This window comes from Secundilactobacillus silagincola, assembly GCF_002583405.1.
GTDB lineage: Bacteria > Bacillota > Bacilli > Lactobacillales > Lactobacillaceae > Secundilactobacillus > Secundilactobacillus silagincola.
On record NZ_BCMJ01000005.1, the window covers coordinates 115,344 to 218,243 of the forward strand.

The 102,900-nt window shown below is 42.3% G+C and carries 100 protein-coding genes (1 of these 100 cut by a window edge); 14 read left to right on the plus strand and 86 right to left on the minus strand.

Translation table 11 applies throughout. The features are described from left to right. The 3 genes in view from recJ to rnz are tightly spaced (at most 11 nt apart) and all read right to left on the minus strand, a layout consistent with a single transcriptional unit that may run on beyond the window. Positions 1 to 1,149, minus strand: the 5' portion of a protein-coding gene (gene recJ, locus CES82_RS07525) for a single-stranded-DNA-specific exonuclease RecJ (protein ID WP_098825213.1). The gene continues 1,182 nt to the left of window position 1, outside the view; the window shows 1,149 of its 2,331 coding nt (coding positions 1-1,149); it begins with the start codon at positions 1,147 to 1,149; its stop codon lies off the left edge, out of view. Further along, positions 1,142 to 1,486 carry a LapA family protein gene (locus CES82_RS07530; RefSeq protein ID WP_098825029.1) on the minus strand — a complete coding sequence of 115 codons (345 nt, stop codon included), beginning with the start codon at positions 1,484 to 1,486 and terminating at the stop codon, positions 1,142 to 1,144. The genes recJ and CES82_RS07530 overlap by 8 nt, the downstream gene beginning before the upstream one ends. Before the next feature lie 11 nt (positions 1,487 to 1,497). Then, positions 1,498 to 2,436 carry a ribonuclease Z gene (gene rnz, locus CES82_RS07535; RefSeq protein WP_098825031.1) on the minus strand — a complete coding sequence of 313 codons (939 nt, stop codon included), beginning with the start codon at positions 2,434 to 2,436 and terminating at the stop codon, positions 1,498 to 1,500. 233 nt (positions 2,437 to 2,669) lie between these two features. Between rnz and CES82_RS07540 the strand changes: the two genes are divergently transcribed. Both CES82_RS07540 and CES82_RS07545 read left to right on the plus strand, forming a co-directional pair. Continuing rightward, positions 2,670 to 2,936, plus strand: a complete 267-nt coding sequence (locus CES82_RS07540; protein WP_098825033.1) for a hypothetical protein — start codon at positions 2,670 to 2,672, stop codon at positions 2,934 to 2,936. Positions 2,937 to 2,951: 15 nt separating this feature from the next. Next, positions 2,952 to 3,680: a hypothetical protein gene (locus CES82_RS07545; protein WP_098825035.1), complete on the plus strand. Its 729-nt coding sequence runs from the start codon at positions 2,952 to 2,954 to the stop codon at positions 3,678 to 3,680. A gap of 66 nt (positions 3,681 to 3,746) precedes the next feature. On the opposite strand, the gene CES82_RS07550 is transcribed toward CES82_RS07545, so the two are convergent. The 5 genes from CES82_RS07550 to CES82_RS07570 form a co-directional block, all read right to left on the minus strand. Next, positions 3,747 to 5,684 (minus strand): acyltransferase family protein, encoded by a 1,938-nt coding sequence (locus tag CES82_RS07550; protein WP_098825037.1) that lies wholly within the window; start codon positions 5,682 to 5,684, stop codon positions 3,747 to 3,749. A gap of 41 nt (positions 5,685 to 5,725) precedes the next feature. After that, positions 5,726 to 7,030: a GTPase ObgE gene (gene obgE / locus CES82_RS07555; protein ID WP_098825039.1), complete on the minus strand. Its 1,305-nt coding sequence runs from the start codon at positions 7,028 to 7,030 to the stop codon at positions 5,726 to 5,728. Positions 7,031 to 7,136: 106 nt separating this feature from the next. Further along, positions 7,137 to 8,927 carry an excinuclease ABC subunit UvrC gene (gene uvrC / locus CES82_RS07560; RefSeq protein ID WP_098825041.1) on the minus strand — a complete coding sequence of 597 codons (1,791 nt, stop codon included), beginning with the start codon at positions 8,925 to 8,927 and terminating at the stop codon, positions 7,137 to 7,139. Positions 8,928 to 9,125: 198 nt separating this feature from the next. After that, on the minus strand, positions 9,126 to 9,872 hold the full coding sequence (locus CES82_RS07565; protein WP_098825043.1) for an amino acid ABC transporter ATP-binding protein: 747 nt from the start codon (positions 9,870 to 9,872) through the stop codon (positions 9,126 to 9,128). After that, entirely contained in the window at positions 9,862 to 11,304 is a 1,443-nt protein-coding gene (locus CES82_RS07570; protein WP_225364872.1) for an ABC transporter substrate-binding protein/permease, read from the minus strand. The genes CES82_RS07565 and CES82_RS07570 overlap by 11 nt, the downstream gene beginning before the upstream one ends. Positions 11,305 to 11,638: 334 nt before the next feature. Here CES82_RS07570 and CES82_RS12485 point away from each other — a divergent pair, with 334 nt between their 5' ends. Further along, entirely contained in the window at positions 11,639 to 11,809 is a 171-nt protein-coding gene (locus CES82_RS12485; RefSeq protein WP_180245695.1) for an SPJ_0845 family protein, read from the plus strand. A 29-nt stretch (positions 11,810 to 11,838) separates the two neighbouring features. Here the strand turns inward: CES82_RS12485 and argH are convergent, their stop codons facing one another. The 10 genes from argH to rpsO form a co-directional block, all read right to left on the minus strand. Further along, positions 11,839 to 13,221 carry an argininosuccinate lyase gene (gene argH, locus CES82_RS07575; RefSeq protein ID WP_098825046.1) on the minus strand — a complete coding sequence of 461 codons (1,383 nt, stop codon included), beginning with the start codon at positions 13,219 to 13,221 and terminating at the stop codon, positions 11,839 to 11,841. Next, positions 13,221 to 14,519: an argininosuccinate synthase gene (locus tag CES82_RS07580; protein WP_098825048.1), complete on the minus strand. Its 1,299-nt coding sequence runs from the start codon at positions 14,517 to 14,519 to the stop codon at positions 13,221 to 13,223. The genes argH and CES82_RS07580 overlap by 1 nt, the downstream gene beginning before the upstream one ends. A gap of 254 nt (positions 14,520 to 14,773) precedes the next feature. Continuing rightward, complete coding sequence (locus tag CES82_RS07585; protein ID WP_098825050.1) at positions 14,774 to 15,070, minus strand: nucleoside triphosphate pyrophosphohydrolase family protein; 297 nt, start codon at positions 15,068 to 15,070, stop codon at positions 14,774 to 14,776. After that, complete coding sequence (gene yihA / locus CES82_RS07590) at positions 15,070 to 15,666, minus strand: ribosome biogenesis GTP-binding protein YihA/YsxC (protein ID WP_098825052.1); 597 nt, start codon at positions 15,664 to 15,666, stop codon at positions 15,070 to 15,072. The genes CES82_RS07585 and yihA overlap by 1 nt, the downstream gene beginning before the upstream one ends. A gap of 101 nt (positions 15,667 to 15,767) precedes the next feature. Beyond that, a complete protein-coding gene (gene clpX, locus CES82_RS07595; RefSeq protein WP_098825054.1) occupies positions 15,768 to 17,018 on the minus strand; it encodes an ATP-dependent Clp protease ATP-binding subunit ClpX in 1,251 nt (416 codons plus the stop codon). 261 nt (positions 17,019 to 17,279) lie between these two features. Beyond that, the gene (gene tig / locus CES82_RS07600; protein WP_098825056.1) at positions 17,280 to 18,602 is read right to left on the minus strand and encodes a trigger factor; all 1,323 of its coding nucleotides are present in this window, start codon (positions 18,600 to 18,602) and stop codon (positions 17,280 to 17,282) included. Between the two features lie 246 nt (positions 18,603 to 18,848). Next, positions 18,849 to 20,036: an elongation factor Tu gene (tuf, locus tag CES82_RS07605; protein WP_098825058.1), complete on the minus strand. Its 1,188-nt coding sequence runs from the start codon at positions 20,034 to 20,036 to the stop codon at positions 18,849 to 18,851. Between the two features lie 187 nt (positions 20,037 to 20,223). Then, positions 20,224 to 21,114, minus strand: a complete 891-nt coding sequence (locus tag CES82_RS07610) for a hypothetical protein (protein ID WP_143466297.1) — start codon at positions 21,112 to 21,114, stop codon at positions 20,224 to 20,226. Between the two features lie 78 nt (positions 21,115 to 21,192). Then, positions 21,193 to 22,929, minus strand: a complete 1,737-nt coding sequence (locus CES82_RS07615) for a ribonuclease J (RefSeq protein ID WP_098825062.1) — start codon at positions 22,927 to 22,929, stop codon at positions 21,193 to 21,195. Positions 22,930 to 23,161: 232 nt separating this feature from the next. Next, the gene (gene rpsO / locus CES82_RS07620; RefSeq protein WP_098825064.1) at positions 23,162 to 23,431 is read right to left on the minus strand and encodes a 30S ribosomal protein S15; all 270 of its coding nucleotides are present in this window, start codon (positions 23,429 to 23,431) and stop codon (positions 23,162 to 23,164) included. Between the two features lie 269 nt (positions 23,432 to 23,700). Between rpsO and rpsT the strand changes: the two genes are divergently transcribed. Beyond that, positions 23,701 to 23,964 (plus strand): 30S ribosomal protein S20, encoded by a 264-nt coding sequence (gene rpsT, locus CES82_RS07625; protein ID WP_089088523.1) that lies wholly within the window; start codon positions 23,701 to 23,703, stop codon positions 23,962 to 23,964. 59 nt (positions 23,965 to 24,023) lie between these two features. Here the strand turns inward: rpsT and holA are convergent, their stop codons facing one another. The 16 genes from holA to pdhA all read right to left on the minus strand — a co-directional run bounded on the left by holA (position 24,024) and on the right by pdhA (position 40,669). Further along, positions 24,024 to 25,052 (minus strand): DNA polymerase III subunit delta, encoded by a 1,029-nt coding sequence (gene holA, locus CES82_RS07630; RefSeq protein ID WP_439959052.1) that lies wholly within the window; start codon positions 25,050 to 25,052, stop codon positions 24,024 to 24,026. Then, positions 25,049 to 27,313 carry a DNA internalization-related competence protein ComEC/Rec2 gene (locus tag CES82_RS07635; protein ID WP_098825066.1) on the minus strand — a complete coding sequence of 755 codons (2,265 nt, stop codon included), beginning with the start codon at positions 27,311 to 27,313 and terminating at the stop codon, positions 25,049 to 25,051. The genes holA and CES82_RS07635 overlap by 4 nt, the downstream gene beginning before the upstream one ends. Next, the gene (locus CES82_RS07640; RefSeq protein WP_098825068.1) at positions 27,285 to 27,773 is read right to left on the minus strand and encodes a ComE operon protein 2; all 489 of its coding nucleotides are present in this window, start codon (positions 27,771 to 27,773) and stop codon (positions 27,285 to 27,287) included. The genes CES82_RS07635 and CES82_RS07640 overlap by 29 nt, the downstream gene beginning before the upstream one ends. A gap of 65 nt (positions 27,774 to 27,838) precedes the next feature. Next, a complete protein-coding gene (locus CES82_RS07645; protein WP_098825070.1) occupies positions 27,839 to 28,504 on the minus strand; it encodes a helix-hairpin-helix domain-containing protein in 666 nt (221 codons plus the stop codon). Between the two features lie 271 nt (positions 28,505 to 28,775). Next, positions 28,776 to 29,825 carry a SepM family pheromone-processing serine protease gene (locus CES82_RS07650; protein WP_098825071.1) on the minus strand — a complete coding sequence of 350 codons (1,050 nt, stop codon included), beginning with the start codon at positions 29,823 to 29,825 and terminating at the stop codon, positions 28,776 to 28,778. A gap of 1 nt (position 29,826) precedes the next feature. Continuing rightward, positions 29,827 to 30,309 carry a pantetheine-phosphate adenylyltransferase gene (coaD, locus tag CES82_RS07655; RefSeq protein WP_098825073.1) on the minus strand — a complete coding sequence of 161 codons (483 nt, stop codon included), beginning with the start codon at positions 30,307 to 30,309 and terminating at the stop codon, positions 29,827 to 29,829. Then, positions 30,306 to 30,872 carry a 16S rRNA (guanine(966)-N(2))-methyltransferase RsmD gene (gene rsmD, locus CES82_RS07660; RefSeq protein WP_098825075.1) on the minus strand — a complete coding sequence of 189 codons (567 nt, stop codon included), beginning with the start codon at positions 30,870 to 30,872 and terminating at the stop codon, positions 30,306 to 30,308. The genes coaD and rsmD overlap by 4 nt, the downstream gene beginning before the upstream one ends. After that, positions 30,872 to 31,156, minus strand: a complete 285-nt coding sequence (locus CES82_RS07665; protein ID WP_098825077.1) for a YlbG family protein — start codon at positions 31,154 to 31,156, stop codon at positions 30,872 to 30,874. Before CES82_RS07665 ends, rsmD begins: the two co-directional genes overlap by 1 nt. Beyond that, entirely contained in the window at positions 31,156 to 32,364 is a 1,209-nt protein-coding gene (locus CES82_RS07670; protein WP_098825079.1) for an FtsW/RodA/SpoVE family cell cycle protein, read from the minus strand. The genes CES82_RS07665 and CES82_RS07670 overlap by 1 nt, the downstream gene beginning before the upstream one ends. Before the next feature lie 304 nt (positions 32,365 to 32,668). Then, positions 32,669 to 34,504, minus strand: coding sequence for a translational GTPase TypA (gene typA / locus CES82_RS07675; RefSeq protein ID WP_098825081.1), 1,836 nt, complete (start codon positions 34,502 to 34,504; stop codon positions 32,669 to 32,671). A 121-nt stretch (positions 34,505 to 34,625) separates the two neighbouring features. Continuing rightward, on the minus strand, positions 34,626 to 35,411 hold the full coding sequence (locus CES82_RS07680; RefSeq protein WP_098825083.1) for an inositol monophosphatase family protein: 786 nt from the start codon (positions 35,409 to 35,411) through the stop codon (positions 34,626 to 34,628). 4 nt (positions 35,412 to 35,415) lie between these two features. After that, a complete protein-coding gene (locus CES82_RS07685; RefSeq protein ID WP_439959053.1) occupies positions 35,416 to 35,703 on the minus strand; it encodes a UPF0223 family protein in 288 nt (95 codons plus the stop codon). 95 nt (positions 35,704 to 35,798) lie between these two features. After that, positions 35,799 to 37,223: a dihydrolipoyl dehydrogenase gene (gene lpdA, locus CES82_RS07690; RefSeq protein ID WP_098825085.1), complete on the minus strand. Its 1,425-nt coding sequence runs from the start codon at positions 37,221 to 37,223 to the stop codon at positions 35,799 to 35,801. Positions 37,224 to 37,230: 7 nt separating this feature from the next. Next, the gene (locus CES82_RS07695; RefSeq protein ID WP_098825087.1) at positions 37,231 to 38,538 is read right to left on the minus strand and encodes a 2-oxo acid dehydrogenase subunit E2; all 1,308 of its coding nucleotides are present in this window, start codon (positions 38,536 to 38,538) and stop codon (positions 37,231 to 37,233) included. 35 nt (positions 38,539 to 38,573) lie between these two features. Next, entirely contained in the window at positions 38,574 to 39,551 is a 978-nt protein-coding gene (locus CES82_RS07700; protein WP_098825089.1) for an alpha-ketoacid dehydrogenase subunit beta, read from the minus strand. A gap of 2 nt (positions 39,552 to 39,553) precedes the next feature. Beyond that, a complete protein-coding gene (gene pdhA / locus CES82_RS07705) occupies positions 39,554 to 40,669 on the minus strand; it encodes a pyruvate dehydrogenase (acetyl-transferring) E1 component subunit alpha (RefSeq protein WP_098825091.1) in 1,116 nt (371 codons plus the stop codon). Positions 40,670 to 40,965: 296 nt separating this feature from the next. Between pdhA and def the strand changes: the two genes are divergently transcribed. Then, positions 40,966 to 41,523 carry a peptide deformylase gene (gene def / locus CES82_RS07710; RefSeq protein ID WP_098825093.1) on the plus strand — a complete coding sequence of 186 codons (558 nt, stop codon included), beginning with the start codon at positions 40,966 to 40,968 and terminating at the stop codon, positions 41,521 to 41,523. Positions 41,524 to 41,617: 94 nt separating this feature from the next. Here def and CES82_RS07715 read toward each other — a convergent pair whose 3' ends face one another. Next, on the minus strand, positions 41,618 to 42,139 hold the full coding sequence (locus CES82_RS07715) for a hypothetical protein (protein ID WP_098825095.1): 522 nt from the start codon (positions 42,137 to 42,139) through the stop codon (positions 41,618 to 41,620). A 253-nt stretch (positions 42,140 to 42,392) separates the two neighbouring features. Between CES82_RS07715 and CES82_RS07720 the strand changes: the two genes are divergently transcribed. From CES82_RS07720 to CES82_RS07730, 3 genes are all read left to right on the plus strand, one after another. Further along, complete coding sequence (locus CES82_RS07720) at positions 42,393 to 42,611, plus strand: DNA-directed RNA polymerase subunit epsilon (protein WP_089088541.1); 219 nt, start codon at positions 42,393 to 42,395, stop codon at positions 42,609 to 42,611. Then, positions 42,608 to 44,284, plus strand: a complete 1,677-nt coding sequence (rnjA, locus tag CES82_RS07725; RefSeq protein WP_098825096.1) for a ribonuclease J1 — start codon at positions 42,608 to 42,610, stop codon at positions 44,282 to 44,284. The genes CES82_RS07720 and rnjA overlap by 4 nt, the downstream gene beginning before the upstream one ends. A 217-nt stretch (positions 44,285 to 44,501) precedes the next feature. Then, positions 44,502 to 45,470, plus strand: a complete 969-nt coding sequence (locus CES82_RS07730) for a diacylglycerol/lipid kinase family protein (protein WP_098825098.1) — start codon at positions 44,502 to 44,504, stop codon at positions 45,468 to 45,470. Positions 45,471 to 45,676: 206 nt separating this feature from the next. On the opposite strand, the gene CES82_RS07735 is transcribed toward CES82_RS07730, so the two are convergent. The 32 genes from CES82_RS07735 to ftsA all read right to left on the minus strand — a co-directional run bounded on the left by CES82_RS07735 (position 45,677) and on the right by ftsA (position 78,929). Beyond that, on the minus strand, positions 45,677 to 45,886 hold the full coding sequence (locus CES82_RS07735; protein ID WP_098825100.1) for a hypothetical protein: 210 nt from the start codon (positions 45,884 to 45,886) through the stop codon (positions 45,677 to 45,679). A 197-nt stretch (positions 45,887 to 46,083) separates the two neighbouring features. Next, positions 46,084 to 47,103, minus strand: coding sequence for a C40 family peptidase (locus CES82_RS07740; RefSeq protein WP_098825102.1), 1,020 nt, complete (start codon positions 47,101 to 47,103; stop codon positions 46,084 to 46,086). A 285-nt stretch (positions 47,104 to 47,388) separates the two neighbouring features. Further along, the gene (locus CES82_RS07745) at positions 47,389 to 48,411 is read right to left on the minus strand and encodes a DUF1002 domain-containing protein (protein ID WP_098825103.1); all 1,023 of its coding nucleotides are present in this window, start codon (positions 48,409 to 48,411) and stop codon (positions 47,389 to 47,391) included. A gap of 86 nt (positions 48,412 to 48,497) precedes the next feature. After that, positions 48,498 to 49,238 (minus strand): serine hydrolase, encoded by a 741-nt coding sequence (locus CES82_RS07750; RefSeq protein WP_098825105.1) that lies wholly within the window; start codon positions 49,236 to 49,238, stop codon positions 48,498 to 48,500. Further along, entirely contained in the window at positions 49,235 to 50,125 is an 891-nt protein-coding gene (locus CES82_RS07755) for a C40 family peptidase (protein WP_098825107.1), read from the minus strand. Before CES82_RS07755 ends, CES82_RS07750 begins: the two co-directional genes overlap by 4 nt. A 13-nt stretch (positions 50,126 to 50,138) precedes the next feature. Beyond that, the gene (locus CES82_RS07760) at positions 50,139 to 51,224 is read right to left on the minus strand and encodes a mandelate racemase/muconate lactonizing enzyme family protein (protein ID WP_098825109.1); all 1,086 of its coding nucleotides are present in this window, start codon (positions 51,222 to 51,224) and stop codon (positions 50,139 to 50,141) included. Between the two features lie 51 nt (positions 51,225 to 51,275). Next, positions 51,276 to 51,965, minus strand: a complete 690-nt coding sequence (locus CES82_RS07765) for a Crp/Fnr family transcriptional regulator (RefSeq protein ID WP_098825110.1) — start codon at positions 51,963 to 51,965, stop codon at positions 51,276 to 51,278. A gap of 129 nt (positions 51,966 to 52,094) precedes the next feature. Next, a complete protein-coding gene (gene arcC / locus CES82_RS07770) occupies positions 52,095 to 53,060 on the minus strand; it encodes a carbamate kinase (RefSeq protein WP_098825112.1) in 966 nt (321 codons plus the stop codon). Between the two features lie 104 nt (positions 53,061 to 53,164). Beyond that, entirely contained in the window at positions 53,165 to 54,193 is a 1,029-nt protein-coding gene (gene argF / locus CES82_RS07775) for an ornithine carbamoyltransferase (RefSeq protein WP_439959054.1), read from the minus strand. A 20-nt stretch (positions 54,194 to 54,213) separates the two neighbouring features. After that, positions 54,214 to 55,449, minus strand: a complete 1,236-nt coding sequence (arcA, locus tag CES82_RS07780) for an arginine deiminase (protein WP_098825116.1) — start codon at positions 55,447 to 55,449, stop codon at positions 54,214 to 54,216. 298 nt (positions 55,450 to 55,747) lie between these two features. Beyond that, positions 55,748 to 56,767, minus strand: a complete 1,020-nt coding sequence (rbsR, locus tag CES82_RS07785) for a ribose utilization transcriptional repressor RbsR (RefSeq protein ID WP_098825118.1) — start codon at positions 56,765 to 56,767, stop codon at positions 55,748 to 55,750. Positions 56,768 to 56,891: 124 nt separating this feature from the next. Continuing rightward, positions 56,892 to 57,884, minus strand: coding sequence for an aldo/keto reductase (locus CES82_RS07790; protein ID WP_098825120.1), 993 nt, complete (start codon positions 57,882 to 57,884; stop codon positions 56,892 to 56,894). A gap of 119 nt (positions 57,885 to 58,003) precedes the next feature. Next, positions 58,004 to 58,909, minus strand: a complete 906-nt coding sequence (murQ, locus tag CES82_RS07795; protein ID WP_098825121.1) for an N-acetylmuramic acid 6-phosphate etherase — start codon at positions 58,907 to 58,909, stop codon at positions 58,004 to 58,006. Positions 58,910 to 59,187: 278 nt separating this feature from the next. Continuing rightward, positions 59,188 to 60,834, minus strand: coding sequence for a peptide ABC transporter substrate-binding protein (locus CES82_RS07800; RefSeq protein ID WP_098825123.1), 1,647 nt, complete (start codon positions 60,832 to 60,834; stop codon positions 59,188 to 59,190). 112 nt (positions 60,835 to 60,946) lie between these two features. Then, positions 60,947 to 61,909: a ribose-phosphate diphosphokinase gene (locus CES82_RS07805; RefSeq protein ID WP_098825125.1), complete on the minus strand. Its 963-nt coding sequence runs from the start codon at positions 61,907 to 61,909 to the stop codon at positions 60,947 to 60,949. A gap of 59 nt (positions 61,910 to 61,968) precedes the next feature. Then, entirely contained in the window at positions 61,969 to 64,485 is a 2,517-nt protein-coding gene (gene recD2 / locus CES82_RS07810; RefSeq protein WP_098825127.1) for an SF1B family DNA helicase RecD2, read from the minus strand. A 21-nt stretch (positions 64,486 to 64,506) separates the two neighbouring features. Beyond that, on the minus strand, positions 64,507 to 65,223 hold the full coding sequence (locus CES82_RS07815) for a tetratricopeptide repeat protein (RefSeq protein WP_098825129.1): 717 nt from the start codon (positions 65,221 to 65,223) through the stop codon (positions 64,507 to 64,509). A gap of 12 nt (positions 65,224 to 65,235) precedes the next feature. Further along, positions 65,236 to 65,895, minus strand: a complete 660-nt coding sequence (locus tag CES82_RS07820; protein WP_098825131.1) for a histidine phosphatase family protein — start codon at positions 65,893 to 65,895, stop codon at positions 65,236 to 65,238. A 115-nt stretch (positions 65,896 to 66,010) separates the two neighbouring features. Next, a complete protein-coding gene (gene mnmA, locus CES82_RS07825) occupies positions 66,011 to 67,135 on the minus strand; it encodes a tRNA 2-thiouridine(34) synthase MnmA (RefSeq protein ID WP_098825133.1) in 1,125 nt (374 codons plus the stop codon). Positions 67,136 to 67,240: 105 nt separating this feature from the next. Further along, complete coding sequence (locus CES82_RS07830; protein WP_098825135.1) at positions 67,241 to 67,588, minus strand: DUF1831 domain-containing protein; 348 nt, start codon at positions 67,586 to 67,588, stop codon at positions 67,241 to 67,243. 1 nt (position 67,589) lies between these two features. Then, complete coding sequence (locus tag CES82_RS07835; protein WP_098825137.1) at positions 67,590 to 68,753, minus strand: cysteine desulfurase family protein; 1,164 nt, start codon at positions 68,751 to 68,753, stop codon at positions 67,590 to 67,592. A 21-nt stretch (positions 68,754 to 68,774) separates the two neighbouring features. Then, positions 68,775 to 69,461 (minus strand): 5'-methylthioadenosine/adenosylhomocysteine nucleosidase, encoded by a 687-nt coding sequence (locus CES82_RS07840; RefSeq protein ID WP_098825138.1) that lies wholly within the window; start codon positions 69,459 to 69,461, stop codon positions 68,775 to 68,777. A gap of 23 nt (positions 69,462 to 69,484) precedes the next feature. Beyond that, positions 69,485 to 69,790 (minus strand): hypothetical protein, encoded by a 306-nt coding sequence (locus tag CES82_RS07845; RefSeq protein ID WP_098825140.1) that lies wholly within the window; start codon positions 69,788 to 69,790, stop codon positions 69,485 to 69,487. Next, positions 69,791 to 70,342 (minus strand): NUDIX hydrolase, encoded by a 552-nt coding sequence (locus tag CES82_RS07850; RefSeq protein WP_098825142.1) that lies wholly within the window; start codon positions 70,340 to 70,342, stop codon positions 69,791 to 69,793. A gap of 29 nt (positions 70,343 to 70,371) precedes the next feature. Then, positions 70,372 to 70,602 (minus strand): cold-shock protein, encoded by a 231-nt coding sequence (locus tag CES82_RS07855; RefSeq protein ID WP_098825144.1) that lies wholly within the window; start codon positions 70,600 to 70,602, stop codon positions 70,372 to 70,374. A 314-nt stretch (positions 70,603 to 70,916) separates the two neighbouring features. Then, on the minus strand, positions 70,917 to 73,721 hold the full coding sequence (ileS, locus tag CES82_RS07860) for an isoleucine--tRNA ligase (protein WP_098825146.1): 2,805 nt from the start codon (positions 73,719 to 73,721) through the stop codon (positions 70,917 to 70,919). 269 nt (positions 73,722 to 73,990) lie between these two features. Continuing rightward, the gene (locus CES82_RS07865) at positions 73,991 to 74,719 is read right to left on the minus strand and encodes a DivIVA domain-containing protein (RefSeq protein ID WP_098825147.1); all 729 of its coding nucleotides are present in this window, start codon (positions 74,717 to 74,719) and stop codon (positions 73,991 to 73,993) included. A gap of 23 nt (positions 74,720 to 74,742) precedes the next feature. Continuing rightward, entirely contained in the window at positions 74,743 to 75,525 is a 783-nt protein-coding gene (locus CES82_RS07870) for a YlmH family RNA-binding protein (RefSeq protein ID WP_098825149.1), read from the minus strand. A 15-nt stretch (positions 75,526 to 75,540) separates the two neighbouring features. Further along, on the minus strand, positions 75,541 to 75,813 hold the full coding sequence (locus CES82_RS07875; RefSeq protein ID WP_501193749.1) for a YggT family protein: 273 nt from the start codon (positions 75,811 to 75,813) through the stop codon (positions 75,541 to 75,543). A gap of 23 nt (positions 75,814 to 75,836) precedes the next feature. Continuing rightward, positions 75,837 to 76,280: a cell division protein SepF gene (locus CES82_RS07880; protein WP_098825150.1), complete on the minus strand. Its 444-nt coding sequence runs from the start codon at positions 76,278 to 76,280 to the stop codon at positions 75,837 to 75,839. Between the two features lie 45 nt (positions 76,281 to 76,325). Further along, positions 76,326 to 77,573 carry a cell division protein FtsZ gene (gene ftsZ, locus CES82_RS07885; protein WP_098825152.1) on the minus strand — a complete coding sequence of 416 codons (1,248 nt, stop codon included), beginning with the start codon at positions 77,571 to 77,573 and terminating at the stop codon, positions 76,326 to 76,328. 24 nt (positions 77,574 to 77,597) lie between these two features. Beyond that, positions 77,598 to 78,929, minus strand: coding sequence for a cell division protein FtsA (gene ftsA, locus CES82_RS07890; protein ID WP_098825154.1), 1,332 nt, complete (start codon positions 78,927 to 78,929; stop codon positions 77,598 to 77,600). A 41-nt stretch (positions 78,930 to 78,970) separates the two neighbouring features. Between ftsA and CES82_RS12785 the strand changes: the two genes are divergently transcribed. Further along, on the plus strand, positions 78,971 to 79,093 hold the full coding sequence (locus CES82_RS12785) for a hypothetical protein (RefSeq protein ID WP_263850128.1): 123 nt from the start codon (positions 78,971 to 78,973) through the stop codon (positions 79,091 to 79,093). 18 nt (positions 79,094 to 79,111) lie between these two features. On the opposite strand, the gene CES82_RS07895 is transcribed toward CES82_RS12785, so the two are convergent. From CES82_RS07895 to CES82_RS12830, 9 genes are all read right to left on the minus strand, one after another. Continuing rightward, the gene (locus CES82_RS07895) at positions 79,112 to 79,951 is read right to left on the minus strand and encodes a cell division protein FtsQ/DivIB (RefSeq protein ID WP_098825156.1); all 840 of its coding nucleotides are present in this window, start codon (positions 79,949 to 79,951) and stop codon (positions 79,112 to 79,114) included. A gap of 18 nt (positions 79,952 to 79,969) precedes the next feature. Further along, positions 79,970 to 81,064 (minus strand): undecaprenyldiphospho-muramoylpentapeptide beta-N-acetylglucosaminyltransferase, encoded by a 1,095-nt coding sequence (murG, locus tag CES82_RS07900; RefSeq protein WP_098825158.1) that lies wholly within the window; start codon positions 81,062 to 81,064, stop codon positions 79,970 to 79,972. Next, positions 81,064 to 82,446 carry a UDP-N-acetylmuramoyl-L-alanine--D-glutamate ligase gene (gene murD, locus CES82_RS07905; protein WP_098825159.1) on the minus strand — a complete coding sequence of 461 codons (1,383 nt, stop codon included), beginning with the start codon at positions 82,444 to 82,446 and terminating at the stop codon, positions 81,064 to 81,066. The genes murG and murD overlap by 1 nt, the downstream gene beginning before the upstream one ends. Positions 82,447 to 82,504: 58 nt before the next feature. After that, positions 82,505 to 83,464 carry a phospho-N-acetylmuramoyl-pentapeptide-transferase gene (gene mraY, locus CES82_RS07910; RefSeq protein WP_098825161.1) on the minus strand — a complete coding sequence of 320 codons (960 nt, stop codon included), beginning with the start codon at positions 83,462 to 83,464 and terminating at the stop codon, positions 82,505 to 82,507. Positions 83,465 to 83,495: 31 nt separating this feature from the next. Further along, positions 83,496 to 85,643, minus strand: a complete 2,148-nt coding sequence (locus tag CES82_RS07915; RefSeq protein ID WP_098825163.1) for a penicillin-binding transpeptidase domain-containing protein — start codon at positions 85,641 to 85,643, stop codon at positions 83,496 to 83,498. Continuing rightward, positions 85,640 to 86,020, minus strand: coding sequence for a cell division protein FtsL (ftsL, locus tag CES82_RS07920; RefSeq protein ID WP_098825165.1), 381 nt, complete (start codon positions 86,018 to 86,020; stop codon positions 85,640 to 85,642). The genes CES82_RS07915 and ftsL overlap by 4 nt, the downstream gene beginning before the upstream one ends. Before the next feature lie 45 nt (positions 86,021 to 86,065). Further along, positions 86,066 to 87,007, minus strand: coding sequence for a 16S rRNA (cytosine(1402)-N(4))-methyltransferase RsmH (gene rsmH / locus CES82_RS07925; protein ID WP_098825167.1), 942 nt, complete (start codon positions 87,005 to 87,007; stop codon positions 86,066 to 86,068). A gap of 15 nt (positions 87,008 to 87,022) precedes the next feature. Further along, entirely contained in the window at positions 87,023 to 87,454 is a 432-nt protein-coding gene (gene mraZ / locus CES82_RS07930) for a division/cell wall cluster transcriptional repressor MraZ (RefSeq protein WP_098825169.1), read from the minus strand. Between the two features lie 166 nt (positions 87,455 to 87,620). Beyond that, positions 87,621 to 88,013: a DUF3397 family protein gene (locus CES82_RS12830; protein WP_098825171.1), complete on the minus strand. Its 393-nt coding sequence runs from the start codon at positions 88,011 to 88,013 to the stop codon at positions 87,621 to 87,623. 120 nt (positions 88,014 to 88,133) lie between these two features. On the opposite strand from CES82_RS12830, the gene CES82_RS07940 reads away from it, so the two are divergent. Continuing rightward, entirely contained in the window at positions 88,134 to 88,256 is a 123-nt protein-coding gene (locus CES82_RS07940; RefSeq protein ID WP_098825221.1) for a DUF4044 domain-containing protein, read from the plus strand. Between the two features lie 99 nt (positions 88,257 to 88,355). On the opposite strand, the gene CES82_RS07945 is transcribed toward CES82_RS07940, so the two are convergent. Continuing rightward, positions 88,356 to 90,692 carry an FtsK/SpoIIIE family DNA translocase gene (locus CES82_RS07945; RefSeq protein ID WP_098825173.1) on the minus strand — a complete coding sequence of 779 codons (2,337 nt, stop codon included), beginning with the start codon at positions 90,690 to 90,692 and terminating at the stop codon, positions 88,356 to 88,358. 39 nt (positions 90,693 to 90,731) lie between these two features. Further along, positions 90,732 to 91,247, minus strand: coding sequence for a tRNA (cytidine(34)-2'-O)-methyltransferase (locus tag CES82_RS07950; protein ID WP_098825175.1), 516 nt, complete (start codon positions 91,245 to 91,247; stop codon positions 90,732 to 90,734). A 385-nt stretch (positions 91,248 to 91,632) separates the two neighbouring features. Here CES82_RS07950 and CES82_RS07955 point away from each other — a divergent pair, with 385 nt between their 5' ends. Continuing rightward, entirely contained in the window at positions 91,633 to 92,232 is a 600-nt protein-coding gene (locus CES82_RS07955) for a copper homeostasis protein CutC (protein WP_098825177.1), read from the plus strand. A gap of 72 nt (positions 92,233 to 92,304) precedes the next feature. Here CES82_RS07955 and CES82_RS07960 read toward each other — a convergent pair whose 3' ends face one another. From CES82_RS07960 to yjbM, 3 genes are read right to left on the minus strand one after another with little or no spacing between them, the layout of a single operon-like run. Next, entirely contained in the window at positions 92,305 to 93,204 is a 900-nt protein-coding gene (locus CES82_RS07960) for an RluA family pseudouridine synthase (RefSeq protein ID WP_098825179.1), read from the minus strand. Next, entirely contained in the window at positions 93,197 to 94,000 is an 804-nt protein-coding gene (locus CES82_RS07965; RefSeq protein WP_098825181.1) for an NAD kinase, read from the minus strand. Before CES82_RS07965 ends, CES82_RS07960 begins: the two co-directional genes overlap by 8 nt. Next, positions 94,000 to 94,656: a GTP diphosphokinase gene (yjbM, locus tag CES82_RS07970; protein ID WP_168925602.1), complete on the minus strand. Its 657-nt coding sequence runs from the start codon at positions 94,654 to 94,656 to the stop codon at positions 94,000 to 94,002. Before yjbM ends, CES82_RS07965 begins: the two co-directional genes overlap by 1 nt. 320 nt (positions 94,657 to 94,976) lie before the next feature. Between yjbM and CES82_RS07975 the strand changes: the two genes are divergently transcribed. Then, positions 94,977 to 95,594 (plus strand): DsbA family protein, encoded by a 618-nt coding sequence (locus CES82_RS07975; protein ID WP_180245697.1) that lies wholly within the window; start codon positions 94,977 to 94,979, stop codon positions 95,592 to 95,594. A 70-nt stretch (positions 95,595 to 95,664) separates the two neighbouring features. Here the strand turns inward: CES82_RS07975 and pepF are convergent, their stop codons facing one another. The 5 genes from pepF to CES82_RS08000 all read right to left on the minus strand — a co-directional run bounded on the left by pepF (position 95,665) and on the right by CES82_RS08000 (position 100,897). Next, entirely contained in the window at positions 95,665 to 97,476 is a 1,812-nt protein-coding gene (gene pepF / locus CES82_RS07980; protein WP_098825184.1) for an oligoendopeptidase F, read from the minus strand. 54 nt (positions 97,477 to 97,530) lie between these two features. Then, positions 97,531 to 98,580, minus strand: coding sequence for a competence protein CoiA (locus CES82_RS07985; RefSeq protein ID WP_098825186.1), 1,050 nt, complete (start codon positions 98,578 to 98,580; stop codon positions 97,531 to 97,533). Between the two features lie 153 nt (positions 98,581 to 98,733). After that, positions 98,734 to 99,453: an adaptor protein MecA gene (locus CES82_RS07990; protein WP_098825188.1), complete on the minus strand. Its 720-nt coding sequence runs from the start codon at positions 99,451 to 99,453 to the stop codon at positions 98,734 to 98,736. A 163-nt stretch (positions 99,454 to 99,616) separates the two neighbouring features. Further along, positions 99,617 to 100,021 (minus strand): transcriptional regulator Spx, encoded by a 405-nt coding sequence (gene spx / locus CES82_RS07995; RefSeq protein WP_098825190.1) that lies wholly within the window; start codon positions 100,019 to 100,021, stop codon positions 99,617 to 99,619. 132 nt (positions 100,022 to 100,153) lie between these two features. Next, positions 100,154 to 100,897, minus strand: coding sequence for an MBL fold metallo-hydrolase (locus CES82_RS08000; RefSeq protein WP_098825192.1), 744 nt, complete (start codon positions 100,895 to 100,897; stop codon positions 100,154 to 100,156). A 112-nt stretch (positions 100,898 to 101,009) separates the two neighbouring features. Here CES82_RS08000 and CES82_RS08005 point away from each other — a divergent pair, with 112 nt between their 5' ends. Both CES82_RS08005 and CES82_RS08010 read left to right on the plus strand, forming a co-directional pair. Then, on the plus strand, positions 101,010 to 101,513 hold the full coding sequence (locus CES82_RS08005; RefSeq protein WP_098825194.1) for a monooxygenase: 504 nt from the start codon (positions 101,010 to 101,012) through the stop codon (positions 101,511 to 101,513). 67 nt (positions 101,514 to 101,580) lie between these two features. Further along, a complete protein-coding gene (locus tag CES82_RS08010) occupies positions 101,581 to 102,801 on the plus strand; it encodes a DUF2075 domain-containing protein (protein ID WP_098825196.1) in 1,221 nt (406 codons plus the stop codon). Positions 102,802 to 102,900: the final 99 nt, after the last annotated feature.

Consider the following 102,900-nt stretch of genomic DNA (forward strand, 5'->3'; position numbering starts at 1 on the left):
AGAATTGACATCAAGAACCACCGTTGGCTTTCCAGTCGCTTCGACCACTTTACTAGCCACGATTCCCAATACACCTTCGTGCCACCCCTTACCCGTAATGAGCATGGTTGGATGATCACGATGAGCTACGTCTTGAGCTTGAGCCAAGGCAACTTCGCTGATATCAGCGACTAATTTTTGTCGATACTTATTTTGTTTTTCCGTTAAATCAGCTAATTTTTCAGCCCGCTCTTCATCCAAAGTCGTCAATAATTCAACGGCAGGCGCTGCATCATCTAAACGTCCAAGCGCGTTTAGCCGTGGCGCAATACCGAAACCAATGGACTGTTCGTCAATCTGATCGGGTGTAATACCAGCTTGCTTAATCAGTGCAACTAGTCCTAATCGATCGGTTTGTGAAAGTAACTGCAGACCAGCAGTCACTAGCACTCGATTTTCATCAACTAGCGGCACCAGATCGGCTACTGTCCCAATCGCAGCTAAATCAAGCATCTCTTGGGGAACTTCATCTAACAGAGCGGTAGCAACCTTAAAGGCCACTCCAGCACCAGATAAACCACCAAAGGGATATTGGCCTTCTGGGTGACGAGGATGAATGATGGCGTACGCGTCAGGTAATTTACTGGGGAGTTCATGATGATCCGTTACTACCACATCACAACCCAATTCATTAGCGCGTGCAATAGCATCGTTACCCGATACCCCGTTATCCACAGTGACAATCAACTGCGTACCGCCTTCAATGAGTCGCTCAAAAGCCGCCACATTAGGACCATAGCCATCGACAAAACGATTGGGAATAAAATAATCAACGTTAGCTCCAACTTGATCCAAAGTTTCGTACAGAATTGAAGTGCTCGTTACACCATCTGCATCATAATCACCGTAGATCGTAATATGTTCACCATTCGCTACTGCATCTTGAATGCGGTCGATTCCCTTTTGCATATCATGCATCGTCATGGGATCGTGCAATTGAGACAAATCAGGTTGAAGAAACTGCTCTGCTTTTTCCTTGGTATCATAGCCACGGTTCAGCAGAATCTGGGCAACCATTGGTTTAATAGATAACGAATCGGCTAAATGAGCGGCCTCATCACTTGGCTGATCAACGTTTTTTATTTGCCAATCATAATGTGGTTCAATCATGATCATCATCCTTTACTTCCGGTTGATTTGACTGAAGACTGTCAGTATTACCAGTATGTGTATGCTGATCTGGTGTTTCGTTTAAACGGGTTTTCAAAGCTTGAATACGACTCTCCTGCTGCCTGATGGTCTTTTTGTTCTGATAATTTGAAATTGTTGCAAAAAGGAACATTAAAATGGCACCTAGAAAAATAGCTACCAACAAAACCAGTACCAGTGGCCACGAAACAGTCGTAAAGCCGAAATGAATTGGAATTGATTCAGTATTCATGACTGAAAAAATGGCAATCAGAATCACAATTAAAATCGCAATGATTACTTTTCCTTGCCGCTTCATTGAAATACCCCCTACTCCCGTTCCTTATCAAACGGGATATCAATTAAATCAAAATCCTTAACAACCTTTGTATTCTTAAATACTGCTTGAGCCTGTTTTTCCAAGTCGTGAGCTAATTTACCGTTATAGCGAGCAGAAATATGATTCAACAACAGCTTACCAACGTGTGAGGTTTTAGCAATATTGGCCGCCTGTACGTTGGTGGAATGATAATAACTATGTGCCATTGCAGCTTCGTCCTTAGCAAAGGTACTTTCGTGGACCAAGACATCCGCATTTTCGGCTAGTTTATAACTATTATCAGTTTTGCGTGTATCTCCTAAAATTGCAACTATCCGACCCTTTTGAGCATGACCAATGTAATCTTGACCATTAATCACTCTACCGTCAGGTAAGGTGACGGTCTTCCCTGCTTTTAACTGACCGTAAATTGGGCCAGATGGTACTTTATCTGCCTGAAGTTGTTCAACCATAAGTTCGCCAGGATGGTCACGTTCGACCACCCGGTAACCAAACGTCTCAATTTTATGATCCAAATGCTCAGCGTACACAGTGAATTTATCATCATGAAAAATTTCACCACCATGCGACAATTCCACAAATTCAATGAAATAGGATAGCTTAGTTTCAGAAACCTTCAAACTGGTTAAAACAAAGTTACGAATACCTTTAGGTCCATATATGGTCAACTTATCATTGCCGCCTTGAAATGACCGGCTACTGAGTAAACCTGGTAACCCAAAGATGTGATCACCATGTAAATGGGTAATAAATATTTTATCGATCTTTCGTGGTTTAATCGTGGTTCTCAAAATCTGTTGCTGAGTGCCTTCACCGGCATCAAACAGCCAGATGGAATTGCGTTCTTCTAGTAACCGTAATGCTAGACTGCTAACGTTTCGAAACTTTCCTGGAGACCCAGCACCGGTACCTAAAAATTCAATTTGCATATCTGTCGTCCTTTTCTATCTATCTCGCACCGAACATCTTTGCTGGTGTCACGTAGTCCTAATTAAGGTGAATCCTAACCCTACAATTGTATCAGATTCAACGTCCGATTGTGTGATTATTTAGTCTAAATTATTTACTTACCCGATACTTGATCGCACAGGAACTAAAGAAACACTACCCAGATATTATGACCCCAGATAATGTATAATTAGTAATGAAGGAAGTGTTTAATTTGCGTCTTGGAGAACTTATCGCATTAGTGCATCAATTAGACCCAAATCTAAAAATGGCCTTTGATACGACCCCAATGGCGCCTATTTCGGGAATGTCAGCTTCGGAAGGTCGTCTTCTGCTGCACGCCGCCACTCAGACGCCTTTAACAGTCGAACGATTTCGCCAACATGCGAACCGTTTTAATCAACAGTTAATTGTCTTTGAATCTAGTGGCAAACGTCTTTATGGCTTTCGTCAATCGAAACAATGGCTTTTATTCAAATAATGGGGGATCTTCAATATGCTAAGTAAACGTCTAATATTAACTATCATCTTAACCGCCGGCCTAATACTAACCGGCTGTGGTAACCAAGCAAAATCAAACCAGCCATCACGTTCGAATTCAGATAGCTCATCCAGTCAGCAAGTTAAAAAGCCGGAAAAGGCCGCCTCTGATCAGGCCACCATGAAACCCTATGAGGTGCCGAATTCAGAAAAAAATAACCGACATTATCAAAAGTCCGGTCTGCTTTCTTTTCCAGGTCAGTTTGCTTATGACAAAGTCGGCACAAAATTAATCTTGTCCCAAAACAAACACCTAAATCAACGAGCTACACGGCAAGGACTTAGCTACCAGATTACCGATGCTAAACGATTTAATAATAACGCCAAAACCAAGCAAGCTCTACAAATGGCTCAGCAAGCCTTCAACATCGGTAATATTCCTAATCCTTATCAAACCCTGCAAATTAAGTTTACCGTAAAAAACAATACCAGCCACGCGGTTAAAATCGATGGCATTCAAAAGATTAGTTTAAATGCCTCTCGAACAATTTCTGCTAATGGTATTAGTGATCCAAGTGCCGGACAAACTATCAAATCAAATCATACTCAGACTTTTTCCGCAATGATTTTGGTTGGGCCAACTAACTTTAAACTTAATCAGTTTAGCGTTCATTTCTCAGGTAGTTTTAACGATTCGGGCCAACCTATAACGAAAGCGCCAGCGGTTATTACCGTGAAACTATAATTTTTAATGATATACACAACTAAAACACCGTATGTTGACGTGAAAACGTCTGCACACGGTGTTTTGTTATTGCTTTTGAGATGAGTCTGAATCAGTCAATTGCTGAACCAGTAACCGAGTATAGTTACGGTTCCCAGTTGGATTAGGATGCACGTTGTCCGTGTAGAACCAATCCTTGTGATTCTTACTCAATCCATGCCAATCAACTAGCGTGACGTTAGGATAACGTTTAGCAGCATTGGCGATGGTTGTATTGACAGACGTTTCCCAATTACGAGTAGGAACGTGAGTGTTAACCCAATAGATGCGGCGATTAGGTCCAATCATATGAATAACCTGATCAATTTGACTATTAGTCATTGGACTGTTAGTCCCTAAATTAACGACCACAGTGTTAGCCAAGGCTCCCTGAGCCTTAAGCGACTCAATTTGCTTTGGGGCTTGCCAAATTTGACGACCCACACCCGCTGAAACGTAGGTGTTAGGAATCACTTGGCGAACGTCTTTAGAAACATCCACCATGACAGAATCACCGATTGCAGTCACCGAAAGATCCTTCGCCTGCACGTATTGACGCTTAGTCAGACCATATGTCTTAACCAATTCCTGCTGATGAGCTGATAGCTTAACCTTTTTCCAGGCTTCCTCATGCTTCTTTTCAGCGGCAGCTTTTTTAGCAGCTTCTCGTTGCTTCTTTAAAGCCGCCTTGTTGGAAGAAGCCGCCTGTTTTTGATTATGCTTAATATTAGTCTGAAGTGCAGAATCATTGGCCTCTGAATGTGTGGGGCTTGTAACAGCACCAAACAATGCAACGCCCGTAACTAAGATGGCTGGGATAACCGCATAACGTTGCCAACCAAATGTCTTGGGGCTCCGGAAGAATTGCTTGATTAGTCCTGGCAGTTGGCCATAGTCATAATGACGTAATGGACGTTCCAAATAACGATATGATAGATCACTAGCAATCAGAATCAAAACGGTTTCCATCAGCGCATTAAACACTGGATGAGCCGCAATATTAGTCACTTTGGCTTCGTAAAAAATCATAATTGGAAATTGATACAAGTAAATCCCGTAACTTCTTGAGCCTACCCAGTCAAAGATCCGGTTGGTAAACAACTGATTCATAAAACTGGCTGGATGAGCCACGGTTGCCACCAAAATGGTTGACAAAAACGTAAAGAAGAACATCCCACCATGATAGGTCAGACTTGACTGTCCTGACATGGTAAAAAACATGATAAGAAGGATTGCCAAACTGACAAGCCCAGCACCGTTCAGTAACCACTTAGCGCGATTATTCAACTCACTCTTTAACTTGGTTGCAGGCCAAACAAAAGCCAATGCAACACCAAGTAGAATTGCAAACATCCGGGTATCGGTACCATAGTAGACCCGGTTAGTCATGGCCGTACCAGTATACAAATACCCCATCCAGATTGCTGACAGAACTGAGAGGCCTAAAACGGAATAGAAAATGGGCTTTCGGTCTTTAAACATAAACAATAGAATTACTAAAATCAGTGGCCAAAATGCGTAAAACTGCCCTTCAATCGAGAGCGACCAAAGGTGTGTAAACGGTGACTCTCCGTTGAATCGGTCAAAGTATGACTGTCCATGGCCAATTTCCCACCAGTTATACACGTAAAGTAAGTTAGTACTGATAATGGCCTTTAAACTGACGAACAACGAGCGCTGAAACAGCGTGATATACGCTGCAGTTGTCAAAACCATCGTCACTAATGCTGGATATAGTCGTTTCATTCGCCGGACGTAAAAACTGACGACATCGATCCGACCGTTTTGCTCATATTCTTGTAGCAATAAATCAGTGATTAAATAACCTGAAACTACAAAAAATATTGGAACACCTAAATAGCCTCCCTGCAAGCTATAAGGTAAGAGGTGATACACAATAACACCAATCACCGCAATAGTCCGGATTCCGTCGAACCCAGAAATATAGCGACTATGTTTAAGCCGCTTACTCCCTGCGTGTTGCATCGATTCTCCCTCGTTTCATCTCTTAGAATTACTTCAAAATGTTATTCCACAAATTCAAAGGTAAAGTCATCGATTTGGACTAAATCGCCGTTACGAGCACCCTTTTCTCGTAATGCATCATCGACTCCCATGCCACGCAACTGACGCGCAAAGCGTAGTGTGCTTTCTTCATGGTCCATATTGGTCATCTGGAACAATCGCTCTAATTTAGCACCGGTAAGTACCCATGTACCGTCCTCGTCACGATTAATTTCAAAGTCGTCAGATTCAACCGACCCATCATCCGTTATCAGCATCTTTTCGAGGTCATCAACACCCTTTACTGGGAAAGCAGGTGTCTGGTCTAAAATCTCAACGGTTTTCTGAATCAGCGGTGTTAACCCATCATGGGTAACACTGGAGATTGCCATTACGACTGGCGGTGTTGCAAGGGTTGTATCCTCCGCCAATTTGGCTTTCAAAGTTGCCAAATTCTCAGCTGAATCAGGCAAATCCATCTTCGTAGCCACAACAATTTGCGGACGTTTTAACAAATCTGGATCATACTTCTGTAGTTCGGCGTTGATCTTCAAAAAGTCATCGTAAGGATCTCGGTCTTCAAATCCACTCACATCAATCAAGTGAAGGAGGACCCTGGTCCGTTCAATGTGTTTTAAGAACTCAATTCCAAGACCAACACCACTAGCAGCGCCTTCAATCAAACCCGGTAAATCAGCAACCGCAAAATCACGACCATCACTCAACTTGACCATCCCTAGATTAGGTGTCAGCGTCGTAAAGTGATATTCCCCGATTTTGGGTTTTGCACTGGTAATAGCTGCTAATAAGGTTGATTTCCCAACAGAAGGAAAACCAATCAGCCCCACATCAGCTAATAATTTTAGTTCTAAGCGAACCCGACGCTCTTCTCCAGGAGCGCCATTTTCAGCTAATTCAGGTGCAGGATTCTTAGGTGTCGCAAAGTGAACGTTACCGCGCCCACCACGGCCTCCTTGGGCAATGACAACCTGGTCATCTGCGTTAACCAAGTCAGCAATCACCATGTTGGTTTCATCATCGATGACCGTCGTCCCTTGGGGCACTAAAATCACCCGATCATCAGCGCCACGGCCCGTCATACCTTTAATACCACCATTTTGACCATGATCTGCTTTAAACTTTTGATTATAACGAAAGTCCATCAAAGTACGAAGCCCTGTATTAACTTTAAATACAACACTACCGCCTCGGCCACCATCGCCACCGGCTGGTCCACCGTTGGGCTCATATTTTTCCCGCCGAAAAGCAACCATACCGTTGCCGCCATTTCCGGCTTTAACATTTATTGTAACGTGATCTACAAACATATTATTTCTCCATTATTCCAATTCATTCGGACTTTCCTAACCTTGCTATTATCTAATGAATAACCTTAAATTACCACCGTTTTTTAGAACTTTTTTAAGTTTGCGTTTAACTTGTCTCTGCTGTTTTAGCTAAAGTCAGATGAATCGTATCCGCAACTGCTTTAGAAATACCGAGTTCGTGCAATTCCTCGGGCGTTGCAGCCGCGATTTTCTTCATTGAGCCAAACTTTCGCAGTAATTTATTCCTGGTTTTTGGCCCCACTCCTTGAATATCGTCCAAACGCGAGCTAAGGGAGTTTTTAGCATGGACCTTTCGATGAAACGTAATTGCAAACCGGTGAACTTCATCTTGAATCCGCTGTAACAGGTAAAAGCCCTGTGACTTAGGATCAAGGTGCAATGGCGTATCGTTAACTTCTGATAATAAATCGGCAGTTTTATGCTTGTCGTTTTTAACCATCGCAGCCACCGGAATAGTTAGCCCCAATTCGTTTTCTAAGACGTCCTTAGCAGCTTCTAACTGAATAGCACCACCATCCATTAGAACCAAGTCAGGCATAGTCTCATGCTCCTTAAGCAGCCGGGTATATCGACGCCGAATGACTTCTCTTGTACTAGCAGCTTCATCAGCATGATCCACGGTTCTGAGTTTATATTTTCGATATAAGCTCTTATTAGGCTGTCCATCAACGAAGACCACCATGGCAGAAACCAAATCAGCTCCTTGAATATGTGAATGATCAAAGGCTTCAATTTTGTGTCCTGGCGCAATTCCCAGGGCATCAGTGATTTCTTTCATTGCCCCCGTCGTCTTTTGTTCATCTAACTCCAGCAAACGGAACTTTTCTTCTAACACTAAGCGGGCATTTTTTCCTGCCATTTCAAGCAGCGCCCGCTTTTCACCACGTTGCGGTGTTCTCACCGGCATCGGCAACATCTCTTCCAAGACATCCTTCGGCAAACTTTCTGGCACAAGGATTTCCTTTGGAAAAACGCTATTTTTACGGTGATAAAATTGGATAATAAAACTAGTCATTTCTTCAATCTCATCGTTCACAATTGGGAACAAACGCTTCTCACGCTTGATCAAGCGTGCTTGACGAATGAAGAAGACCTGTACGGATAGCCAACCTTTATCCAGATAAAAATTAAAAATGTCACGGGGTGTTTGATCGTTAGAAATGATTTTTTGCTTTTCGACAGTTACTTCGATGTAGTGCATCTGATCACGAATTTCAGCCGCCCGTTCAAACTCTAAGTTATCAGAAGCCTTTTTCATCTGAGCGTTTAAATGCCGTTTTACAGTTGCAACATTGCCATTTAAAAACGATTTGATGCGTTCAATTTGCTTATCATATTGTTCTTTTGGCACTTCTTTAAAGCAGGCACCCAAACATTGACCCATGTGGTAATACAAGCAAGGCCGGTTCTGATAGCCATTGCAACGTCGCAACGGATAAACCTTTTGCAAAAAGTGTAGTGTCTCCTCAGCCGCGTAAACGTTAGGGTAAGGGCCGAAATAATAGGCACCATCCTTACGAATGGAACTGACGATTAGCATGGTAGGATCCCGCTCATTGGTAATTTTAATGTAGGGATACCCAGTTCCCTGCTTTAACTTAATATTATAGTGGGGCTGATGTTTTTGAATCATCGTGATTTCAAGCAAAAAAGCTTCTTTATCAGTTGACGTCACAATGGTCTCAAAGTCAGCAATTTCTGAGACTAAGCGAGCCGTTTTCCCTTCATGGCTACTCTTAAAATAGGAACGTACCCGGTTTTTTAAGTTTTTAGCTTTACCGACGTAAATGATGTGCCCGTTAATGTTTTTCATCATATAAATACCGGGCATATCAGGCAAAAGTGCTAATTTATGTTCTAGATATTCGGTGGCCAAAGAAATGACCTCCTTCCGCTTCATTCTCTGGGGTACCGCTATCTCAAGCTTCCCCAGTTTCGACGTTTCATTATAACCCCGAATAAGTGTTTGGGGCAAGCTACCTGCCTACGTTAACTTACTTGTCATTTAAACACATCATAATAAAACACCATGATTCGAAATCGAATCATGGTGTTTTATTAATAACAATGTTAATTAACTGTTAATAATCTTACTGATGAAGTCCTTTGTCCGTGGATTCTGTGGATGTTCAAACATTTCGTTTGGTTTGTTCTTTTCCAGAATATAACCGTCAGCCATGAACCAGACCTCGTTAGCAACTTCTCTAGCAAAGCCCATTTCATGAGTGACAACAACCATCGTCATCCCATCTTCGGCTAGTTCCTTCATAACGGCAAGTACTTCGCCGACCATTTCAGGATCCAAAGCACTGGTTGGTTCGTCAAACAGTAGCATTTCAGGATCCATGGCTAAGGCTCTGGCAATGGCTACACGTTGCGCTTGACCACCTGATAGACTGTTTGGATAAACGTTGGCTTTTTCTTCCAAGCCAACCCGTTTAAGCAAACCCATCGCCTTTTCTTCCGCATCCTTATCCGACATCTTTTTAACTCGAATTGGTGCTAACTTTAAGTTATCAAGCACCGTCAAATTAGGAAACAAGTTGAAGCTTTGAAAAACCATGCCCATTCGTTCACGTAATGTGGTCAATTCTTCTTCCGAAAACTTCTGAGTATCTTTGCCCTCAAACAAAACTTGTCCAGCCGTTGGAGTTTCCAACATATTCAAGCAACGTAAGAACGTACTTTTACCGGAACCTGAAGGGCCGATGACACAAATCACTTGACCAGGCATAACCGTTCCGTCAATTTCTTTTAGGACTTCGGTATCACCATAGTTTTTTTGAAGCTTTTTAACTTCAACTAACGGTTTATCTTGCATGTTTCATTCTCCCCTCGAAGTAGTTTAGAATTCTCGTCAAAATGAACGTCATCACGAAGTAAATGCACATTGCGACGAACACAGGCATAACACCACGATACGTATCGGCACGCACAATGTTTAACTGGTAAATCAAATCGGTAACACCAATGATGGAAACAATTGAACTTTCCTTAACCAGTGAGACAAATTCATTACCAAGTGCTGGCCAAATGTTCTTCAGTGCTTGAGGCAAGATGATGAACCGCATGGTATCGCCCTTGGCTAACCCCAGACTAGCAGAAGCTTCCGTTTGTCCTTTATCAACCGAGTTAATACCACCACGAATAATTTCCTCAACGTAAGCACCACTGTTCAATGAAACGGCAATGATACCTGATAATAATGCTGGCAAATTAACAATGATCCCAACACCGAAGTACACAAACATGACTTGAACCATCAATGGCGTCCCACGAACGAATTCGACGTATGCCACTGAAATTGCCTTAAGTACCTTGCTCTTACTAAACCGCATCAAAGCTAAGATTGTGCCTAACAAAACCCCAAAGATAACTGAAATGGCTGAGATTAATAACGTGTATTCAATCCCTTTTGCGAAATAAGTCCAGTAATGAACCATTGAAGTGTTATTAGTGTTAACTTTCATATATTTCCCTGCGTTAGCTAGGTATTGCGTGGTCAGATGTTTTGCCTTGATCTTATCAATACTCTTGTTGACGGCTGCGGCTAAAGTACCGGAACCCTTTTTAAAGGCCATGGCAGAACCAGTTTCGTTCTTATTCAACTTATAACCAGATTTGATCATTGCTAAATCATGGTCATTCTTGACATAAGCTTCGGCTGAAGGTGTTTCAATACCAAGTGCATCGATCTTGTGAGTCTTTAACGCCAGCACCAAATCAGTGTTCTTATCCATTCCTTTAACCGTTGCCCCAGGAATCTTAGTTTTGGCTAAGTTATATTGCAACGTCCCTGTCTGAGCACCGATCTTCTTATGAGCTAATGCGGCTTTATTCTTATACTTGCCCACATCGGTCTTGTTGATCAGGAAACTTTGACCACCATTATAATAAATCTTTGAGAAATCAACACTTTGGCGACGCTTAGCGGTTGGGTTGATACCACTCATAGCTACGTCAGCTTTACCAGTTTCGACGGCTACCAAAACGGAATCGTATGACATGGACTTAATCACTAACTTAACGCCCAAGTCTTTGGCGACTTGTCTCATGATGTCAACATCCATCCCAACAACTTGGGATTTACCATTCTTGCTGACCTGGAATTCGTACGGCGGGTAATCTGGCGAAGTCGCCATGATGATGCTACCCCGATCCTTAATCTTCTGAAGCGAATCATCCGCAGCATATGCGGTATGGTGCGCTGGCTGAACTGTAAATAAAAATAATAATGACAAACACAACGTCATGATGGTGAGTAATACGTTTCTCCCCTTGACTTTCATTCGCGGTAACTCCCTCTCTTAATTTAAGTAACTTCAACACTACACCAAAATAAGTCTTTATGCAATAAAAATTACGAAAAAGTCTAATTTATACATGAAAAAGCAATATTATGTTTAATATGCACTTTTATATACATTATTCACATGGAAAATGGATACGATTACGGTACAAAAATTTAGTGACCAGCTGTTGATCAATGTTCTCCTCTAATGCCCACCAACTCACCATTTTTCGACTTACTTGCATTCTCACCATTAGCCATGATAAACTAGGCCCAATGAAGGAGTTGACCACATCATGGGATTAAAAGTGAAACGTCAGAACAATCTCGATGCAATGTTTGGTAAGTTTGCCGAGGTTGATTTAAAGGACGAAAAGCGCGACAAATTTTTAAAACACGATGAACAAAAAGATGACACTAAAAAGGCCAAAGCTTTAATCAAAGAACATCGCAGTTACCATAAATAAAAAAACGACACCCAGTGGGTGCCGTTTTTTTATGCCTCGAGTTCTTTTTTAGCCTGTTCAATTTGTTTACGAACCTGATCAAAGCCCGTGCCACCTTCGGAATGCCGACGTTCAACAGCAACTTCCGACTTCAAATCGTTGTATACATCTTCTTCAATTTTAGGTGACGCCTGTTTGAGCTCCTCCAATGACATATCCTGTAAGTTTTGATGCGTTTGGATACCCTTCAAAACTAACTGCCCCACAATGCCATGCGCCTCTCTAAATGGCACACCCTTAGTGGCCAAATAATCAGCTAATTCAGTAGCGTTTGAGAAATCATTTTCCGTAGCGGCTTTCATATTATCCGCCTTAACGGTTACCGTTGAGAGCATGCCATTGAAGACTCGCAATGCTGGCAACAAGGTTTTAACTGTATCGAAGACCCCCTCTTTGTCCTCTTGCAGATCCTTGTTGTAGGCTAACGGTAGTGACTTCATTGTCGCCAACAATCCCATCAAGTGACCATAAACTCGGCCACTCTTACCACGAATCAGTTCTGCCATATCCGGATTCTTTTTCTGTGGCATGATTGAACTACCAGTTGTATAAGCATCAGATAGTTCTAGGTACTGGAATTCATGACTGACCCACATACTAAGTTCTTCACAGAACCGGGATAAATGCATCATTAAAATCGAACTGTTACTGAGAAATTCCAACGCAAAATCACGATCCGACACAGCATCTAGCGAGTTAGCATAAACTTGGCTGAATCCCAACGTTTTGGCCGTCATCTGACGATCGATGGGAAAAGTGGTCCCAGCTAAGGCTGCTGCACCCAGTGGTGAAATATCCGTATGCACTTCATTAAACGTAAACCGTTCCTTGTCACGCTTAAACATTTGGTAATAGGCCATCAGATAATGACCGTATGAGATCGGCTGAGCGTGCTGTAAATGCGTATAGCCTGGCATGATGGTTTCAACGTTCTTTTCTGCCAAACTGATCAGCGTTTTTTGCACGGTAGTAATTTCATCAATCACCTTAGGTAACCGTTTCTTCAAATAAAGGTGAAAATCCGTAGCGACTTGATCATTACGTGACCTAGCCGTATGCAATTTACCAGCCACCGGACCAATTCTGTCCGTTAAAATACTTTCAATATTCATATGAATATCTTCGTTTTCAACGTTAAAGGTCAGCTTTCCAGCTTCAAGGTCCGTTTGGATTCCTTCTAACCCAGCAATAATTTGATCGCAGTCATCAGAAGGAACAATACCCGTTTTTTGAAGCATTTTGACGTGGGCTAAAGAACCTTCAATATCTTCTTCAGCCATGAGTTGATCAAAGGAAATGGAAGCCCCAAAAGCATCGACCCATGCAGCCGCCTGTTCTTGGAACCGGCCACCCCAGAGCTTTTTGGTTGCCATTACTTTGTCGCCTCCGTTTGATGCTTCTTTTCTGCCTTAACAGCCACTTTTACCTTGCTCTTAGTGTTTTGAGTGACCGCATTAACAAATGCAGATTGCTGATTCTTCATCTTCACTTGTGAGTAAACGGTTGTTGGTAGACCCCATAACTTGATGAAGCCCTTGGCAGCTTCTTGATCAAATGAATCTGAAGCGGTATAAGTTGCCAAATTCTTGTCATACAATGAACTGTCTGACTTCCGGCCTAAAGTGATGACGTTGCCCTTAAACAATTCAACTTTAATCACACCGCTAACAACTTCTTGGCTCTTCTTCAAGAAAGCAAGCAGAGCATCCATCAATGGTGAGAACCATAGGGCGTTGTAAATCATTTCGCTTAATTGCTTTTCAATAACGGGCTTGAAATGAGCTAAGTCCCGTTCAAAAGTCAAATCTTCCAACTGTTTGTGTGCCTTCATCAAAACTGTAGCAGCAGGTGCTTCGTAGACTTCACGAGACTTGATGCCGACTAACCGGTTTTCAATGTGATCGATCCGGCCAACACCATGTTCACCAGCAATTTTGTTAAGTTTCTGAATCAAATCAGCTAACTGCATTGCTTTACCGTTTAATTTAGTTGGCACACCTTTTACAAAGGTAATCTCAATATCCGTTGGAGTATCAGGTGTCTTGTCGATCGGGTTAGTCAAAGCATAGGCATCTTCAGGTGCACTAGCCCATGGGTCTTCCAGCACGCCGGCTTCATTGGCACGACCCCAAATATTAGCATCGATTGAATATGGTGAGTCTAAATCAATTGGAATCGGAATGTTGTGCTTCTTAGCATAATCAATTTCTTCTTCCCGTGACCAGTGCCAGTCCCGAACTGGGCTCAATACTTCGAGTCCTGGGTTCAATGCATGGATGGCAACTTCAAACCGGACTTGGTCATTACCTTTACCGGTACAGCCATGAGCAACTGCCTGAGCATTTTCTTCTTGCGCAACTTCGACCAGTTTTTTACTGATCAATGGCCGTGATAGCGCTGAAATCAATGGATATTCGCCCTCGTAGTACGTATTACCTTGTAAGGCAACCATTGCGTAGTCTTCTGCGAATTCTTCAAGTGCATCGATCACGTAAACTTTAACGGCGCCAACATTGAGTGCTTTTTGCTTAATAAAGTCTAAATCTTTACCTTCACCCACGTTAATGCAGCAAGCAATCACATCATAGCCCTTATCCTTTAACCAGGGAATTGCTACTGAAGTATCCAAACCGCCAGAATATGCTAATACAACTTTCTTATTTTTCGTCATGTTAAACGCCCTCTCATTTTTTCATTTTAACTTAATGATACGAGATTAACACCTGTATTCAGTTAATGCAAGTGTTTTTTGTTATTTATACACAAAAAAGGCCAATATTACATTTAATATACATATTTTTGAAATAAAATGGGTCTAGGATTCCATGTAACCGTTTTCAAAAATAATGACATCAAAAAAGTTCGACTATCAGTAATCACTCAACTGATAGTCGAACTTTTCTTTATTTTTAAGCAAAAAAGCTATTACTGATTATTGTGTGAAGCCGGATAACGTTTATTTAAACGTTCAATATTGCCACTAGCAACTTCTTCAAAGGGAATATCTGCCCACTCTGCTACCTGAGATAAATACCAGAGAACATCGCCCATTTCCTTTACCAACTGCTTTTTGTCCAGAGATTCACCCTGAAAAGTATACTGCTTAACCAGATCAACAACTTGACCGGTTTCGCTGGAAAGGCCCAAAGCACAATTAGTCAAAACCTGTTCACTGCCAAAAAGGGTCCGGTTGGCAGCCTTTTGATAGTCATTAAATTCCATTATGATTTTCCCCCAAACGCATGCTGTTCGATCCATTGCCACACTTCATCTTTACCAGCCTTAGTTTGCGCGGAAAATGGCAATAAGTCATCTTCAGCACGGATCTGTAACGTCTTTTTGACTAAACTCAGCTGTTTATTCCACTTTGCCCCTGAGATCTTATCCATCTTAGTTGCCACCACCAGGGTTGGAATTTCGTAGTAACTGAGCCAATTATACATCGTTTGATCGTCACTAGTGGGCGCATGTCGACCATCTACCAATGAAACAACACCTCGCAATGTATCTCTCGAAGTGAGGTAGGTTTCAATCATTTCGCCCCATTTTTCACGTTCTGATCGAGACACTTTAGCATACCCATAGCCGGGTACATCGACAAAATAGAGTGAATCCTCCACGTGATAAAAATTTAACGTCTGCGTTTTCCCAGGCTGACTTGACGTTCTGGCATAACTATTTCGATTGATCAAAACATTCGTCAAAGATGATTTACCGACGTTTGAGCGACCAACCAACGCAATTTCTGGTTGTCCTGTTTTGGGATATTGTTTGGGATCAACCGCACTCATCACCAGTTCAACATTGTGTACTTCCATGATTTTCCTCCGTCCAACTCTTAGCTAAATAAAAACCGTATGCCCCATAACACGGAACATACGGCTTAAAATGTCAGCTGACATTAGTTTCAGATCAGCGGCTATGAAGCCTTTTGATCCTTTAAAATTAGCTCAGGTTCCTGATGATCTTTAACAGTATCACCGGTTACAATAACTTTGGCGACATCATCTCGGCTTGGTAATTCAAACATAATATCTCGCATGACGTCTTCAATAATTGATCGAAGGCCACGTGCACCGGTATTACGCTTCAATGCCAATCGAGCCATTTCTCGTAAAGCTTGATCTTCAAAATCGAGTTCAACACCATCCAGTGAAATCAGTCGTTGATACTGCTTCACTAAGGCATTCTTAGGTTCAGTTAGAATTCGAACCAAATCATCTTCAGAGAGTTTCTCTAAGGCAGTCAAAATTGGTAAACGCCCAATAAATTCAGGAATCAAACCAAATTCTAGCATATCTTCAGGAACAACGCGCTGCATTAAGCTTTCTGATTTATCAATTGGTTGATGAGTTGAATCTGCACCGAAACCAATCGTCTTATCGCCAAGACGGTTTTTGACAATCGTTTCGATACCATCAAAGGCACCACCCACGATAAATAGAATATTAGTCGTGTCAATTTGAATAAATTCTTGTTGAGGATGCTTACGACCACCCTGAGGCGGAACGTTGGCAATTGTCCCTTCAAGAATCTTCAATAGGGCTTGTTGGACACCTTCACCAGAAACATCCCGTGTAATCGAGACATTTTCAGCCTTTTTGGCAATTTTATCAATTTCATCAATGTAGATAATCCCTTTTTCAGCACGTTCAACGTCATAATCGGCGTTTTGCAGCAGCTTCAAAAGAATATTCTCTACATCTTCGCCGACATACCCTGCTTCAGTTAGTGTCGTTGCATCGGCAATTGCAAATGGCACATTCAAGATTTTAGCCAAAGTTTGTGCCAGGTAAGTTTTACCCGACCCAGTAGGTCCAATCATCGTGATGTTACTCTTTTGCAATTCAGGACCATCATTTTTGTTAGTGGCCATTTCATTAACACGCTTATAGTGATTATAAACAGCAACTGAAAGCGTCTTTTTAGCTTCAGTTTGACCAATAACGTACTGATTTAAAGAATCTACAATTTGTTGTGGAGTTGGCACATCAAAAACAGTTTGTGAGCTTTCCTCACTAAATTCTTCATCAATGATTTCTTTACATAAATCGATACATTCATTGTAGATATACACGCCGGGACCAGCAACAATTTTTTTAACCTGATCCTGCGACTTGCCACAGAAAGAACAATTTACGGGGCCGGTTGTATCAGTATTTTCAAACAATTAAGAGTCACCCCTCTTTAAATTCTACGATTATCTTATTCTTTAACGCAACTGCTACTATACCATACAAATATAGGCGTGGGAAAGGAAAAGCTCAAATGAAGACAGCGTACACGCTTGGTACAACACCTTTTCACGCAAAGAAATGTTGCTCGCTTAAGTTTTTTCTAAACTTCATTCCTATATACGCAAACAAAGGCCCTAACAAGAATCAAATATTCTCGTCCTTAGGGCCTTTGTGAGCAGTGCTAACGTTAAAAACTATTTTTCGTTCTTTTCGTTTTCTTCGTCTTTTTTAGACTTGTCTTGCTTGGCTGAATCAGTGATCAAATCAACAGCCTTCTTGATGGCAATATCGTGCTTCAACATGTCATCTGAAAGTGCCGAACGAACAGCGCTTTCTTCCATACCATATTGGCCAGCTAAATCTTTAACTTCTGCATTCAAATCATCTTCAGAAGGTTCGATTTTTTCTGCTTCAACAATGGCTTCAAGAACCAAGTTGGTCTTAACACGACGTTCTGCATCAGCAGCAAACTGCTTGTGCAGATCATCTTCGCTAGTACCAGTCAGTTTGAAGTAAGTCTTAGGATCGATACCTTGTTGTTGCATGTTAGCTAAGTATTGGTCCATCTGACGGTGAATGTCGTCTTCCTTCATTGCTTCAGGAATCTCTTTGACTTCAGCGTTGTCAACGGCTTCACTGATTGCTTCGTCTTCGATAGCATCATGTGCAGCTGTAACTTTCTTTTCCTTCAATTCGTCTTTGATCTTAGCCTTTAATTCGTCTAAGCTATCAACTTCTTCGTCAACATCCTTGGCAAATTCATCGTCAAGTTCAGGTAATTCCTTTTGCTTAACTTCATGAATAGTGGTCTTGAATGTGGCTTCTTTACCTTGCAAGTTTTCAGCTTGGTAATCATCAGGGAAGGTGACCTTAACATCAACATCTTCGCCAGCCTTGTGACCAACTAATTGGTCTTCAAAACCTGGGATAAATGAGTTAGAACCCAATTCTAGTGAATAGTTATCAGCTTTTCCACCATCGAATTGCTTGCCATCAACGTAACCATCAAAGTCGATTACAACAGTATCGCCTTTAGCAGCTGGTTCGTCTTCTTTCAAAACTAATTCAGCTTGTGATTGACGACGGCTCTCTAATTCAGCATCAATGTCTTTTTGGTAAACACGAGTGTTTTGTTTTGTAACACTTAAGTCTTTGTATTCACCCAGTTTAACGTCAGGCTTAACGGTAACAACAGCCTTCAAAACCCATGGTTGGTTCTTTTCCATAGATTCAACATTAACTTCTGGTTGATCAACTGGTTCGATACCTGCTTCTTTGATTGCTGCTTCATATGCATCAGGCAAAACAATGTTTAAAGCATCTTGATAAAGAGCTTCTTCACCATACATCTTGTTGAAGATTTGGCGTGGAACCTTTCCCTTACGGAAGCCAGGAACAGCTAAATTCTTCTTGGTTTTTGCGAAAGCTTGGTCTAAGCCCTTTTTGATTTGGTCGGCATCAATTTCAAAGGTTAATTCGCCTTTGTTGCCGTCCTTTTTTTCCCATTTTGCAGACATTATATTCCCTCCGAATTAAATATATCTTCGAATACGATCATATTCAAATTGCGTACAAACTTTAGTTTAACGTAAGGAAGCTGAAAAGTAAACATTAGAGTGCATTGCAACGCATGGAAGACACGTTTTTTCATCAATTAATTTAATTTTGAAACAAATATGAGACTTGTTAGACCCTTATTCATTCAAATAAAAAAGTCCGAAAAGTTAACCTTCTCGGACTTTTTATGTTCATTTAGGTAGGTATTAGTCCATGATATCTGAAACAACACCGGCACCAACAGTATGGCCACCTTCACGAACAGTAAACTTAGTACCCTTTTCAATGGCAGCTGGGGCAATCAAGTCAACTTCGAAAGTGACGTTATCGCCAGGCATAACCATTTCTACGCCATCAGGCAATTCAATAACACCAGTGATATCAGTGGTGTGGAAGTAGAATTGTGGACGGTAGTTTGAGAAGAATGGCGTATGACGGCCACCTTCTTCTTTAGAAAGGATATAAACTTCACCCTTGAACTTACTGTGAGTTTGGATCGAACCTGGCTTTGCAAGAACTTGGCCACGAACAACTTGTTCACGGTTAATACCACGAAGCAAGACACCAACGTTATCGCCGGCTTCACCAAATTCCAAAGTCTTACGGAACATTTCCAAACCAGTAACAGTACTCTTAAGAACTTCTTCCTTAAGACCAACGATTTCAACTTCATCGCCGACCTTGATAGTACCACGATCGATACGACCAGAAGCAACAGTACCACGACCAGTGATGGTGAAGACGTCTTCAACAGGCATCAAGAAAGGCTTGTCGTTGTCACGAACTGGAGTTGGGATGTATTCATCGACAACGTCCATTAAGTGTTCGATAACCTTTTGTTGTTCTTCATCACCTTGGAGTGCTTTAAGAGCAGAACCGCGGATAACTGGAATATCATCACCAGGGTAATCGTATTCTGAAAGTAATTCACGGACTTCCATTTCAACTAAGTCGATCAATTCATCATCGTCAACTAAGTCGGTCTTGTTTAAGAAGACCACGATGTATTCAACACCAACTTGGCGAGCCAAAAGGATATGTTCACGAGTTTGTGGCATTGGACCATCGGTTGCGGCAACAACTAAGATAGCACCATCCATTTGAGCGGCACCAGTGATCATGTTCTTGATGTAATCAGCATGTCCTGGAGCGTCAATATGAGCATAGTGACGTTTCTCAGTTTCGTATTCAACGTGGGCAGTGTTGATCGTGATACCACGTTCACGTTCTTCAGGTGCCTTGTCGATATCAGCGTAATCTTCTTCCTTAGCTAACCCTTTTTGAGCTAAAACCTTGGTGATCGCTGCGGTCAAGGTAGTCTTCCCATGGTCAATATGGCCAATAGTACCAATGTTTACATGGGGCTTAGTTCGTTCGTATGTTTCTTTTGCCATTAATGAAACCTCCTGTATTTTTCACAAAGATTATGCCAACAAGCAAGTTGTTGGCAACCCTTTGCTGTAAATTATACTACATCTTCTCGAAAAGGTAAATCGAGAATCCCTCAAGAAGAATCCTTAAATATTATATAGATTAGGTTATCGTTTGTAAACAATAAACGCTAAATTCAATGGAACTTTTTTAAGCACCTGTCATCTCTGACATAATTTGTGACAGTTTTCGCTGCCACCATTCAAGACTATATGCTGCTGGTAACGTTGCTGACTGTACTTGATCTCCCTTGATTAGGCGAGTTACCCAAGCTCTAGGATCCGGAATAGCCCGATCAATAAAGGGATATAAAAGTGTGACTTGCAAACCCAGCTCGTTTTGATACAACTGCTGAGTGACAGGATCATGGTCATCAATCATTTCTCGCAACACGTTTTCTAGTATACCAACTTTTTCAAACTCCGCCAGTGATTTTAACTGATTCCCGACAATTTCATAATTTTTATTATCTAACCAGCGAAATTCAAAGTGTTCTGGCAATTTAAGCTTTTGCACCATTTCCAATAAGCTAACTCGAATGATCGGCTTAACAAATGGATCAATCAGTAAGACCTTTGTCGCTGTCACCCACTCATCAAGGGGTAACTCCTTGCCCTTTTCAAATGCACGCTGTTGTTGATTAAACGTCAGTGCACTCAGTTGATAGAACGTTTGATAGTCTTTTTTAAAATTTGGTTCCTGACGCGCATTGGCTTCGGCTTGTTGAATTAATCGGGTGACTTGTGCAGGTACCCGCGGCAAAGTAGCTGTTAGAACATGCGACATTAACAGTTGCCGATTAGCCAGTAATACCTCCACCATCAGTATCACGTGCTGTTCATCCATTAAGTAACTATTTAAGTTATCCATCATTATGGTATAAGCCATCTTGTATTGATGTTCTTCAAATAGGCTCTTTACCAGCAAATGGTTGATTTTTTCACTTGGTGCAGACTGATACTCTTGTTCATACAGTTGAGCCGCCTGCGCCCACTTCTGAGCTTTAAACGCTTCATTCGCTAATTGTAAGTTTCGATCCACGCTTTTCACCTTCATTGAATTAATCCACTAAACGAAAATCTCGTACGTTGATAGACAAACATACGAGATTTAAACGCCTTATTTTTCAGCTTGATGATTCTTTTGCGTAGCCTGTTTTTTGTGCTTACTCTTCGGTTTATGACGCCGAGGATCAACTTCCATGATAACCGGTAAAATGACCGGGTGACGCCGAGTTTGGTCAAACAGATAGTGGTTCAGCTTTTCACGGACATCTTGCTTCAAATGTGTCCAGTCGAACTCCTTGTTATCTAAATTAGTCTGCACCGCTTTTTTAATGATCTCCGCACTTTCATGCATCAGATCCTTGTTCGCCTTAACGTATACAAAACCACGGGAAGTAATCTTGGGTTCGCCAATGATTTGCTTCTTTTTATGATCAATGGTAATCACAGCAACAAAGATACCGTCTTCAGAGAGCACCTTGCGATCACGCAACACAATGTTACCAATATCACCAACACCAATGCCATCAATCATGGTATTACCGACTTCAACACTGCCACTCAGCACCATGTCTTTGCCATCGTAGACCAACTGATCACCCTTAGCAGTCATAAAGATTTGGTCTGAAGTCATACCAACTTCTTCAGCAGCTCTTTGATGTGCTGACATCAACCGATATTCACCCTGAATTGGCACTAAGTACTTAGGGTGAAGAATATTAATCAGCAGTTGAAGATCATGCTTGCTAGCGTGTCCCGATGAATTTAGATCATCCGAAATTGCTTTAACTTCACCACCGGCACGATAGATCATATCGCGGGTTTTAGCAACGTTAGTTTCCATAGCATGGGAAGGCGTTGTGGTAATGAAAACCAAGTCACCCTCTTCAATACTAAGCCCCTTCTCCTGCTTGTTTGCCATCCGCTGGAGAGCCTTAATTGGTTCACCCATCTTACCGGTTTGAATGATGACGATTTGATCAGCTGGCAGTTTTTCAAGCTGGTCTTCGGAAACGAGCAAATCATCTTGTGGCAAAACCAGCTTGTTTAACCGCATTGCGGTATCAACGATCTTCTCAATGTCTCGGCCAGTCAAATAAACTTTGCGTCCCGTCTTAGCAGCAGCATCAAAAACCTGCTGAAGCCGTAAAATATTTGAGCCAACACTTGCGACTATGATTCGGCTCTTAGCATAGTTAAACGTTTCGACCACGTTTTCGGCAATATCAAGTTCACTAGCCGTTTCGCTAGGATTTTCAGCATTAGCTGAATCGCTCAATAAAGCAAGTACACCGTTAGTACCAATTTGAGCCAAACGCGCGTAGTCTGTCTGATAGCCAGATGCGGCCGTTTGATCAAACTTGAAATCACCGGTATAAACAACACTGCCAGCACTGGTATTTAGCACGATTCCCATAGATTCGGGAATTGAATGTGTGGTTTTAAAGAACGAAACGGTGACATCGCCAAAATCAATCTCAGTTTGGGCATCTACCACGTGGAAATCATCAAAGTCTTTCACGTTAGGATCAGATTGACAGTTTAATTTAGCCAACTCAATGGTCATTTCAGACCCAAAAACTGGCACTTTAAATTCTTTTAAGAAATAAGGCAGTGCGCCAATAGCATCAGCATGCCCATGGGTTAGAAATACCCCAACGATTCGATCCTGGTTTTCACGCAAATAGCCGAAATCAGGAATCACAATATCAATCCCGAGTAACTCGTTTTCCGGATACTTCAAACCACAGTCTAAAACGTAAATACTGTCATTAACATCTACAATATACATGTTCTTGCCATTTTCGCGAACACCGCCTAATGGCATAATCTTTACTTTTGCTTTGTCCATAATTCACCTCAAAATATGTTGTTCTGGTTCCGCTAAATCGCCAATTATAAAACCTTATTAACGATCATGAACGCTTATTTTTCCTAAATTCTAAAAATTTAGGCACGACTACAAACTGTTTACAGTTTATCACACTTAATTCAACTATGTAACATTCCAAGCTAGTACGAGTAAAAAAGTCATTGATATAACAAAAAAGCCCTCCAAAACGGAGAGCTCCAAATAATCAAAATTAACGACGTAGACCCAATGATTGGATTAAGTCACGGTAACGTTGAATATCAGTCTTACGTAAGTAAGCTAACAAGTTACGACGGTGACCGATCTTCTTCATCAAACCACGTTGTGAATGGAAGTCCTTCTTGTGAACCTTCATATGGTTGTTCAATTCGTTAATGTCTGCTGTTAAAACAGCGATTTGAACTTCTGCTGAACCAGTGTCGCCATCGTGACGAGCATACTGCTTCATAATTTCGGTTTTCTTTTCTTGTGTAATAGCCATGAAAAATTTTCCCACCTTTAATTTATTTGTCCACCCGTTACTGAGTTGCCGTGAGTGAGATCGCAGTCAACTAAGTAAGGGCAATTTAAGAACCTTTGCTATTATATCCGTTATCGCACAGAATAACAAGGCTTTGTCTTAAACACCTTATCAAGTACTTTTACTTTACAATTAATGGCGAACTGTTGCAATCGTTGATTTTATTCTGTATAATGACATTCGTTGAATATTACAGAGCCATCTGGCTTATGAGTGTGGAGGTGAATTCATTGCCAATTATCAAATCTGCGATCGAACGTGCAAAAACGAACGTTAAAGCTAACGAACGTAATTCTGCACAGCTTAGCAGTATGCGAACAGCCGTTAAGAAGTTTGAAAAAGCTGTTACGAACCACGACGATAACGCAGCTGAGTTATACAAAGCTGCTTCTAGCGCCGTTGACCGTGCTGCTTCAAAGGGTTTAATCAAAACTAACAAAGCTTCCCGCGACAAGTCACGTATGGCTGCTCGTTTAGCTAAAGCAAACGCCTAAATTAAACCAAATATTAAAGGATCAGTTCAATTGCGAACTGGTCCTTTTTTGTTTGTTTTTTAAGCAACTTCATCCAGATACTTTAACATAAAGAGTTCGAAAAGCATCATCGGATCTTGACTGGTGGACTTCAAAGACCGTTCGATTTGAATCAAACCCAGATAAGCCTGACGAAGATGTGCTAATTCTAAGCGTCGGACACTTTGCATGGCCAATTTAACCCGGTATGGATGGACCTTTAACGCCGAGGCAATACTGCCCTGACTATAACCGTTACGCATTAAAATTTTCGTTTGAATCAGCAATCTAAACTGACTGACTAACACCGCATTGATTCGCAACGGTTCTTCCTTCGTCAAAATCAGTTGACGATACAGGTTCAGTGCTGCTTCAATCCGTTTTCCCATCACATCGTTAACCAAGTCAAAAACATTTTGATCCAGCGACTTTGAAACTAGTTCTCCAACCACCGTTTTATCGATTTGTTTGGATTCCACCGAAGCCAATTTCAACTTCGGTAATTCATTCATGATCAACGATAGGTCTGTTCCGGTACGCTGAAGTAACAAGTTAAGTGCATCCGGTTCAATGGTAAAATGATCTTGTTCAAGATTATGCTGGACTAGCGTGCGAACCTGCCTTTCACCCACCGCTTCTAAACTAATAACTTCCGCGGCCTTTTTAATGGTCTTAACCACTTTTTTACGGCTATCTAGTTTGCCATTAGTCGCAAAGAATACCACAACAGACGTTGGTTCAGGGTGTTCTAAATATTTGATCAATCCATCAATATCGTGATCGATCTTATTACCCCGATGATTTTCCGTAGTCAAAAAATAAGCACGTTCAACAAATACCAGCCGCTTTTCGCCAAAAAACGGGGCCGACATAGCGTCATCCAAAGCCTGTGCAAGTGGTGTTGATTCCATATCATAGGTGGCGTAATTCATTGTTCGCTCAGATTCTGGAATTAGGTTTAAGAACGCCCGCTTTAGTCGCTGCGTCAAATAAGGTTGATCACCCGTAATGAGGTATACCGGTTTTGAGGTTCCCTTATTGAGCTGTGCCATTACCGTTTCGTAATTCAAAATAATTTCTCCTTTAAAAAGGTCTGCCAATGACCCGTAGCATGATTAGTACATCGATAGCGAATCATACCGTTAACCTGAGTATTAAACGCAGGTATATGATTAGCTGCCAGAGTGGTCAACGTCTCTTGATTAGGATGACCATACCGATTATTCCGGCCTGCAGAAATGATACCGATTTTTGCCTGAAGCTGTTTAACAACTTCTGGATTCGTCGACGTTTTACTGCCATGATGTCCTAATTTTAACACGTCTGTCCGTAAAGCTGGATAGTGGGTTAAAATCTCGCGCTCACCTGCTTGATCTAAATCGCCGGTGAACAACCACCGTAAACCACCCATTTGGCCAGTTAAAACCATTGAATCCTCATTGGTTCCTAGTCCTGGTTTAAATGGATGAACCACGTTGAGCGGTGTCCCAATAATCTGCTGACCAGCCTGAACCGGCATAATTTGAGTGTGCTGAATATACGGCTGGATACGCTTCATAAATTGCGGGTTTTGGGTCATTCCTAATGGCACGTATAACCGCTTAACATGTACCCCCTGAAGCACATCACCCACGTCGCCAACATGGTCAGAATCCTGATGCGACAAGCAGAGATTATCAATGTGGGAAATGCCCTGACTCTTTAGATAATTGATACTAATCCGCTGAGCTCGACTGCGACCGGTGATTTTTTTACCGCCAAAATTGACCCGGCCACCCGTATCAATCATGGTAATCTGCCGATTATATGGCGAACGGACTAAAAAGCTGTCCCCCTGCCCAATATCAAAAAAGGTCACTTCTCCGGACGTTGGAAAATGAATCACTAAAAAACAGGCAAGATATGCCGCACCCAGTATCACCCATAACCGCCGTTTAAAGTGCTGTGACATCACTAACAGCGTTAAAATTGTCAAGAAGCCCACGACCCAAGCTGTTGGCTTACCAAATACGATCATCCCAGGTAAGCTATCAATCATATTTAACCCATTGGTGAAAAGCTGCAACAGCCATTCCGTTACGTCAGCTAACCAAGGTATCATCTGACCGCCAATTCCTGCCACCAACACCAGCGGAAAAATACAGACGCTAAAGATTGGTAAAATAAGTAAATTAACAAACATCGTCAACACGTGCCACTGGTAAATGTGATACAAAATCAGCGGTAAGCTCAATAAATTTAACATCATCGTGGTTTTCAACACGCCAAATTGCTTGGTAAATAAAAGGCCAAACGCCAAACCATAGCTCAATTGACCACCTAAATGTATCAATAACGCTGGCTGAACCAATAAACCTAACAGAAGACTAATTCCCCACGTGGATAAACCTGTGAGTCGCCACCCGCAAAGCTCCGCTAACAGCCCCAAAACGACCACTACAACCGCACGTAAAAGTCCTACCTGAGAACCAGCAAGGATGTAGTAAGTCGGCAGCAGTAGCAGTAAAAACGCTGAAATTGGCATTTGGGTGAACCCCAAGCGCCGTAGAATCCAACTTACGACAGCCACGATCCAAACGATGTGAAAACCAGAAATACTGAATAAATGGATCAAGCCTAAATCCGTTACCGCACTTAGCGAGTCGTAAAAATCAGTTGCCCGCCAGCCTAAAAATAACCCCTGAACATACAGCTGAAGCGTGCGAGGCAACGTTTGGGTGTAATTAACTAATCGTGCACGTAATGTATGACAGGCATTGATCCACCACGCTATTGGATTAGTTGCTGAAGAAGCCGATACGGACGTCAACCGATCAATTTTAATGGTATTAAAAATTCCTTGATCGGCTTGATACTGGCGAAAATCAAATTCATTGGCGTTAGTCGCTGGTTGAGGACGTGAAATATCACCGTGGACCAGCATGGTGGTCGTTTTTTTAATTTGCAAACTTTGAAGCAGTCTTTGATCATCCGAAAAATACTGTCCCTGGATCGTTTTCCCGTCACTTGTCCGGCCACTTAATTGCAGCCGACCCTCTTCAACCCGTAATTCATCTGGTTGAATCGTCAGCTCCACTGAGGCACCAGTTTGATCAGGCAACGTACGCGCCTGTTCCAAACGCTGCGTCCGCCAAAATAAGCCACTAAAAATCAACAGCACTAATGCAGCCCAAACTAAAAGCTGTCGATCACGTAAACAGATTATCCGGATCACCCAAATAAGCGTCAAAATTACCGACAGCCAAACCAAGCCAAAGAAACAGCCACTTAAACAGCCAGCTAGAATTGCTAACCAAATAATATTATGATTGATGATCCTGCAGATAGGCATCAACTGAAGCACGTTCAATTGCTTCGGAATCAAGGGTCACTTGATGTAACTCGACACCCTTCATCTTAATTAACGACATGGCATATGGGTCATTATGGTAGTTATGCAGGTATGAAATCTTATTAATGCCAGCCTGTAAAAGCATCTTAGTACACTGTAGACAAGGAAAATCTGTCACATAGATTTCAGCACCATCAGTGGCTTCACCAAACTTCGCACACTGTAAAATGGCGTTCATTTCAGCGTGAATCGTCCGTAAACAGTGTCCATCAACTAGGTAACAGCCCTCGTCAGTACAGTGAACGTCACCAGAAACTGAACCATTGTATCCACCAGCAATGATGCGACGATCACGAACGATTGTTGCACCTACCGAAAGCCGGTTACAGGTACTCCGACTCGCTAGTAACACTGACTGCATCATAAAATATTGATCCCAAGGAATTCTTTTATTAGCCATAATGGCCGCCTCCATCATCTCATTATCTGGTTAAGTATACCAAATTTTATTAGAACATGATAACGCTAAACCGTAATTTGAGGCTTTAGTCGTTCTAATGTTTTGTCGCCGAAGCCGTTGACGTTTTTTAATTCATCAGCTGATTTGAAACCGCCATGTTCTTGTCGATAAGCTAGTATCTTTTCCGCTTTTTTCTCACCGACACCATCTAATTGCTGCAGTCCAGCTAAGTCAGCAGTGTTCAAATTGACTTGTGGCGCCTCACTTTCTGAGCTGGCACCACCACTTGCTGCCGATGACCCCGCTACAGATGTTGGCACCTTCTCACCGCGTTTTGGAATATAAACAACTTGAGAATCCGTCAATTTTTGTGCCAAGTTAACCTGTTTTTCATCCGCATTACTAGCAAAACCACCAGCTAACTGAACGGCGTCAATAACACGCATCGTTGACTCCACCTTTTTCATCCCAGGTTGCTTAACCGCACCCTTAACGTCCACGTACATCGTCGTGTTGACACTGGTTTGACTCGTTGCTGTCACAGAACTGGATGACGAAGCCATCCCCGAATCAGACATCAACGATTGTGAAGTAAATTCTGGCTGTGCGTTAGAAACTGGTCGGTTGCCCAATAGTAAAAAGCTAACAGCAATGATGGTCGATAGACTTAAACCAATAATGATCCAAGTCTGACGGTTACTATTTTCTAGCAGTTCCTTTAACCTATCCACTTTTCTCCCTCCCTTCTCTCTAAACATAACTACGGCTAAAAACCAAAAGGGGTTGTGCCATAAGTCTATATTGTAAGTATTTCAATCCATTTTTTTAGCAAGGATGAGTGAGGCCTATCCTTTGGTTCAATGCGTCAATATTACCTAATCATGCGACAAAATTCAGATTCTTACCATTTAACGCAAATAACCCCCATCCCGACAAAGTACCGTCGGAATGGGGGTTATTCACGTTAAATTCTAGAATCTACCGAGTTTCGTCACACACTCGCTAATGATGCGTATTCAAATATTGCACAGCTTGGTTGAAGGTTGAAACTGGCACCACTTTCATATGAGGTGCGACTTTCTTCGCCGTTTTTTTAGCTAGCTGATAATTAGTTACATGTCCTGGTTCCAGCTGCAAAACAGCCTTAGTCGGTTTCAAATACGGTGCAAAGAAGATGGTTGCACCAGCTTTCTTAGCAGCAACGATCTTTTTATCGATGCCACCAATTTCACCAACTGTTCCGTCCGGATTAATGGTTCCAGTACCCGCAATATTTTGCCCGTGCCGGATGTTTTGACCAGTCAACTGACCATAGATCTGTAAACTGAACATTAGTCCACCAGAGGGTCCACCAATTTGTCCAGGATCCACTTTCACTTCGGGATCAGTTTTAATTTTAACGTTATCAGTCAAAATAATCCCAATTCCCGTTTTACCGCTGGAAAGTTTAATTAACGGTGCACTGGCCGTTTTCAGTTTACCATCGTGTTGGTACTGAACCCGTAGACGATCACCAACCGACTTTTTCGCAATGTATTTTTGAAAACCATACGCATTTTCAAAATGATGACCATCAACCTTGGTAATCGTATCACCTACTGCAAGTTGATGCTTAAACCGGGAATTTTTCTGAACATCCATGACGTAAATGCCCAGGTAGTTTTTGGTGACCTTTTTATGTGCTGACTTGACCGCAACCGCTTTAGCTTCGTTGATGGCACTCTGCATGTAAAAATTCTGCATTTTTACATATGTATCGTTACTTTGACCACCAGTAACACTCTGTTCACTCTCAATTGTGGAATACGGTGACACCTTTGCCATCAAGTATGTAACTGGCCGCGCCTGCGCCAATTTAACCGAGGTAATCATAAACTTTCCCGGACGTTTATCAGGGTGATTTTTGATTTTAACAAACGTTTTTAGATTATCAGCCGATCCAGGAGATTCGATATACTTTGGCATGGGCCATAAGAAACCAATCAGAATCAGGATTGCTAAAACAATGCTGACGCCATACTGAAGAACCTTTTTACGAGTCTGTTTTTTCATACTATTCTGACCTTTGTTTTTGATTTAAAGCTTGAGCAACCGCTGGTGGAACCAGTTCGGAGATGTCACCCTTAAAATGAAGTACCTCTTTCAATAAAGAAGAAGAAATGAAGCTATACTTCGGATCCGTTACGAGAAAAATCGATTCAATTGAATCATCCAAATAATGATTCATATTTGCGATGTCCGACTCATACGATAAATCTCTTAGGTCACGGAGACCGCGAACAATCACACTGGCGCCCACTTTTTTAACAAATTGAACCGTTAGGCCATCTTCCGCTTGAACCGTTACGTTGGGCAGATGAGCAATACTTTGTTGAATTAAAGCTACCCGTTCCTCAGGAGTGAATAACATGCTTTTACTGATGTTGATTCCCACCGTTACAATTACCTGATCAAACAGCTTACTTGCACGTTCAATAATATTCAAGTGGCCTAAGGTAAGCGGATCAAAGCTACCCGGATAAACTGCAATTGTCATTGATTATCACCTTCCTGATAACGGTATACCGTAATTTTTGTAATGCCATAGGACTTTTCAACGATTCGTGTGCAAGCACCGATCTCAGCTGGCAAATCAGCTTCCTGATTCGTTTCGCACATGATTCGGCAGTCTGGATTCAATAACTGACTGGCAATCAGCTCGTGAATTTCTTTAACAATTTTTTGCTCACGATAAGGTGGATCAAAATAAATCAGATCAAAACTTTGATGCTGTGCCTGAAGCTGTTTTAAAGCAATTTCTGCATCCCGTTTAATGACCGTAAATTTATCCGGTTCTTTAGTAACTTCAATATTTTGATTAATAGTTTTGATGGCAGCACCTTGGCGATCAATCAACACAGCATGGTCGATTCCTCGAGACACGCCCTCAATACTCAAACCGCCCGAACCCGCGAAAAGGTCCAAACTTTGACCACCATCAAAATAAGGTCCAAGAATGTTGAATACGGCTTCTTTCACCTTATCCGTAGTAGGTCGGGTTTTCATCCCAGGGACTGCTCTTAGTCTCCGACCACCGTACTCTCCGGCAACAACACGCATTACTCATCCTCCTCAAAATTTATTTGATCTTCCTCTGCTTCAGGTTCATCAGATAAGCCTAATAAATCCATTAATTCATTTCGAGGAGACTCAATGATTCGCTTAACAAACCGCAATTGTTTCAGACGACCAATGGTTTCCTTTGCTTCGTCCTCGTTAACGTAGATAATGGCATAACGCATCCGCTTAGAAACATATTCAAGGTGGCCGTAGCGCTTAAGCTGCCGAACTTGACGTAAGCTTGACACATAGACGACTAAATTGGTTCGAGATTGAATGTCCATTATGCTAACCCCCTCTTTCTGCGCTCTTGCGCACTTATATTTAAAATAATTCCTAACGATATTGTCAGCGAAAAAATACTTGATCCCCCATAACTAATAAACGGGAAGGTCACACCAGTAATTGGCAGCCAACCAACCACACCACCAACATTGATAAAGGCTTGGACGGCAAAATACGTCGCCACACCATAGCAAACCAGCGTATTAAATGGATCAGTAGCCCTAATACCAATGCGGATGGTCTGCCAAATAATAATGCCTAATAGAATCAAAATAATAACAACCCCAATGAGGCCGAGTTCTTCGCCCGTAATCGCCATAATAAAGTCGGTGTTCGGTTCAGGTAAGTAGCCACGCTTTTGAATTGAATTACCCAGCCCAACACCGAATAAGCCGCCATTACTTAAGGCGTAGTACGAATTAACCAGTTGCTGGCCGGAGCCGTTAGCATGACCAAACGGATCGACGAAAGCAACTAGCCGTGCTAATTTATAAGACTTAATGGTCCCTGATTCCGAAAGCTTCAGGGCAATCGGAAAAGCAATAAAAGCGATAAAAGCGACAGCCATACCAAAATATAAATAACTTTTTTTAAATGAAAAACCGCTGCTCAAACACATCATAAAAACAATCGCGGAAATGATCACTGCACTCCCCATGTCGGGTTGAATGAGGACTAAACCAATCATGGCAGCACACATGGTAATAGGCAGCCACATACCTTGCCACCAATGGCCACTGACAATATCTTCCATCTGAGCAGGCATGGTTGCTGTTTTAGCCATTAAAAGAATCAACGTAATTTTAACTAACTCGGCGGGTTGGACACTAATCGGCCCAAGCCTAAACCAGCCAGCTGCCCCATTGACAGTTTTACCAATGACTAACAGCGCCAGTAAAGCAAGAATCAATACAATATACAAGATAATAAGAAAGATTCCGTTTTTGAAAAAATCATGCGGTATCATTAGCATAAACAGGGCAATAAAAAGACCGATAATCACAAAAACCAATTGTTTAAAAAGGTAACTGATAGGTGTCGAACCCATTTGTACAGCCACGTTCGAACTCGCTGAATAAACCATCACCACACCGATTCCACATAGAATCAAGTAAGGTATAAATAACCAATAATCCAAATCTTTTAATTTCTTGACATCGAAGGCATTTCTTATTTTTGAAACCTTCAATTTTCGCAAATTCTGCATCTAAAAAATCCCCAAACTACTCCACTAAATTTCTTAAATAAACTCACTTGATTATAGCATATTGGCCGGTTTTGATGTAAAACCGTGGAAAACCTTTAACATTTTACCAGCTAATTATGCAGAAATAAGTTTGTGATTTATACCGGTTCAGGCTCACTTTCACATTGTCAAAGGACTCTTCAGGAAAATAAACTAAAACGCAACAAAAAATCCCCTCGCAGACAGCAAAATGAAAATAATTTTTTCATTTGCCATCCACAAGGGGATCTTTAAATTGGTATAAATTCACCAATAATATTTAAATTTAGTTATGACGAGCCCGCTTAGCAGCCTTTTCACGTTCGTTAGTGTTCAGAATTTGCTTCCGGAGACGGACGTAGTTAGGGGTAACTTCACAGTATTCATCGTTGTTCAAGAATTCAAGTGATTCTTCAAGTGACAAATGAGTAGGTGTCTTGATACGAGCCATGTCATCGGAACCGGCGGCACGGACGTTGGTCAAGTTCTTACCCTTTGTGATGTTAACAGTAATATCGTTTTCACGGCTGTTTTCACCAACGATCATACCTTCATAAACATCAGTACCTGGATCAATCAATAACGTACCACGAGATTCAATACCCATCATGGCATAAGTGGTTGCTTTACCAGAGTTCATGGAAACCAAAGTACCCTTCTTACGGCCAGGGTTCCAGTTCTTGATAACTGGTGCATACTTCTCAAAAGTATGGTTCAAGATACCATAACCACGAGTCATTGACATGAATTCAGTTGAGTAACCGATCAAACCACGTGAAGGTGCTAAGAAAGTCAAACGGGTTTGGCCGTTGTCAGTACTTTCCATGTTCTGCATCTCACCCTTACGTTGTGAAAGAGAGTCGATCACGCTACCAGTGTATTCGTCAGGGGTATCAATTTGAACTTCTTCAAATGGTTCTGACTTAACGCCATCAACGTCGCGATAGATAACTTCTGGACGTGATACTTGAAGTTCAAAGCCTTCACGACGAAGGGTTTCGATTAAGATTGATAAATGCAATTCACCACGGCCTGAAACAACCCAGGCACCTGGTTCGTCGGTATCATCAACACGAAGCGAAACATCAGTTTCAAGCTCAGTCTTCAAACGTTGTTCCAATTGACGACTTGTGACAAACTTACCGTCTTGGCCAGCAAATGGTGAATTGTTAGTCCGGAAAGTCATTTGTAAAGTAGGTTCGTCAATCCGTAAGATTGGTAAAGCTTCTTGAGTATCAGAAGCAGTAACAGTTTCACCAACGTTAATATCTTCCATCCCTGAAACGGCAATCAAATCACCGGCCTTGGCTTCGTTGATTTCAAGACGCTTCAAACCGAAGAAACCAAACAGCTTAGTGACACGGAAGTTCTTAGTGCTACCGTCTAACTTCATAACGGAAACGTTATCGCCGACTTTGATCTTGCCACGGAAAATCCGGCCAATACCAACACGGCCAACGAAATCGTTGTAATCAAGTAAGGCAACTTGGAATTGAAGTGGTTCGTCTGAGTTATCGATAGGCGTTGGGATGTGCTTAACAATCGTATCAAAGATTGGCTTCATAGTGTGTTCTTGAGTTGCGATATCTGGATCGAAGCTTGAAGTTCCGTTCATTGCTGAAGCATAAACAACTGGGAAATCAAGTTGGTCTTCGTCAGCACCTAATTCAATGAATAGGTCCAAAACTTCATCAACAACTTCTGAAGGACGGGCGCCTGGACGGTCAACCTTGTTAATGACAACAATTGGTGTCAAATGTTGTTCCAAGGCTTTCTTCAAAACAAAACGGGTTTGTGGCATTGTACCTTCAAAGGCATCAACGACAAGTAAAACACCGTCAACCATTCGCATGATCCGTTCAACTTCACCACCGAAGTCGGCATGTCCTGGGGTATCCAAAATGTTGATCTGCTTGTCCCCATAACGGACGGCAGTGTTTTTCGAAAGGATCGTAATCCCACGTTCTCTTTCAATATCGTTAGAGTCCAACGCACGGTCAGCAATCTCCGTATGTTCATCTAAGGTATCTGATTGTTTTAATAATTCATTAACCAAGGTTGTCTTACCGTGGTCAACGTGGGCAATAATTGCGATGTTACGAATGTCATCTCTGGTTTTCAAAATCTTGTTCTTCCTTTCATAAACGCGTGAATCTTCATTATTTAACGGTCAAACTGTAGCGCATTCTCCACACTCTACACCTTGACTTAACGCCATAAAAAAACTGTGACCAGCGTCACAGTCAGACGTTTGAACCGATGATTGGCAGAATGTCTTGTTGTGCTTTTACTGTTGCTACCATTACGAAGTCTGATGATAGCATATCTAGAGGCTTCCCGTCAACTGTTGTCACCGCAAGTCCAAGAGTTTCTGTCAGAATTTTACCAGCACCGAAATCCCACGGCTTTAGATATGAAACGTATGCAACCGTTTCACCTTTTAGCAGATGAATCATTTCAATTCCTGCTGAACCATAGATTCTTAACCCGGAACTAGCTTCTGCAACTTTCTGAAAATTACGGTAGTTGTGCATTACCATGGGACCACTCAGACAAACGAGGCCGTCACGTAAACTGACATTTTCTGGTGCAGCTAACGGTTCATCGTTTTGAAAAACACCGATATCGGGTCCGCCCGAAAACAGCTGATTACCGATTACATCGTAGATATAGCCTAAAACACCCTGTCCATCGATATAAAGTGCAATCATAATGGCAAAATGATCACGTTGCTTAACGAAGTTCATGGTGCCATCAATTGGATCAACTACCCAAACCCAGCCCTTGGTCTGCCGGATTTGATCACCAAAACCCTCTTCACCCAGAATCTGACTGTCAGGCGAAAAAGTCCGGATTTTATTAATGATTAATTTTTCGTTTTCCTTATCAACGTTGGTTACTAAATCTTTGCGACTGGATTTTTCCGAAACACTTAGGTTTTGCTGCATTTTGCTTAAAATAAATTCCCGAGAAGTTCGCAGCCATTGTTTAACCGTCCGATCAATTCGGTGAAGTTCTGTTTCATTCATGAGCTTAACCCCCTATCGTCATTTTAACCGACTTTTTGGTGGTCTCACGGGCTGTTTTTAACGTGCGATACCAACTATACCCGGTAAGCTGTTCGAACTGCTTACCAAGCTGTTTTTCCTGTGACTTGGATGGTACGACAGTTTTAAAAGCTGAGTACGCGGACAATAGCGAATCAATCAAAACGCCTTGTGAAAGTTCGTAAGCATCTTCAACCTGCCGATAAAAAGCAGTTACTGTAATAATCTCGTCAGTTGTCCAATCTGACGCCAAGGGATAACTAAAGTTCTTCAAAATGGCACCCCGTCTATTCTTTATTATTTCTACAGATTTATTATACAGCAAAAAAGGACCAGGCACATAGCCTGATCCTTTCGTTAAATTCAAGTTTAGATGTGGGTTGGGAAACCAATCGCAACATCAGCAGCTTCTTGAATTGGTTCACTCAACGTTGGATGTGGGTGAATGGTTAAAGCAATGTCTTCAGCGTTCATGCCGCTGTTAACTGCCAAACTTAATTCAGCAATCAAATCTGAGGCACCTGGTCCAACGACTTGGGCACCAAGAAGATTATGATTGTCATCCTTAGTGGTTACCAAACGAACGAAGCCGTCTGGTTGGTCAAGTGAAACGGCACGTGCATTACCTGCGAATGGGAACTTAGCCGTGCTGACTTCGATTCCCTTATCCTTGGCTTCACTCTGCGTCAAACCGACAGTGGCAAGTTCAGGGTCTGCAAAGCAGACAGCCGGAACGCCAACCCAGTCATTAGCAGTGTTCTTACCAGAGATAGCTCCGGCAGCAGTTTTAGCTTCAAAGAAGGCTTTGTGAGCCAATGCTGGACCCGGAACAATATCACCAATAGCGTAGATGTTTGGAACTGAAGTACGACCTTGTTGATCAACTTCAACCAAGCCATGATCGCCAACCTTAACATCGGTCATTTCCAGACCAATGTCATCGGTATTAGCCTTACGACCAACAGTAACCATGCAGTAATCAGCCTTAACAGTTGATTCTTTGCCATCTACAGCATAGGTAACAGTAACACTCTTGTCATCTTGTTCTGCTTTCTTTGCCATGGCACCGGTAATCACATCGATACCCTTCTTCTTCATTTGCTTAAGGACAACTTTAACCATGTCCTTATCGAAGTTAGGCAGAATGGAATCAGTACCTTCAACGATAGTGACGTGAGAACCCAAGTTAGCATATGCACCAGCTAATTCAGTTCCAACGTAGCCACCACCAATGACAACGAATTCTTTAGGAATTTCTGGTAAGTTCAAGCCACCAGTAGAGTCAACGACCCGACCTTCAAACTTGAATCCAGGAATTTCAACTGGACGGCTACCGGTTGCGATGATTAAGTTCTTGAATTCGATGGTTAACCCATCATCAGCACTCATGAACTGCTTTGGACCGGTTGATACAACCCGCAACTTGGTGTTTGAATCAAGTACGGCTTCACCTTCGATGACGTCAACCTTGTGCTTCTTCAGCAACATAGTGACACCACCGGTCATCCGATCAACAACCTTCTTTTGCTTCCACTCTTGCGTCTTGCTAAAGTCAATCGAAGGCGCTTGGGTAGTAATCCCAAAGGTTGAAGCATCCGAAGCTTCTTGAAAACGGTGACCTGCGTTAATTAAGGCCTTTGAAGGCACACAACCAACGTTCAAACATACACCACCGATTTTGTTCTTTTCAATAACCGTCACACTTTGGCCGAGTTCAGCAGCACGAATGGCAGCGACGTAGCCGCCAGGACCCCCACCAATGATGACAGTGTCACGTTTTTCAGCATCTGACATATAAGGATCATCCTTCCATTAATAACAATTCTGGTTCATGAAGCAAATCGTTCATCATGTTCAAGGCACGTTGTGCTAAGGCACCATCAATCAGACGGTGATCATAGCTCAATGATAACTTCAACATGTTACCAACAGCGATTTCTCCATCATCGTTGACATATGGTTCTTTAGCAATCTTACCAACACCCAAGATTGCAACTTCTGGTTGATTGATAACAGGGGTAAAGAAGCCACCGCCAATTGAACCAACGTTACTAATGGTAATTGAACCGCCAGACATCTGGTCAGCACTCAGCTTGTTATCCTTAGCAGCCTGGGTGTTATCAGAAATTTCCTTAGCAATTTCAAACATACCTTTAGAATCCGCGTTCTTAATGTTTGGAACGTACAGACCATGATCGGTATCAGTTGCAATTCCGATGTTGTAATAGTGCTTGTAAACAATTTCATTTGTAGTGCTGTCAATTGAAGCATCGAATTCTGGGAACTTCTTCAAAACAGCAACTAAAGCCTTAACCATGTATGGTAAGAAAGTCAAATGAATGTCCTGATCAGCAGCTAATGCCTTGTACTTCTTCCGGTTAGCCATCAAAGCTGAAACTTCAACGTCCTGGAATGAAGTAACATGAGGTGAAATATCCTTTGAAGTCCGCATTGCCTTAGCAATAACTTTACGAGTCATTGACATTGGTTCACGGGTTTCAAGATCAGGTTGTGCTTCCTTGTAAGGCTTGATTGGAGCTGCAGCTGGAGCAGCGGCAGCAGCAGGTGCGGCGGCAGCAGCTGGAGCAGCAGCGCCATTGAAGTTATCAACATCAGCCTTCAGAATCTGACCGTGGTTACCAGTTGGGGTAACGGCAGTAATATCAACACCCTTATCACGTGCGTATTGACGCACTGATGGCATTGCTAATACTAACTTGTTAGGATCAGATTGTGCAGGAACACCGGTTGGTGCTGCAGGAGCAGCAGCGGCAGCAGGTGCGGCTGCTGGAGCTGGTTCTGGAGCAGCTTCTTCTTTAGGTGCTTCGTCTGATGAAGCATCAGATGAGTCATCGTCAGGAGTATCAGGTGAACCATCATCGATCACAACCAAAGTGTCACCGATTTCAGCAGTTTCACCCTCCTGCTTAACAATTTGTTTAATAGTACCAGCCACAGGTGATGGCAGTTCAGAAACAGACTTATCGTTTTGAATTTCGACTAAAACGTCGTCTTCTTTAACGGTGTCCCCTTCTTTAACATCCCATGTTGCAACTTCACCTTCGGCCATACCTTCACCAAGCTCTGGGAGTTTGAATGCATAAGCCATGGAAAAACTTCCTTTCTATTACAAAGTAGTTATATTTAGTAGTTCAAAATTTCGCGTGCTTTTTCTTCGATGTCGTCAGCGTTTGGAATCCAGTCATTTTCAACTTGAGCCCAAGGGTAAACGCTATCAGGAGCAGCAACACGGCCAATTGGTGCATCCAAGTTCATAATGGCATGTTCAGCAATCTCAGCAGTAACCTGAGCACCGACACCGGCCATCTTTTGAGCTTCTTGCACAACAACTACTTTGTGAGTCTTTTCAACTGACTTGAAGATTGTGTCAGTATCAATTGGTGACAATGAACGAAGGTCGATCACTTCAGCAGAAATGTTTTCCTTGGCCAACTTGTCAGCAACTTTTAATGACTCATTAACTTCAGCACTGTAAGCAACGATAGTAATATCAGTACCTTCACGAACTACTTTTGCAGTATCTAGAGGAACTGTGTACTTGCCTTCTGGAATTTCATCCTTCATTGAACGATATAACTTCAGGTTTTCCATGAAAAGAACTGGGTCGTTGTTTTCAACGGCTGAAATAATCATACCTTTGGCATCATATGGGTTAGCAGGTGTTACAACCCGCAGACCTGGGGTACCAACATAGTAGTTTTCAAGGTTGTCGGCATGCATTTCAGCGGTATGAGTACCACCACCAAATGGTGTCCGAACGGTGATTGGCATTGAACGCTTGCCACTAAAGCGGAAACGTTCACGTGACATTTGACCACCTAATGAGTCAACGGCTTCAAAAGTGAAGCCCATAAATTGAATTTCTGGAATTGGACGCCAGCCAGTAGCAGCTAACCCAATTGATAATCCTAAAATTCCTGATTCAGCTAATGGTGTATCGAAGACCCGGTCTTCACCATACTTGTCTTGCAGACCTTGGGTAGTACGGAACACACCACCATTTTTACCAACGTCTTCACCGAAGATCAACGTTTTCGGATCTTCGCCTAAAACAACGTCTAAACCATCTGTAATCGCTTTGATATAAGTTAATTTAGCCATGGTTACTTCGACTCCTTTGCTTCGAATCTTGCAATATCAGCTTTGATTTGTGGAGTTGGTTCTTCGAACGTCGTCTTCAACATATCAACAACTGATTGTGTAGGTGTATTTTCAGCTTCCTTCATTGATGCTTTGAAGCTGTCTTTATATTCCTCAACAAGTTTGTCTTCTTGGTCTTGTGACCATAATCCCTTGTCACCCAATACTTTACGCATACGGATCAAAGGATCAGCGTCGAACCAAGGTTTTTCTTCTTCTTTTGTCCGGTAACGACTAGGATCATCACCAGCACTTGAGTGAGCACCATAACGATAAGTTAAGGTTTCAACCAATACTGGACCATTACCAGCAGCGGCAAAGTCACGTGCTTCTTTAGTAGCAATGTAAGTAGCCAAAACATCCATCCCATCAACTTGAATAGATGGAACACCAGATGCAACGGCTTTTTGAGCTAAGGTTTCAGCAGCAGTTTGCTTGTAACGTGGAACTGAAATTGCCCAGCCATTGTTTTGAACCATGAATACAGCAGGAGCTTGGAATGAAGATGCAAAGTTAACACCTTCGTAGAAGTCACCTTGCGAAGTACCACCATCACCGGTATATACGAATGATACGGCATCTTTTTCACCGTTCTTCTTAATACCTAATGCGGCGCCGGCAGCTTCAACGTATTGCGCACCAATGATAATTTGTGGGAACCAGTTACGTTGGTCACCATAATCATCACCAACGGCGTTACCCTTTGACCATAAGAAGCCTTGGGCTACGGAAGCACCGTGTTGAATTAATTGTGGCAAGTCACGGTAGGCAGGGAACAGGAAATCTTGGTCTTTAAATGCTGCAATTGACCCCATTTCACTTGCTTCCTCACCATAAGTCGGGGCATAGAAGCCTAAACGACCTTGACGAGAGAAGTTCATTGTTTGTTCATGCAATGTACGCTCCCAAACCATCTTTTTCATAAAATCAACTAACTGATCATCTGAAAAAGTATCGAAAAGTTCTTGATTCACGATCTTCGCATCTTTGTCCACAATTTGGAACGTTTTCTTATACGGATCGCTCATCGTGGCTTTAATTGATGCGAAATCAATTACTTGCCCAGTTTTCTTCGCCATAACTAACACTTTCCTTTCCGTTTGTATGCAACCAGTTTCAAAACCACTTTCATAGTTTTGAAACCGTTTGCTTTTCTCAACTACACTCTTAAATTACCACGCTTTCACAATTCATGCAAGCCCTTTCATTACTTTTAAAACGCAAAAATTGCCCAGTTGCCTGTGAACATAGGAATCCTTTTTTCTGAAAAAATGTTTGTATTTTCTTTCACATTTTTTTAATTTCATTTTTGTAACTTATTATGCTAGAATTGATCGTTAGAGCACTTGTTTTTTCAATTTCGGAGGTAATTTTCGTGATTTTAATGAAAGACATCACCAGAGACGGTGACCCTGTCCTCAGAAAAGAAGCTGCCAAAGTCAGTTTTCCCCTATCTGAGGAGGATCAAAAGTTGGCTGATGATATGATGGAATACTTAAAAGTCAGTCAAGATCCAGAACTATGTAAGAAATATGGTTTGCGTGCCGGTGTTGGTTTAGCCGCACCGCAAGTCGGCGTTTCAAAAATGATGGCTGCAGTTCTTGTACCAGCTGAAGAAGGCGCTAAGTCTCCATTTACTGACGTCATTATTAACCCAGTTATTATTAGTCATTCCGTTCAAAGCGGTGCGTTAACTGAGGGCGAAGGATGTTTGTCAGTAGATAAAGAAGTGCCCGGCTTCGTACCACGTCATGACCGGATCACCTTACGCTACCAAGACACTAAGGGCGAAACCCACAAAGTTCGTCTTAAGAATTATCCAGCAATCGTTTGTCAGCATGAAATTGACCATCTTCACGGGATCTTGTTTTACGATCATATCAATAAAGACAATCCTTACGAAGTTAGCGATGATACCATTATGTTTGAATAAACTTTCGATGGTTAGTATTTCTTAAAATTAAGTCATACTGAAAACAGCTTACAGCTCAGCCATTCGGCTAAACAGTAAGCTGTTTTTGTTTGTTTTAATTATTCTGGTTGGTGACGTTAGGCTTCGTTTTAGGGTCCAACCGGTGTAAATCTTGAATGTACTCAATCGTAGCTTCATTAACGAGGTATGCCACACCAAGATGAATACGTTTTGTATGCCGCCAAATATCCGTTACCAAAAACGCTGACTCGCCTGGCTCAACCACCGAAACAATTTGATGATCCTGGCAAAATTCAGCTAAGATATGGTTTAACCGTTGCCTTAAAATTGGTAACTGATCATCCGTAATCTGGTCAATCAAGAGCAAATATTCAAACGCCATCACACCCCTGCCCCAACCATCAGGAATGATACTAGCGTCCAAAACAGTTGCGGGACTTGAAATAAAATGTTCATCTGCTAAACGTTGGAGAGCTCCTTTAACGGCTACATTAGTCTGTTCCAGCGCTGCACTTTGCGCTTTTTTAGTGTTGCGGCTTACAATTATGTGATGGATAAGTAGGTAGAGACAGATTGCAATAATCACAGCAATTAAAATCGTAACTGTTCGACCCATGGCGACCACTCCTTTTTAAATTATACTAACACAATTTATATTTCAACTTTATCATTCTGCAGAAACTTGAATGAAAGCTCGCCGCATTGCGAGATTCTGCCCGGTTGGAAAACTATACAATTTTATTCATATATGATAATATATTAGCAACTGTTGTTCATTAACAACGAGACGTTCGGTACAAATAAAAGATCGGTTAGCGATCAATGCAGTAATTCACTGTAACTATAGAAAGGAAGTAGACAATTTCACTATGATTTTTAAAGTTTACTATCAAGAAGACCAGATTCGTAACCCCAAACGTGAGGATACGAAATCACTTTATATCGATGCTGCCACGGAAGTTGAAGCGCGCGCTTTAGTTGCTGAAAACACCAAGCACAACATCGAATTCATCGAACCACTTGAGGGTAAGTTCCTTGAATATGAACAGGAAAACCCGGACTACAAGTTGACGGAGTTTAATAAATGAAAAAATTAAACGTCAAAAACAATGAAACAGCGATTTTTGGCGTTGGTGGTTTAGGCGAAATCGGGAAGAATACATATGGTATTCAATTCCAGGATGAGATTATTTTAATTGATGCCGGAATTAAATTCCCAGAGGATGAACTACTCGGAATCGATTACGTGATTCCAGACTATCATTATCTCATCGCCAACCAGCAAAAGATCAAAGCACTGGTCATCACCCATGGTCATGAAGATCATATCGGTGGTGTTCCCTATCTGTTAAAGGATTTAAACGTGCCAGTCTACGCTGGACCACTTGCGCTTGCACTAATCAAAAACAAGTTGGATGAACACGGTTTGCTCCGTTCAGCCGAACTTCACGAAATCAATGAAGATACCGTACTGAAGTTCCGAAAAACAAGTGTGGAATTTTTCCGAACGACCCACTCTATTCCGGATACTTTAGGAGTTGCAGTGCATACCCCTTCTGGCGTGATTGTTCAGACTGGGGACTATAAGTTCGATCTGACTCCCGTTACCAACCAGCCGCCTGATTTACAAAAGATGGCGCGCCTCGGTGCAGAAGGTGTACTTTGCCTGATGTCGGATTCTACCAATGCTGAACGACCAATTTGGACGAAGTCTGAAAAATGGGTCGGTAAATCAATTCGCCGGATTTTTGATCAAGTCGATGGTCGCATTATATTTGCAACTTTCGCTTCAAATATTTCTCGGATGGAAACTGCCTGTGAAACCGCACTGTCCCATGGTCGGAAAATTGCGGTCTTTGGTCGAAGCATGGAGGCAGCCATCGTCAATGGTCGCGAACTGGGATATCTGAATATTCCAGATGAAGCACTTATTGACGCAAATGAGTTACGTTCTTTACCAGCTAATAAGGTCATGATCCTTTGTACCGGGTCACAAGGTGAACCAATGGCTGCCCTTTCAAGGATTGCCAACGGTACCCACCGTCAGATTTCAATTCAGCCTGGTGATACCGTGGTCTTTTCAAGTAACCCAATTCCTGGCAACACTGTTAGTGTTAACCACGTTATTAACGAACTTGAAGAAGCCGGGGCTAACGTTATTCATGGTAAGGTCAATAACATCCATACTTCTGGTCACGGTGGTCAAGAAGAACAGAAACTCATGCTTCGGTTAATGAAGCCTAAGTACTTCATGCCGATTCATGGTGAATACCGAATGCTCAAGATTCATACCGAATTAGCTGAGCAATGTGGCGTACCGCTTGACCATAGTTTTATTATGGAAAACGGTGACGTTCTCGCACTCACCAAAGATTCAGCACGAATTGCCGGTCACTTCACTGCTGGTGATGTTTACATCGATGGTAGCGGCATTGGCGATATTGGCAACGTTGTGTTACGTGATCGTCAGCTGCTCTCTGAAGAAGGCTTAGTCGTGGTCGTCGCAACGATCAATCTGAATGATAAAATCATTCAGGCGGGTCCAGATCTTCTCTCACGTGGTTTCGTTTATATGCGTGAGTCTGGTGAGTTATTAAATGAAGGTCGTCGCCTCGTCTTTTCTACCATTCGCCGAGCAATGCGTTCAAAGAAGGCTAACGAGGCTTCCATTCGAAACGCCATCATTGATGATCTACAGAATTTCCTTTATGAAAAAACTGAGCGTCATCCAATGATTTTACCGATGTTAATTATGGATTAAGGTATTAGAAAAGCCATTTGCGGTTGCAAATGGCTTTTTTTGTGGCTCACTAAATGTGAAGCTTTCAAACTTCAAACCCTCTGACATCTCCATAATCTTTCTCATCACATTCTAACTAAATCTGAACACTTTCTAAATACTTCATTCTAGCCCTGACTAACAAAGTCGGCTATAATAAGAAAGTATGATTTTCGAATGCTATTGGAGGATGAGTTAGGTGTCAATCAGTTACTACATCATTTTAAATGAGTTTGCCGGTGGTGGCAGCGTCAAAAATCTATGGCCAGAAATCAAAGCCACTCTAGATGAACGGCAGGTAGACTATAAAGTTGGCCGCTCCACTTATGCTGGACATGCTCAGCTTTTAGCCAATCAATTTGCTAAAGCTCACGCTGATGATGAGCCTACAACACAGCATCGCTACGTCGTTTTAGCAATTGGTGGCGATGGCACGCTTCATCAAGCTATCTCCGGGTTAGCTGAAGCTCACCTAGAACGCCCTATTCCGGTAGCTTACTTACCAGTGGGGTCTGGTAACGACTTCGCTCGAGGTATTAAGATGGCCACTAACTGGCATAAAGCGCTCAATCAGATTTTAAACTGTACCGCTGAAAATTGGCTCACAGTAGGCTCCTTCTTTGATACCAATAAACAGACCCATGGTATATTTACTAATAACGTTGGCGTTGGTTTTGACGCTGCTGTGGTCACGTCCGCTAACGGTGCGCCATCCAAGAGTATCCTCAACCGATTACATCTAGGTGGTCTAAGTTATCTAGCCGCAATTATCGGCGTGTTCTATAACCAAGAAGCTTTTCCTCTGACCGTACACGTTGGCCAGCACAGAGATATTTACTCACACGCTTATTTAGTAACTGTCACTAATCACCCTTACTTTGGTGGTGGCGTAAAGATTGCACCATCAGCTTCTGTTAGTGACCCTAATCTCGATTTGGTTGTCATTGAAAAAGCGAACATTTTTAAACTTCTTTTTATACTATTAATGATATCAATGGGTAAACATTTAAAGTTAAAATCGGTTCACCACTATCATGAAAACAAAATTCATTTAATCGTTCCTTCTATTGAGTATGGTCAAATCGACGGTGAAGAAATGGGTGGTCGCTATTGGGATACCTACTTCGAAACTAAACAGTACCCTTTTTGGATCGATCCTACTATTTAATTTTTTTCACACTAAAAAACATGCCATCATCTGCTAACGACACAAATAGGCGCTATTCCGACAAAACCGGAATAGCGCCTATTTTAAAAGATTTTATTAGCTTTTAGTTACCTTCTAATCCAGAAAATGACAGAAACTCATCTCAATATTACCTGAACGTTTCATTTGGCTCTCTTGCTCCGACCTATTTTCTGAAAAATACGCAACTAATCTTCGGAAGCAGCCATTGCTTCTAAAATCATATTCAAATAGTCACACTTTGCTGAAAGTTCTTGCATCTGCCGACCATATTTAGGCTCGATGGTAATCGTCTCGTGATGACACGGTTCAACCTGTCGAGCTTCAGTCGCCTTTAATTCAGTTAGTTGTTCGTTTACTTTCTGATATTCAGTGAGGATCTCCGTACGATTACTCATCAGTTACACGCCTTCTTAATTGCAAAATAATTTTAAGTAATTTTTAAACAAGAAAGACTATAACACCAAACTTCAACTTTGTGAACCACATTTTACAACAAAACTTCAAAAGATTGCGAAAGCAACTTCTGTAAAAAATAAAAAACGCGACGTTTGAAAATCAAACTTCGCGTCCTTAAATATCATACTTATTTTCTCTAACCGTTCACTGTACCAGCGAAACTTGGCTTGAAATATGAACTGATTGATTGAATCTGAACATTTTCACCAGGTTCTGGCGCGGCAACAAACTGATTATTACCGATATAAATTGCCACGTGGTAAGTCGCACCCTTAGACCCCCAAAATAAGAGATCACCAGGAACTGCATGACTAACAGAGTGGGTAGAAACGTGAGCTTCTTGTGCCACCGTATTGTGTGGCAAAGAAACTCCAACTGTATGGGCATAAACGTAACTTGTAAACCCTGAACAGTCCATTCCTTTAAGGGAAGAACCACCCCAGACATACGGAATCTTTTCCGAAGCTAATTTAACCGCATAACTGGTTACAGACGTCACTGGCGCACCAGCAGCATCAGCTTTAACCGTCTTCTTAGCCTTAGGTGTTGTGTTGATTGATTGCTTCTTAGTGGTTGTTGCAGTTGCTGCCTTAGTGTTAGTAGAACTTGCCACACTTTTAACCGTGGTGGTAGCGCTCGTCTTTGCTTTGGCTGCAGTCCCCTTAACCTTTAATCTTTGACCAGTATAAATCGTGTCACCGTTCAAATGATTTAAAGACCGTAGCCGATTAACAGTTATCCCATATTTTGCACTGATTTTATTCAGCGTATCCCCCGACTTAACTTTGTATGTAGAGGCTGTGGCTGTTGTCTTGACTGGTGAAGTAGCAGCATTTGCTTTCGTAGTAACTTGTGTATTTGACTTCGGTGTCTTAACTGTTGTCTGTTTAGCAGATGTATGAGTTGTTTTAGCTGATGCTGATGAAGAACCTAAAACAATTTTTTGACCTGCAAAAATCATATCTTTGTTTAAATGGTTGGTTTTCTCAATTGAACTAACTGACACACCGTACCTGTTAGCTAGCTTCCAAACTGTGTCCCCAGATTTAACTGTAACAGTTTTAGCGCTGGCTTGAAGTGGCCCGGCAAACATAAAACCCGCAACTCCAATAACACCAGCAGTGATGACTTTGGTTGTCGTGTGTTGTTTTCCCAAATCAGATCACTCCTCCTAATTAACTTTCTTGTCCTTGTGAATGCGCTTTACAGAAATTACATGTTCATATTAACACACTTTCTAAATAATCAGCAAAAAAGTTTAAGATTTTCTTGCGATAAGCAATTATGAAAGCGTAACTTATGTCCAATGATAACTGATTTAACGCTGTTTATAAGGCTTTGTAACATACAAAAAAACTAGTTGCTATTTTCATGAATGTTAGCAACTAGTTAGTATTTTTATGATTATTCGATTACTTTTTGCTTAATAAACGCACTGAATTTAGAATAAATTACTAAAGAAATCAACAATTGACTGCCAAATTCTACTTAAAGTTCCCATCATGCCACTGGTATCTGCATTGCTGGCAAAATCCTTTAACTGCGCCATCTTGTTACCTACCGAATTACTAATGTTATTTGCAACTTGTTTTGCATTGTCAACGTAACTCGAAGTCCCTGAAACGGGTGCTTTTTGAACGTTACCCAACGCGATGACAATGTTATTGATCACGGTAGTTGAGGTTTGAGACTGAATGCCTTGCTTTGCTAATGCATCATCGAGCATCTGCTTAATCTGGTCTTGAGTAGCGTACTGATTATCTTTTTGTCGCTGTTTGGCCAGATCAGAGGATACGCTACCCACTGCAGCCATTAACTTGCCCGGATACTTTTTATCATCCTTATTTTGATTGATTGCTGGCTGCGTTGCATCCATAATGCCGTTAGCAGCCTGCGTGTTTTGTTGGTTCAATGTCAAGCCGTCCGCTGCCAAAGCTTTATAAACACCAGTTAAAGCTGATTCTCCGGAAACTGTTTTATCAGCAGTCACCGTGATAATGACATCTTTAACACCGGCCATAGTAGCCACCATCGCATACTGCTGTGAAGTTACTTGTGTAATATTGTTCTGACCATTGTAATCCGCAATATTCACCTTAACGCCAGTACCGGGATCAGCTGGAGCCAGCGATACTGAACTGATCATACTGGCATCACTGGTACCTGCAGAATTAATGTACGTGCCATAATCCGAACCGGTGACCGTGAGACTTTGATAATTAGACTGAACGTCTAACGCTTTTGAAACAGCGTCCTTATCCTCAGAGGCCAATCCCGAACCATAAACAACATATGGTTTTGATAATGCCTTCGTTTGAACCGCCTGTCCAGATGACGCATTAGTTGATTCTGAACTTGACGTCGCGTCGTTAGCAGTATCTGCCAACGCACTCACTGGCATACTTGCACCCAATAATAGTAACAGCGCACCGCTAATTAAACTGATACGAACTGCTTTTTTCATAATGAAATCCTCATTTCATATAGGTTAAGTTAAGTGTATCACGACAAATAAAAGGGCTAAACACCTAGTTAGCCCTTTTAATGAATTCATAATGAGTGGTAAATCAGCTGACCAATCTTAGCCATTAAGGTGATTGCCACTAGTCGATCCGTAAATCCTTGCGTTAACACGGCAACATCAATCACATGCCCGTTCTTTACAAAGCGTGCCACATCATGATCGATATTTGGCCCTTCACCCGTTTTATTGTAGATGGCAACATCCTCAGCAGTTTCATCCATCGTTAAAGGTAACTTCCCGCGAAACTGCTGGTTTAAGAACCAACCGTGTACTTGAGGATAATGCTGCATCAACTCCCTGAAGAGTCTTAGACTATCAAACGCTGAAATCAGATTTTCACGACCCGTTTTTTTTGCCTCTGTATCCATTAGCCGTCGTTGTAAACTGGTCCCGTCGTAATGATTAGCATCAAGCCATTGATTAATTGCAGTCATGGATAAATGATCAATCATCACGTTTGCGGCATAATTATCAGAATCAGCAATCATCAATCCTAAGAGATCTTTGATTGGCCACTCTTCTGGTGTCAGTAACTGCAGTACACCCGCGCCACCAACTTTTGGCGTTCTAGAAACGTTAATCATTTGATTTAAATCCTCATTTTGGGCAAGTTGAGTTGCTAAAACACCAAGTTTGATCAAAGAAGCTGCCGGAAATTGTCGGTGCTCCTGATAGCTAAAAACTAGGTTATCTGTATTATACATACAAATTGAAACTTGATTTTTGTAGGGTGCAATTAGCTCGTTAAGACCTGTTTCTAAGTTCATTGCCAATACCTTCTTGCTGCCACAAATTCTGGTGCATATCGCATTTCAGTTAATTTAGCAATGTCCACTTGTTTACCAGGTGTCCGCGACTGAATCATCTGACCGTCACCAATGTACATACCAACGTGGTGTACGAATCCTTTACCATGTTCATAAGCAAAAAACAGTAAATCACCCGGTTGCAAATTTTCTGGTTCAACCGATTGCCCATTATTACGCTGATCATCCGCATCTCTAGGAATAGCAATTCCCAATACACGGTGTAGGGTATACATAAATCCTGAGCAGTCAAAACCATACGGTGAAATGCCAGCCCAAAGATATCGAAGCCCTAAAAATTGTCGAGCCATGCTGACCATTTTCTCACCAGCAGTTTTGCCCTCAGCATTCACAGCAATACTGTCAGCTGCTACGTAACCTTCTCCCAAGGGCGTCACTACACGTAGTAAATTCCCCTCAGTGCCCAACTGAGTTAATTCGGTTCCCATAACTATCTCAAAAACCGGGTTCTGTTGTTCATCATACAGTGTTGTGAATGGTACAGCGACACAAAGATGAGTATTTGCTTCTGGATACGCCACTGTCGAAGACGATAGCAGTTTACTCGGCAGCCAACCAATATAGCCCCTGTCATCCGCATCATCAGCCTGGGTTGTCAGGTAAACTTTAGCCCATTCACCCTCAACGCTGTCCACAATCACTTCATCATTAAAAACGGCCTGGGTTTCTAGCCGTTTAGAGTCACACAAATCAATGGTCTGCTCAGTCGTCATGGCAGCGACCCACTGTTTGGTTTCACCATTTAGCGCTAACTGATCAATATCTCGTGGCGCTTTTGGACTGGTCCATAGCGTTGCCACGGGCACAATAACACGTCTTTTTTCCATCCGCTCACCCCACTTACTTTGTTTGAAATTCAATCCCTAAACCGACATCGGTAGGAATCGTAATGACTGCACCATCATGCGTAATTCCGCCAGTTGTCGGTTGGGTCTTAAACATCATGGCAGCATCTAAATCGTAGTATTGAATATTGGCCTTAGCAGCTGCCATGGCCGCAGCTGCCGTTACAGAAACCTGCGACTCGATCATACTGCCGACCATGCAAGGAACCCCAAAAGCTTCTGAAATCGCATTAATCTTCAAGGCGTTATCAATACCGCCCGCCTTCATCAACTTGAGATTAATAATATCACAACCGTCCATTTTTAGTAGCCTTAACGCATCCTTAACAGAAAAGATACTCTCATCGGCCATGATTGGTGTATCAGTATGCGCGGTTACATACGCCATGCCTTCAAAATCGTCTGCAGGAACGGGCTGTTCCACTAATTCAATGTCCAAGCCTTCCTGCGCCATTTGATTAATCATTTTAGCCGCCTGTTTTTTATGCCAGCCCTGATTAGCATCCAATCGGATTTTAACGTTGGGACCCACCGCTTGCCGAATGGCACGAACCTGTTTTAAGTCCTCAAAAGGTGACTGACTGCCAACTTTAACTTTTAAGGTATCAAACCCCTCAGTAATTAGCTGTTTGGCATGGCCGACCATTTCTGCAGCGGTACCAACGCTCACCGTGTAATCCGTTGAAATCGTCTGACGGTAGCCTCCCAACCACTCTGACAAAGAAACGCCATAATGTTTAGCCAGCAAATCGTTAACCGCAATATTCACTGCAGCTTTAGGACTGTGATTGCCCACCAGCGCAGTATCAATGATTTGTTTAACCCGTTCAGGCTGATTTAACGACGCTCCAATCAACTTCGGTGCGATCACCTGTTCCACAGCAAATTTAATACTTGCGGAAGTGTCACCAGTAATGGGCGCAGTCGGCGCAGCTTCCCCTAGACCAGTAAACCCATCAGAGTCGGTCAGTCGTACAATTAAACTGCTAGCTGTTGTTACTGTTCGCAAAGCCGTTTTAAACGGTGATTTTAGCGGTACAGCAATCGGAAATGTTTCAATTTTTTTAATGGTTAATGACATCGCAAAGTCTCCCAATTTTTTAAATTATTAATCGTGTTGTTTACGCCACAATCAGCTGAGGTTTAAATCATTCGGGTCAAACCGAAACCGTTTTTTATTATAAGTTAGCTTTCCAGCCACTTCTAACTTAGTCACAACCTGACCGGCAGTTTCACGAGTCGTCCCACTCAATCGCGCTAATTCAATTAAGGTGATTGGATAAGGAATCAACACATCCCCTTCAGGCGTTTTCTCGCCCATATCGGTGCCAAAAATACGTAGTACCTGCACCACTCTACTGGTAGCACTAGACGTCACTAATTTTTGCAGTCGATTCTCCATTTGATTGAGTAACTGGCTCATTTGGCTAATCACTTGCCTTGTTACCAGAGGGTTCAGGGCAATGATGGCTTCAAACGTTGCCATAGGAACTGAGGCAATGGTGATTGGCGTTAGCGCAGTTGCCGTATACGGATAGTCTTCATCGGTATATAACCCGCGGTATGGAAATCCCTTGGTTGCCTTAACGTAATTAATGAAGGAAAAATTACCCGTTTCATCCTGCCTCTCCAACCGGACAACGCCTTTAATCACAAAATAAAAACGTTGTCGCAAATCACCGTGATCAAATAGTACCTGACCCTTTGGAAATGTTTTGACCATTAAATCATGAGTCAATTTCGTAAATTCTTCTGGTGTAAAATCACGAAAATCAGGTAGTTGACGTAAATAATGGCGATATGTATCTTCCGAGTGCAGCATGAAGCAGACCCCTTTCTTATCTGGCTATTATTATACGCCAAATGATTTGAAATTTAAGTTTGATTTTCAAAAGTAAAAGACAGACCGAATTTTCATTCAGTCTGTCTTTTACTAGGCACTTACATTTCTCTAGACACTTGACTCCGCGTTGACAGTTGAAACAATCGTCCCTGAGCCATTTTCAATAAACTTGCCAAGATTACTTAGTGAAGTGATGACAGCTTGTCCCTCTGGGCGGTGAGTCACAAATTCAATTGCTGCTTCCACCTTTGGCAACATACTACCGGCGGCAAACTGCCCTTCAGCAATATACTGCTGTAACTCATCTACCGAAATTGCATTCAGTTGCTGTTGATCTGGCGTGTTGAAATTCACGTAAACATGATCTACAGCAGTTAAAATAATCAGTTGATCAGCACCTACCCGCTCAGCTAGTTTCTCTGAAGCAAAATCTTTATCGATCACGGCTTCACAGCCAACTAGCTCATGGCCATGACGAACCACTGGAATACCGCCGCCACCAGCCGCTATTGGGATTACACCAGCGTTAACTAAGTGGTTTACTGCACCTGCCTCAACCACATCGATTGGTCGTGGCGAAGGGACTACTCGCCGATAGCCACGACCAGCATCTTCCACAAAATGGAACTGGGGATTGGCAGACTGGATGGTAGTGATTTCTTCGTGATTATAAAACGGGCCAATGGGCTTCGTCGGTGTTTCAAAAGCCGGGTCATTTTCATCCACAACAACTTGGGTGACCACGGTTGCAACGTCCACCTCTAACCCAAGTGCAGTCAGTTCTGCTGCCATTGCATTTTGCAGCCAATAACCAATACTGCCCTGTGTCATGGCTACCGCCGTATCTAATGGCATTTCTGGATTATCTGGTGTACTTCCCGCTGCTTGCTGCAACAAGATGTTACCCACCTGCGGACCGTTACCGTGAGAAATGATCAATGAGTCACCTTGCTGAATAAATTTAACGAGGTACCTAGCAGTTTCTCTTAGAGCGCGTTGTTGCGCTGCCGCACTCGCATCATTTGCTAAAATCGCATTTCCGCCCAGTGCAACCACAATTTTGCGTGCTGTCATGGGAAATCATCCTTTCTACCAAGTTGTCTGTTGAATAAACAAAAAGGGCGCTTTGTAAAACACCACCTTGTGTTTTGCTCAAGCCCCCTAAAAGCAATCTTCAATTATACAGATGGAATAAATAAGTTACCTAACGTTGCGGCCATCATCGCTTTAATGGAATGCATCCGGTTTTCAGCTTCTTCAAACTGACGTGCATACTTGCTACGGAAGACTTCATCCGTAATTTCCATTTCGGTTAAGCCGTATTTTTCTTCAATTTCTTTACCATAATCGGTAGTCGTATCATGGAAGGCTGGCAGGCAGTGCATCACGATCAGTTGATCATCTGGTGTCCCCGTCTTCTTTAAAGCTGCCATATTCACTTGATAGGGTTGTAGCAGGTTGATCCGCTCTTGCCAGTTATTCTCACCCATGGATACCCAAACGTCGGTATAAACGATATTTGAGCCCTTCATACCTTCATCCAAATCATCCGTAATCAGTAATTTAGCCCCTGAGTCCTTAGCAAAACCGTTAGCTAAATCTTGAATCTCCTGTGCTGGATATAATTCTTTTGGCGCTACGATGTGAATGTTCACACCAAGAATGGCACCGGTAACGAGCAGGGAGTTAGCAACGTTATTCCGGCCATCACCCATAAATGTCAGTGTCAGGCCCTTCAAATGACCAAAGTTTTCCTTTACAGTCATGAAATCGGCCAACATTTGAGTTGGATGCCATTCATCCGTTAAACCATTCCAAACGGGAACGCCAGCATATTCAGCTAAATCTTCAACGACTTTTTGGCTGAAACCACGGAATTCAATGCCATCAAACATACTGCCAAGTACCTTAGCCGTATCTTCAACTGATTCTTTCTTACCCAATTGGATATCGTTAGCACCTAAAAATTCTGGGTGAGCCCCAAGATCGATTGCCGCAGTGGTAAACGCGGAACGTGTCCGTGTTGAAGTCTTCTCAAACAGTAACGCCACGTTTTTACCTTCGAGGTAATGATGCGGTACTCCCGCTTTCTTGAGGGCTTTTAAATGCAGTCCAAAGTCAATCAAATAGTTTAATTCATCAGCACTAAAATCTTTTTCGGCCAACACTGACCGTCCTTGAAAAACACTCTTTTTAAAGTCTGTCATGATCATAGCTCCTTTTTTGGTTAGAGATCTTCTCGTACCAGCGGCATACTCATGCATCTTGGACCACCACGTCCCCTTGAAAGTTCACTGGAAAGAACTTCCAGAACCTTGAGTCCATGTTCACGCAGCACCTGATTTGATACGTAGTTTCTATTATAGGTGACTACAACGCCTGGTGCAATCGCTAACGTATTAGATCCATCATTCCACTGTTCACGGTCCGCAATCAACGGATCACCGCCACCAGTTGGAATTAAATCAATATCATCAAGTCCAAGCACGTCCTTTAAGACTTGCTTTAAATCTAAGTGATGATCCACGTGTAACTCGCCATCTCGATCTTCGGTAACGATCCAGCTGTCGATTTGACCGCCCTCACCCAAAATACCTGGATGAACGGTAAATTGGTCGTGATTGATCATCGTAAAGACCGTGTCTAAATGCATCATCGCATGGTTATGAGGAATTCGAATCGCCAATACTTTTTCAAAGCCGCTCTTCTTTTCGAATAACCTACGAGCGATGTCTTCAATGGCACCAGCTGAAGTCCGTTCTGAGACACCGATTGCAATCACAGTGTCACTAAGGACTAATTCATCGCCACCTTCGATTCGACCAGGTTGATCACGGTCACGCCAAACGTGCAGCCCTTGATCAGCAAACCTCGGGTGATGATCGATAATGATTTCCATAAAGAGCGATTCACGCTGCCTTGCTGGGAAGGTCATGTGGTTAATGCTCAGACCATCACCAATTGATGCAGCTGGATCCCGAGTGAAATACAAGTTAGGCATCGGGTCCAAGAAGAAAGGATAGTCTTGTTCTTCCGCTGCACTCACTAAATCTTGCGGTACGAAATCTAATTCGTTTTTCCGCACACCGGCCATGATCTTAACAACCATTTCAGTGGTCGTCATGCTTAATAAATACTCTTCTAAAGCATGGTGGATCATTCCAGCTGCATAGCCGGATTCGGTCAGCATTTTATCCAGAAAATGAGTTTTTAATTCGGCACCGCCAGCGTCTAAAGCTTCCACAACTAATTTTTCGAGATATAGAACTTCAACGCCATTATCTCTCAATGTATCTGCAAAGTTATCGTGTTCTTTTTGAGCAATGGGTAGGTAAGGAATGTCATCGAATAAGAGCCTTGGCATCATTTCGGGTGTAAAGTTTTCAACTTCGGCACCCGGCCTTTTTAACATTACAACGTCAAGCTTGCCGATTTCCGATGTTACATGAATTGGTTTTGTCATGGTAGTTACCTCCTATCTCTTTTGGACACCTTAATCATATGATGAATCAGCAGTCGTTTCACCGATGATTTCACAGTTGGAATGCCAAGGATTTCACACTTTTAAACCGTTGTGATTATTTAGACAAAAATATGCAGAAATTCAATGTATTTAAGCTTTGTTTGCTTAAATATACACTAGTTTCTGCATATTATTAGAAAATTAAAATTAAATTAAATATTTTTTCGCATTACTATTTGCTTTAGATAAAGGGATATTCGCAGTTTTATCGTTTTTAATTCATATTTGTTTCACATTTTTATTGTATATCTGAATGAATCATTTTCACACTGTCACGAACAATCAGTTCTAATGGCAACTGCTTATCCTGATGGGCTAACCTAGGATTATTGAGTCGCTCAATCAATAGATCTGTGGCAACTTGTCCCATCTCAAAGGCTGGCTGATGAATCGATGTTAGCTTGGGGGTAATAAAGTTAGCGAGATCGATATCATCATAGCCCATGATTGACAGATCGTCCGGAATTTTTAATCCCCGTTCTTGAACGCCACGATATAATCCAATCGCCATTTCATCGTTAATCGAGAAAACTGCCGTTGCATTTTTAGCGAGAACGTCTGCCGTAGCCTGATACCCGCCCAACTTGGTCATGGAAGATTGAATAACCATGTCATCCGACAGGGTTAACCGATACTTCGCCATTCCTGCTCTAAAACCCGCAATTCGCTGCTGAATATTATGGGTAATGTTTTCGCCAACAAGTAACGCAATTCGACGGTGACCCCTCGACAGCAAATAATTTGCAGCCATCTGACCACCTTTATAGTCATCAACCCAAACACGATCGCCAATCTGAGCGTCGTTTTGATCAAACAGTAAATAGGGAATCCCGTTTCGTGTCAAAATTCGATCAATGTCGTTAGCATCTAAAGTTGCGCTGGCAATAATCAACCCATTAGCTGCTCGTTTGATCAATTCTTCAATATACATACTTTGTAACTTCTGATTTTGATTGGCATCAAAAATAATCGGTACAAAATGATGTAATTGTGCCGCCTGTTGAATTCCCTTAATGAACATACTAAAAAAGGGATTAGCTAAGTTGGGAACTAAAACACCAATTGTTTGAGTAGAACCCATAATCAAATTACGGGCATTATAGTCAGGCACATACCCCATTTTTTTTTGCAGTTTAAGTACGCGGTCCTTAGTATCACTGCTAAATCGTTCGCCCTTACCATTTAAAATTTGCGAAACAGTCGTTACTGATACGCCTGCAGCTTCGGCTAAATCCCTAATTGTCACTTTTTGCGCCACGATTTCCTCCTCATTGCAATCTGGTTGGATTGAAGCATCCCTCGCTTACTCAGATTGTCACGGTAACACTATGTACTAAATCCCCCATTTCAAATTGGTTTGGAATGAGGGGTAAATGATGCAATTAACCTTTAATGATTGAATCAATTTTTGCCAATTCATCAGCCGAAAAACGAATGTTTTGTACGGCTTTTAAGTTATCTTCCAAGTGAGAGACCTTTGACGCACCAGTGACAACGCTCACCACTACAGGATCCTTCAATAACCAGGCTAACGCCATCTGAGCCATTGTTTGATCCCGATTCTTGGCAATTTCGTTCAACTGATTTAGCTTCTCTGCTAACTTTGCCCGGCCCTGATCCATCACTTCTGTACTGCTCCAGTGAATCTGGAATTCTTCAGGAATACCACCTAAATATCGGTTAGTCAGCAATCCTTCAGCTAAAGGACCATACGCAACCATACCAAGATTATTTTCCTTCAAAGTGTCTAAAACACCGTCGTCTTCAACTTCTCGATTAAGCATGTTGTACGATAATTGATTAACGACAAATGGTGTGTGTAATTCCTTAAAGGTTTTCATAATCGCTTTCGTTTGCGCATCGTTATAGTTTGAAATACCAATGTAAAGCGCCTTACCAGACCGAACGATGCTGTCTAATGCTTCAGCAGTTTCGGCTGGATCCGTGTTAGGGTCAAACCGGTGACTGTAAAAAACGTCCACGTAGTCCAAGCCCATTCGTTTCAAACTACCATCAATGGCGTTGATCAGCGTCTTGCGAGAACTCATCTCACCGTACGGCCCTGGCCACATGTGAAAGCCGGCTTTCGTCGTAATCACCAGTTCATCACGGTAAGGCTTCAAATTAGCCTGGTAAACTTGGCCAAATAAGCGTTCAGCAGCTCCTGATCCAGGGCCATAGTTGTAGGCCAAATCAAAACTAAAAATACCACTGTCAAATGCTTTTAAAATAATCTTTTCACTGTCAGAATAATTGGCTTCATCACCAAAACTGTGCCACATGCCAAATGACACGGCGGGTAACTGTAACCCTTTATTCCCAGCACGACGAACGGGCATCCGGCCGTCGTAACGATTTTCATCCGCTGCATACATCATAATGATTCTCCTTCTCTCGTGATTGGTACATATCAATTTTAAAAGGAGAATGACACCCGGTCAAGTGGAAAAGGATGTGAATATGTTAGCAACGTCGGCATTTTGCCTTTAATTATTTAAGACTGCAAACTAAGCTTCACGGCATCACTGACGTGGCCGCCAGCTTGTTTCAATAGTGCCTTGGCTTCAGCAATCGTTCCCTTGGTTTCAATCAGTAAAATAGCCAAAGGAACGTTGTTATCTGCACGGTCCAATGCCCTCTCAGCGGCTAAAGTCGAGGTTTGAGTAGCAGCTGCGATAATCCGTTTAGCCCGCCGATTCGTTTTTTCGTTAGTGGGTACCACATTAATCATAAGGTTTTGATAAACCTTACCTGACCGGATCATGATACCGCTAGAAACCATGTTTAACACCATCTTTTGAGAAGTCCCGGCTTTCATGAGGGTTGCACCAGTAATCACTTCCGGTCCTACGATTGGACAAATTGCAACGTCGGCATTCTTCTCTAGAGGGCTGTCAGTCACACAAGCTACCGCGATAGCTAAAGCACCAACTTGTTTTGCATAGTGCAACGCCGCTACCGTGTACGGCGTCGCACCACTAGCGGCAATACCGATCACGATATCTTTTTTATTTAAGTTGACCTTTTGCAAATCAACTTCAGCTGATTCAGCTGAGTCTTCCACCCCTTCCAACGTATGGAACATGGCTTCTGGCCCACCAGCAATGATGCCAAAAGTTTGGGACTCTTCCAGTCCGTACGTTGGTCTTAATTCAGTGGCATCCAGTACACCGAGTCGCCCAGATGTCCCTGCACCGATATAGATCAACCGGCCACCTGCATCAAAACGTTTCGTCGCTAAATTAATGGCCTCCGAGATTTGTGGCAACTGTTTTTGAACTGACCGTGCAACGCGCTGATCCTCACGGTTAATAATCTCCACCATATCATCAGTATCAACCTGATCAATATGAGTAGAGTGGCGATTACGCTGCTCGGTTAGTAAATCTTCAAAATTCATTTCAAATCCTCCATTTTCATAAACCACCCCTGATTTGGAAAGAGGCCATTTTTATTTGTTATCGCTTTCATCCCTTACTAACAGGTATATCATGTTTCAATGAAAATTTCAATTCAATTTAAAGATGAAGAAGATATTTTCAGCTTTCATTGAAAATTTTTAGTTTAGTAAGGAAGTTAATTTGAAAGCCTTACACAGTTCAAAGAGATCTTGGAACACAAATAAGCGTCATCCCAATAACTGGGACAACGCCTGTTCGTGTAACCATTTAAAATTAATTATTTAGTGATATAAATATCCTTCAAACCTCGACTCATCCCGGCTGGATTCCAAACGTAACCGTGAACGTTTGGCCGCCATAGCTCTGTTGTGGATGGCTGATACAATGGAATGACCCCTTGATCCTTCATCAGAACCTTTTCAGCGCCAACTAGGTCTTCATATCGGCGTTGCTGATCATTAGCATCCGTTGTTTGAGAAGCATCAATCAATTTGTCGAATTCACTGTTGGACCATTTGCCATTGTTTGTCGGATTATTGGATTCCTGTAAACTCAAGAAATTAATTGGGTCTGCAAAATCAGCACCCCACATCGACACAACTAAGTCAAAATTACCGTTTGAAGAACGTGCTAAACGATTCTTGTAAGGCACATTATCAATGTTGACTGTCAGGCCTGGCAGTTTCTGGAATTGATCTTGGAGATATTGCGTCGTGGTTTTCGCCTGGTCGGTATCATCGCTCAATAATGTCAAAGTCAGCTTCTTTTCGCCCACTTCTTTCATCCCTTGAGCCCAAAGTTTCTTGGCATTACTTGAATCATAAGTAACGCCGGATTTAACGTAGGCATCCGTTGCGAAGTCCGCCTTAGTCTTGGGATTGCGACTGAGATTAGTCGACACAAACCCCTTAGGTGCAGTGGAACCATCGCGCAAGACCTTAGTTGCTAACGCCTGTTTATTCACGATTTGAGAAAGTGCTTGGCGAATTTTAACGTTTCTCAACGCTTTATTGCGCTTTTGATTCATCTGCAGATACATCATTGAGCCGCCTTCAAACTTCTGGAAGCCCTTATTACTCTGATAATTAGCTACTTGAGTTCCTGACAACGGTGTCACATCAAGCTTATTTTGATTATATAAGTTTAATCCCGTGCTTGGGCTCTTCACTACTTGGTACTTGATCTGACTCAAATGAACGTGCTTTTTATCCCAATAATTAGGATTTTTCTTCAAATCCCACGTATTATTCGTCCCGTTCCAACCGGCCACTTTAAATGGCCCGTTGTTAGACACATCCTGACTATTATTGCCATATTGTTTACCATATTTTTCAACGGCTGACTGCTCTTCAGGGAAAAACGTTGGGAACGCTAGCAGCAACTTAAAGTAAGGTACCGGCCGGCTTAGTGTCACAACCAGCTTATCCTTACTTGGTGCAGCGACCCCTAACGTATTGGGGCTCATCTTCCCCTTTTGAATGGCACTAAAATTTTTAATGCCATCAAACAAATAACTGTAATTGGCCGCCGTCTTTGGATCAGCGGTTCTACGCCAGGAATAAACAAAGTCCTGTGCTGTTACGGGTTTGCCATCACTCCACTTATCGTCTGAACGAAGATTGAAGGTGTAAGTCAAACCATCCTTTGAAACTTGGGTTTTAGTTGCCAAGGCATTCTCAATTTTTGAATGCTGCCCTAATCGATATAACCCTTCGTTTGTTGCATACAAAGCCGTCAAACTCACTGATTCTGATGCAGCAGAGTTATCCAGTGTTGAGATGGTATCTGTGGTACTAAGATTTAAAACCTGCTTATCAGCCATTTGCTGACTACTACCGTTACTAGATTTGGATTGACCGCAAGCCACTAGCGTAAACGCTAAAGCAATACTGCCGATACCCACTAGGATTTTTTTGAAAGTCATACTATTTTGCTCTCCATCTCTAATTGAAATTGTTTCAGGCCCAAAAATACTATCTGAACGATGATTTTATCCAGATAGTATCTTTGAGTGACATTTAATAATGAACTAACTTCTAACGAATAAACAACTGGCCAACACTTTGTTCGGAATAGATCCGTCGAATAGCTTGACCCATTAGATTACCAACTGAAATGATTTCTAGTTTATCAAACTGCTTAGACTCAGGCATTTGAATCGAATCGGTTACAATCACTTTCTTCAGTGGTGAATTTTTCATTTGTGTCACCGCATTCTTACTAAATACTGGATGGGTGGCAACAGCATATACGTCTTTTGCACCAGCGTTTTTCAAGGTTTGTGCCGAAATAGATATCCGCACAGCTGTATCAATAATGTCATCTACCAAAATGGCGTTCTTTCCATCAACGGAACCAATCACAGCATCTGCAGAAGTCGTTGACTTATCAGGATCCCGATTATCAATAATTGCTAATGGTGTCTGCAAAAGATCCGCCATCCGTCGTGCCTTTGAAACCCCTGCATGATCAGGTGAAACCACTACCAGATTATCCGTCAAACCATGGTCAATAAAATAACCTGCTAATAACGGTGTTGCTTCCAAGTGATCCATCGGAATATCAAAGAAGCCTTGCAACTGCGCAGCATGCAGGTCAAGGGTCACTACCCGATCAACACCATCATCTTCCAATAACGATGCAATCAGTTTAGCCGTGATGGGTTCGCGAGACCGTGCTTTACGATCGGCACGAGAATACCCGTAGTAGGGGATAACAACCGTAATGGAATGTGCACTGGCACGACGAACAGCATCCACCATAATCATTAATTCCATCAACATGGTATTAACGGGATCTGAAACTGATTGAATCAAGAAAATGTCATCGCCACGAATACTTTCATCCACCGTAATCGCAATTTCACCATCACTAAAATGCTTAATTGTTGCCTTTCCCAGTTCGACTCCAGCAGCTGCAGCAATTTTTTCTGCAAGTGGTCGGTTTGAATTTAACGCAAACATCTTCAATGGATGTTTAGTTTCACTTTGATTTGACATGTTTTTCCTCCACGATTCGTATTATCGACAAAACTACTTAACCAAATAGTACACTATCACTATTTGTTAGTAAACGATTTTGGCGTGACTTTTCCCATTCCAATCATTGGATCGATTTGCCCGCTGCTAACCAATGACATGGTTAAGATACCATCGTTTAAAAGCTTCGATTCATCTTCCACTGCTGATGACTCCGCTTCAGGCGCCAACGTCTTTTTGACTGGTTGCTCCTGAGACTTTGGCTGACTCTCTTTTGGCGCATCTCGTTGTTCTACAACCGATGCCTGAACTTCGCTGATGGTAACCGTCAGCCGATCCACTAGCGCCGTATTTCGATTAACAGATTGCCGCTTAACACTTTGTTCAAAGGCCGACTGTTCTCCCAGTAGAATCAAAGTTGATTTCGCTCGGGTAATCGCCGTATATAACAGATTACGTTGCAACATCCGTGAATATTGCATGACCATGGGTAGAATCACCATTTTGAATTGACTGCCTTGTGCCTTATGAATCGACGTACAGTAAGCTAAAGTCAGTTTATCCCATTCATTGCGTGGATAAGTCACTTCCGTTTGGTCAAAGGCCACGGTGAGCTTATCGACCTTATCCGAATTACCCTTGGCTTTAGCAAAAGTAATCCCAACAATTGAACCAATATCACCGTTAAAAACGTTATTTTCTGGACTGTTGACTAGGTGCAGCACCTTGTCGCCAATGCGAAACTTTTCACGGCGGAATTCAACTTCTTTTTTGCGAGTGTCACTCAACGGATTCATAATATCTTGAATAATGGTATTTAACCGTGTTACGCCTGCTGGGCCACGATACATTGGCGCCAATACTTGAAAATCATCCGCAGAAAAGCCGCGTTCTTTAGCTTTACCCACAATTTGTTCGATAACTGAAGGCATCTGATAAGCGTTACAACGAATAAACGATCGGTCAGCCTTATTTTGCGTAAAATCAGCTGGCAACCTTCCCATTTTAACCTCGTGAGCTAAGGGAATAATCGACGAATCATCGTCTTGCCGGTAAATCGTGCTCAACTCCATGGCCTTAATGCGATGACTACTCAGCAAATCAAAGAATACCTGTCCTGGACCAACTGATGGTAGCTGATCCTTATCGCCGACCAAAACCACCTGCATTGAATCCGGAATGGCCCGAAGCAGTGTCCGAAACAAGTAAATATCGACCATGGACATTTCATCTACGATCAATAGGGAACCTTCCAAGTCTTTAGCAGTCACATCATCGTTATTCTCACGGCCTGTAAGCCCTAATAATCGGTGAATCGTGCTGGCTGGCAACCCTGTTGTTTCACTCATGCGCTTAGCTGCCCGTCCGGTTGGAGCTGCAAGTAAGATTGGGAAAGGCTTATCCTTATACTGATTAATGTCTAATGATAGCTCATGTAACTTAGCATATAAATTGACAATACCGTTGATAATCGTGGTTTTCCCCGTTCCGGGACCACCGGTTAACAAGAAAACATGGGACTGAATCGCTGATAAAATTGCCGATTCTTGGGAGTCATCGTAGCTGATTCCCAGATTCCGTTCGACTACGCGAATTTGTTTTTCAATGACATCGTCATCAAAAGTGGTCAAGTCAGAAGCCTGCAAAATTCGGTTAAGGTGCTCAGCTGCTTGCCATTCGGCATCGTAAAGCCCCTTTAAAAAGATGCGGTCTCCTTCACCAACCACTTTTTTGGCTTTACCTAACTCAATGAGCTGATCCGCAATAAGCTGAGGATCAATCGATTCATTGCGACTTTCCTGGAGAAGTCGAATCGTACCGTTAAGGAGCGGTTCAGCACTTGTAAACGTGTTGCCATCAGACATAGCAAGCTCACCCAAGGTTTGCAGTAACCCAGCCTGAATCCGTTGGGGTGATTGGGTACCAATCCCAAGTTGTTCAGCAATCTGATCGGCACGTTTGAAACTCACACCATTGATATCCTCGACTAATTGGTAAGGATTTTCCTGAATCACCTGTAAAGTTTTTTCCTTATACCGTTCAAAAATAGCACTAGCCAGCCGACTGCCGAATCCATAGCCATTAAGACCAATAATAATTTGTTCAACCCCATTATTGCTGGATAGATTATCAATTAAAGTCTGCTTTACCTCCGTTTTCAAATTAAGCGGATCTAACACAGACGGATCCTGATTAATCTGATCAATGGCGGTCAACCCAAGTAGTGCAACAATCTTTTCAGCGGTTTTCTTCCCTAAGCCTGGAAAGTCATCTCCTGAAAGATATTGGATAATGCCTTCTTTGGTGGTCGGTGCCTCGTTTTGGTAATTATCAGCTTGAAATTGCTGCCCGTACTTGGGATGGTCAACTAACTTACCAAAGAAACGATACGGCATTTCCTCAGCAACCTCAGCAAAATTACCGGTCACCACGATTTCATCACCGTGCCAGTTCAGGTTAGTAGCTGATACCTTTACCAAGAGTACTTTATAAAAACTGTCCGGACTTTCAAAAAAGGTCGCTGCCACTGTGCCAACAATGTAGGACTGCTGTGGCTGTTGCTCTGCATCAAACAAATTTATATTTTCATTCGCCATTCAGTCCACCCCACTTTCAGCTTACTGCTTTGATTGGTCATCTTTCTTCTTAGTTAACACGGCTTGAATATCAGCCAACCGCGACTGACCATTTTCATAATACTTAGGGTCTAGCTGCTTGGCTTGCTCAAAGTATTCCGTCGCGTCCTCACCCATTACAACGGCGGCAATGCCCCGGTCGAACTGCGCGTGGCCATTCTTGGGATCGCTTGCCAGAGTTTTGTCATAGTACTTAGCGGCATCCTTAAAACTACCCACTGCTAGTAGATTATCCGCAATTAACTGGTTAACTTGTGGATCCTGCTGATGATTCTCCGCAGCTGTCAATGCGAATACCAGCGCTGTTTTATGGTCATTATTCCCCATATAACTCTGTGCCAGCATTAAATAAGCATCGCTTTTAAGTTTACTATCTTTAACCTTATTAAACTGTTCAATCGCCTTTTGGTATTCACCGGCTTCATAATAGACGTTTCCTAAGCCATACGTTAACGTATCCTTAGCAGCACGACTCTTATCAGCGAATAATCCCAACGCTTTCATCATGAGTTCCTCGGCTTGAGCATAACTCTTAAGGTTGACTAATAACGCCCCAAGATCGTAGTAAGTATGGTAGTTGTCCGGGTCGTCATCAATTTCTTGGATCAATCGATGTAATAACTGTTCTGATTCTTTTTGTTTTGCATCTCGCTCTGCTTTTTTTTGAGCAGCTTCTGTTTGGTTATTCGTTTCGGTCATAGTGTCGCCTCTCTAAATGGTGTCTGTTGCATCAAGTTTGCGTTTCAAATAATCGGTTTTATTCCAGGCAACTAACTGATAGTGTGCACCAGAATCATGTGTTTCTAAAATAGTCGTTGACGTGTTACTTAATCCGCCACGGTCTCGTAAATGCGCCAGTGGTGTCCCCAATAAGGCATTGATCTCAGCATTAAGTGCGGCACCGTGACTCACTATCAGCACGTTTTGCTCATCGTTAGGATAATTCTTAACGATTGTTTGAATTGCGGGTGTCATCCGATCAATGAGTTCTTGGAAACTTTCACCGCCAATTTCAACTGGTCGATATTCAGCCGGCGCATTACGAAAAGCATCAAATTCTTCAGGAAAACGCGCCTGAGCTTCCTTGAATAACATGCCTTCCATTTTACCCAGATGGAACTCTTCTAACCGGCTCAGTAAACTCAGCGCTGGCCGACCCGGTAGATACTGACGCACCGTCCTAGCTGTGTCCCGTGCCCGTTTAATTGGACTGGCGTAAACATGAGCAAATTTAAACTGTTTTAAGTAAGCCCCTGCTTGTTTAATCTCGTCATAACTTTCCGGTAAGAGTGGTGAATCACCACCAGCACCCTGATAACGTGATTCAAGGTTCCACTCGGTTTTACCATGTCGTAAAAAAAATAATCTCAATGTTCTTCCCTCTCAACTGATGATGGTAAAAAAATAAATCAGTACTATTATGACAGGTTAACTCAAAAAAACCAACCCAAGTTCAGCGAAGAACTCAAGCTGGTTCGATAATTATTTAAACGTATTGAAGTTGACGACTCTTGCTATAAGCTGCGTCAATAATGGCGCTTCCCAAGCATTCTTGACCATCGTAAAAGACGACGGCTTGGCCTGGGGTAATTGCCCGAACAGGATCATCAAACTCTACCGTGACCTTCTGACGATCATCAGAAAGGTGAACGGTCACGCCGGTATCAACCTGACGATAACGGAACTTAGCAGTTGCCCGGAAATCCTGACCGCGATCAATATTGTTGACCCAGTGGATATCTGAGGCATCAAGGTGAGTGGCGTAAAGGTGCTCATTATGATAACCCTTACCGACGTAAAGAATATTCTTCTTTAAATCTTTACCGATAACAAACCATGGCTCGTTATCCTCACCGTCACCACCAATACCAAGACCACGTCGCTGACCAATCGTATAGTACATCAAGCCAGCGTGCTCGCCCTTGACTTCACCGTCAACCGTCATCATTTTACCAGGTGTTGCTGGTAGGTAGTGACCAAGGAAGGACTTGAAGTTTTTCTCACCAATGAAACAGATCCCAACGGAATCTTTCTTGTGAGCAGTAGCCAGACCAGCTTCTTCAGCAATTCGCCGAACTTCTGGTTTAGTAATATCCCCGATTGGGAACATGACACGATCCAGCTGTTCAGTGGAAAGTTGACTGAGGAAGTAAGTCTGATCCTTGTTCGTGTCTACCGAACGCATCAAGTGCATATGACCGTCTGCATCGCGGTTTAACTGAGCATAGTGTCCAGTTGCGATATAGTCAGCACCAAGATCCAAAGCGTAGTCTAAAAACGCCTTAAACTTGATTTCCTTATTACAGATCACATCAGGATTAGGAGTCCGGCCCTTCTTGTACTCATCTAAGAAATAAGTAAAGACCCGGTCCCAATACTCCTTTTCAAAGTTAACAGAGTAGTAAGGAATACCAATTTTGGCAGCAACTTTAGCCACGTCTTTGTAGTCTTCAGTAGCTGTGCAGACGCCGTTTTCGTCAGTGTCGTCCCAGTTTTTCATGAACACACCAACAACGTCATAGCCCTGCTGCTTTAGGCGCAGTGCGACAACTGACGAGTCAACCCCGCCACTCATGCCGACAACCACACGTGTTTGGCTGTTGTCTTGCATAAAATCACCATCACTTCATAACAGATTCTGGAGAATCCACGAGTTGAAGGTCGCAAAAATCCAGTATAAATGATAATACACGCCAATCACTGCTATTGCAAGCGTTTAGTCCTTCGCTGGCACGATGATTTCACGTTCTGCTAGGTTTTCCATGATGTAATGGAACTGTTCGAGAAATGCGTCCTTACGTTCCATCTTGAAGATGTTAACCTCTCGTAGACCATTACCTGCCAAGGCAGCCATTTTAAAGCCACTTAAATCAGGGTTAACCGTGACTTTTAATTCAACAGTCGCACTATAGGGAGAAGTTGGATCTAAGGACCGCTTCAACGTAAAACTGCCGTTTTTGCTCTCAACGAAACCCACGTCTCTGAGTGAAAACTTCTTGATGCCGTCACTAATTGTATAAGCTTGGTCATCACCCTGTAATTTAGATGTTCGATTAAATGCCATCTTACTTCACCTCACTGCGTGCCTTTACGCGAGACACAATTTTTGAAATATTGGTTACCAGCGCTGAAATATCTTTTTCAGTCGTGTAACGACCGAAACTGATCCGAATCGATTCTGAAATTCGTGGACTATCTTCACCAAACATAGCCGTTAACACGTGAGAAGGTTCGATTGAACCCGCCGTGCAGGCTGAACCACCGGATACCGCGATACCAGCTAAATCGAGGTTCGTTTGCATGACGTAAGTTGAAATGCCTTTGATCCAAAGATTCAAAACGTGTTGCAGATTGTTTCGATCTAACGAACCGTTAACTTCGAAATCGACGCCTGCATCCGTTAAACCCTTAACGATTTCCTGCTTAAACTGATAGTATTTAGCTTGCCGATGCGCTTTTTCCTCAGTGGTGATCGTCTTCACAGCAGCTGCCATACCAGCGATTCCTGGCACGTTTTCGGTACCGGCACGCCGCTTTTCTTCCTGGTCGCCACCCTTAACAAAACTAGGAAAGTTGATCCCTGTTTTACGATATAAAAAGCCGACCATTTTTGGACCGTTGATCTTATGTGCAGAGGTGGACAACATGTCAATATGATCGCGCTTAACATCGATATCCAGTAAGCCATATGCCTGAACAGCATCCGTGTGGAACCAAGCTTGATGATCTTTTAGTAATTCACCAATTTCGTGAATCGGCATATGCGTGCCAACCTCATTATTACCCGTCATAATCGTGACTAAAATCGTGTCGTCGCGTAAAGCCTGTTTAAAATCATCCAAACTGATTTGGCCGTTTTCGTCAACGGGCAAGTAAGTGACTTCAAAGCCTTGCTCTTCCAAAAAGTGCAGTGGCTTCAAAACCGCTTCGTGCTCAACTGCGGTGGTAATAATGTGCTTACCCAGTGACTGGCGAGCATATGCCGTTTGCATAATCGCCGTATTATCACTTTCAGTGCCACCACTTGTAAAAATAATCTCATCTTCGTCAGCATTAATACTTTGAGCAATCACTTGCCGACTGTTTTCGAGCACCGTATGTGACTGACGTCCTAAACCATATAAAGTTGACGCGTTCCCATAAACATTCTGCAGCTTATCCGTCATCTCAGCGAGAACTTCCTCTGAAATTGGGGTAGTAGCCGCATTATCTAAATAAATTTCTTCCACGTTAAAAACCCCTTCTATCAATTAAGCTGCAAACAAAGCCAGTAACATTTGAGCTGAACGCTTACCAGCCTCAATAATAAAGTCGTCAAAGCTGACACCAGCATTCTCATCGCCAACATCAGACATGGCCCGAACGACCACGTAAGGTGTGTTGAACTGATGAGCAACTTGACCAACCGCAGCCCCTTCCATTTCACTGGATAAGGCATCTGGAAAATGTTTTAAAATTTGTTCAACTGCTTCATGACTGGCAATAAACTGGTCACCAGAAACGATCAAACCAGTCTTAACGTTCAAGCCAGTGGATTCAGCAGCTTTTTCTAAACGTGCAACCCACTCTTTGTCAGCATCAAAACGAGCTGGCTGTCCCGGAAGTTGACCGTAAACGTAATCGAACGCCCGCGCATCAACATCATGGTAAGCAGTTTGAGTAGACAAAACCACGTCACCCACGTGCAGTCCCTTACCAATCCCACCAGCAGAACCAGAATTAATCACCACGTCCACGTGGAACTTGGTGATCAACAGTGCTGTGGTCAGACCTGCTTGAACTTTACCGATCCCAGAACGAACTAAAATCACTTCTTGGTCGTTAATGGTCCCTTGGTAAAATGACACGCCTGAAATATCAACGACATAATCGTGAACCAGCGCTTTTTTCAACGTTTCAATTTCTTCATCCATGGCGCATAAAATACCATATTTCATAATATTGCCCTCACTTTATCAGTTTAAAATTCAACAAAAAATAGGATTAAAAAGACCGCAATAATTCCCAAAACTAACCAAAAAATAGCCCAATTTAAACGGCGCTTCAAACGGTTAATTTTATCCGTTACTGCCGCTTCTTCCTGTTCTGGATCATATTCTGGTTCACTATGTTCTTTGGCATAACGTCTTTCCGCCTTCAACCGCTCACGGTCACGTCGGTCAAACTCTTCTTGCTTACGACGTTGTTCTTCCCGATAAGCACTGCGGCTCAAAGGACGTCCATCGTTATCTGACCGATCATCATCTTGATATGCGATATGCTTCACCTACTTCTTTAATGCCATCATTTCAAAACGCCAAACGGCCATCACCGTTTTAGCGTCTTCGATTTCACCATTATCAACCATCGTTCTTAACTCATCTACCGAATAAGCCTTAATTGTCAGGTTTTCACCTTGATCACGAGGTAATTCCGATTGGACTGGCTGTAAATCAGTTGCTAAGTATAACGTCATATATTCATCTGAAAAACCAACCGAAGAATAGAAACCGGCTAGTCGTTCTAAATGATTAGGGTGTAAGCGAATTTCTTCATTTAATTCCCTAATAGCGGCATGTTTAGGATCCGCATCATCGCGTTGATCCAGTTTTCCCGCTGGAATTTCCAACGTGCTGCGACCAATTGGTGAACGCCACTGACGAACTAAAATCATTTTATTTTCGTCCGTAATCGCCATAACCGCTACAGCCCCAGAGTGATGCACGATTTCACGGTAAGCCTTTTTACCGTTTGGTAACTCAACCGTTTGCCGTTCAACATTAATAATGGCGCCATCGTAAATAGCGTCATGTGCCACGACTTTTTCTTCTAAATTCATTCAATCATCCCTTGTTAGTCACTCTTGCACTACTCTTCAGAATCAGAAGTCTTTTCTTCTCGAACAGACCGTACACGTGCTGCCATTGGTCCTTTTTGGCCTTCAACAATGACGAATTCGACTTCTTGACCCGGCGTTAATTTCTTGAACCCGGCCATTTCAATTCCCGTATAGTGAACAAAAACCGATTCACCCGCTTCACTTTTGATGAAGCCAAAACCGTTCTGTTCGTTATAGCGTTCTACTTTTCCCTTTATCATACTGCCACTCCATTCAAGTTGCGATCATCATTTAGTTTTAAAACATCATTTTTCTTGAAAATTAAGTAGCGTCATCTTAATCCCAACCACCATTAACTTCACCATGAAACAACCTTGTTTCGGTTAAACAGCAGTATAAAATGAAATAACTCGCTTTTTATTCTAAACTACCAAGCCTATTTAAATCAAGGTAACGGTTCTCGTAAAGCGAAACTATTAACAAAAAATTGACGATTAATTGGCACCAAAAACTAAAAAACGGGAATGAGGCGTACATCAGTCGTCCCATTCTCGTTCTTATTTTAATTTAAAAATTACTTTTCGTCGAAATCTACGCCAACCGTTTCTGGGTACTCTGCACGCACAATCTTGGCGCAGCGATCACAGAAGTGAGGGTAGTCCTTGTCATCGCCGACCGTTTCACGAGTCATCCGACAACGTTCACAAACTTCGCCATCCGCTTCTGCAACAACAACGGCAACACCATCGTTAAAGTTTTCAGCATCTGCAGGGGCATCTGCCATTGAAGCAACCGTTAATCCAGATACCAACAGTACCTGACGAACATCAGTATCTAGGTCATTCAATAGCTTAGTCTGTTTGTCATCCAAATATAAGGTTAACTTGGCTTCGGAAGCCTTCCCAATCAGTTTTTGATCACGAGCTTCTTCCAAAGACTTCAAGACATCGGAACGTAATTCCATGAAGGCATCCCAGTTAGCCACTAACTGTTCTTCATTGTTAAAGTGTTGAACAGTTGGCATTTCAGCTAATTGCGCGTAATCTTCAGGTTCCTTCAGGAATGGCCAAATTTCTTCTGCCGTATGTGGCAAAATTGGTGTCAGCAACTTCGTCATCCCTGCCGCGATGTCATAAAGAACGGTCTGCATTGAACGCCGTGAATGACTATCCTTAGCATCAATATACAGGATATCCTTAGCAAAGTCTAAGTAGAAAGCTGAGAGGTCAGAAATCACAAAGTTCATTAATTCCTTGTAAATATCCAAGAAATCGTATTGATCGTAGTGGCCTTTGACGCTTTCAACAAATTGGTTAAACTGTGCCAGCATATACTTGTCGGCAGAAGCTAAGTCTTCAACAGGTACCGCATCGGTCTTTGGATCGAAGTCACTGGTGTTAGCCAGCATGTACCGCATAGTGTTTCTGATCTTCTTATAAGAATCAGAAATCTTCGTGAAGGCATCCATTGAAACCCGCACATCAGCGCTACTATCAACGGAAGCAACCCACAGACGGACGATTTCAGCCCCCATCTTCTTAATAACTTCTGAAGGTGCAATCGTGTTACCTAATGATTTACTCATCTTATGGCCTTCGCCATCAAGGGTAAAGCCTTGTGACAACACTGCCTTGTAAGGTGCATGACCTGAAACGGCAACACTAGTAATCAAACTGGAGTTGAACCAGCCACGGTATTGATCTGAACCTTCAAGGTAGATGTCAGCTGGGTATTCCAACTCTGGTCGTTCAACCAGTACACCCTGATGAGATGAACCAGAATCAAACCAAACATCCATAATGTCAGTTTCTTTAGTAAATTTACCGTTTGGTGAATGTGGTGATGTAAAGCCTTCTGGTAATAAGTCCTTAGCATCGCGATCAAACCAAACATCTGAACCGTACTTCTCAAATAATTGAGCCACGTGTTCAATGGTCTCTGGCGTAATGATAGCTTCACCATCTTCACCGTAGAAAATTGGTAGCGGAACGCCCCAAACACGTTGACGTGAAATGACCCAGTCGCCACGATCACGAATCATGTTGTGCAGACGTTTCTTCCCCCAATCTGGGAAGAACTGAACGTCGTCAATAGCTGCCAAGATTTCATCGCGCATCTTATCAACTGACGCAAACCATTGCGGTGTGGCACGGAAAATAACCGGTTTCTTAGTCCGCCAATCAAATGGGTAACTATGCTTATAAGGCATGTAGTCTAGCATCAGACCAGCTTCTTTTAACTTATCCAACGAAATCTTGTTGGCGTCATCGTAGAAAACACCTTCAAAATCGGGACCAGCTTCACTGGTCATATAACCCTTATCATCAACTGGGACAATAACATCGAGGCCGTATTTTTTACCGACATTGAAGTCATCTTCCCCAAGACCAGGAGCGGTATGAACAAGTCCAGTACCATCATCCAAGGTAACGAAATCACCTAACATGGTAACCAACTTGCGTTCTGGATAGAATGGATGTTGTGTCAAAGTCCGGTCGAGTTCCTTACCCTTAACAACTTTCAGAGTTTTAACGTCTTCCCAACCGAATTTTTCGGCACACTGATCAACTAATTCAGTTGCTAAAACAAACTTGCGGTCATCGTCTTTAGGCTGAACAACGGAGTAATCAAAATCGGCACCAACTGTGATCCCTGCTGAAGCGGGAATCGTCCATGGCGTCGTTGTCCAAACAACCATGTATGTATTGTCGTTTTCCAAGACGCCCTTGCCATCAACCACTTGTTCGCCGTAGTAGGCTGAAGGCGAAGTAACATCGTGATATTCAACTTCGGCCTCAGCCATTGCTGATTCAGATGACCATGACCAGTAAACTGGTTTTCTACCCTTAAAAATCAAGCCACGTTTAGCAAAGGCACCAAAAACCCGAACTTCTTGCGCTTCAAATTCTGGTTTTAACGTTAAGTATGGATCATCCCAGTCACCAGCAACGCCTAAGCGCTTAAATTCTTCACGTTGATGATCAACTTGTTCCAAAGCGTATTTCCGGCATAACTTTCGGAATTCAACCGTAGACATCTTCTTACGGTCGTAACCCTGTTGCGTTAACTTTTGCTCGATTGGCAAACCATGGGTGTCCCATCCTGGAACGTACGGTGCCCGAAAACCATTCATTGACTTATAACGGACGATAAAGTCCTTCGAAATCTTGTTCAATGCATGACCCATATGAATATCACCGTTAGCATATGGTGGGCCATCATGTAAGATAAACGTTGGCTTACCTTCGTTTAATTTTTGTCGCAATTGGTACACTTTGTTATCAGCCCAAGCCTTTTGACGTTCAGCTTCTTTGACTGGTAAATTACCGCGCATTTTGAACTTGGTCTTACCCAAATTCAGTGTGTCTTTTACCCGCAATTAGGGTCCCTCCTCGAATTATTAGATGGTACAAAAAAAGGCCTCACCCAAGGGACGAAGTCTTCGTGGTACCACCCAATTTTAGAATCAATAACTCTCTTATCTTAGCCGTTAACGGAGCCGACCCGTTCTGACTTACGTTTCAGTCAGACAGCTAGAAGATGATCTGCATAGCAACAGGGGTTACCGGATTTCCATCATCACACCGGCTCGCTGAAACTTATTACTATGCTTTCTGTTCTCCATACCGCTTTAAATTTAACTGCAGGCTACTTGTTAGAATCATCAGTATTATCATCATCAGGAAAAATAACAACCGTCTCAGTCTGCTGATCCTTATTAGGATCAACTGGCTGATCAGCATCATAAATCTCATCCGATGAATCTGACGAATCAGACTGATCATCTGCCTGTGAAGTCGAGTTTACGCCATCATCATTCTCATTGTCAACCCCGTTCTGCTTAATTGCAGCCTGAATATCATCATAAGTTGATGAACCATCATCTTTAAGCAGATTATCCCAGCTATCACTCTTAATTTCTGCCAACTGACTTTCAAGCATAACTTGCAAACGTTGACGAAAAACCCGGGTACTCTTCTTCAGATCATCCGTTTCAACAGCTAGGTTTTGGGCCCTCTTAGAAGCTTCAGAAATTAAATGGTTAGCCTTGTCAGCAGCTTCACTAATAGTATCCGTAGCTTGCTTCTGTGCTTCCTGATTAATGATTTCAGCTTCTTTTTGAGAGTTAGACTTTACCTTATCAGCAGCCTCTTGGGCCACAATAATTGACTGATTCAACGAATCTTTCAAATCGTTAAAATATTTCAGCTTTTCTTCTGCAGAATTTAACTGATCCGTCAACTTCTTGTTCTGATCTAAAGTAATCTGATAATCCTTAATAATCTGCTCTAAAAAGTCATTAACTTCATCAACATTATATCCCCGTAACTTAGTTGAAAACTCTTTATTATGAATGTCTAATGGGCTAAGTACCATAACTTGTTCCTCCCCGATTGCAATTATTTATGCAGCACTGCCAGTGTGACTTTCAGTTTATCCTTCTTGGTCACGCCGTTAACACTTGTTAATCTAACCCGTCCGAAACCACGAACTGAAATGATGTCTTGATGTTCCAATTGGTAATCAGGCCGGTCAAAGTCGTTCCAGTTCAGTTGAATTCGACCAGCTTCTATTAACTCTTTAGCGTGGTGTCTGGATAAATGGAAACCAGTCGCAACAACGTTATCAAGTCGAGTTGAAGAAAGCGTGGTGCTTTCCTCTTCCCAAGCATCAAGCGGGATCAGATGATTATCCAATGCCATCTGATTCAACCGGATCTTAATTTTTCCCATCCGATCCACCTGAGAAACAACGTAGCGACTCATGTCCGCAGTGATAAAGAACTGCCAGTGATCACCATCAGTAATGATGTCACCCAGAACATCTCGATCAATTCCAGCGCCAAGTATGGAACCTAAAATTTGGCCATGCTGAAGCTGGGTAAATTTCCTTGGATAATCAATGTCATACAAGTTAATTTCAAAGTCGAGATCAGCTGAATCAACATACGTCGGGTAAATAACGGCCCGCTTCATTTCTGCTCCATGATAGCCACCCTGAAAACTCAGCTTCAAGTCAGAATCACCATTAACTAACGTCGATAAAATGTATTGCTGTCTCGGATTTAAAAAATGGGTTAAAATTGGCCGATATTCATCACTGGCCTGTTGAATCCAACCCGTCGCACTTTCAATGAAAGGTGCTTCTTCTACCCGAAAATGCTGCGCGATGCGATCAGCCAAAGTCAACTCCTCCTACTACATTCCCATAAGTCGAAAAATAATTTGTTCAAGATATACTAAGCCACCACGGACAATACTCAAAACGAAGATGGCAACCAATGGTGCAAAACCGATCATACCGATAGTTGCAAAATTAAACCAGCGTTGAAACGGCTCAACGATTGCACCTAAAATCTGCCCTAGCTTAGTTTGATAAGCTCCTGGGAACCAGCTTAGTAATGCATAAACAACAATGGCCATGATGTAAAGATCAATTGCCCTACTCAATAGCCAAAACACAAACGTCACAAAAGCGACCAAATACTCACTCCTTACTTCAGTTTCTCGCCTAAAGTGGCAGAGAGATCTCCAGTTATTTCAAAGTTTTTGGGCGTGCATAAAAAAATGGCATCCCCAATTCGTTCAATATCACCATCAATAGCGAACACGGTTCCCGTTAAAAAGTCAACGATCCGACGGGCATTAGCATCATCAATACGACCAAAATTCACAATCACAGCCTGCTGATTCAACAGTTGACTAGCAATATCTTGGACATCCGCATATAATCGCGGTTCAAATAACGAGATTTTGCTAGCTTTGCTGGTCGTTCGCGGTGCATTTAGCGACACCACTTTATTATCATCATGATGTTGATGAAAACTATGCGCCAATGGTTGATCGGCAATCTGTTGCTGAGTGTCCTGGGAGGTTTCAGCATCATCTTCGTCATTATCATCCATACCGAAAAAGCGACTCATACTAAATTTTCCCATGAAAAACGCTCCTTTCGCTATTTATCAGGGTTAATCACTCATACACTAATCGTTTTTACGACGGTGCTTGAAAAATGGTGGGGTATCAAGACTAGTGTCATCATCCGAAGCATTTGACGTATTATCATCATTGTTGAAGACACTGAAATCAGGCTTAGAAACACCATCGAATTCGTTAGAAGATGGTCGACGAGTTTCGTTTGATGCCTGACTTTGACCGCTTTGACTAGCATTAAAACTATCCATTTGGCTGTTCTTATCATCGCGACGTGAATCGTTTACTGGCGTTGATCCGTCAGCTAAACGGCGGGCTGTGCGAGTCTTAGCTGAATCCTTTTTCTTATCAATACCAGTTGCAATGACAGTTACCCGAACTTCATCACCGAGGTTTTCATCAATTGACGTCCCAAAAATAATGTTGACGTCACTAGTGGCTGACGAAGAAACAATCTCTGAGGCCGATTGGGCTTCAAACAAGGACAAATCTGGACCACCAGTAATATTTAACAGCACTTGTTCGGCACCATCGATAGAAACTTCAAGTAATGGTGATGAAATAGCCTTCTTTGTGGCATCTTCAGTCCGGTTTTCACCATTGGCGGAACCGACACCCATCAAGGCAGCACCTTGATCCTGCATAACCGTCTTAACATCGGCAAAATCCAAGTTGACATATCCAGGACTGGTAATCAAATCTGAAATGCCTTGAACACCTTGGCGTAACACATTATCGGCTTCTTGGAAGGCTTCCATCATTGGGGTCTTTTTGTCGACAATCTCAAGCAAACGGTTATTAGCAATGACGATTAACGTATCCACGTTTTCCTTCATTGCCGCAACACCCTCAGCAGCGAAACGAGACCGCTTAGGACCTTCAAAAGTAAATGGCCGGGTAACAACACCAACGGTCAGGGCACCCTGTTCCTTGGCTAATTTTGCAACGACAGGCGCAGCCCCGTTACCAGTTCCGCCACCCATACCAGCAGTAACAAACACCATATCAGCACCAGCTAATGCTTCACTGATTTGGTCTTCGCTTTCCTGAGCGGCCTTAGTCCCAATCTCAGGATTAGATCCAGCACCTAGCCCACGAGTCAGCTTAGGTCCTAATTGAATCTTTGTTTCAGCCTTTGAAGCCTCTAGTGCTTGCACATCAGTGTTGGCAACAATAAACTCAACACCCTTAACGTCTTCTGTAATCATCCGGTTAACGGCATTACTGCCACCGCCACCAACACCAATAACTTTAATATTGGCTCCTCGGTTTTGTGTTGAATCTAACGAAAATTCCATTTTTAAATCCCTCCAGTAATCGGGTTAATCAAAGAAATCAGTAAAAAATTTCTTGATACCCTGTCCACGTTGTTTTTTCGGCTTATTCGACTTATTAGTACGACTCTGATCAGGTTTAGCGTGCCGTGTATCACTAACTTCTAAAATTTGCTGTGGCTCTGGCCGTGTCTCAACTTGTGAAGCCAACTGATCATTGCCCGCTAAAGCTGATTGAACTAGCAAAGCAACTTCGCCCATCTTGCCACGATAGTTGACCAGCGATAATGCCTGAGTGAACGATGGATGCCGAAGCCCCATCTGATCAGGTATCGACACTCTAACTGGCACGTCAAAAACATCCTGAGCTAAATCAGTAATGCCTGGAAGTGCGGCCACACCACCGGTCAAAACAATACCACCTGGTAAAGATAACGCATTGGTTGCATCCAACTGTGTCTTAAGTTTCCCAAGAATCTGCATCAAACGAGCTTCAATAATTTCTGCTAAATACTTTTCTGAAATATCACTTGGTCTGCTTTGGCCGACAACGTCAACTGGAAACTGATTATCTTCCGAAGCACGGGATGAATCAGCAAAACCATAGTTACGTTTTAATTTTTCAGCATTCTCTATCGAAGTATTCAAAACGACAGAAATATCTTTGGTAATATAGTCCCCGCCTTCAGGATCAACCTCGGCAAATTTCAGCCGGTGATCATGAATAACTGCAGCGGTACTCTGTCCACCGCCTAAATCGAGAAGGATAGTGCCAAAATCCTGTTCACCATCACTCAAAATACTTAAACCTTGAGCAATCGGACTGACCACTGCAAGTTGTGCATTCAACCCAGCTTGTTCAACCGCTTTTTTAGTGTTATGTACGATTGTTTTGGGCCCAGTAAACAGCATACCGTTCATTTCTAAACGAACGCCAACCATCGATCTCGGATCCTTAATGCCATCAAAGCCATCGACGATAAATTCATCAGGTACTAAATTGATGATTTCTCGTTCCGGTGGTAAATTCTGAATAATCGCTGCGGACGCAACGTCTCTAACATCTTGATCAGTAATTTCACGTGCTTGATCCCCAATGGCGATCATGCCCGTTACTGGTTCAATTTTTAACATATTTGCCGAAATACCTACAATCACATCGTGAATCTGAATGCTGGCCTTTTCTTCAGCAGCTTTCACAGCTCGTTTAATCGCTTCGCTTGCCTTATCAATGTCCACGATCACGCCCCGGCTAAGTCCGGCTGCACGTTCATTACCAACACCCAGTACGTTCAACTGTCCCTCTAAATACTCTGCCACGATGACTTTAATTGAGGTTGTTCCGATATCAAGTCCTACATACATGCCTGAAGTATCCATAGTAGCAGGAACCTCCTCCGATTTCGATTTGATGAATGCTCATGAAAAGTCTTATTTTACTTTCCAGTTTACCACAAACACCACTGGTTAAAAAAGGCATTATTGCCCTTGTATTGCGCAATGAAGTGCAAAATGTAAAAACGCTTTCACTAACTCTGGAATAATCTGGTTTTTTCTTCGTCCTAAAATGAATACGAATAAGCCCCAATCTCTAAATTAACAATCCCCTTATGCGACATTTTCGCTGCAATACTGGGATAATACGCCATTTTACTGGCAAAGGTGGAGATAGATGCATAAACTTCATTACCATCGTTCATGTATAAATGAACCCTTTGCGCATTTGACTTTGATGGTGAAAACTGAATTTCAGAAATTGCGGTCTGAATTTTGGGAGAAAGTTTAGCGTATTGCTGAATCATTTGGGAGAGCTGCTTAGAAGATTTAAACTTATCGTAAACTGGATAACTGCCCGTTGGCTGCTGTTGACGCTCGTTTGAAATCACGCCGCTGGTTAACGCAACCCGGTAATAACCATTTGCTGGCACAAAGCCGGCCGTGGTGTATTCTTTCACGCGGATGGTCAGCTGGTTGAAATGAGCGACGGAGAAAGCAATCTTTTTCACCCTCGGTGTACGGGCTTCAGCCCTTTTACTTAAGCGTTGTTCCTTCCCCACGACTCGGTATATTGAGTCACCCTGTTTGATACCGCTAAGTTTGACCACTTGCTGCTTAGAAAGCGCATGGTTCCCAATAACGTTAATTCGACCAATGTGGCTTAAAGGCGACACATAGTAGCCCGAGATTAGCAAAATGATCCCAAAAATACCGATCAAAATGCCCATTCGCTGTGCAAGACGACGATGTTTCTGTTGTCTCAATCGTGGCAATTTGGCACCAATCCGCCGTACACGGTTGGTCTTTTTAGCCGCTGCACGCTGCCGCTCTTCCGACTGGTATTTTTCCCATGGCGTAATTGCAACGTGACGTTTTGATTTGTCACGGTTGATTTTAAAACTCATCTTGCACTCACCTCGATATTACGATTGGCTAACCTCTTTTAAAAGCGACAGCATTTCCGTCGCAGCTTTAGGTTTACCAAGTTTTTTGGCAGCAGCGGCCATCGCTGAACGCTTCTGATCATCATTCATCAATTCATCCATGGCTGAAACCAGCGTTTGATTGGTTAAATCGGCTTCTTTGATCATCAATGCTGCATTCGCATTAACTAAGCTCATGGCGTTTTTAGTTTGATGATCCGCTGTCACGTACGGACTTGGAATCAAAATGGAAGGCACGCCTAATGCAGTTAATTCAGCTAAAGTCGTCGCTCCAGAACGACCGACCACTCCGGCAAGCTTTGGCAGTACCTCTGGCATATTATTGATATATGACTGAATTGAAATATTATCGGCAGAAACCATTTTATTGACTTGACTCATGACATGGTCATAGCGCTTGGGACCAGTCACAAAAACGACTTGATACGATTTCTTTGCTAATTCAGGCAAAGCTTCAACCATGACTTGATTCAGTTTTAATGCACCCTGGCTACCACCAACAACCATAATCGTTGGTACGTCATCCTTTAAGTTGAAGGCTGACAAACTGAAATCACTTTTGATGTTAGCTACTTCCTGTGCCCGTGGATTACCAGTCATCACAACCTTGTCAGCCGGAAACTGGGCTCTTGCGTCTTCAAAGTTAATGGCAATTTTGTCGACGTAACGACTAAGAAATTTGTTAGTCATGCCGACCACACTATTTTGTTCATGAATGACCGTTGGAATATGCTGCTTAGCTGCAGCGTATAAAACGGCTCCGGAAACATAGCCACCCGTGCCAAGAACCACATCCGGCTTAAACGAGCGAACCAGCTTCTTAGCTTGATGGACACTCTTCAAAAATAGGTAGACCGTCTTGAAGTTTTCTAACGACAATGACCGTTTAAATCCTTGAATGGTCATGGCTTCAAATGGGATCCCTAAATCTGGCACAATTTTACTTTCGATTCCCCGATGAGAACCAACATAGAGAACTTCCGCGTCGGGATCCTGTCGCTTTAGTTCGTTAATTACCGCTAGTGCAGGATAAATATGACCGCCTGTACCACCGCCAGAAACCATTAGTCGCATTAGTTCTCCTCCTTCTTACCAGTTAATTCTTCAACGGCTTTAATAAATCGATCACCACGAACCTCAAAATTAGGGTATTGATCCCAGCTGGCATTAGCTGGCGACAATAAGATAATATCGCCCGGTTCACTATCTTGATATGCCATTGGTACCCCTGCCTCGGCGTTTTCAGCAAACTGAATTTGTTTGATGCCAGCTTTCTTAGCGGCATCCGCCAACAGGTCCTTAGTTTCACCAAACAAAACCACAGCCTTAACGTGTTCCTTGAAAAATGGTACCAAACGTTCAAACGTATAACCCCGATCCAAGCCACCTGCTAATAGGACAACCGGTGCCTTGAAACCTTTTAATGCCATCTCAGTAGCTTCAATATCGGTCGCTTTAGAATCGTTATAGAATTCGCGTCCCTCGCTAGTCAGTACGTACTGTGTTCGGTGTCGTACCCCACTAAAGGTCGTTAATACGTGTTTGATGGCCTCGCTTGAACGGCCCTTAATTTTAGCTACGGCAATTGCCGCTAATGCATTTTCAATATTATGATCTCCTGGTACTTTAACGTCAGCTGCTGCCATAATTGGCTCGTCTTTGTAATAAAGGGTGCCATTAAGCTCATAGGCGCCATCCTTACTTTTGGCTAGTCGTGAAAATGGTACCACTTGGGCCTTACTTTGCTGACTTAAGCCAACTAATTCTTCGGAGTCAAAGTTAACAACGAAATAATCGTCAGCTGTTTGATTCTGGGTGATCCGCATCTTTGCCCGAACGTAATTTTCACGAGTTTTATGATAATCCAAATGATTAGCAAAAATATTAGTTAACACGGCAATGTGCGGATGAAACTGGGTCGTCCCTAACAGCATGAAACTGGAGACTTCCATGACCAGCGTATCCTGCTCTGTCAGTTGCTGAGCAACTTGGGAAGCTGGAACACCAATGTTGCCGGCGTATGCGCTCTTCCCTGCTTGACGTTCCTGATTCATCATCTTAGTGATCATCGTTGTCGTTGTGGTTTTTCCGTTACTACCAGTGACCGCAATTAATTCTGCATCCGTAATCTCACTAGCCAACTCAATTTCCGTAATGATGGGCAGTTTTGCCTGGGTAGCCGCTTTTATCAGTGGAACATCATAAGGTATACCAGGATTTTTCACCATTAAATCAAAACCGGCATCAAGTTGAGAAGGGTCTTGTTCACCCGTCAGAATGGTGTAGCCGCCTTCAGCTTGCAGCTCTTGCGCTTCTGAATTTTTCTCTAAGGGCTGCTGATCACTAACCGTGACTTCGGCTCCTAATTTTTTAAGCAGTCGAGCTGCATTTAAACCACTCTTAGCTAATCCTACAACAATAACTCGTTTACCTTCATACGTCTTGATACGCTTCATACCTTTGTCCGCCACCTATTTAATTTTTAATACCTTAATAACAATAACTTAAAAGAACCTACCACATTAACCAAATACCTGTAACAGCTGTTATGGCACTAATACACCAAAAAGTAATGTCAATGCGCCATTCACTCCAACCCTTCATCTCAAAATGATGATGAATCGGCGACATTAGGAAAATTCGCTTGCCAGTCGTCTTAAATGAAAGAACCTGTAAAATCACACTGGCAGTCTCAATGACGTAAATTAAGCCAATCCATAACAATGATACTTCATGATGAACTAAGATTGAAACGGCAGCCAGTGCCCCTCCTAATGCCAACGATCCCATATCACCCATAAAAATTTTAGCGGGCTTATGATTGTAGATCAAGAAGGCCAATAAGCCACCAACAACTGCCAAACAAAACATTGCCACGTCTAACTGATGCTGATGCAGGGCAATGACACCATAGGCAATAAACGAAATAGAAGCTACCCCAGCAACCAGGCCATCCAGACCATCCGTTAAATTAACGGCGTTGGAAAAACCAACCAGCCAGAATAAAATAAACAAAAAGTAGCCAAATAAGCCTAAATTAATGGCACCGATACCTGGAAGTTTAAGTAACAATGGTAGTCCTTCGTGTAAGTAAACAGCAAAGAAAACTGCCCCACCAACAATCTGTCCCAATAATTTTTGCCAGGCCTTAAGCCCCTCATTTTGCCGGCGGAAAAGTTTGATGGAGTCATCCCACATCCCTAACAATCCGTACAGAATCAAAATAAACAGCAAGATTAGTGCTACCGGACCTAATTGTCCAAACACTAATCCGCTAATCAACGTGGCCACGATGATGGCCAAAATAAACATCAGACCACCCATCGTCGGCGTACCTGATTTTTTTTCGTGCCAAGAAGGCCCTTCTTCACGAATCATTTGACCTTCATGTTTAGCACGAAAATAACGAATCAATGCTGGCATAAATGCCGCTGTAATTACAAAACTAATTAGAAATGATAAAACCGAACTCATGACTTTCTCCTCTTATGTCCCACGAAGTGAGTTACTTTAAACTAACTGTTAGTTTGTCAGATTGACCAATCTGTTTACCAACTGCAATACTCTGTTTTGCGACAAATCCATTACCCTTTGTTTTAACGTTCAGCCCAACCATTTGACCAAGCCGTAAAACATCACTAGCTGACCAACCGGTTAAATCAGGCATGCTCTGCGTACCGCTCGTAATTAAAATGACGCGTTGCTTAGACAAAAGCGACTGCCCAGCAATTGGCGATTGCTTCAAAACCCGGGTACCGGTACCAATCGTCGTTACCTTATAACCCTTTGAGATTAAATCGCTCTTGGCACCAGAAGCTGACCGGTTAACGTAAGAAAGCATTTTATCGGCAGCCTGTTGATTACTGGTTGAAGTATCCTCTTGCAGCGCTCGCTTCATCACTGGTTTGAAAACGTCTGCCATCAATTGGGTCGCCGTTTCAGTCCCAGGTAAAGTTGGCTGTTTCATGGTGATGTACATCACATACTTTGGATTTTTAGCTGGCGCCATACCAGCAACAGAATAGAGGTAACTATTATCACCACTCAAATAGCCCGATTTACCGTCACTAACTTGAGCCGTACCCGTTTTAGCAGCAACACGAATACCGTTAATCTTATAGTCAGACCCGATCCCGTATTTCTTATACACAACATCTTCCATGTGACCACGTACTGCTTTGGCTGTGGCAGCCGAAACTGGCTGTCCAACTTCTTTCTTACCATACGATTTCACAACTTTACCAGTATTTGGATCAACAATTTTACGAACAAGGTAAGGCTTTAACATTTTACCATTATTCGCGATTGCAGATAACCCCTGCATCATTTGAATTGCCGTGACCTGAATCCCTTGTCCAAACGCCGTGTCAGCTTGTTCAATCGTACGGTTAAACGCGATATTGCCACTTTGCTCACCGGGCAACCCAAAGTGGGTTGATTGCAAAAACTTAAATCGTTTAATGTACTTCTCCCAGGTCTTGGCACCCATTTGCTGTTCCAAATGTGCCATGGCCACGTTACTTGAAAGTGCAAATCCTTTGTTATAGGTAATTGTTCCCCAACCACCAGGATTCCAGTCAGGTACCGTTCGACCGCCAATTTCATAACGTCCTGACTGATAGGTTGCGTTGCCGTTATAGTTGCCACTATCAATGGACGCCGCCATGGTAAAGACTTTCATGGTTGAACCAGGTTCATAGGCATCCTGAATCAAGGTATTACGCCAAACTGAATTCAGGCCTTCCCCAGTTTGCGGATCAAATGTTGGTCGCTGAGTGGCAGCCACAATTGCCCCGGTTTTGGCATTCATCAGTACCGCATTCATCGTCTTAGAATGGGTTTTATCCTGTAAAGCTGACATTTGAGTCTCCAACAACGTTTGCAATCTACTATCTAAAGTGGTGTAGACGTTATCACCATTAAGCGGCTTTTTAGCTTTTTGATTAGAATTAGGAATCTGGTAACCATTATTATCCTGACTAACCTTCTTGAAGCCATCCGTCCCTTTCAATAAATCGTTATCTGCACCTTCGATTCCCATCGTACCAACTAATTGCCCCTTAGCTGTCGAGGTAACGTTACCGATTAAGTGAGATGCGAATACACCGTTAGGATACAATCGTGCTTGACGTTGAACAAAGGTCAGACCAGTTAAATGCGCCCGATCAATTTTTTGTTTTGTCGTCAATGAAATATTCTGACCCGCAGCTCCGAATTCAACCTGAAAGGCATTTTTGCTCTTAGGTGTGAGGTAGGCCAGTGCCTTTTTCTCACTAATTGGTAAATATTTTGATAAGACCTGTGCCGTTTTATTTTTATTGGTAACGTACATCGGTTTACCAGCAATAGAACGCTGGTTTTTGTCTAAAACTGCATAGAGTGAATACGTGCTGGTATCCTCAGCTATGGGTTGATTTGAGGCATCATAGATCGTACCCCGTTGTGCTTTTAAAGTTTGATTGGCAGTGTACAGCTTTTTAGCTTGACTGCTTAAATTCACGTTTTGAACGTTCTTACCAATTGCAATATAAGAAAAACGACCAATGAATAGCAAAAGTGCTAAGGAGAAAAGCACCAGCAGGCTTCGTCCAAAAACCCGCTGATTGCGTCGCACTTGTTTGCTAGTCACCGTTCGTTTAGGTGATTGTTTCATTTATTCACATTCCTTACTTTACTATTTGAAAGTGTCATGCCGTTTTGTTTAGCGACTTTCTCCAATCGAGAACGATTCATTAACTCGTTAATGGTTTGTCGGTCACTGGTATTTTTATTTTCAAGACTCGTTATCTGAGTGTCAACGTCTTGCAAATGCTGCTGAGCAGTTGAAACCCCGTTAGTAGCACTAACTAACATCAACATCATGCCAATTAAAACGATTCCCCCAACCGTTAAAAGACATTTTTCAAACTTAGAAAATGGGAGTCTTCTAGGCTTACTGACAACCTGTTTTGAATGACTATGTAATGGAAGTGTCGGTTGCTCTGGAAGCACCTGTGGTTGAAATTGAGTTGCCAAATTATTTTGAGCCATACTTCATCATCATCCTATCCCTTAGAATATTAAATCATAAAATCGTTATTTCTGCTCAATTACTCGCAGTTTCGCACTGTGTGCACGATGATTTTCTGCTAATTCATCTTCGTCGGGTAAAATTGGCTTACGAGTTACGAGTTTAAAATCTGGTTGCAAGTTATCTGGAATGACAGGCAAGCCCGCTGGTAAATCAGGTAAGCTGCTTTTCTCCTTAAACATCGTTTTAACTAAACGATCCTCCAAAGATTGAAACGTGATCACACAAATCCTTCCCCCAGGATTTAGTAGTGTGAGTGCTTGTTCTAGTGATGCTTCAAGAGCCGAAAGTTCATCGTTGACCGCAATTCTAATCGCTTGAAAAACTTTTTTAGCCGGATGACCACCGTGACGTCTTGCCTTAGCTGGAATCGCTTCTTTAATCAGCTCAACCAACTCGCCAGTCGTCTCAATTGGCTTTTCAGTCCGCACTGTTTCGATTCGTCTAGCAATCGACTTCGCAAACTTTTCTTCGCCATAGCGGTGAAAGATTCTCACAAGGTCTTGATAAGGCCACTCATTCACCACAGTTTGCGCTGTGAGTGAGGCACTCTGATCCATCCGCATATCCAACGGCGCATCGTAGCGATAACTGAAGCCCCGGTCGGCATCATCAAATTGAGGTGAAGAAACACCCAAATCATACAAAATGCCATCAACACGCTCCACTTGCTGTTCTGCCAGGGATTTTTTCAGATCCCTGAAGTTAGCGTGAATTAACGTCAACCGATCTGCCTGAATATCGTCAGCCAATTGTTCCTTGTTATAGTCGATAGCTGTTTGATCCTGATCAAATGAATACAAATGACCACTAGTCAATTCGGTGAGGATCTTATGGGTATGACCGCCGCCACCAAGCGTGCAATCTACGTATATGCCGTCTGGTTGAACATTAAGTTCATGGACAGCCTCATTTAATAATACTGTTCGATGATGAAACTCTGCCATAGTCTTCTCCCTCACCTAAAGATCAAAATCAATTAGGTTTTCTGCAATGTCATCAAAATTTTCCTCTGCTTTATCCGCAAAGGCCTGCCAGCGCTCTTGGCTCCAAATTTCAAAGCGGTCTGAGACACCGACAATCACGCACTGTTTAGCCAATTCAGCATGTTTGATCAATGTTTGGGGAAGATTTACCCGCCCCTGTTTATCAAACGAACACGTGGTAGCAGCTGAATAAAAGAACCGAACAAAGGCACGTGCATCGCGCTTATTTAAAGGCAACGCACTTAGTCGCTTTTGCATAATCTCCCATTGCGCCATCGGATAGCCAAACAGGCAGCCATCCATACCGCGAGTGATCACAAATTCTTCTCCCAACTGACTACGAAATTTGGCTGGAATAATTAGCCGCCCCTTAGTATCGATCGAATGCTCAAATTCTCCCATGAACATCCGACTCGCCTCCTAATTACTCACTAATTTAACTAAAGTTTACCACAGGTCCCCACTTTCTACCACAACTCCCCAAGTATTAATTATATAAATTTAAAAAAAAACCGTTCAAACAATGTTTGAACGGGGAAAGGTTTGGATAGTAGGCGATTAGCCAGCTAAATAACTAATTAATTAAGGCTCTAATCACTGTTAAAAGGTAAGTTAAAAAAAGTAAAATATCTGTTAATCGCCAATAAAAAAGGAGAAACTTATTCCATAACAGTTCACCTTTGGACAATCCCCACCAGAGAGTTATCCCAATTGAAATTATCATCCAGATGAAAACCACAGTGGCAAACCAGGGATCAGTCCACGTGTGGGATAATTGCCAGATAAACCAAAGACTGAACAATGGTAGACAATCTATTGGATGCAGCTTGGGGCGCCGTTCTTTGGGAATCAAGCCCCTAAACATCCTTAGTATGAACAGAACTGCTATGAGAATAATAATTTGAATGATAATTTGAGTCACCGTAGTCCGTCCTTTCGTAAAGCCACCCGTTTCTGTAGTTAACACACAACCGAAATTTTACCGCATTCGGTCGTTTAAAATCAAGAAAGTTTAGCAACTAGATTGCATTTCTTAATCGTCCACGTTAAACTATTTGAAGTAATACAGATGAAAAGTGGTGCAGATATGCAAAAAAAACAAAAATCAACCTTCCAAAAAATTACCATGGTGCTAGTTTGGATCATGATCATTGCAACCCTGGGTTCATTAGTTGCAAGTGCCTTACAAGCCATTGGCATGTTCGGTTAACTCATTGGTGGGGATTCGTCCCATATAAAACACTAAAAAGCTCCTGAAGTGGTTTTCATCACTTCAGGAGCTTTTTAGTTGAGACAATTTCAAGTTTAATCACGCATCCGAGCTTTTTTGTTTATAAACTTGACGCGGTTTACTACCATCTTGAGGACCAATAAAGCCGCCCTGTTCCAAGTCGTCGATCAACCTAGCCGCCCGATTGTAGCCAATTCTAAAGTGACGTTGCAGCAGCGACGTACTGGCCTTCTGCTGGTCAACCACGAATTCTAAGGCGTCGTTAAACAGGTCATCATCTGATTGAGAAGCCTCTTCGGAAATTTCCTCATCACTGACCATCATGCTCTCATCATATTCAGCTGTCTGCTGGTCACGAATAAAATCAGTAACATGTTGGACATCCTTATCCGGTATATAAGCACCTTGAATCCGGATCGGTGAGTTTTGGTCAACCGGCATATAAAGCATATCGCCTCGTCCCAATAGCTTTTCAGCGCCATTGGAATCTAGAATCGTCCGTGAATCAACCCCGCTGGAAACTGCAAATGCCATTCTAGATGGCACGTTTGCTTTAATTAAACCGGTAATGACATCCACCGAAGGACGTTGGGTCGCTAAGATCATATGGATCCCAGCGGCACGTCCCATTTGAGCCAAGCGAATAATAGCATCCTCAACTTCATTAGAAACCGTCATCATTAAATCAGCCAATTCATCGACAATTACAACGATATACGGCAAAGTTGGTAACGGCTTATCAGTCGTTTGATTTTGCGTTTGAACAAACTGATTATAGCCAGAAATCTTTCGTTGCCCGACTTTAGCAAACAAATCATAACGCTGTTCCATTTCATGAACGACTTTATGCAGTGCCCTAGCCGCCTTCTTAGGATCTGAAACCACTGGTGTGAGCAAGTGTGGAATGCCGTTATAAACACTAAGTTCCACCTTTTTAGGATCAATCAGCATTAATTTAACCTGACTTGGTTTGGCATTCATCAAAATACTGGTGATAATGCCATTAATTGCCACCGACTTCCCGCTACCTGTCGATCCGGCAATCAGCAAATGCGGCATCTTGGTAAGATCCATGGTGATCACCTTACCAGTTACGTCCCGTCCTAACGGCACCTGCAATAGATGCGCTGCTCCATGAGGAACCGCTTCGCTAACGTCGCGGAACGAAACCGTTGAGATTTCCTGATTAGGAACTTCGATACCAATTAATGATTTACCGGGAATTGGCGCTTCAATCCGAATTTCCTTGGCTGCCAAAGCTAAGGCTAAGTCATCCGCTAAATTAACGATTCGCGATACTTTGACCCCAATCGCAGGATGAAGCTCATATTCAGTCACGGAAGGTCCGAGATTAACGTGCTTAATTTCAGCGTCAACGCCAAAACTATCCAACGTTTTCTTTAAAATCTTGGTGTTTTTTTCAATCGTTTTATAATCATCCTGCTGATCCTTTTGCGGAATTGGTGTTAACAGATCAGTACCGGGAAGTTGATAATTGGGATCATCTCCCACAGTTGAAATCATCGTAGGCTCAGAATCTTCAGTAGACTTTTCAAACGTCTGCTTTGAAGCTGGCTCTGGTTCATTTTTACGGGTTGCCACACTAATGGGAATATCCGGTGATTTGGGTTCGACCGTTTGTTCAGTCGTTGACTGCCGTTCAGCAACGGGGGTAGGCAAATCCTTTTCGGTTGCTGGTACCACTTTCGCAAGCTTGGGCTTAACCGGCCGTTTGGCTGATTTTGACCGTGCTTGTTTAATTTCTTCGATACCCCGAACTAACATTTGACCGCCCTTTTTGGCAACTTGACCGAACCATCGACCACCCACTTGCACCCATCTAAGAATCTGAGTACCAGAAACGTTAAAGGCAATCATTAAACCAATGATGACTAACAATACGGCAATCACTTTAGCGCCACCAAAAGCTACCAAGAAATGAGTAATTGTGAGTAAAACGGCTCCAAGGGTCCCGCCACCTACAGCCGTACTAACACTATTATTCAACAAATCACTGCTGAGTAACTGCCAAGTATAACTCAAGAAACCGGTGTGCTGGTTTTCGGATAAAAATAAATCAACGTGCAGCCACAGTAATATCCCCAGATACATCGTTCCAATACTCCAAAGCCATTTACTGGCGATCCTTGGTAACTGACCAGTGATCAATAAAGCCAGACCAACCGCTAAACCAACTAAACTGACAAACGGATAGGTATCTCCAACCACAAAACGAATCAAATTAGCTGCTAAGTTACCAACGAAGCCCGCTTTAAAGAACGCCAAGAGGCACAAAGTTAACATGATGAGGCCCACCGCATTGGCAGTATATGTAACGCTGCTTTGACGTCCTTTTTTGCGCCGGTTAGTCGACTTCGTTTTTCGACGTCGCGTGGTCTTTCGCTTTTGTGCCAAAAATGTCCCCCCTATTTAACTCAATTTAATTTAACTCACTTATTTTAGTTTATCATTTTCGTAACGATGACTGAGCTCCAATTTAGGAAAACTTTGCTGACGTAGCACTTCGTAAATCACAATTGCCGCAGAATTAGAAAGATTCAAAGCCCGAATATGCGTATCATCCTGTGGAATCCGAATGGCCTGCTCGCTGTGCTGACGCATGAATGGCTCTGGCAGTCCGGTCGTTTCTTTACCAAACATAAAGTAGTAATCGCCATTATCAACGTCGGTATAGTCATGCTGCGTGTACGCAAACTCAGCGAACTTAGAAACTAAAAACAGTCGCTTAACATCTGGTACTGTACTCATAAATTCCTGAAGGTTCTTATGATAACGAATATCAACTTTGTCCCAATAGTCCAAACCAGCCCGCTTTAAATGTGCGTCATCGACTGAAAAGCCTAAGGGTTCGATTAAATCTAAAATAGTATCAGTACCAGCACAAGTTCTGGCAATATTACCAGTATTAGCTGGCATTAAAGGTTCAAATAAGACAATATGATTGGACATAGTCATGCTCCTCGCTAATAAAATTATAAAAGTCACCGCATAAAAAAACGCAACCCCTCGGTGTCAGCACGGCGAGGAACTGCGTTAATGAAGTGCAAATTCGACAGAGGCTGACGATTTTTCGACATCCACTCCCGAACGATTTCTCAACAGTTAATATAACGCGAATTTGTAAAGAATGCAAGCTGATTACGAGATGGACCTAGCCTAACGTGAAAACGCGTGTTATGACACCCGTCTGAATGTTTAATTCTGTGATGCCGTTACTTTTTCATCATCCTCTTAACGACGTATATTATAAATGAACTATCATTAGTCCACACTAATCGTCAAAAATTGTTATAATGACTGATAGATTATCAACTAACTTAAAAGGAGACTTACCTTGAAATTTACTGAACCGCTTGCTAATACCTACAACCAACTGACACAAGCTATCGGTGATCAAACTACCCGCGTGACGATTGGAAACAACGGCACAACACCTAGCAAAGGAACCATTGCCGAAGCAGTCCTTTATGCTCATGAACATGATTTATCTTTGACCGTCTTGATTCAGCCACGGTTAGGTGTCGCAAACTTTACTGATCCAGAACTTAAAATTATGGAAGCCGATATACTAGAAGCTCAGCAATTAGGTGCCGATGGCGTTATCATCGGGGTACTTACGGCTGACCACCAATTAGACACTGAAGCCATGAATAACTTGATTGCAGCCGCTGGTGGCATGTCGGTCACTTTCAGTACAACAATTGATGTACTTGCAGATAGTGAACAGGCAAGTGCATTAAAGTGGCTGTCTGATAACGGCGTGGATAAGGTTTTGACACACCTGACGGGTAAAACGGATACCGCTCAGCTATCAAAACTGAATAATGTAGCTCAAGCCGCCAATCTGCAATTGATTGTTTTAAGTCATAGTGAGACTGAGAGCAATCAACTGAACGAACAGCTTAACTTGACTTATTTTCTCCAAGAAATTTAAAATCACTCATTTACCTAAAAGTATCCTGTCACATCAGTTTTAAAGCTGATGCAGCAGGATACTTTTTTTATCCTAAATGCTATTTTCACGTTCAATCAATGTTGCGAAGTCATCAGGCATCGGTGCATAACACGTAATCTGCCGCTGGGCAAATGGATTATAAAAGCTTACTGAAGCGCAATGTAATGCTTGTCGATGAATCCAAGGATTTGTTTGCTGTCCATACAGGAAATCACCCACTAAGGGGTGCCCAATACTAGCCAGATGCACTCTGATTTGGTGTGTACGTCCCGTATGTAAACGGACCCGTAACAATGTTGATTGCGCCATCCGTTTAGCAACCCAGTACTCAGTTTGAGCCGACTTGCCATCTTGCCGAACCATCCGTTTGATGAAGGAACCGGGTTCCCTGCCAATGGGGGCATCAATCACATCGTGTTGCTGTTTCACCACCCCTGAAACAACACAAAAATACGTTTTTTTCAAACTGTGCTGCTTCAGCTGGGTGTCTAAGACGGTGTGTGCAAAGTGGTGTTTGGCAAAAATCACGATACCGCTAGTTTCACGATCCAACCGAGTAACAATATGCGTCACTTGACTAGCAGCATGGGTACGGATCAGATACCCCTTCACTCGATTAACCATCGAATCATCCGCATAGATGTGTGACGGAACTGATGCCACTTCTGCTGGTTTATTAACCACCAAAAAATGATCATCTTCATAAAGAATCTCCAGCGACGTATTAGATACCTGCAAATGATCACTGGGTATTTCCGGTGGCAAGGTCACTTCTAACCGCTGATTAGCTCGCATTTTATAAGTCACACGAACTGGTATCCCGTCAACACAAATCTTGCCACCAGAAAACTTGATTTGCTTTAGAAGCGTCCTGCTGATTCCCTGCTGACGCATGAACGTGCGCACATAGATTGGCGAATCACCAGTATACTGCCAATCAAATTTAATCAACCGGCTTCACCCCAATAAAGGATTCTGATACTCGTTTCCAAAACTGTGTATGGCGATATTGTGCAAAAGCAATTCGTTGTTTAGAAATCCGGTAAGTGACTGATTTAATTTGACGATTTTCTACCATTTTTTGATCACAAGTCATCAAGCTTTCATCTAACTCAACTGGTTCCACTCGAACCCACTCATGAGGTGAAATAATAATGGGCGAACCCAACGTTCTGAAGACACGATTATTAATCGAGGCAATTTCAGAAACTTGTACAACGTTTAACTCCGAACTGATCACCGCACCGCCAGCCGATTTGTTATAAGCCGTGGAACCAGTTGGGGTTGAAACACACAACCCGTCACCGCGAAAAAGTTCGAATAACTGATCCTTAATGTAAACGTTGGCCAACATTGTGCCAGTAACTTTCTTAATGGTTGATTCATTTAACGCCAGCATCGTTTCCTTATCACCATTACTATACTCGATTAAGATATCTAGAAGTGGATAACTCACACTCTGTCCGTTGTCGTGAACCAAACTATCGATCAGTTCATCGACTTCATAATCACGCCAGTCCGTATAAAAACCTAAATGGCCGGTGTGAATACCAACGAAACGGATGCTGGCAAGTTGGTCTTCATAGTGGTGAAAAGCCGACAGCAGCGTACCATCACCACCAACAGTGATCAAAATATCCGGATTATCATTGTCTAAGGTCAAGTGTTCAGCTTTAATTTTGGACTTCAGTGCGTTTGAAACCCGTGTTGAAGCTGGACCTGTATTACTAAAAATGCCAATTTTCATCACTGATCATCCCTTTTATTAGGTGGTTGCGGATCTGATCCTTTACCATACGAAAATAAATGCTGTGCTTCTTGAATCTCTTCTCTGATCTCAGACATTTCGGTATCCAACTTGAACGCAGCTTCTCCAGCTCGCTGTAATCTGGCGCTGAGTTCTTCTGGAAATTCACCTTGGTATTTATAGTTCAAAGAATGCTCGATTGTTGCCCAAAAATTCATGGCAAGCGTTCGAACTTGAACCTCAGCTAAAATTTTTTTCTCACCCGTCACCATCTGAACAGGATACTCGATTACGATATGATAAGAGCGATATCCACTGGGCTTTTCATTATGAATATAGTCGCGCTCTTCAAGGATCGTCATGTCAGAACGTTTTCGGAGTAAATCAACCACTTGATAAATATCCTCGACAAACTGGCACATAATGCGTAAACCAGCGATATCTTGCATATCCTGTTCAAGTCGTTCCTCCGATACGTGCCGGCGATTCATTTTTTCCTTGATACTATCCACCGGTTTTACCCTGCCAGTCACAAATTCAATGGGTGAACGCTGATTTTTGTTTTGAAATTGCTTGCGCATTCCCCGTAATTTTACTTTTAATTCATCTACCGCCTGGTTATAGGGCAGTAAAAAATGATTCCAATTTTCAATCAAGCTGTTCACCTCGATATAGTTTAAATTGACTGCGGTTTGTTTTACAAACAGACTTTATTTTAGCATATTTTCCATTATGTTGGGCCGCCTGATACCAGAAGAATCTGTCAACTTGATTGACAGACATGCGGAACTTTAAATTTATTTGTATAACAACGGAAAACAACAACACTGATTGTGACAGCCTTTGAAACCGGTTTTACCCTTTCCAGTAGGATTTGCATAGCCTAAATCCTTGCATTTCGCTCAAAATGCTTTATGATTATTTTTGAACTGAAGGTCGTTTACTAGTTAACGGCTAATTAATGGAGGAAATTACTTTGCTAGAAGTATATCTATTTATCAACCCATTAGGCAGTCGCTGTATGAAGTCGGAAAAATGTATTCTACGTCTCGCTGATCAAATTTTTGGCGATATTTCTTATCAATTTATTCCGCTTCTCAACCCGCAAATGATTGATCAGCATTTGAAAGCGACCAATCAAGACTGTCATGACTTGAACTTACGCAATGAACAATTCGATCTGCATTATCGCACCATTCTCGACTATAAAGCTGCTCTTTTTCAGGGCAAGAAGAAGGGCCGGTTGTTTTTGCTAAACCTACAGAACCAAATCGTCGATCAGGGTCAACCCTATTCTGATAAATTGGTTTTGGAGGTTGCCAAACACGTCCACTTGGATCTTGACATGTTTTCCGAAGATCGTCAATCTGAGTTAGCGCGCCGTGCTTTTCAAGCGGATCAGCGCTTAGCCTCTGAGATGAACGTTGCTGACCCATCCACTGCCATTTTATATAATGCCGATGTTTCTGACTATGGCTTAATGCTAGAAGACGTCACTTACCAAGGATTATACGAAATTTGTGAAAACAACGGTTTACTTGCTAAACGGGCATTAGAACATCAAAAATCCACACCTAACTTACATATTCTTTAATCTATGTGAGTTCATATCAAAAAAAGCGATCCGCACTTTTGCAGGTCGCTTTTTTTGATTGCAATAAAAATCACATCGTCTTTGCTAACGTTTCAAACTGATTTAATCGTTGCTCAAATTCAGCAAACGCTTGATCAAGATAAGCCGTTTGGGTCATATCAACACCAGCTTTTTGCATGACATTGATAGGATAATCTGAGCTACCAGATTTCAAATAATTCAAGTAAGCATCTCGTTTTGCGGTATCGCCACTGGTGATTCGTTGGGCAAGGGTGTTAGCAGCTGCAAAACCAGTTGCGTATTGATAAACGTAGTAATTGTAGTAGAAATGAGGAATCCGTGACCATTCATCCGCAATCTCTGGGTCTGAAATAACAGCGTCGCCATAGTACTTTTTATTCAATGCCAAATAATGCTGACTCAAAAACTCCGCCGTCAGCGGTTGACCTGCAGCATCTTGTTCATGAATAAAATGCTCAAATTCAGCAAACTGTGTCTGACGGAATACCGTCCCCTTAAAACCATCAAGGTAATGGTTAAGAACAAACGCTTGAACTTGCTTTTCAGGATACTTCTTCAACAAGTAGTCAGTTAACAGTGTTTCATTCGTGGTTGACGCAATTTCAGCCACGAAAATTGAATAATCACCATACTGATACGGTTGGTTATGTGTGGTGTAATAGCTGTGCATGCTATGACCCATTTCATGAACCAACGTAAATAAACTCTCAAGGTTATCTTGCCAGTTCAATAAAATATATGGTGCTGTATCGTACATCCCTGAAGAATACGCACCAGAGCGTTTACCCTTATTTTCCACGACGTCGATCCAATGCGAATCAAACGCCTCTTGAACGTGACTTAAATAGTCTGGTCCCATAACAGCCAGTGCTTTTAGCGCTTCAGACTTAGCTTCCTCAAACGTATACGATAATTGGGGTTCCCCGGTGATTGGCGTATATAAATCGTACATATGCAGTTCTGGTAATTTCAAGATCTGCTTACGTAAAGCAACATACCGGTGTAACAGTGATAAATGATCGTTTACGCTGGTGACCAGTGAATCAAACACGCTGACCGGAATATGGTTAGCGTTCATTGCAGCTTGACGGGCGTTTTCATAATGATGAACAGAAGCCTCAAAATTATGGGTTTTAACGTTTCCTGAAAGTGTTGCGGCTAAGGTATGGCGGAACTGATGATAGACAGCGTAGAGCTGTTTAAACGCCATTTTCCGCACTTCAGGCTTAGTTGATTGAATTAACTGATCGTAAACCCCTTGCGTCAATTGTACGGTACCACCATCTTCATCCTCAACCACTGGGAATTCCAAATCAGCATCGTTTAAAACACCAAAGGTATTGCTAGAAGCGCTTAACGCATCTCCTGCTTGAGCTAATAATTTTTCAGCAGCTGGAGTTAAAACGTGTGCGCGTTCATCCGTAATCGTATGCAAATAGTGCTCATAAGGTTTAAGCGCCGGCTCAGTTTCAATCCACTGATTCAGCGTAGCCGGTTCGATTGCCAACAACTCTGGTTCAAACCAGGCAATATTGCTTTCCAGCTTAGTGAACATATTTTGTGTGCGACCACTCAGCGCCTGATTTTCAGCATTTGAAGTATCCTGATCATGTTTCAAAGAAGCATAAACATAGAGTTTTTCAGCGGGGCGAATAGTGTTCATGATGGTTTCAATCACCTTTACCAGGTCATCAGAACTGTGAGCCATCTTCCCCTCTAATTCAGGTAAGGCATCAATCTGTTTCATCACCCCATCAAAGGCTTGCTCAAACGCTTGCTGATTTTGAAAAATGGGCGTCAGATCCCATGTTAACTCGGGATTAACCTGATCACGCGTTGGTAACTGTTTGATATCTGCCAATAACAGCACTTCCTTTTCATCGAAATTTGTCACTGTCCATAGCTTACCACACGACTAGCGAGGTAATGCAACCAATTGCCATGATTTTTCATCGAATGCTTTTAAAATGCCCTGTTGTTCCAACAAATCAACGTACCGTCGTAACTGTCTCCCCCAACTATTGACTAGCTCCTGAGTCGTACACTGAATAAGTTGCGACCCTTCAAAATGAGTACTGATCTTGGCTGCCCATTTTTCCAGATCCAGTTGCCGAATTAAAGAACTAACTGGTTTTTCCATTAATAAAACGGTCATCAACGCCGCCCAGATAATGGGTGAGCCGCAAATTAAGGGCTCAGCATCAGTGAATTGATAACAAACTTGCGGCATGGCCTGCAGTAAACTGTGATGTTCATAGCAAAACTGTTGCATTTTCAACCATTTAGGTATTTTGTAGTGTAAGCCCATCTGAACCTGACGTTGAAGCTGTTTTTTTAGAGACTTAACTGTCGATTGCGGCCTTTTTACGGATTGATTGCCAGTGCTGGTCTTTGCCCATCCCTGTAAGAACCCTGCCCCATCCACCGTCAAGTGATGCCAGATAATCAAACACGGCTGATGCGTCTGCCAAAAAATAATGTACCATCCCAGCTTATAGGAATATTGAAGCCATTTTTCGGCATGTCGAACGGAAGTTATTTTTTGTAAATAATTTTCCCCTAAAATCCAGACGACCTCCATGCCATAACTATTGTATCCTTGACTGCGCTGCTGTAATTTTCCCACGGAAATTGGCGAACATTGGTATTCAACCGCCATTTTACGACCGTCGCGTTTTAACAATAAATCTGGACGTTGCGCCAGTGTTTTAATATAGGGTTCCAGTTCAACGTTACCTTCACCAAAATAATCAGCTAACTGCCATTTGCCCGTTAAATGAGCCTGACTTTCTGATTCACTGAATGGCTGACATGATGAATTAGGCCGATGAGCAAAATGAGCGACCATCCGACTACCGCGTTTTAAAGTGACTTGTTCTCGACAACTGGGGCAAAAATAACTTTTCTTTCGGTGCGCATTGATTGCTTGCACAGGACTGCTCTGTTCGGTTTGAGCAATTAGCATCTAAACACCTGCTCTCTTTTGGAGATTTAACACTAACTACGCAAATAAATTGATTTAAATTTTGTTCAAACAACTGATATTAGTCATAAAATGGCGCGCAAAAAAGCGCTAAGCCAAAAACAGGCTTAACGCTTTTACTCTTCAACCATTAACTTATTCTGCAGTAAAATAACGGCGGGTTAGTTGTAGCGCACTTTGCGCCATAATCTTTTTCCCGTGTTCATCAAGAACATCGGCGGTAATCTTCGTTTTTTCTGCATACTCATAAGCAACGGCTAGTTCATCTTTAATACTTTCAGGAGACATTTCATTCACACGGAAAATCAATTCCAAATAATAATCGTTCTTATAGTGATACAAGTTAGAAGCAGCTTCTGACAACTTCAATGCTTCAGCAATCGCAATCATATCATCAAAGCTATGAAGGCGTAAAACGGTTGTATGGAGCGGTGACACTTTGGTGACAGGTGATGAAGTCTTGCCTGCTGATTGAGCAGCAGCTGGTTCATTCTGATTATCGTCACTATCAGTCTGCATCAGTTGTTTCTTCAAAAAGTCAGGCACTTCGTCTTCGTTAACCATTTCAATGTCAGGTGATTCTGTGTCATCTTCATTATCGGTTGAATCATCATCCGCTCCACCTTTGCTGATAAATAACTCAAGTCCGTTACGGTTAGGTAAGACTTGAAAAGTAACGGCATCAGTTTCTTGAAATTGGTGATCAACGTCAACTTCTTCCAAAATACTATAAAAGAAGCTTTCAATTTGCTTGTGGTTACCAAGCAGATCAAGGACGGTAATGCCCCGTTGGGTTAAATCATCATTTCCAATCAAAACGCGAATCGTGTTCTCATTAATTCTTTCCATTTCCATGACCCAACACCTCTTTCTGCCCGCACCAAGATTTACCTATCTCCATACTAAAGAATTTTCGCAGTTTGTAAAGTATCTGGCTTAAATTTTTTTAAATATTGTGAATTTATATGGTAGCTAGCGAAAGCAAAATACCGTTTAGAACGGCTTTCGTATGCTGAAATTACCCAGCGTCAGCAGCCTCAATCGCCTTCTCAAGCTCCATAACACGGATATGTCGCGGTAAAAAACGCCGAATCTCATCTTCATTAAAACCGACCTGTAACCGCTTCTCGTCGAAAAGTATCGGGCGCCTTAATAGACCCGGATGTTGGGTTATCAAGTTGATCAACTCGCTCACTGGAAGGGTATCAATGTCTATCGTCAAGCGTTTGTAATCCTTTGACCGTTTCGAAATAATATCCTCCGTCCCATTTTCAGTCAACTGTAAGATCAACTTAAGTTGTTTGGCACTTGGCGCCTGCACAAAAATATTTTGCTCTACAAAGTCAACCTCGTGTGTCTTAAGCCATTTTTTGGCTTTCCGGCATGATGTACAACTGGGTGAAGTAAATAGCGTGACTGTCATAGGAATTGCCTCCAAACTTATAAGAACTGGGGGAATAATTACCATTGATTCATTTGCTATCTCAACTATAACAAACTCCCGGTTCCCTGAGAACGGAATTCACTAAAACATCATGAACATCTCAGTTAATCGTCACAATTTAACCTGAAAAGTTTTCCGTAATGCTGCTAATTCAACCGGTATCTGACCAGCTGCCGCTTGGGCTTCTTGCTGTAGCACAGTCAAATCACCAATTTGCGGTAAGTGTGTTAGCATCAAGTGGCCAACGTGAGCATCAGCTGCCAATTGGCCGGATTCACCGGCAGTCATGTGCCATTTTGTCTCCGTTTTCTCATTAAAGAAATTAGTATCTGTCATCAAAAGATTGGCATGGTCTGCAAACTGAACTAGTTCGGGAATATAGGCTGTGTCAGCAGTGAAAACCAGCGTTTCGCCAGTCACTTCCTCAACAATTCGCATACCAAATGCAGGTACCGGATGCTTCATCGGCAAAAATGAAATCGTCAACGGTCCAAGGTGTAAAGTATCTGCTGGTGCATAACCTTTTCCTTCCGAAGCATGGGGCCAAGTTAAACTACCGAACATTAAAGGGTCGGCAGTTGAACCGTAAATGGGCAGTATCTTTTGATTAGGCCGTTCTTCGTGTAATTGCCAGTAATATTGCAGCACCCCCACATCGGCAACGTGATCATGATGATAATGTGAAAGAATTACCGCGTCCAACTGCAGTGGATCCAAAATTTTTTCTAAGCTGAGCAGCGCCCCACTACCACAATCCATCAGCAAATGATAACCATTTGACTCGATTAAGTAGCTACTCGTTCCAATACCGTTAGCGGGATACCCGCCATAATAGCCTAGCACCGTTACTTTCATATCTATACTTCCCTTCAAATACTTTTTACATTAAGACTTATGAACGCCTTAAATTACCATTTTAGCCTAGCAAATTGTATAATAATAGTGATCCAGTCAGGAGGAATGAACTATGATTACTCGTATAAGTATCACCTATGGCACCAAGCAAATTTTATCAAAGCTCCAAAATCGCTATCCAGATAGACAATTGCTGTTACTGGATTCTTCTGCCTCTGGTGACAAGCTTGCACTACTAGATGTTTCTGGAGAAGAATCAGTGTTTAGCTCACCCATTCATTATGACATCAAACTTCACCGCGGGACAACTGATTGGCAGGGATTTATTAACTTTATCTATATTGATAATTTATCTCCTGACGATCAAAAAGTCTTTAACTCAAAAGCCAATCATTTTGTTACAACTGACCCAATGCCAGAAGGAATGCGTTCAATCTATTTTATGAAAGAAGAAAAGAACCGTTCAAATAATATTCTACTTTCAACTTGGGAAGACGCTGCTGATTTCTCTACTTGGAAACAGGACAGTTCATTTAAACCATTCGTTTATTTCCTAACTGGTCAAAATAATTATCATGAAGCTAGCTACCATTTCTTTAAACCCGAAAATAAGTAACCGTTTATGATGATCCATACGACTATGACCGTGTGGATCATTTTTTAAATTTAAGAGGAGAATTGATTTGCAAAACCAAGCAACTGAAAAATTATCACCATTTAAAACGCCGACACAAGAACAAAGTGAGTTAATCAATGACGCTAAAGATTTCATCTATGCACATCTTCACGATGCAACGCCAGCTGTCTTTGTGATTACTGGCGATGCTGGTACTGGCAAAAGTGTGGTTTTAAGTCAGTTATTCTACCAAATTCAGCAGGCCACTCATGATAATACTAGCGACATGGCAAACACCAGTAACTATTTTATGGTGAATCACCCAGAACTGCTCAAAGTTTACCGTCATATTGCTGGCGAATTACCTGGATTACTCAAGAAAAATTTTCAAAGGCCAACGTCTTTAATCAATCAGATGAATAAGCACCACGAAACCTTTGACGTGGGAATAATCGATGAATCACACCTTTTACTATCCCAACCAGACCATTACAATAACTACTATGGCCATAATCAATTATTATCCTTACTAAAATTATGTCACGTTTTGGTTATTGTCTTCGATGCCCATCAGGTTTTAAGACTAAAAACGTATTGGACGCAGGACCGGCTAAAAAAATTACTAGCGCCGTACACTCAGCACTGGGTTCACTTAAACCATCAATTTCGCATGCAGGCTGATGACAGTTTGATTTCTTGGATTAATCACTTCACTGGAGATAGGATCTTACTACCATTGCAAAAGAGTTTTCGTCATCATTATGATTTCAGAATTTTCTCAGACGCAGAAGAAATGCGCCAAGCAATCGTTAGTCAAAATAAACGTTTTGGGCTGGCCAGAATTGTTTCAACAACCGGGTACCCTTCTACTTTAGACGGTGGCCAGCATTTTATTACTGAGGGCAGATTTAAACTACCATGGGATCAGTATAATTATACGTCAACGCCTTGGGCAGAAATCCCCCAAACCATCAACGAAGTTGGTTCAATTTATACTTGTCAGGGATTTGACCTTAACTATGTTGGTCTAATTCTAGGCCCTGTGGTTAAATTATCTTCTGATGGACAAAAAGTCGAAATTGATACTAGTAAGATTACTGATGTTGAGTCGTTTAAACATCGAACTGACATGGCCGATCCCCAAGAAATCCTAAACGCTAAAATACAGCTAAACCTCAACGCTATTAATGTTTTAATGAAACGTGGTGTAAAAGGCTTGTATCTGTTTGCACACGATCCAGCATTACGTACCCGGCTTTACTCTGAATATCAGATAATTAACCACTAAAAAAAGGGTTCTACAATATCTGTTGTTGGTAATAGATTATATCTATTACTGACAACAGATTTTTTGTACACTATTAAATAAAAAACGGGCATTCCCGCC

Excerpts from the sequence above, each read along its gene's own strand:
- CES82_RS07530 (WP_098825029.1), bottom strand. The coding sequence starts at position 1,486 with ATGAAGCGGCAAGGAAAAGTAATCATTGCGATTTTAATTGTGATTCTG.
- rnz (WP_098825031.1), bottom strand. The coding sequence starts at position 2,436 with ATGCAAATTGAATTTTTAGGTACCGGTGCTGGGTCTCCAGGAAAGTTT.
- CES82_RS07545 (WP_098825035.1), top strand. The coding sequence starts at position 2,952 with ATGCTAAGTAAACGTCTAATATTAACTATCATCTTAACCGCCGGCCTA.
- CES82_RS07550 (WP_098825037.1), bottom strand. The coding sequence starts at position 5,684 with ATGCAACACGCAGGGAGTAAGCGGCTTAAACATAGTCGCTATATTTCT.
- obgE (WP_098825039.1), bottom strand. The coding sequence starts at position 7,030 with ATGTTTGTAGATCACGTTACAATAAATGTTAAAGCCGGAAATGGCGGC.
- CES82_RS07565 (WP_098825043.1), bottom strand. The coding sequence starts at position 9,872 with ATGCAAGATAAACCGTTAGTTGAAGTTAAAAAGCTTCAAAAAAACTAT.
- CES82_RS07570 (WP_225364872.1), bottom strand. The coding sequence starts at position 11,304 with ATGACGTTGTGTTTGTCATTATTATTTTTATTTACAGTTCAGCCAGCG.
- CES82_RS12485 (WP_180245695.1), top strand. The coding sequence starts at position 11,639 with ATGGGATTAAAAGTGAAACGTCAGAACAATCTCGATGCAATGTTTGGT.
- argH (WP_098825046.1), bottom strand. The coding sequence starts at position 13,221 with ATGGCAACCAAAAAGCTCTGGGGTGGCCGGTTCCAAGAACAGGCGGCT.
- CES82_RS07580 (WP_098825048.1), bottom strand. The coding sequence starts at position 14,519 with ATGACGAAAAATAAGAAAGTTGTATTAGCATATTCTGGCGGTTTGGAT.
- CES82_RS07585 (WP_098825050.1), bottom strand. The coding sequence starts at position 15,070 with ATGGAATTTAATGACTATCAAAAGGCTGCCAACCGGACCCTTTTTGGC.
- yihA (WP_098825052.1), bottom strand. The coding sequence starts at position 15,666 with ATGGAAGTACACAATGTTGAACTGGTGATGAGTGCGGTTGATCCCAAA.
- tig (WP_098825056.1), bottom strand. The coding sequence starts at position 18,602 with ATGTCTGCAAAATGGGAAAAAAAGGACGGCAACAAAGGCGAATTAACC.
- tuf (WP_098825058.1), bottom strand. The coding sequence starts at position 20,036 with ATGGCAAAAGAAACATACGAACGAACTAAGCCCCATGTAAACATTGGT.
- CES82_RS07615 (WP_098825062.1), bottom strand. The coding sequence starts at position 22,929 with ATGGACAAAGCAAAAGTAAAGATTATGCCATTAGGCGGTGTTCGCGAA.
- rpsO (WP_098825064.1), bottom strand. The coding sequence starts at position 23,431 with ATGGCTATTACACAAGAAAAGAAAACCGAAATTATGAAGCAGTATGCT.
- CES82_RS07635 (WP_098825066.1), bottom strand. The coding sequence starts at position 27,313 with ATGCCTATCTGCAGGATCATCAATCATAATATTATTTGGTTAGCAATT.
- CES82_RS07640 (WP_098825068.1), bottom strand. The coding sequence starts at position 27,773 with ATGGCTAATAAAAGAATTCCTTGGGATCAATATTTTATGATGCAGTCA.
- CES82_RS07650 (WP_098825071.1), bottom strand. The coding sequence starts at position 29,825 with ATGAAAAAACAGACTCGTAAAAAGGTTCTTCAGTATGGCGTCAGCATT.
- coaD (WP_098825073.1), bottom strand. The coding sequence starts at position 30,309 with ATGACAATTGCAGTTTATCCGGGTAGCTTTGATCCGCTTACCTTAGGC.
- rsmD (WP_098825075.1), bottom strand. The coding sequence starts at position 30,872 with ATGCGTGTTGTTGCCGGAGAGTACGGTGGTCGGAGACTAAGAGCAGTC.
- CES82_RS07665 (WP_098825077.1), bottom strand. The coding sequence starts at position 31,156 with ATGGACATTCAATCTCGAACCAATTTAGTCGTCTATGTGTCAAGCTTA.
- CES82_RS07670 (WP_098825079.1), bottom strand. The coding sequence starts at position 32,364 with ATGCAGAATTTGCGAAAATTGAAGGTTTCAAAAATAAGAAATGCCTTC.
- CES82_RS07680 (WP_098825083.1), bottom strand. The coding sequence starts at position 35,411 with ATGAATGAAACAGAACTTCACCGAATTGATCGGACGGTTAAACAATGG.
- lpdA (WP_098825085.1), bottom strand. The coding sequence starts at position 37,223 with ATGTCAGATGCTGAAAAACGTGACACTGTCATCATTGGTGGGGGTCCT.
- CES82_RS07695 (WP_098825087.1), bottom strand. The coding sequence starts at position 38,538 with ATGGCTTATGCATTCAAACTCCCAGAGCTTGGTGAAGGTATGGCCGAA.
- CES82_RS07700 (WP_098825089.1), bottom strand. The coding sequence starts at position 39,551 with ATGGCTAAATTAACTTATATCAAAGCGATTACAGATGGTTTAGACGTT.
- pdhA (WP_098825091.1), bottom strand. The coding sequence starts at position 40,669 with ATGGCGAAGAAAACTGGGCAAGTAATTGATTTCGCATCAATTAAAGCC.
- CES82_RS07715 (WP_098825095.1), bottom strand. The coding sequence starts at position 42,139 with ATGGGTCGAACAGTTACGATTTTAATTGCTGTGATTATTGCAATCTGT.
- CES82_RS07720 (WP_089088541.1), top strand. The coding sequence starts at position 42,393 with ATGATTTTTAAAGTTTACTATCAAGAAGACCAGATTCGTAACCCCAAA.
- rnjA (WP_098825096.1), top strand. The coding sequence starts at position 42,608 with ATGAAAAAATTAAACGTCAAAAACAATGAAACAGCGATTTTTGGCGTT.
- CES82_RS07735 (WP_098825100.1), bottom strand. The coding sequence starts at position 45,886 with ATGAGTAATCGTACGGAGATCCTCACTGAATATCAGAAAGTAAACGAA.
- CES82_RS07745 (WP_098825103.1), bottom strand. The coding sequence starts at position 48,411 with ATGAAAAAAGCAGTTCGTATCAGTTTAATTAGCGGTGCGCTGTTACTA.
- CES82_RS07750 (WP_098825105.1), bottom strand. The coding sequence starts at position 49,238 with ATGAACTTAGAAACAGGTCTTAACGAGCTAATTGCACCCTACAAAAAT.
- CES82_RS07755 (WP_098825107.1), bottom strand. The coding sequence starts at position 50,125 with ATGGAAAAAAGACGTGTTATTGTGCCCGTGGCAACGCTATGGACCAGT.
- CES82_RS07760 (WP_098825109.1), bottom strand. The coding sequence starts at position 51,224 with ATGTCATTAACCATTAAAAAAATTGAAACATTTCCGATTGCTGTACCG.
- CES82_RS07765 (WP_098825110.1), bottom strand. The coding sequence starts at position 51,965 with ATGCTGCACTCGGAAGATACATATCGCCATTATTTACGTCAACTACCT.
- arcC (WP_098825112.1), bottom strand. The coding sequence starts at position 53,060 with ATGACAGCACGCAAAATTGTGGTTGCACTGGGCGGAAATGCGATTTTA.
- argF (WP_439959054.1), bottom strand. The coding sequence starts at position 54,193 with ATGACAGACTTTAAAAAGAGTGTTTTTCAAGGACGGTCAGTGTTGGCC.
- arcA (WP_098825116.1), bottom strand. The coding sequence starts at position 55,449 with ATGACAAAACCAATTCATGTAACATCGGAAATCGGCAAGCTTGACGTT.
- CES82_RS07790 (WP_098825120.1), bottom strand. The coding sequence starts at position 57,884 with ATGTATGCAGCGGATGAAAATCGTTACGACGGCCGGATGCCCGTTCGT.
- murQ (WP_098825121.1), bottom strand. The coding sequence starts at position 58,909 with ATGAATTTTGAAGATTTACTAACCGAGCAGCGTAATCGCCACTCTACT.
- CES82_RS07800 (WP_098825123.1), bottom strand. The coding sequence starts at position 60,834 with ATGACTTTCAAAAAAATCCTAGTGGGTATCGGCAGTATTGCTTTAGCG.
- CES82_RS07805 (WP_098825125.1), bottom strand. The coding sequence starts at position 61,909 with ATGTCAAATCAAAGTGAAACTAAACATCCATTGAAGATGTTTGCGTTA.
- recD2 (WP_098825127.1), bottom strand. The coding sequence starts at position 64,485 with ATGGCGAATGAAAATATAAATTTGTTTGATGCAGAGCAACAGCCACAG.
- CES82_RS07815 (WP_098825129.1), bottom strand. The coding sequence starts at position 65,223 with ATGACCGAAACGAATAACCAAACAGAAGCTGCTCAAAAAAAAGCAGAG.
- mnmA (WP_098825133.1), bottom strand. The coding sequence starts at position 67,135 with ATGCAAGACAACAGCCAAACACGTGTGGTTGTCGGCATGAGTGGCGGG.
- CES82_RS07830 (WP_098825135.1), bottom strand. The coding sequence starts at position 67,588 with ATGGCATTTAATCGAACATCTAAATTACAGGGTGATGACCAAGCTTAT.
- CES82_RS07840 (WP_098825138.1), bottom strand. The coding sequence starts at position 69,461 with ATGAAATATGGTATTTTATGCGCCATGGATGAAGAAATTGAAACGTTG.
- CES82_RS07850 (WP_098825142.1), bottom strand. The coding sequence starts at position 70,342 with ATGAATTTAGAAGAAAAAGTCGTGGCACATGACGCTATTTACGATGGC.
- CES82_RS07855 (WP_098825144.1), bottom strand. The coding sequence starts at position 70,602 with ATGATAAAGGGAAAAGTAGAACGCTATAACGAACAGAACGGTTTTGGC.
- CES82_RS07865 (WP_098825147.1), bottom strand. The coding sequence starts at position 74,719 with ATGGTACTTAGCCCATTAGACATTCATAATAAAGAGTTTTCAACTAAG.
- CES82_RS07880 (WP_098825150.1), bottom strand. The coding sequence starts at position 76,280 with ATGGGAAAATTTAGTATGAGTCGCTTTTTCGGTATGGATGATAATGAC.
- ftsZ (WP_098825152.1), bottom strand. The coding sequence starts at position 77,573 with ATGGAATTTTCGTTAGATTCAACACAAAACCGAGGAGCCAATATTAAA.
- ftsA (WP_098825154.1), bottom strand. The coding sequence starts at position 78,929 with ATGGATACTTCAGGCATGTATGTAGGACTTGATATCGGAACAACCTCA.
- CES82_RS12785 (WP_263850128.1), top strand. The coding sequence starts at position 78,971 with ATGAAAAGTCTTATTTTACTTTCCAGTTTACCACAAACACCACTGGTT.
- CES82_RS07895 (WP_098825156.1), bottom strand. The coding sequence starts at position 79,951 with ATGAGTTTTAAAATCAACCGTGACAAATCAAAACGTCACGTTGCAATT.
- murG (WP_098825158.1), bottom strand. The coding sequence starts at position 81,064 with ATGCGACTAATGGTTTCTGGCGGTGGTACAGGCGGTCATATTTATCCT.
- murD (WP_098825159.1), bottom strand. The coding sequence starts at position 82,446 with ATGAAGCGTATCAAGACGTATGAAGGTAAACGAGTTATTGTTGTAGGA.
- mraY (WP_098825161.1), bottom strand. The coding sequence starts at position 83,464 with ATGAGTTCGGTTTTATCATTTCTAATTAGTTTTGTAATTACAGCGGCA.
- CES82_RS07915 (WP_098825163.1), bottom strand. The coding sequence starts at position 85,643 with ATGAAACAATCACCTAAACGAACGGTGACTAGCAAACAAGTGCGACGC.
- ftsL (WP_098825165.1), bottom strand. The coding sequence starts at position 86,020 with ATGGCTCAAAATAATTTGGCAACTCAATTTCAACCACAGGTGCTTCCA.
- rsmH (WP_098825167.1), bottom strand. The coding sequence starts at position 87,007 with ATGGCAGAGTTTCATCATCGAACAGTATTATTAAATGAGGCTGTCCAT.
- mraZ (WP_098825169.1), bottom strand. The coding sequence starts at position 87,454 with ATGTTCATGGGAGAATTTGAGCATTCGATCGATACTAAGGGGCGGCTA.
- CES82_RS07940 (WP_098825221.1), top strand. The coding sequence starts at position 88,134 with ATGCAAAAAAAACAAAAATCAACCTTCCAAAAAATTACCATGGTGCTA.
- CES82_RS07950 (WP_098825175.1), bottom strand. The coding sequence starts at position 91,247 with ATGTCCAATCATATTGTCTTATTTGAACCTTTAATGCCAGCTAATACT.
- CES82_RS07965 (WP_098825181.1), bottom strand. The coding sequence starts at position 94,000 with ATGAAAATTGGCATTTTTAGTAATACAGGTCCAGCTTCAACACGGGTT.
- CES82_RS07985 (WP_098825186.1), bottom strand. The coding sequence starts at position 98,580 with ATGCTAATTGCTCAAACCGAACAGAGCAGTCCTGTGCAAGCAATCAAT.
- CES82_RS07990 (WP_098825188.1), bottom strand. The coding sequence starts at position 99,453 with ATGGAAATGGAAAGAATTAATGAGAACACGATTCGCGTTTTGATTGGA.
- spx (WP_098825190.1), bottom strand. The coding sequence starts at position 100,021 with ATGACAGTCACGCTATTTACTTCACCCAGTTGTACATCATGCCGGAAA.
- CES82_RS08000 (WP_098825192.1), bottom strand. The coding sequence starts at position 100,897 with ATGAAAGTAACGGTGCTAGGCTATTATGGCGGGTATCCCGCTAACGGT.
- CES82_RS08005 (WP_098825194.1), top strand. The coding sequence starts at position 101,010 with ATGATTACTCGTATAAGTATCACCTATGGCACCAAGCAAATTTTATCA.